This window comes from Pseudomonas sp. NPDC087029 (assembly GCF_044745345.1).
GTDB lineage: Bacteria > Pseudomonadota > Gammaproteobacteria > Pseudomonadales > Pseudomonadaceae > Aquipseudomonas > Aquipseudomonas faucium.
The window spans coordinates 387624-480743 of the sequence record NZ_JBIVAB010000004.1; the positions used below are offsets into that span (position 1 = coordinate 387624).

Sequence of the window (93120 nt, forward strand, 5' to 3'; positions counted from 1 at the left end):
TATCGCCCGGGCGAGGCGGATGCCTGTGCGGCGGGCACGGTGGTGCAGGTGTTCATCGAGCGCGCCAGCGGCACGCCGGTGCCCTTGCCTGAGCCGCTGCAGCGCATCCTGGCCGGCCTGCAGCTCGAAGCCCAGGCATGAAAAAGCCCCGCCGGTGAGGGCGGGGCTTTTTTCTACCAGGGAGGTGCCCCCGGTATCAGTGGCGCCAGTGCTTGTGCTTGCGGTGGCCGTAGTGGCGGCCACGGTCATAGTGACGACGGTCGTCGTAACTGCGACGGTAGCGGCGATCATCGTGGCGCTCGTCTTCATCGGCTTTGTTGCCCATGTAGTTACCCAGCGCGCCACCGGCACCACCGCCTGCGGCTGCGCCGATGTAGCTACCGGTGGTGCCGCCTACCGAGCGGCCGACCACGTTGCCGCCAGCGGCGCCCAGCGCGCCACCGATGGCCGCCTCGCCGCGCTGGCGCTTGTCGGCACCCAGGGCACCGCCTGCGGCGCCACCCAGGCCGGCGCCGATGGCACCGCCGGTGCTACCACCGATGGAGTTGCCCACCACGGAGCCGAGTACCCCACCTAGTGCGCCGCCAATGCCGGCCTCGGTATTGCCACCGGCCATGGCAACGCCGCTGAGCAAGCTGAAAGACAACAACAGAATCGAGGAGTACTTCTTCATCAACAGAGCCTCATAGGGATGACGAGGCGAAATTTGAGGCTCCGAGGTGCCCGTGGCAACGCAAATCCGACGAGTAGCACGAGTTGTACACAATTTTCTAAGTTATTGTTTTTGCGATGAAACTTTCTCGAATATTGCAGGTCTGAAATAATTGTGACGAAGCCCTGACCCCTTGTGGAGCAGGGCTTTTTGCGTTTTTGCCGGCCGATTTACAGGATGCGCCCATCGTCCCGCGCACGCTCCAGTTTGATCGCGACGAACTTGGAAGTCGGCGTGTGGCTACCCTCGCCAATGCTCTCCAGCGGAATCAACGGGTTCACTTCCGGGTAGTACGCTGCCGCCTGCCCGGCCGGGATATCGAACGCCAGCAATGTGAAGGCATGCACCCGGCGCACGTGCTCATCGCCCCACAACGACACGATGTCGACCTTCTGCCCCGGCTGGAAGCCCAGGCGGACGATGTCGGCTTCGTTGGCGAACAGCACGTCGCGCTGGCCACGCACGCCGCGGTAGCGGTCATCCAGGCCGTAGATGGTGGTGTTGTACTGATCGTGCGAGCGCATCGATTGCATGATCAGGTCCGGCAGCTGGCCGCTGGCGCGCACACGCGCATCGAGCAGGCTGTCCGGCAGCAGGTTGGCCTTGAAGTTGGCGCGGCCCGAGGCGGTCTTCCATTCGCGGCTGGCGGCGCTGTTGCCCAGGTAGAAACCGCCGGGCTGGCGCAGGCGCTGGTTGAAGCCGCTGAAGCCGGCGATGGTGTCGCCGATCAGGTCGCGGATGCGGTCGTAGTCGGCCACCAGCCAATGCCAGTCCACCGGGTGCTTGCCCAGGGTCGCGGCGGCGATGCCGGCGACCACCGCAGGCTCCGAGCGCATCTGCGATGACAGGGGTTTGAGCTGGCCGTTGGAGGCGTGGACCATGCTGAAGGAGTCTTCCACGGTGACGGCCTGTGGCCCGTCGGCCTGCAAGTCGATGTCGGTGCGCCCCAGGCACGGCAGGATCAGGGCCTGCTGGCCGTGGATCAGGTGGCTGCGGTTGAGCTTGGTGCTGATCTGCACGGTGAGCGCGCAGTTGCGCAGCGCCTGGGCGGTGCGCTCGGTGTCCGGGGTGGCTTGGGCGAAGTTGCCGCCCAGGCCGATGAAGACCTTGGCGCGGCCCTCGAGCATGGCATGGATGGCCTCGACGGTGTTGTGGCCGTTGTGCCGGGGCACCGGGAAGCCGAAGCGTTTTTCGATGGCATCGAGCAGCGCCTGCGGCGGGCGTTCGTTGATGCCCATGGTGCGGTCGCCTTGCACGTTGCTGTGGCCACGCACCGGGCACAGGCCGGCACCGGGCGCGCCGATGTTGCCGCGCAGCATCTGCAGGTTGACGATTTCCTGGATGGTCGCCACCGAGTGGCGGTGCTGGGTGATGCCCATCGCCCAGCACATGATCACGCGTTTGCCACGGCAGTACATGCGGGCGGCCAGTTCGATATCGGCCAGTGTCAGGCCCGATTGCTCCTCGATTTGCTGCCAGCCGGTGGCATCCACCACCGCCAGGTATTCATCGACCCCCAGGCCATGCTCGGCGATGAAGGCATGGTCGAACACGGCCGGCTCACCCTTGGCCTGCGCCTCGCGCTCCCACTGCAAAACGAACTTGGCCATGCCGCGCAGCAGCGCCATGTCGCCGCCCAGCGCCGGGCGGAAGAACGCCGTGTTGGTCGGCCGGTCGCTGTTGGTGAGCATTTCCAGCGGGTTCTGCGGGTGCTGGAAGCGCTCCAGGCCACGCTCCTTGAGCGGGTTGATGCACACCACCTGGGCGCCGCGTTTCACTGCATCACGCAGCGGGTCGAGCATGCGCGGGTGGTTGGTGCCGGGGTTCTGGCCCCAGACGAAGATCGCGTCGGCATGCTCGAAGTCGTCGAAGGTGACGGTGCCCTTGCCCACCCCGACGCTTTGCCCCAGGGCCACGCCGCTGGCTTCGTGGCACATGTTCGAGCAGTCGGGGAAGTTGTTGGTGCCATAGGCACGCACGAATAGCTGGTAGAGATACGCCGCTTCGTTGCTGGCGCGCCCGGAGGTGTAGAACTCGGCCTGGTCAGGGCTGGCCAGCTTGTTCAGCTCGCGGGCGATCAGGGCGAAGGCGGCGTCCCAGGCGATGGGCCGGTAACGGTCGCTGAGCGGGTCGTAGACCATCGGCTCGGTCAGGCGGCCCTGGTATTCGAGCCAGTAGTCGCTCTGCTGGCGCAAGGCGCTGACGCTGTAGCGGGCGAAGAAGGCGGCGTCGACGCGGCGCTTGGTGGCTTCCCAGTTGACCGCCTTGGCGCCGTTCTCGCAGAACTTGACCATGCCGCTCTCGGGCGAGTCGCCCCAGGCGCAGCCCGGGCAGTCGAAGCCGCCGTTCTGGTTGGTCTTGAGCAGCGCGCGGATGTTCTTCAGCGCGTTGTCGCTGCCGACCCAGGCCTTGGCCACGCTGCGCAGCGCGCCCCAACCACCGGCGGGGCCGTGGTAGGGCTGGTAGCGAGGGGAGGAGGCTGGGGCGTTGTCCGGAAGGTTCTGGTACGAGGTCACGGCTGTTACGACTCCGCCGCTGGGCTATAGACCCGCGGTGCACTGTGTTTGGGCAGGTGAATGAGGTTGAGGTTGTGCTTGCGCGCCCATTGCAGGGCAAGGCCGGTGGGCGCCGACAGGCTGACCAGGGTCTGGATGCCGGCGCGCAGCACCTTCTGGATCAGCTCCAGGCTGCAGCGGCTGGTGACGATGGCCAGGCCGCCGGTGGTGCTGATGCCTTGGCGCAGCAGGGCGCCGATCAGCTTGTCGAGAGCGTTGTGCCGGCCGATGTCTTCGCGGCCCAGCAGCAGCTCGCCCTGGTCATTCATGAACAGCGCCGCATGCACGGCGCCGCAATGCTGGCCCAGTGGCTGGAAGGCATCGATACGCTGGCGCAGGCCGGCCAGCCACTGCGCCGGCGGCAGCGGGGCGCCCGGCAGCGCGGCCAGTTCCGGCAGCGCCTGCTCCAGGGCCTCGACCCCGCACAGGCCGCAGCCACTGGTGCCGGCCAGCTGGCGGCGCTGGTTCTTCAGGTTCCAGAACGCGCGGCTGGAAATTTCCAGGTCGGCATACATCGCCGAGCCGCTGCCGGAGAGTTTCAGGTCGTAGATTTCTGCCGTGCCTTCGACAATGCCGCTGCCGACGCTGAAGCCGACGGCAAAGTCTTCAAGGTCGGTGGGGCTGACCAGCATCACTGCCTGGTTGAGGCCGTTGTAGGCGATGGCCAGGGCCACTTCCTCGGCCAGCGGCGTGCTCGCCAGCTCGCCATCGTCGAGCTGGGCATAGTCGTAGGTATTGCTGGCGGCGGGCAGGGCCAGAGGCGTGGAGGCCGCGCAGACCGGAGGTTTGCTGTTCATCGGGGCTGACTACCGGCGGCTATCTGATAGCACCAGCCTAGGCCGGCGGGCTGCGCGCGTCTAATCGCTAGGGTCTATGCCTTGATAGAGCGCGTCGATGAGCGGCAAGCGGCGGGGTGGGCAAAGCTGGCCTAGACTCCTTGCTCCGAAGGTATACGTCAACAAGGAGCGCGTCATGAGCCTGTTCAGTTTCGTGAAGGAAGCCGGCGAGAAGTTGATCGACCTGCTGACCCCCGGCAACGCCAACGCCGAGGAGCAGTTGAAGAAGCACGTGGAAAGTGTCGGCCTGGGCAACCCCAACATCACGGCCACCGTGGAGGGTGACAAGATCATCCTCAAGGGCGAGGTGGCCAGCCAGGAGGAGAAGGAAAAGATCATCCTGGCGGCGGGCAACATCAATGGTGTGGCCAGCGTCGATGACCAGATCACCGTGACCGGGCCGGTGGTCAAGGCTGCGCGGTTCGTGACCGTGAAGAAGGGCGACACGCTGTCAGCCATTTCCGTGGTCGTGTACGGCAATGCCAACCAGTACAACAAGATCTTCGAGGCGAACAAGCCGATGCTGTCGCACCCGGACAAGATCTACCCGGGGCAGGTGCTGCGTATTCCTGACTGATAGATCTTCATCGGCTTCATCGCCGGCAAGCCGGCTCCCACAGGTTCGCCACCGCGTTCCCTGTGGGAGCCGGCAATAGGGCCATTCACAGCCCCACCAGCAACTCCCGATAATCCTCCACCGCCGCGAACTCCTGGGTATCGCGCGGCGCCGCCTGGCTGTCCGGCTGGCGCACCGCCAAAAGGTGCGCCACACCAAAGCGCCGCGCACTGCGCAAGATGGCCAGCGTGTCATCGATGAACAGGCTGCGCTGCGGCTCGAAGCCGATATCCGCCTGCAGTGCATCCCAGAACTGCGGGCTCTCCTTGGGGTAGCCATAGTCATGCGAGCTGATCAGCCGCTCGAAATACGGCGCCAGCTCCACCCGCTCCAGCTTCAGCGACAGCGAATCGCGGTGGGCGTTGGTGATCATCACCACGCGCTTGCCGGCCTGGCGGATGGCTGCCAGGAAGGTATCGGCATCCGGCCGCAGGGCGATCAGGTCGGCGATCTCGCGCTTGAGCTCGCGGATCGGCAGCTTCAGTTCGCGGCTCCAGAAGTCCAGGCAGTACCAGTTCAGGGTGCCGGCGTTGCGCTCGAACAGCGGCTGCAGCTCCATTTGCGCCATGGCCCGGCTCACCCCGTGCAGCTCGGCGTAGCGCTGGGGCAGGTGGTCGAGCCAGAAGCGGTTGTCGTAGTGCAGGTCGAGCAGGGTGCCGTCCATGTCCAGCAGGACGGTATCGATGGCGGACCAGGGAAGAACAGGCATGGGAAACTCTCGTTCAGTCGGCAAGCCACGGTATAGTAACCCGTTCACGCCAAGGAGCCGCCCCATGCGCCAGAAACCCACCGTCCTCAGCCGCGAAATCGTCGCCAGCAGCCGCCTGTTCCGCGTCGAGGCCGTGCAGCTGCGCTTCAGCAATGGCAACGAGCGCACCTACGAGCGCCTGGTCGGCCGTGGCAATGGCTATGGCGCCGTGATGATCGTGGCCATGCTCGACGCCGAACACGCGGTGCTGGTCGAGGAATACTGCGGCGGCACCGATGAATACGAGCTGTCGTTGCCCAAGGGCCTGATCGAGCCGGGTGAGGACGTGCTGGCCGCGGCCGACCGCGAGCTCAAGGAAGAGGCCGGGTTTGGCGCACGCCAGCTGGAGCACCTGACCGAGCTGTCGCTGTCGCCGGGCTACATGAGCCAGAAGATCCAGGTGGTGCTGGCCAGCGACCTGTACGAAGAGCGCCTGGAAGGCGACGAGCCCGAGCCGATGCGCGTCGACAAGGTCAACCTGCGTGAGCTCTCGGCCCTGGCCATGCACCCGCAGTTCACCGAAGGGCGGGCGTTGGCGGCGCTGTACCTGGCCCGTGACCTGCTGATCCAGCGGGGGCTGCTCGAGGTATGAACGACCAGCAACTGATGCTCGAAGTGGTCAAGCTGGCCGGCTTGGCCGGCGACGCGATCCTGCCGTTCTGGCGCGCCGATGTCGCGGTGACCAGCAAGGCCGACGACTCGCCGGTGACCGCCGCCGACCTGGCCGCGCACCAGGTGATCGCCGACGGCCTGCAGGCGCTGGCGCCGCAGATTCCGGTGTTGTCCGAGGAAGACTGCAATATCCCCCTGGCTACCCGCCAGGGCTGGCAGCGCTGGTGGCTGGTCGACCCGCTCGACGGCACCAAGGAGTTCATTGCCGGCAGCGAAGAGTTCACCGTCAACATTGCCCTGATCGAAAACGGCGAGGTGGTGTTTGGCGTGGTGTCGATGCCGACCAGCGGGCGCTGCTATTTCGGAGGGCGCAGCCTGGGCGCCTGGCGCGCAGACGCCGGCGCGGATGCCCTGCCGATCCAGGTGCGCAACGCGCCGCCAGCCGACGGCCGCTTCACCGTGGTGGCCAGCCGTCGCCACTCCAGCCCGCAGCAGGAGGCGTTGCTGGCAGGGTTGGGTGCTGCGGTGGGGGCGCTTGAGCTGGCCAATATCGGCAGCTCGCTGAAGTTCTGCCTGCTGGCCGAAGGCAGCGCCGACTGCTACCCGCGCCTGGCGCCGACGTCGCAGTGGGATACCGCAGCGGCGCAAGGCGTGCTGGAAGGTGCCGGGGGTGAGGTGATTGGCCTGGATGGGCAGCCGTTCCGCTACCCGCCGCGCGAGTCGCTGCTCAACCCGTTTTTCCTGGCCTTGCCCGCTGCAGCAGGCTGGCGCCAAGCGCTCATCAAGTTGGCAGGGTCCCTGTAGGAGCGGCCTTGTGTCGCGAAAGGGCTGCGCAGCAGCCCCAGGGATATAGCGGCGAAACTGAAATTGCTGGGGCTGCTGCGCAGCCCTTTCGCGACACAAGGCCGCTCCTACAGCAATCAGCGATGTAGCACATACTGCCCGCTGAACCTCACCGCAGGCTCGTCGCTGCCAAGGTTGCTCACCGTGGTTTCCAGCGTCAGCCGCGCACGCCCTCGGCGCTGGTACATCGTCACGAAGCGTTCCCAGGTCTTCTCATCCGGCGCCGCACAGCGCGCCACCGCCGCGCCCGTGACCGGCAGCGGATAACTGATCTGCCCCTCCTGGATGACGATATGCCCATCATCGATACCCAGCTCGCGCAGGCGCAGGTGCAGCCAGCCCCAGCCCACCAGCACTGCGGCGCAGTACAGGCTACCGCCGAACATGGTGCTCTTGTGGTTGACGTTGGCGGCCAGCGGCAGCTGCAGGCGCAGGGTCTGGGCTTGCCAGTCGAGCACGTCCAGGCCCATTTCACGGGTCAGCGGGATGTCGCCGTGCAGCACGTGCTGCAGGTACTGGCTATCGGAACTCATGGGCGGTTTTCCTCGTGGTCGTCGGGCCCGCTGCTGCCACCTTCGAAGTGCAGGCCGTGTTTGCGCAGCTTGTCGTGCAGGGTCTTGCGCGGGATGCCGAGGGCCTCGGCAAGGCTGCGCATGGAGCTGTGGGGCTGGGCCAGTTCGGCGGCAATCAGCGAGCGCTCGAAACGCTCCACCTGCTCACTCAAGTTGCCCAGCAGGATCGGCGCCGCCGCCGGCGTTGCAGCGGCCACCTGGCCGTCCAGGGCCAGCTCCAGGCCCAGGGCGAAACGCTCGGCGGCGTTTTGCAGTTCGCGCACGTTGCCCGGCCAGCCATGGCGCAGCAGCATGGCGCGTTGCGCCGGTTGCAGGCTGTGCGGCGGCAAGCCGTGGCGCTGGCTGGCCGCGTCGGCGAAATGCTGGAACAGCACCAGGATGTCGTCCCCGCGCTCGCGCAGCGGCGGGATGCGCAGCGGCGCCACGTTCAGGCGGTAATACAGGTCGGCGCGAAAACGCCCCTGGTCGGCAGACTGGCGCAGGTCTTCCTTGGTGGCGGCAATGATGCGGATATCCAGCGGGATCAGCTGGTTGCCGCCCAGGCGCTCGACCACCCGTTCCTGCAACAGGCGCAGCAGCTTCACCTGCACGTCCAGGCTCATGCTCTCGATTTCGTCGAGGAACAGCGTGCCGCCGTTGGCGAATTCGAACTTGCCGATGCGGCGCTTCTGCGCGCCGGTGAAGGCTCCCGGCTCGTGGCCGAACAGCTCGCTTTCCACCACCGACTCGGCCAGCGCCCCGGCGTTGATGGCCACGAATGGCCCATCGCGACGGCTGGACAGGTCGTGCAGGGCGCGCGCCACCACCTCCTTGCCAGCACCGGTTTCACCGAGAATCAGCACGTCGGCGCGGGTGCCGGCCAGGGCGCCGATCTGCTCGCGCAGGCGCAGCATGGACGGCGAATGGCCGACCAGGCGCGTGGCCAGCTGCTGGCGGTCGCTCAGGGCCAGGCGCAGGCTGCGGTTGTCCAGCACCAGGCGGCGCAGGGCCAGGGCGCGGCGCACGCTGTCGAGCAGGGCATCGCTGGCGAAGGGTTTTTCCAAAAAATCATAGGCCCCGGCGCGCATCGCCTGCACCGCCAGCGGCACATCGCCGTGGCCGGTGATCAGCAGCACCGGCAATTCGCTGTCGCGGCCATGCAGCTGTTCCAGCAACTGCAGGCCATCGATGCCCGGCATGCGGATATCGCTGACCACCACGCCAGGCCAGTCCGGCTCCAGGCGCTCGGCCAGGCCCTGGGCATCGGCCAGGGCGACCACCTTGAGCCCGGCCAGGTCGAGGGTCTGGCTCAGGGCCTGGCGCAGGTGCGGGTCGTCGTCCACCAGCAGCACCTGGGCCTGGTTGTCGATCTGTGTCTCGGTCGTCATGCCGAGGGGTCCTCCGAGGGTTGCAGGTTGGCGCCGGGCGCGGCCGTGCGCAGTTGCAGGGTCAGCAGTGCGCCACCTTCCGGGTGGTTGGCCAGCAGCAGTTCACCGCCCAGGGCACGCATCAGGCTTTCACAGATGGCCAGGCCCAGGCCCAGGCCCTGGGTGCGGGTCTTGGTGGTGAAGAACGGCTCCTTGGCATGCTCCAGGGCCTGGCGGCTGAAGCCCGGGCCGTTGTCGCGGATGTACAGGTAGACGTAGCCATCGCGGGTTTCGGCACTGAGCCACAGGCGCCGCGGGTTGGCCTTTTCGGTCAAGGCGTCGAGGGCGTTGGCGAGCAGGTTGCCGAGCACCTGGCGCAGGCGTGTTTCGCCGGCCTGGACCCACAAGGTAGCGTCCGGCAGGTCGCGCACCAGCTCCACGGCCATGGCCCGGCGGCGCTTGGCCAGCAAGGCCAGGGCATCGTCCAGCGCCGGCTGCAGGGCCACGCTTTCCGGGGCGTGGCGGTCGCGGCGGGCGAAGGCGCGCAAGTGGGCGATGATCGAGGCCATGCGCCCGGTCAGCTCGCCGATCAGCTTGAGGTTGCCGCGGGCATCCTCGGTGCGCTGGTGGTCGAGGAGAATCTCGGCGTTTTCCGCGTAGCTGCGGATGGCCGCCAGCGGCTGGTTGAGCTCGTGGCTGATGCTCGCCGACATGGTGCCGAGCACCGACAGCTTGCCGGCCTGCACCAGTTCGTCCTGGGCCCGCACCAGCTCCTGCTGGGCGTTTTCGCGCTCGAGCACGGCATTTTTCAGCCGGGTGTTGAGGCCTTCGAGGTCGGCGGTGCGCTGCACCACGCGGTTTTCCAGCTCCTGCCGGCCCCGGGCCTCGAAGTCGATGCGGTCGATGTAGTGGCGCCGCCGCTGCATCACCAGGCCGGCCAGCAGCATCAGCACCAGCAGCGCACCACCGCCAATGGCCATCACCGTCTGCACCGAGCGGTCGACCAAGGCGCGGGGCGCCAGCAGGCTCACTTGCCAGCCGGTTTCCTTGATGTCACGGGTTTGCGTGAGCCAGGCGTCCGGGTTCAGCACCAAGGGCTGCGGCGCCTGGGTCGGGTAGGGCTGGATGGCGATGATCGCCTGGCGCTCGGCCTCGGTCAGCGCGCGGGTGGCACGGAAGCGCCAGTCGGGCCGCGAGGTGAGGATGACCACGCCATTGTGGTCGGTCAGCAGCAACTGCTCGGGGGTGCGCCCCCACAGGGTTTCGGTGTGGTCGAGGTCGACCTTGACCACCAGCACGCCGACGATGCGCTCGCGGTCGTGCACGGCGGCGGCGAAGAAGTAGCCGCGCTTGGCCGAGGTGGTGCCCTGGCCGAAGAAGCGCCCCAGGTGCCCGTCCATGGCTTCGATGAAGTAGGGGCGGAAGGAGAAGTTGCGGCCCACGAAGCTGTCGCGCTTGTCCCAGTTGGAGGCGGCCAGGGTGTTGCCGCTGACGTCCATCAGGTACATCACCTCGGCGCCGGTCTGCTGGACGATGTCCTTGAGCAGGCGGTTGGCGTTGGTGACCGCTTCGAGCTTGAACGGGTCGGCCAGCACCGTGCGCAGCGCCGGCAGTTCGCCGAGGATCTGCGGCAGGGTTTCGTAACGGTGCAGGGTGCCGAGCAGGTTGGCCACGTACAGGTCGAGGGTCTGGCGGTTCTGCGAGGCCAGTTCGTCCTGGTAATAGCGTTCGGCAAGGTGGTGCAGCGGCCACAGCAGCGGTGCCAGGCACAGCGCCAGCAGGGCCAGGCTGCGCCAGCGGGGGCGGCGGGGGGGCGTCGGTTTTGCAATCATTGCGTAAATGCGCCAGAAGAGTCTGGCGCAATTATGCGCTACTTGAGGCAGTCGATCAGCGCCTGCTGCCAGTGCGGCAGGTGGATGTCCCATTCATGGGCCAGGCGGCTGCAGTCCAGGCGCGAATTGAGCGGGCGGCGGGCGGGGGTGGGGTAGTCGCTGGAGGGGATCGGCAACAGCTCGGCGCAGGGCAGGCCGCGGGCCTGGAGCTGTTCGGCGATGGCCTGGGCGAAGCCGAACCAGGAGGTTTCGCCCTGGGCGGTCAGGTGGTAGGTACCCCAGGCGCCAGCCTGGCCGGCCTGCCAGCGCTCGATCAGGGCGCGGGTGCTGGTGGCGATGGTCGCGGCCCAGGTGGGCGCGCCAACCTGGTCAGCGACTACCCGCAGTTGCGGTTTTTCCTGCAGCAGGCGTTGCATGGTCAGCAGGAAGTTGCGCCCGTGCAGCGAATACACCCAGCTGGTGCGCAGGATCAGGTGCTCGCCATCGACGGCGGCGATGGCCTGCTCGCCGGCCAGCTTGCTGCGGCCATAGACGCTCAGCGGGTTGGGCTTGTCGGCTTCGTTGTAGGGCAGGGCCTTGCAGCCGTCGAACACGTAGTCGGTGGAGTAGTGGATCAGCGGCGCGCCCAGGCGCAGTGCTTCTTCGGCCAGTACCCGCGGGGCGTCGGCGTTGACCGCATAGGCCGCATCCGCGTCGCTTTCGGCCTGGTCCACGGCGGTGTAGGCCGCGGCGTTGACGATCAGGTCGGGGGCCAGCCGGCGCAGCGGTTCGCGCAAAGCCTCGGGGCGGGCCAGGTTCAGCTGCTCGCGGCCCAGCAGGTGAAGCTCGCCAAGGCCTGCCAGCTGGGTGCCGAGCGCTTGGGCAAGCTGGCCGTTGTGGCCACAGACGAGAATTTTCATGGGAACAGGTCCGCGTTGGCCAACCAGGCGCCAGCCTGGTCCTTGGCCGACAGCAGCGGTGGTGCCTGCAGGCCCCAGTCGATGGCCAGGTCCGGGTCATCCCAGCGGATGCTGCGCTCGGCAGATGGGTTGTAGTAGTCGGTGGTCTTGTACAGGAAGTCGGCCGACTCGCTCAGCACCAGGAAGCCATGGGCGAACCCTGGCGGGATCCAGAACTGGCGGTGGTCGTCGGCATTCAGGCGGGTGGCGACCCAGCGGCCGAAGGTCGGCGAGCTGCGGCGGATGTCCACGGCCACGTCGAGCACGGCGCCCTGGGTGACCCGCACCAGTTTCCCCTGGGGGTTGTCGATCTGGTAGTGCAGGCCGCGCAGCACACCGCGCTGGGAGCGGGAATGGTTGTCCTGGACGAACTGCGCCTGGATCCCCGTCGCCTCGGCAAAGTCGCGGGCGTTGAAGCTTTCGAGGAAAAACCCTCGGCTGTCGCCGAAGACCTTCGGTTCGATGATCAGTACATCGGGTATTGCGGTGGCGATTATGTTCATGGCGATTGGTCGACCAGTAAGTTCAGAGTTAGACCGTACCGGTCATCTGCAGTTTTGCCGCCCCTGGCCCTTTGCAGCCTAGATGGCAGAAGGATCCGAGCGTTGACGCATGATCATCATTTCATCTTTGCCACTTGTTTATCGGCCTTGGCAGTGGCGAGATAAGCGAAAAGTAAAAGAGGTTTCATCTTCCATGCCCCTCAGCACCCTGATCCAGCGTTCCAGCCTGCCCAGCCCATCGCTCAGCGAAGCCCAGGCCCATGCCTTGCTGCAGGCGCATTACGACCTTGCCGGTAGCCTGTGTGCGCTGGGCAGCCAGCAGGACCTGAACTTCCGGCTGGACACGGGCCAGGGGCGCTACGTACTCAAGGTCTGCCATGGCAGCTATGCCCAGGTGGAGCTGGAGGCGCAGCATGCGGCCTTGGCCTACCTGCGCGAGCAGGGCGTGCCGGTGCCGGGCGTGCGCCCGGCGCGCGATGGGCAGGCCTTGCTGGCGCTGGACATCGACGGGCAACCGCTGCGGGCACGCGTGCTCGATTATATCGAAGGGCAGCCGCTGACTCGACTCAAGCACATGCCGGCGCGCCTGATCGCCGAGCTGGGCGCGCTGTGCGCCCGGGTCGACAAGGCCCTGGCCGGCTTCGACCACCCGGGCCTGGCGCGGACCTTGCAATGGGACCCGCAGCACGCCCAGGCGCTGATCGAACACCTCCTGCCGGTGCTGCAAGACCCGGCCCAGCGTGCACGCATCGAGCAGGCCACCCGCCAGGCCAGCGCGCAACTGGCGCCGCTGGTGGGGCAACTGCCAAGCCAGGCGGTGCACCTGGACATCACCGACGACAATGCCGTGTGGGCCCGCGATGGCGAACGCCAGTGGCAACTGCAGGGCGTCATCGACTTCGGCGACCTGCTGCGCACCTGGCGCATCGCCGACCTGTCGGTGACCTGCGCGGCATTGCTGCACCACGCCGAAGGCGACCCGCTGCGCATCCTGCCGGCGGTGCGTGCCTACCAGGCCATCAACCCGCTGAGCGAGGCCGAGCTGCGCGCCCTGTGGCCGCTGGTGCTGAACCGCGCCGCGGTGCTGGTGCTGAGCAGCGAGCAGCAACTGGCCGTGGACCCGGGCAACCAGTACACCCGCGACAATATCGCCCACGAGTGGGAGATCTTCGATACCGCCACTGCCGTGCCCTTCGCCTTGATGCAGGCCGCCATCCTGCAGGCCGCCGGCGTCGAGCCCGGCCGCCCCGACCTGGCCGATTGCGCCCCCTTGCTGCCGGCGCTGGCCGGGCAGGCGGTCAAGCGCCTGGACCTGGGTGTGCTCAGCCCCCATTGCCAGGCCGGCAACTGGGAGCAGCCCGGTTTCGACCAGCACCTGCTGACGGCGCAACCCGCCCCGGCCTGCAGCCTGCATGGGCAGTATCGCCTGTCGCAAACCCACATCGACCGCGCCGACGAGCCGGCCACCTGCGCCCTGGGCGTCGAGTTGCATGTGCCCGATGGCGCTGCGGTGCAGGCGCCGCAGGCAGGCACCTGGCAGCACCTTGGCGACGGGCGTGGCTGCCTGCGCACCGCGCACTGGGCCTTGTGGCTGAGCGGCCTGGAAGGCACCCCGGCCGATGGCCAGGCCGTGGCCAAGGGGCAGGCGTTGGGCAGCAGCTGTGGTTTTCTCAGCGTGCAACTGTGCCTGGACGCCGCCCTGCAGCCGCCGTTCTTCGCCACGCCTTCGCGGGCCGCTGCCTGGCTGGCGCTGTGCCCGTCACCGGCCGCGCTGCTGGGCTTCGATTGCGACGCCGAGCCGCTGCCCGATGCACAGGCCCTGCTGGCCCGCCGCGACGCCAGCTTCGCCCGCTCGCAGAAGCACTACTACGCCCAGCCGCCACAGATCGAGCGCGGCTGGCGCAATTACCTGATCGACCTGCAGGGCCGCTCCTACCTGGACATGCTCAACAACGTCGCGGTACTCGGCCACGGCCACCCGCGCATGGCGGCCGAATCGGCGCGGCAATGGTCGCTGCTCAACACCAACTCGCGCTTCCATTACGCCGCCATCGCCGAGTTTTCCGAGCGCCTGCTGGCGCTGGCGCCCGAAGGCTTCGACCGGGTGTTTCTGGTCAACAGCGGCACCGAAGCCAACGACCTGGCGATTCGCCTGGCCTGGGCCTACAGCGGTGGGCGCGACCTGCTCAGCGTGCTGGAGGCCTACCATGGCTGGTCGGTGGCGACCGACGCCATCTCCACCTCCATCGCCGACAACCCCCAGGCCCTGGAAACCCGCCCGGACTGGGTGCACCCGGTCGAGGCGCCGAACACCTTCCGCGGCCGTTACCGGGGCGCCGACAGCGCGGCCGACTACCTGCGCGATGTCGATGCCAAGCTTGCCGACCTCGACGCCCGTGGCCGCCAGCTGGCCGGCATGATCTGCGAGCCGGTGTATGGCAACGCCGGGGGCATCTCGCTGCCGGCGGGCTACCTGCAACAGGCCTATGCCAAGGTGCGCGAGCGCGGCGGCGTGTGCATCGCCGACGAGGTGCAGGTGGGTTACGGGCGCCTCGGCGAGTACTTCTGGGGTTTCGAGGAGCAGGGCGTGGTGCCCGACATCATCACCATGGCCAAGGGCATGGGCAACGGCCAGCCCCTGGGCGCGGTGATCACCCGCCGCGAAATCGCCGAGGCGCTGGAGGCCGAGGGCTACTTCTTCTCCTCGGCGGGCGGCAGCCCGGTGAGCTGCCGTATCGGCATGGCGGTGCTGGAGGTGATGGACGAGGAGGGGCTGTGGCAGAACACCCGCGACACCGGGCGCTATTTCAAGGCGCGCTTGCAGGCCTTGGTCGATAAACATCCGCTTGCCGGGGCGGCACATGGCTCGGGCTTCTACCTGGGCCTGGAGCTGGTGCGCGACCGCCAGACCCTGGAGCCGGCCACCGAGGAAACCACCCAGCTGTGCAACCGCCTGCGTGACCTGGGCATCTTCATGCAGCCGACCGGGGATTACCTGAACATCCTCAAGATCAAGCCGCCGATGTGTACCACGCGGGCCAGCGTGGACTACTTTGTCGACAGCATCGATCGCATCCTGTCGGAAGGCCTGTAATCACAGTGAAACCGCGTATGTCGATTGTTATCGACATACGCGGTTTTTTTATTCCTTAACGGTTGGTTGGTTGGCTTTTATTGTCGATATATATCGGGTATAAAACCGCCATGCCTTCCCCTATTCCCCAGAGGTTACCGATGAAGACCCTCAACTCCACGCCTCGCGCCGATGGCTTCCACATGCCCGCCGAATGGGCGCCGCAAAGCCAGGTCTGGATGGTCTGGCCCGAGCGTTCGGACAACTGGCGCCTGGGCGGCAAGCCTGCCCAGGCCGCCCACGTGACCCTGGCCAAGGCCATTGCCCGCTTCGAGCCGGTCACCGTCGCGGTGTCTGCCGGCCAGTACGAAAACGCCCGCCGCCAGCTCGACCTGCCGAACATCCGCGTGGTGGAAATCAGCAACGATGACGCCTGGGTGCGCGACACCGGCCCGACCTTCGTGATCAACGATGCCGGCGAAGTGCGCGGCGTGGACTGGGGCTTCAACGCCTGGGGCGGCTTCGACGGCGGCCTGTACGCGCCGTGGAACCGCGACGAAGAGCTGGCGGCCAAGGTACTGGAAATGGAGCGCTGCCAGCGCTACCACACCGAAGGTTTCGTGCTCGAAGGCGGCTCGATCCACGTCGACGGCGAAGGCACCCTGATCACCACCGAAGAGTGCCTGCTCAACCGCAACCGCAACCCGCACCTGAACCGCGAGCAGATCGAAGAGATCCTGCGCGAGCACCTGGCGGTGGAAACCATCGTCTGGCTGCCGGATGGCCTGTACAACGACGAAACCGATGGCCACGTCGACAACTTCTGCTGTTACGTCAGCCCAGGCGAAGTGTTACTGGCCTGGACCGATGATTCCAACGACCCCAACTACGCCCGCTGCCACGCCGCGTTCGAGGTGCTGAAAAACAGCCGTGATGCCAAAGGCCGCGAGTTCGTGGTGCACAAGATGCCAATTCCAGGCCCGCTGTTCGCCACCGAAGAAGAGTGCGCCGGTGTCGACCACGTGGTCGGCAGCCAGGAGCGCGACCCGTCGGTGCGCCTGGCCGGTTCCTACGTGAACTTCCTGATCGTCAACGGCGGCATCATCGCGCCAAGCTTCAACGACCCGGCAGATGCCCAGGCCAGAGCGATCCTGGCGAAGATCTTCCCCGACCACGAAGTGGTGATGATCCCTGGCCGCGAGCTGCTGCTCGGTGGCGGCAACATCCACTGCCTGACCCAGCAGCAACCGGCGCCGTTCAAGCGCTGAGGCTGCAATGCAGAAAAGGCCCGTCGGATGACGGGCCTTTTTTTTGCGCGGGCGATATGCGGCGCTGTGAATGGCATATGTTTTGTATTGATTTCAGGGAGTTACTGAAGCACGTCGGATCGCCGTCTTGTAACAATCACTACGTAAATTAGCCGCTCACGGGCCAAGGGAGTACGTGTAGACATGAATGCAGCAAGTGAGACGGCTTTGCGCCCATCGTCAGTGAATCGCCAATCGCTCAGAATGCTGGCGCAGTGGTTGAAACACCATGGAAGCAATCGGGTCAGGACGACCGACCCACGACGTCTGCTTGACGGCCGCTATCCGCAAGGGCTGATCAGCGATGCGGAGCTTGAAGCACTGCTGGGTGTGTGGCACTGAAACAGGGCAGGAGCCCGACCCCATGAAAAACGCCACCGTGAATGCGGTGGCGTTTTCGTTTGTGGGGTGTCAGTGGCGGCCCCATCGCCGGCAAGCCGGCGCCCACAAGGGGCAGCGCAGGCTGTGTAGGAGCCGGCTTGCCGGCGATGGGGCCGGCGCAGGCAACCATCAGAAGCTGTAGGTACCGGTCACCACCAGGCTACGCGGGTCCCCTGGCTGAATCTGCGCGGCACTGGTCGCCGAGCTGTAGTAGGTCCTGTCGGCAATGTTGCTCAGCGCCGCCCGCACATCCCACTCCCGGGTCCGGAAGCCCGCCAGCGCATCCCAGCGCCCGTAGCCCGGCAGCACCGTGGTGTTCTGGTTGTCGGCATAACGCTCGCCCACCAGGGTCAGGCCGGTTTCCGCGTACCAGCCAAGCTCGGGCTTCCAGGTCACGAACAGGCTGGCGTTGCGCTTGGCCACATCGTTGATGCGGTTGCCTTCCAGGCCGTTGTTGTCCTTGACGATGGTGGCGTCCTGCAAGCCGATACCGCCGCGCACGTACCAGTTGCCAACGACGTTGCCGGTGGCGGTCAGCTCGATGCCGCGCGAGCGCTGCAGGCCGCTCATCACGGTGATTTCCGGGTTGATCGGGTCACGCGTGCGGCGGTTGTAGAGCTCCAGCTCGTAGATCGCCAGCGTGGTGGTCAGGCGCTCGTCCAGCCAGTCGCTCTTGACCCCGATTTCCTTCTGCCGGGTCAGCTCGGGGCTGGTGTCGTTGGTGTTGCCCGGGGCGCCTGGGGTGATGCCGATCAGGCCGCCGCCGACCGGCGAGAAGGTCTTGCTCCACGAGGCATAGAACGAATGGTCGCGCCACGGCGTATAGACCACGCCCAGGCGGGGGCTGGTGGTGGTGCTGTCCTGTTTTTCGGAAAGGTCGCGCACCTTGTTGGTGGTTTCCACTTCGAACTGGTCGAAACGCACCCCGGCGAGGATCTGCCACTGATCGTTCAGGCGGATCTGGTCTTGCAGGTACAGGCCACGGCTGTCGACCACCGTGTGGTTGTCGCTCGACACCACCATCTTGCCGTTGTGCTGCAGGTCACGGTTGGGGTTGTTCAGGTCCAGCGGCGGCACCGGCGTGCCACCGGCCGAAACTGCCGCGGCGTTGTACAGCGTCGGGTCGCGGCGCTGGTGGCCCAGCTCCAGGCCCACGAGCAGCTTGTGCTCCACGCCCCAGGTGGCGAAATCGCCTTCGGCCTCGAGGTTGTTGAACAGGTTGCGGGTGGTCAGGTCCTGCTGCCAGCGCTGGCGAGTGACGGTGTTGTTGCTGGCGTTGTAGGCGGTTGCGTAGGTGTTGTCGAAATCGCTGTCGAGCTGGAACAGGCCCAGGGTATGGCGCAGCTGCCAGGTGTCGTTGAGCTGGTAGTTCAGGCGCGAGCGCAGCGACTGCGCGCGGTCGTCGATGTAGTCGCGCTGGGTGTCGCCGTAGGTGGTGCTGCGGCTGACGTCGGCAGGGCGGCCGTTGACCCCGGGGATGCCGCGGTCGGGGGTGCGGTTGTAGCGGCTGTATTCGTACTGCACCAGCCAGTTCAGGTCCTGGGAGATCTGCCAGCTCATCGACGGGGCGAACAGCTGGCGGCTGCCATCGATGCCATCGCGGAAGCTGTTGTTGTCCTGGTTGCCCAGGTTCAGGCGCAGGCTCACGGTGTCGCTGGGGTCGGCGCTGAGGTCGGCGTACAGGCTGCGCAGGTCTTCGCTGCCGCCCTGGGCTTCGATGGACGAGCGCCGGCCTTGCTCTGGGGCCTTGCTCACCCGGTTGACGATGCCGCCCTGGCTGCCACGGCCATACAGCACGGCTGCCGGGCCCTTGAGCACTTCGACCCGCTCGATGTTGTGCAGGTCGCGGATGTACTGGCTGTCGTCGCGAATGCCGTCCAGGTAGAAGTCGTTGCTGGCCTCGAAGCCGCGAATGCGCACGCTGTCGAAGCGCGTGTCGGCGCCGCTGCTGACGTTGGGGATGCCTTCGAGCGCCTTGCCCAGGGTGTTGCTGCCGTAATCCAGCACGTTGGCGGCTTTTACCGTGTCGATGGCCTGCGGCACGTAGCGCACCGGCGTGGACGTGCGGGTGGCGGTGCTCACTTCCTTGACCCGCGGGTTGTCTTCTTCGCGCTCGCTGTCGGCGGTTACCGACAGTTCCGGCAGGGTGGTGGTGGCGGCGCTGGCCAGGCTGGCGCTGAACAGCAGCGAAAGGCCGAGTGTCAGGGGTGAAAGGCGGCAAGGGGCAAGCATGGAGGCATCCAGACCTGGGGCAGGTGAAAAGGGATGCGAATGGTAATGCTTGCTATTTGCTACTGCTCGGGAATTCGTAAAGGCTTGTCTTTACGTTTGTATCACTTTGTTACTAGTCAATTGGCAGGGTGCCATCAGGTAAATCGTGATTGAGATCAAAATGAGATTTCTGACAAAAGATAAATTGCCTGCTGATGGCGCGAACGTGCGCGCAAATGCAGCGTTCCTCTAGGTGATTTTGGTTATAACGACCTGCATTTCACGACTTTTTGACATTTGTAATCGCACACGGCTAGGATTCCGCCAACGCCTGCTGGCCATGACCTGGCCATGCTGCTGTTCAAGGCCCGCCACATAAGCTTCGGCGGGCTTTTCAGTTTGGATCCGCATAGCGTCGAACCTACGAAGGGGCGTTGGTTCCTGGCGTCATATTGCAGAGCGTTTTTGATTAGGAATAAGGAAAACAACATGTTGAAAACCAGGATCAGCCTGGTCGCCCTGGCGATGATCGCCGCGACCCAGGCCCAGGCCAACGAGCAGGCCGACAGCAAGGGCTTCATCGAGGACAGCCACGCAAACGTTCTCCTGCGTAACGCCTACATCAACCGTGACAAGAAGCACGGCACTGATGACCAGATCGAATGGGGCCAGGCGGCCATCGCCAACTTCTCCTCCGGCTTCACCCAGGGCACCGTCGGTGTCGGCGTCGACGCATTCGGCTTGTACGCCGTGCGCCTGGACGGCGGCAAGGGCCACAACGGTGGCGCCGGTGTCGACTTCTTCAAGCCGCACAACACCACCAACGCCGACGGCAACGCCAGCGGCCCGCATGACCTGGCCCGCGCCGGTGCAGCGGTGAAGTTCCGCATCTCCAACACCGTGCTCAAGTACGGTGACCAGATGCCGACCCTGCCCGTGCTGCAGTACGACGATGCGCGCCTGCTGCCAGAAAGCTTCACGGGCACCCTGATCACCTCCAAGGAAATCCAGGGCCTGGAGCTGAACGCCGGTCGCTTCACCCAGGAAGCGCGCAAGAGCGCCGAGCGTCGTGACGGTGGCGGCCTGAAGTCGATCAACGTGCTCGGCGGCAGCTACAAGTTCACCGACAACTTCACCGCTTCGCTGTACACCGCAGACAACGAAGACGTGATGAAGAAGCACTACCTGGGCCTGAACTATGTCTTCCCGATCGCCAATGACCAGTCGCTGACCCTGGACTTCAACGGCTACAAGTCGGACATCGACAACAAGTACGTGCAGGCCGCCGGCCTGAACGGCGACTCCAACACCATCTGGAGCCTGGCCGCGACCTACGCCTACGGCGCGCACTCGTTCACCATCGCGCACCAGCGCAGCACTGGCAGCACCGGCTACAACTACGGCTGGTACCAGAACGAAGGCGGCGTGGGTGACGGTGGTTCGACCATCTACCTGGCCAACTCCTACTGGTCCGACTTCAACGCCGAAGACGAGCGCTCCTGGCAGCTGGGCTACGGCCTGGACTTCGGTGCCTACGGCATCCCGGGCCTGACCTACAAGCTGGCCTACGTGGTGGGTGACAACATCAACACCCGCAACGTCGCCAACCCAGAAGGCTTCGGCGAAGGTAAAGAGCGCGAGATCTTCAACCAGATCCGCTACGTGGTACAGGACGGCCCGGCCAAGGACCTGTCGATCAAGCTGCGCAGCTCGTTCCTGCGCACCAACAACGCTGTACAGCAGAACGGCTACAACGACGACGGCAACGAAGTCCGCGTATTCGTCGAGTACCCGATCAGCATCTTCTGATACTGATCAGGCGTACCCAACAGCCCTGGCTTATGCCGGGGCTGTTTCTTTTCTGCGCACCGGTGCCGCGGGCGCCGCTGCCGCCTCCCCGGTCTCTGGCGCAAAGCTGTCGCTGCGGGCCATCCGCCACATCCGCGCATAGAACTCGCTTTCGATCGAGCCGCTGAGCAGTTCGCCCGGCTTGAGGAATTGGTGCAGGTCGGAAAACAGGCTGATCTCGCTGGTGCTGATGCGCCGCGCCAGGTGCTTGGGCTTGAGCTCCGACGGGTGCTCAAGGCCCGCCGCCGCGAGCATTTCGGCCAAGGCGTGCAAGGTATTGCGGTGGAAGCTGGCCACCCGCTGGGCCTTGTCCGGCACCACCAGCGCGCGCTGGCGCAGTGGGTCCTGGGTGGCAACGCCAGTCGGGCACTTGTTGGTGTGGCAGCTCTGCGACTGGATGCAGCCGATGGCGAACATGAAGCCGCGCGCCGAGTTGACCCAGTCGGCGCCGATCGCCAGCACGCTGGCGATATCGAAGGCGCTGACGATCTTGCCCGCTGCGCCGAGGCGGATGCTCGAGCGCAGGTTCAGGCCCACCAGGGTGTTGTGCACGAACATCAACCCTTCGCGCATGGGCACGCCCATGTTGTCGCTGAACTCGCGTGGCGCCGCGCCCGTGCCGCCTTCCTTGCCATCGACGACGATGAAGTCGGGGGTGATGCCGGTCACCAGCATGGCCTTGGCGATGCCCATGAATTCCCACGGGTGGCCCAGGCAGAACTTGAAGCCCACCGGCTTGCCCCCAGACAGCTCGCGCAGGCTGGCGACGAAGTGCAACAGCTCCATGGGGGTGTGGAAGGCGCTGTGCGCGGCGGGCGAGATGCAGTCCTGGCCTTCGCGCACGCCGCGGGTGGCGGCGATTTCCGCACTCACCTTGTGGCCTGGCAGGATGCCGCCATGGCCCGGCTTGGCGCCCTGGCTGAGCTTGATCTCGATCATCTTCACCTGCGGGTCGCTGGCCTGGGCGGCGAAGCGTTGCGGGTCGAACTGCCCATCTTCCGTGCGGCAGCCGAAATAGCCGCTGCCGATTTCCCAGATCAGGTCGCCGCCGTGTTCGCGGTGGTAGGGGCTGATGCTGCCTTCGCCGGTGTCATGGGCAAAGCGGCCCAGGCGCGCGCCCTGGTTGAGCGCGGCGATGGCGTTGGCGCTGAGGGCGCCGAAACTCATCGCCGAGATGTTGAAGATCGACGCCGAGTAAGGCCGGCGGCACTGCGGCCCGCCGATGGAAATGCGAAACGAGGCCGGGTCCGGCGTTGCCACCGGCAGCATCGAATGGCTGATGAATTCGAAGCCCGGCTTGTAGGCATCGTTGAGCGTGCCGAACGCCTTCTCGGCGCTTTCGTTCTTGGCCCGGGCGTAGACCAGCGAGCGCTGCGAGCGCGAGAACGGCAGCTTGTCGTCGTCGCCTTCGATCAGGTATTGGCGGATTTCCGGGCGAATGGTTTCGATCAGATAACGGATGTTGCCCAGGATCGGGTAGTTGCGGCGCACGGCGTGGTGGCTCTGGCGCAGGTCGTTGAGGCCGACCAGGCTGAGCAGGGCGGTGACCACCGTCAGCGGCCACAGCCAGGCGTGTTCGGCGAGCAGGGGGAGGCTGGCGAAGGTGAACAGCAGGCACAGGGCCAGGCAGGCGTAGCGGCTGGGTAGGGAGTGTTTCATGGGTCCATCGCAGGCAGGATGACCGGGCCAAGCATAGGCAAACTGGGCGGTGGGAAAACCAGGCGAAACGGTAAAACACTGTTACCTGATAGTGGGTTGCTTTGTGGCTGCGGGCCTCATCGCCGGCAAAGCCCCCTTAGCCAGGCAGCCGAACGCTGGCCCGCAAGCCACCCCCGTCGCGGTTGGCCAACACCAATTCACCGCCATGGCTGGCCGCGATGCGCTGGGCGATGCTCAGCCCCAGCCCATAGCCACCAGAGCCCTGGTTGCGCGAGCCCTCGCCACGCACGAACGGGTCGGTGATGGTGGCCAGCAACCCCGGCGCAATACCCGGCCCACGATCATCGACGTGGATGAGCACCCCCGTGGCGCTGCGCTCCAGCGTGACCGACACCTCCCTGGCATAACGCAAGGCATTGACCAGCAGGTTCTGCAGGCAGCGCTGCATCAGCAGCGCATCCACTCGCACGCTGCCGGCCTTGCCCTGCACGGGCAGTGCTTCCTCGCCAGTGGCCAGGTCGGCGCACTGCCGCGACACCAGCCGGTCGAGGTCCACTTGCTGCAGGTTCTGCTGCTCGCCTGCGCGCACATAATCCAGCACCTGGCCGATCATGCCGTCCATCTGCGTGATGTTCTGGCGCAAGCGCTCGCGGTGTTCGTCGTCGGCCAGGCGCTCCAGGCGCAGGCGCATGCGGGTCAGCGGCGTGCGCAGGTCGTGGGAAACGGCGGCGAGGAAGTAAGCCTTGTCGTTGACCATGCTGATCAGGCGCTGCTGCATGGCGTTGAAGGCTTGGGCTGCCTGGCGAACCTCCTGCGGGCCGTCCAGTGCCAGCGGTGCCTGCGCAAGGTTGCTGCCCAGGCCACGGGCCGCGTCGGCCAGGCGCTGCAGCGGGCGCAGGCACAGGCGCACCGCCACCAGGCACACCAGCAGCACGGCGAGCATGCGCACGGCATACACCCGCAGCAGGTAATCGCTGATCAGCAACCAGGCCGACTCGCCACTCCAGCCCTGCAACTCCTGGCCATCGACCAGCAGCCAGTGGCCGTCGGCCAGCGGCACGGCGAACTGCAGGTGCGCCTGGGCCGTGCGCAAGCCGAACAGGCTGTGCCAGACGATCGGCTGGCCCTGCTCGTCGGTGAGGTGGGCCTTGAGCAGCCGCACCGCCTGCGCATGCCCCAATTCGTAGCTGAGCGACTGCTGCAGCAACTGCGCGATGCGCCGATGGCCGCGGCGCTGGTTGTCTTCGGGCCCCGGCGGGTGGTCGGCGCAGCGCACATGGTAGTGCCTGGGCACCTGCACGCCGGCGGCCTGGCAATCAGCCTGGGCAATCAGCGGCGCGCTGCGGGCGGCCATCAAGCGCACAGGGGCTTCGAGCACCTGGGCGAAGCGCACATCGAACCAGATGCTGCTCGACATCAGCTGGATCACCAGCGTGCCGCTGACCATGATCAGCAACAACTGGCCGAACAGCGTGCGCGGCCACAGGCGCCGCAGCCAGCGCATGCTCAGCCGGCCTCGGCGCGGTGGATGCTCAGCAGGTAGCCTTCGTTGCGGATGGTGAGGATCTGCGCCGCGTTGGCAGGCGCCCGGCGCAGTTGCTGGCGCAGGCGGCTGATGCACATGTCCACCGAACGGTCGTCGGGCAGGTGCTCGCGGCCGAACGCGCTGCGCGTGAGCTGATCGCGCGATACCACGCGGTTGTTGGCCTCCAGCAGTTCACGCAGCACCCGGTAATCGGACCGGGGCAGCGTCAGCGCCTGGCCGTCGGGGCGGGTGAGCAGGCGTTTGACGTGTTCCAGGCTGAAGCCGGCAAAGTGCTGCGCCTCGGCCGCTGGCGCCTCGCTCGGGGCATCCAGGCGTTGCGGGCGGCGCAGCACGGCCTTGATGCGGGCAATCAGCTCGCGCGGCTCGAAGGGCTTGGCCAGGTAGTCATCGGCGCCCACTTCCAGGCCGATGATGCGGTCCAGGGTGCTGCCCTTGGCCGACAACATGATCACCGCCAGGCCCGGGGTGGCCTGCAGCTGCCGGCACAGGCTCAGGCCGTCTTCGCCTGGCAGCATCAAGTCCAGCACCACCAGGTCGACCTTGTGCCGGGCCATCTGCTGGCGCATGCCATCACCGTCGGCCGCCGCCACGACCGTGTAGCCGGCATTGGTCAGGTAATCGCAGAGAAGTTCGCGGATCTCGTCGTCATCATCGACGACCAGCAGGGTCGTGCTCATTGGGGGAAAACACCTGTTCGGGGAGGGCCTTCAGCGCTCGTTACGTTCAATTACATGCCCGTACAAGCCGAGCATGGAGCGCAGAGGGCGCATCCCTAGAATCGTAACAAAAAATCATCTGCAAATACGAAGCCTTCCCAAATGAAACCTCAAAGCATGAAGCTTCACCCGCTCGCCTGCGTCGTCGCGCTGGCCGTCAGCGGCAGTGCCCTGGCCGCCGAAACCCAACCCATGGAGCTGCAAGCCACGCAGATTCAAGACAGTGCCTTGCTGCCCGGCGACGCTGCCGGCCAGCTCGGCTACACGGTGGAAAACACCCGCAGCTCCACAGGCCTGGCCCTGACGCCCCGGCAGACGCCGCAGTCGGTCACCAGCATCACCCGCCAGCAGATGGACGACCGCGATATCCACACCATCGCCCAGGCGCTGGACACCACGCCGGGGGTGACCGCCAACCAGTCCGAGGTAGGTGGACGCACCGATTTCCGTGCCCGCGGCTACTCGATCAGCAACTGGAAGGTCGATGGCTTGCAGTTCCAGGGTGGCTCCGACTTCAGCGGTGGCGGCAATGCGCTGAACATGGACCTGTACGAACGCATCGACATCGTGCGCGGCGCCAACGGCCTGCTCGGTGGCACCGGCGACCCCTCGGCCACCGTCAACCTGCAGCGCAAGGCCCCGACCACCACCTTCGGCGGCAGCGCCTACGCCACCTATGGCAGCTGGGACAAGCGCCGCCTGGGCGCCGACCTCAACCTGCCGCTGTCGGCCGATGGCCGCCTGCGTTCGCGCCTGGTGATGACCCAGCAAGACGCCAACTCCTTCCGCGACAACCAGTCCGAGCGCGCCCGCGCGGCCCTGGCCAACTTCGAATTCGACCTGGACGACGCCACCACCCTGGGTGCCGGCTACCAGTACGAATACAACAAGGTGGTCGGCGGCGGCTGGGGTGCCAACATCCCGATCTGGTACCGCGACGGCAGCACCACCGACCTGCCGCGCAGCACCAACCTGGCGCCGAGCTGGAGCTTTGGCGAGTACACCACCCGCACCGCCTTCGGCTCGCTGCAGCACCGCTTCGACAACGACTGGTCGCTGGACCTGAAAGCCGCCCAGAGCACCAGCGAGGTGCTCAACCACCGCGGCCTGGCCAAGGTCAACTCGGCCGGGCGCGGCCGCTACGGCGGCTACTGGGACCAGGATGGCAGCGGCGCGGTGCTCAATGGCCTGCACAGTTCCAGCGACACCACCCAGCAGTCCGCGCAGGTCGACCTGTCCGGGCCATTCCAGCTGTTCGGCCGCACCCACCAGGCGATGGTCGGCTACAACGACAGCCGCACCGTGGCCTGGTCGCCGGAGTACAGCTGCACCATGGTCAGCGACGCCCGCGTCAGCGCCCCCGCGCTGGGCTGCCAGTTCCGCGCCAACAACGGCCTGCCGCTCACCGACTGGCACAACGGCGTGGACAGCGACTTCGACATGCTCGCCTCGCGCACCGGCCGCCACAGCAAGACCACCACCCGCCTGCAGGGCATGTACGCGGCCACCCGCCTGAGCATTACCGACCCACTGTCGGTGATCATCGGCCTGCGCTCCACGGACTACTCCGCCACCACCCGCAGTGTCGGCGGCGTGCGCAGCAACCAGCAGAACCACGGCATCGTCACGCCTTACCTGGGCACGGTGTACGATCTGGACGACACCTATTCGCTGTATGCCAGCTACACCGACATCTTCAACCCGCAAACGGCCGAGACAGAGAGCGGCACCAAGGTCGAGCCGATTCGTGGCCAGAGCTACGAAACCGGCATCAAGGGCGCGTGGCTGGAGGGGCGGCTGAATGCCTCGGCGGCGTATTTCCGCACCAAGCAGGAGAACAAAGCCGTGCTCGACGATGGCCTGACCACCCCCACCGGAGGTGATGCCTACAAGGCAGGCACCGGCCAGGAAACTGACGGGATCGACCTGGAAATCGCCGGCGCCCTGACGCCGAACTGGAATGTGTATGGCGGGTATACGTACCTGCATTTCCGCCGTGTCGACAGCGACGGGCGTAGCGATCCTTCGCACCTGTTCAAGGCGTCGACGACTTATCGGCTGTCTGGGGCGCTTGATCGGTTGACCGTGGGGGCGGGGGTGAGGGCGCAGACCAACATCCGCGCCATTTCAAGCCCGGCGGGGCAGCCGGTGAATGGGGTGAGTGCGGGGGCTACCGATGTGAACTGGTCGGGGTATGCGATCTGGAATGCGATGGCGAAGTATCAGGTGACCGATGAGACGGCGGTTAGCCTGAATGTGGATAACCTGTTCGACAAGCATTACTACACGCAGTACGGGTTCTATGCGGGGGCGATTTATGGGGATCCGCGGAGTGTGTCGGTTGGGGTGAGTACGGCGTTTTGATTTGTAGGTTCATGCCTTTGGTTGTGTAGGGGGTTGGAGATCGAGCGCCGCCCGCGCGGCGCATCGCGGATGAAATCCGCTCCTACATTTGTTGCAACGTGCCACGGTCTGTCAGGCCATGGTTGTCCGCCTTGGCGCCCGCCGAAAAACCCGGTAGGTATCCGTGCCAACCAAAAAATCGCGTCGAGCCAACAAGGCTGGCAACCATGGCCTATCAGGCATAGGTACGTTGCAACAAATGTAGGAGCGGATTTCATCCGCGATGCGCCGCGCGGGCGGCGCTCGATCTCAACGTCCCCGCATCACTAATGCCGTACACCCGGCCGCCTCACGCCCCCTCACCTGGGCGCCTTCCCCGCTGGTCCACATCATCCTTCTGCAAATGCCCACCCAGACTGTCCCAATCCTCCCCAAACAACTCGACCGGGTGCATGGTCCGGTCTGCGCCATTGCCACAGGCCAGCGCTTTGGCCGGGCAATACAAGTCGCACCCCCAGCAGATGCGCTCTGGGTGGGTGGGGTTGTGGGGAAACTTCTTGGCCATGGCATGCCTCCGGGAGGAGATCGTGTGATCTGAACCTACGCTTGCCACTCCAGCCAGGGCTGACTGAGATCAAGCTTTGTTGAGGTATAGCCAAATTGGCGACATGATCGAGAAGGTCTGTTGAAGGATTGGATTGAAATGGCATCGATGAAACGTCCTCGCCTGCAGGCTGTTCAGCCCCGCCCAGGCGCCAAACTGGAGCTGACATTTACCAATGGCCAGCGATTTACCTTGGACATGAGCGACGCGCTGCAAACATCTCCAGGGCTAGCGCCGCTGGCCAAGGCCAAAGCGTTCGAAGGCGCCATCCTGGGGGATGGCGGCTGGTCGGTTGAATGGCCGCAGCTGGATATTCAGATCGGTGCCGACACCTTGTTGCTGGATGCGCTGGCCCAGACAGCACCGGATGAGAACACACGGATTTTCATTCGCTGGCGCTTGCGGCATCGGATGACACTCGACCAGGCGGCCGAAGCGCTCGGGGTGAGTGCGCGGAGCATCAGTCGGTACAGCAGTGGTCGCGAAGCTGTGCCACGCACGTTGGCATTAGCGTGTCTGGGCTGGGAGGCGTTGGAGCAGAAAGCTGCCTAAGCGGCATGGGAAAACCCGAAACAAAAAAGGCCCACCTTTCGGTGAGCCTTTTTTGATACTGCGTATGGTGCCGGCACCAGGAATCGAACCCGGGACCTACTGATTACAAGTCAGTTGCTCTACCATCTGAGCTATACCGGCAATGGGGCGTCATTATAGCGATCGGTTGGCGCCTGTAAACCACTTCCTTTCGATTGTGCGCAAATGAGCTAAGTCACCGGCCTGAAAGGGGAATTTTCCTACCAGCCGCGGTGGATGGTGTTGACGTTCGGTTCGGTCTTGCCGGGGTTGAAGAACAGCTTGTCGTTGTCGCAGCCGCGCTTGCGGCAGGGGCTTTCGACGCGCAAGGGCAGGCCGTTGTCGCCGCCCAGCTGCATGCCGGGGGTGTTCCAGTCCAGGTGGCTGGTGTGGGGCGCTGGGGTGCTGGTGGCGCAGGCGCCCAGGGCCAGGGTGCAGGCCAGCAGGGTCAGGGGTTTGGCTTGGGTCACGATGCGAAAGTCCGGTAGTCCATTGTCGGTTCTGGCGCGACGCCAGAAGGTCGCGAGGCTGGCGGGCAGCGTGCGACTCGGCTTTTTACTGATTTGGGGCGGGGATGATACACCGGTGGCAGGGTTTGCGGGAAAGGGCCTGTCGCCGTAAGGGAATTCTGAACCTGGGGCCAAATGCTTCAGGAAATCAGCATTTGGGAATTATCCTACGCACGCTTGCGAAGTTTCACTGTTGGCGGGGAAGTGGCCCAGGGATACCGTTCCCCGGTCGCCAATACCTGGCGACCGGGTGTGAGAACCCGCTAAGGAGTTACTGAGCTTGCTGTTATGGCAGTCGTACACGGGCAGACTTCGGTCTGGCCGAGCTTTGTAGCTCCCTCGGTTTTCTCACCCCGTGTATGACTGCCGCCTTGATCCGTGAGAAAGGTCTCTGTGGCAGTCCAACCGGAGCTGCTGCCATGAATAAGATTGTCCCCGACCCACCCCGCCAAAAAATCCTCCACACCCCATTCTTCTCGATCCACAGCGACATCACCCCGCCCGACGCCCTCGTATACGCCGCCGAGCTCCTGTGTGGCGTGATCGACACCCTCGACGAATACTGCCACCTGCACGCCGGCGAACCCGGCCTGAACATCCTCGGCAACGCCGCCCACGCCACCGATTCGGCGCGGGTACTCGCCGAGCACGCACTGGCGCGGATAAACGCCGAAAAGGAAGGGGAGTGAGGCCATGACCGACAAACCCACACCCCTTCTCACGGCGGGCGCTGAAACCTTCCTCGAAGTCGGCAACCCACCCATCGACCTGCTGCGGGTGCAGCCGGGCATCCCGGTGGACGATGCCTACGAACAGGTCTCGATCCTGCTCGGCTACATCAAGCACCTGGTTCGCGAAGGCGATATGGAAGATGACCACAAGCTGCTGGGCGCCGCCGACTACCTCAGCGCCTTGGCCAAGGCTTTGATGAACGACATCGAGATGGCCAAGAACCGCCTGCATTGACGCCCCGCGCCTACGCACAAGAAAAGCTTATGCACAAGAGGCATGCGCTGCTTGCGCGAAAGGCATGCCGAACCACGCCACCGCTGGTCTTTGCGCAAACGCCTGTTTTTACTGGGCTTGAAGCACACGAGGGAATAACCGGGCGGCTTGAAATAGCGCTCGGCTTGATCCAGTCATCAAAAGCTTGTTCACAGACTTATCCACAGGTTGTGCTGCGGCTAACGGTCGCGTTCGGCCAGCAGCAGCAGGTTGCGTGGCGTCAAAGGATAGTCGCAGAAAGTGCCAACGCGAACGCTGTAGCCCTGTTCTTCGAGGAACAGGGCGCGATCGAGCACCAGCCACAGTTCCAGCGGCCGGCGGAACAGGTTGCGCAGGCGTTCGAGGTTGCGCACTTCGGCCAGGCGCTGCCAGCCGGCGGCTTCCAGGGCTGCCCAGTCTGCAGTGAGGGTCAGCTCCAGCCCGCGCAGCTCGGCCAGGTCGCGGCAGTACTGGGCGAAGGCTTTGTCCAGCCAGGCAACCGGCAACGATGGCGTGGGCAGGTATTCATCGCGCTGGCGTTGCTCGCGCTGCAGCAGGTCGAAGCCCAGGCGCCGGGCCATCGAGCGGTCGCGCTGGTGGCGTACGCGGGCGCCGGCGGTGACGGTTTCGCTCAGCGGCAGGCCAAGGTCGTGCAGCGACAGCTGCAGCGGCGAGCGCTGCGCGGCTGTGGATAACGCCTGGTAGTGCTCGCCCGGCACGCGGTTGTAGCAGCACGGGGCCACGGCCAGGTGGCGGCAGCCTTGCTGGCTGGCGCTGCGCAGCAGGTGCACGTGCAGCTCGCCGCAGGCGTGCAGGGCCACCACGCTCTTGTCGCTGCCCAGGTACCGGGCGCTGCCTGCGGCCATCACGTCCTGGTGTACGTGGGTGGCGGGCAGCTGATGGTGATCGCTCAGGGCCTGGCCGGCGCGGACCAGCTCGGCGTCGTATTCCAGGCAGGTCAGTTGCTGGCCGGGCTGCAGCAGGCGGCGTCCGAGGTGGCCTTTGCCCGAGCACCAGTCCAGCCAGTGCTGGGTCTGCTGGTGAAAGCCCAGGCGGCGGCTGAAGGCTTCGATCTGCTGCCATTTGCGGCCGGGGACGTTGGCGTCGAGGCGGTGGCCGGCGGGGGGCAGGCCGGTGTCGGGGAGCTCGCCGACTGCCGACAGCTGCTGGGCTTGCTGGGCCAGTTGCGGGAAGGGCGCGGGCAGACCTTGCGGGTCGATGTTGGCCTCGGCGTCGGCCAGGGGGCATTGGCGCAGGTGGGCGGCGAGCTCGGGGTATGCGGCTTCCCAGTCGAGGCGCAGGGCGGTGAAGGGGCGGGGTTTCCACAGCTGTTGGTGGCTGGCCAGGAACTGGTCGAGGGCCTGGAAGCGGTCGCTTAGGTGATGGCTGTGGAGGATGGGGTGCATGGGGTTGGCCATCAGGTGAGTTAGAGGGCCCTATCGCCGGCAAGCCGGCTCCCACAACAAGGGCGGTGGAGTACCTGTGGGAGCCGGCTTGCCGGCGATGCGGTCAATGCGGGCTCAACGGCCCTGGCAGGCGTCCACGCGCAGCCAGCGCTCGAGCAGCTTGAAGCCTTGCACCAGCACGAACGAGATCACCAGGTAGAACACGCCGGCAGCGAAGAAGATTTCCACCGGCAGGTAGGTGCGGGCAATGATGGTGCGGGCCATGCCGGTCAGTTCCAGCAGGGTCACGGTGCTGGCCAGGGCGCTGGCCTTGAGCATCAGGATCACTTCGTTGCTGTAGGCCGGCAGGCCGATGCGCGCCGCGCGCGGCAGCATGATGTAGAACAGCGTCTTGCCACGCGACAAGCCCAGCGCCCGCGCCGCCTCGATCTCGCCCTTGGGGATGGCCTGCAGCGCACCGCGCAAAATCTCGGCGATGTAGGCGGCGGTGTGCAGGGTCATGGTGACCACGGTGCACCAGAACGGGTCGCGCAGGTAAGGCCACAGGCTGCTCGAACGCACCAGGTCGAACTGCGCCAGGCCGTAATAGACCAGGAACAGCTGCACCAGCAGCGGCGTGCCGCGGAAGAAGAAGATGTAGCCGTAGGGCAGGGCGCGCACGTACCAGTGCCGCGACGAGCGGGCGATGCCCAGCGGGATGGCCAGGATCAACCCGGCAACCACCGCGATGGCCACCAGCTCCAGGGTCAGGGTGGCGCCCTGGGCCAGGCGTGGCAGCCACTTGATGATCACTTCCCAGTTCATTGTTCAGCCCTCGCAAAGCCGCGAGCGGCGCGTTTTTCCAGGAAGTGCATGCCGGTCATGGCGATGATGGTCAGGCTCAGGTAGATGCAGGCAGCGACCATGTAGAAGGTGAACGGCTCCTTGGTCACGGTCACGCCGATTTGCGCGTGGCGCATGATTTCTTCCAGGCCGATCACCGACACCAGCGCGGTGTCCTTCATCAGGATCATGAACAGGTTGCCAAGGCCGGGCAGGGCGATGCGCCACATCTGCGGCAGGATGATCCGCGACAGGATGCGCGCCTTCGACAGGCCCAGCGCCAGGCCGGCCTCGCGATGGCCCTTGGGGATGGCCAGGATGGCGCCACGGAACACTTCGGTGGCGTAGGCGCCGAAGCACAGGCCCAGGGCGATGACGCCGGCGGCGAAGGCGCTGAGTTCAAGGCCTGGGTTGTTGAAGGCGGCGCCGAGGCTGTTCATCAGCCCGACGGTGCCGAAATAGATCAGCAGCACCCACAGCAGTTCGGGCACGCCGCGAACCAGGGTCGAGTAGAAGCCGCCAAGCCATTGCAGTGGCTTGACCGCGGAAGTCTTGGCCAGGGCGCCGAGCAGGCCCAGGACCAGGCCCAGCAGCAAGGCGCAAAGCGCCAGTTTTACGGTCATCAGGGTGCCAGCCGCCAGGGCCGGACCGAATCCGTGCAGGTCGATATTCATGGGCAGGGTCGTTCTAGGGACCGGCACGCCCAAAGGCGTACCGGTCGGGGCGAATCAATAGATGCTGAACGGGAAGTACTTGTCGTTGATCTTCTTGTAGGTGCCGTCGGCGACAATTTCCTTCAGTGCGGCGTTGAGCTTGTTGCGCAGCTCATCGTCGCCTTTGCGCACGGCGATGCCGACTTTGTCGCTGTCGTTGACCGGCTCACCTTTGAACTCATAGTTCTTGCCGGCTTCGGACTTCAGCCAATCGTAGTTGGCGTACTTGTCGGCCAGGATGGCGTCGAGGCGGCCGGAGGTCAGGTCCAGGTAGGCGTTTTCCTGGCCGTCATACAGGTTGACCTTGAACTTGCCGTCCATGCCGCCGTGATCGTCCAGCCAGGTTGCAGCCTGGGTGGCGCGCTGGGTGCCGATGGTCTTGCCTTCGAGCGATTTGTCGTCGGTCTTGAAATCGACGTTTTTCGGCGCGATGAACTGCTGCTTGTTCGAGTAGTACGGGTCGGTGAAGTCAACGGCCTGCTTGCGCTCGTCGGTGATCGACAGCGAGGAGATCAGGAAGTCGAACTTCTTGGCGTTCAGGGCCGGGATGATGCCGTCCCAGTCGGAGGTGACGACTTCGCACTCGACCTTCATCTTGGCGCACAGGGCGTCGCCGATGTCCTTGTCGAAGCCGACGACCTGGCCGCTGGCATCCTTGTTGTTGAACGGTGGGTAGGCGGCTTCGATACCCATGCGCAGTTTTTCTGCGGCCATGGCGTTGGCCGACATCACCAGCGTGGCAGCGGCTGCCAGGAGGAATTTCTTGTAGGTCTGCATTCGTGTTGCTCCGTTAGCGGTGGCTGGACATGAATTGCTTGCAACGCGCCGAGGTCGGGTTCTCGAAGACCTGCTGCGGCGATCCTTGCTCTTCAACCAGGCCCTGGTGCAGGAAGACCACTTCACTGGACACCTGGCGGGCAAAGTTCATCTCGTGCGTCACCAGCAGCATGGTACGGCCTTCTTCGGCCAGTGCGCGGATAACGTTTAGCACTTCCTGGACCATTTCCGGATCGAGCGCCGAAGTTGGCTCGTCGAACAGGATGACTTTAGGCCGCATGGCCAGGGTGCGGGCGATGGCGGCACGCTGCTGCTGGCCACCGGAAAGCTGGGCGGGGTAGCTGTGGCGCTTGTCGAAGATGCCGACCTTGTTCAGCAGCGCCTCGGCGGCTTCGATGGCCTCGGCCTTGCTCTGGCCGAGCACGCGGCGTGGCGCCTCGATGATGTTGTCGAGGATCGACATGTGCGGCCACAGGTTGAAGTTCTGGAAGACGAAGCCGATTTCGCTGCGCAGGCGGTTGATCTGGCGGTTGTCGGCGGCAATCAGGTCGCCGTTCTTGGCGGCCTTGAGCTTGAGCGCTTCGCCGGCCACGAGGATTTCGCCCTGGTGCGGGTTTTCCAGCAGGTTGATGCAGCGCAGCAGGGTGGACTTGCCGGAGCCGGACGATCCCAGGATGGAGATCACGTCACCGTCACGCGCGGTCAGCGAAATGCCCTTGAGAATTTCCTGCTCGCCGTAACGTTTGTGCAGATTGCGGATTTCCAGCGCGGGCGTGGCCTGGGCCATGTGCGGTCCTCATGTGTTCGGGTGCGTTCCCAGCTGTTGGCGGCCTTCCTGGCGTGCGCCAAGCTAGCATAGCGGCATCAGGGCGGCCAACAGGGTCGCAGGGGGCTCGGGGCAGTGCCGGGGCAGTTTGTCGCATCGCTGCAGTGCAACGTCGCGCAGATGTCCGCGCAGGTGTCGCCCAGCTCCAGAGCCTTGATGAAAAAAGGCGCGATGGTGCCAGCTTTGGGCGGGACTGGGAAGCAGTTTTGCCCCTATCGCGGCTAAAGCCGCCCTCAAGGTTGCCCTTGCCCTCCGTAGGAGCGGCTGCAGCCGCGACAGGGCCCGCACAGAAAAAGGTTGTACCCCAGGTTGCACTTTTTTGCCTTGCAATAGTGCAAAGGTGTTACCGAGGGGCACCTCTGGTGCATTTGTAAGTGGGTATTTCCGTAATCCAGCCTTTCCCTGTGGATTTGGCGGCCATTCTGCCAGTTGTTGGCCGAAAGCCCTGCAAGCCGCGTCCTTTACGGGCCGCCGGTTTCATCTGACGAATGCATTCAGCACATGGCCCACTTATTGCCGTCTGGAAACCGCCGATTGCAGCGACGCCTAAATCAACCCCGGGCGCGCTTCGTACTCAGTCGGGTGGTCCACTCCTTACAAAGGTAGTTTTATGAGCGGTAACAATTCCAATGACCTCGCTCAGGGGCTCAAACAACGGCATGTCACCATGCTGTCCATTGCTGGCGTCATCGGCGCCGGCCTGTTCGTCGGCTCCGGCCACGCCATCGCTGCCGCCGGCCCCGCCGTGCTGCTGGCCTATGCCGCTGCCGGTACCCTGGTGGTGCTGGTGATGCGCATGCTTGGCGAGATGGCCATCGCTTCGCCGGATACCGGTTCGTTCTCCACCTACGCCGACCGCGCCATTGGCCGCTGGGCCGGTTTCACCATTGGCTGGTTGTACTGGTGGTTCTGGGTGCTGGTCATCCCGCTGGAAGCCAACGCGGCTGCAGCGATCCTGCATGCCTGGTTCCCGGCAGTCGACCTGTGGGCCTTCTCCCTCCTGATTACCTTGGCGCTGACCGCGACCAACCTGTGCAGCGTGAAGAACTACGGTGAGTTCGAGTTCTGGTTCGCCCTGCTCAAGGTGCTGGCGATCATCGGCTTCATCGTGGTCGGTTGCGCTGCCATGTTCGGCTTCGTGCCTAACAGCCAGGTCAGCGGTGCCAGCCACCTGTTCGACACCCAGGGCTTCATGCCCAACGGCCTGGGCGCGGTGCTGGCGGCCATGCTCACCACCATGTTCTCGTTCATGGGCACCGAGATCGTCACCATCGCGGCGGCCGAATCGAAAGACCCGGGCAAGCAGATCAGTCGCGCCACCAACTCGGTGATCTGGCGTATCTGCCTGTTCTACCTGGTGTCGATCTTCCTGGTGGTGGCCCTGGTGCCGTGGAACGACCCGGCGCTGGCCGAAACCGGCTCCTACCAGACCGTGCTGAGCCGCATCGGCGTGCCGAACGCTAAGCTGATCGTCGACATCGTCGTGCTGATCGCGGTAACCAGCTGTCTGAACTCGGCGCTGTACACCTCTTCGCGCATGCTGTTCTCGCTGAGCAAGCGTGGCGATGCCCCGGCGGTTGCCCAGCGCACCACCAAGGCGGCGACCCCGCATGTGGCGGTGCTGCTGTCGACTGCGGCGGCGTTCCTGTGCGTGTTCGCCAACTATGTGGCGCCGGCCCAGGTGTTCGAGTTCCTGCTGGCCAGCTCCGGCGCCATCGCGCTGCTGGTGTACCTGGTGATCGCGATTTCCCAGCTGCGCATGCGCAGCCAGCGTGAAGCGCGGGGCGAGAAGATCGCCTTCAAGATGTGGCTGTTCCCGGGGCTGACCTGGGCGACCATTGCCTTCATCGTTGCCATTTTGGTGGTGATGGCGCTGCGTGAGGACCACCGCGCCGAGATCATCGCGACGGCGCTGCTGAGCATTGGCGTGGTGGCGGCGGGCTTGCTGGTGCACCGCAAGCGCGAGGCTGCAGGGCGGGTGGCGCTGGATAACTGACCTGCGTTGGCTGCAATGAAAAAGGCCGCGCCCGGTGTAGGGCGCGGCCTTTTTTGTTTGCCTGCTCCGGCCCTATCGCCGGCAAGCCGGCGATAGGGCCAGTGAGGCCTCAGCCGAACTGCTTCTGCTGTTGCTGCTGCTTGGCCACCACCTCGGAAGCGGTGATGTAGGCTTGCTGGAACTCGTCGCTCTCAAGCCAAGCCATGGTGGTGTCTTCGTCGGCGCCGTCGAGCCAGGTGCGGTAGGCATTGAACACCAGCACGATGTAGTCGGTGGCGTGCTCTTCCTTGTGGCCCTTGAGCACCAGTGCCAGCAGCGGGTCGACCAGGAACACCGAGATCATCGCCACCAGGCTGGTTTGCTGCGCTTCTTTCATCTTGTTGAACAGCTCTTTGTAGCTGTCCGACTCCATGGCCTTGTGGAACACCTGCTCGATGCTGGCGCTGTCACCGGCGCTGGCCTTCACCGCCTGGCCGCTGCGCACCATGCGGTTTTGCTTGGCCTTGCTGGCGGCGCGCTTGGCGCGTTTTTGTTGCTTGGTATTGGAGGCCATGGGGCGATTCCTTGGGTGTGTCCTGAAAGTGCGCGTATTGAAGCGCAGCAGTCCCGGCTATTCAACTGCCCAGCGCAGAACCCTCGTCCTCCTCGAAGCCGCGCGCCACCCGGCCAACCAGCAGCTCATCGGGCGCGTGCGCCACGCTGTGGTCCTTGCCCGGATAGTCCAGCGAATGCAGGAAGTGGCGGATGCAGTTGATCCGCGCGCGCTTCTTGTCATCCGACTTGATCACCGTCCACGGCGCATCGGCGGTGTCGGTGTGGAAGAACATCGCCTCCTTGGCGGCGGTGTAGTCCTGCCATTTGTCCAGCGACTTGATGTCGATGGGCGACAGCTTCCAGTGCTTGAGCGGGTCATCCCGGCGCGAGATGAAGCGGCGCAGCTGCTCTTCGCGGTTCACCGAGAACCAGTACTTGAACAGCAGGATGCCGCTGTTGCACAGCATGCGCTCAAGGTCCGGCGCCTGGCGCATGAACTCCAGGTACTGCAACGGCGTGCAGAAGCCCATCACCTTCTCGACCCCGGCGCGGTTGTACCAGGAGCGGTCGAAGAAGACCATTTCACCGGCCGTGGGCAGATGCTGGATGTAGCGTTGGAAATACCACTGGCCCAGCTCGTGCTCAGAAGGCTTCTCCAGCGCGACGATTCGCGCGCCACGCGGGTTCAGGTGCTCCATGAAGCGCTTGATGGTGCCGCCCTTGCCCGCCGCGTCGCGCCCTTCGAACAGGATCACCACCCGCTGGCCGGTTTCCTTGACCCAGCTTTGTACCTTCAGCAGCTCGATCTGCAGCGCGTGCTTGGCCTTCTCGTAGTCCTGGCGGCGCAGGCGGGTGCGGTACGGGTAGCTGGCCGGCAGGCGCGCCGAGGTGCTGTCTTCGTTGCTGCCTTTGGGCGCGGTGGCCACTTCGAGCGCGGCGGGTTGCTGGCTGATCTCGGTGATGCTGGGCTCGGGCTTGCGTTGGCGTGGGCGGCGAGGGCGCGGGGTGGGGGAGGCGCTGGTCGAGGGTTTATCGGGGGCGGGGAGCAGGAGGGGGGATTCTTCGCTCATGGGGGTCCTTGCGGGGTCGATTCTAGAGTCCGACTCCAATTGTGAGTTCGAGCGAATAGTGGCTTGTTGATGTCGGTCAACCCACGCTGCCGCCAGGCCTGCCCGCTGGCGGATTCTGTGGCTCACCGGCCGAGAAACACTTTACATGCACAGCCTGTCGTACAGCTTGTGAAGCGTGGCAGGGCGGAAGCTATAATCGCGGCATGCTGAATCCAGACGAAATCCGCCCCCTCTTGAAGCAGTGGGTCACAAAGGTGATGAGCCACGAGCCCGGTGATGTGTTCATCGAGGAGCTCTGCTTCATTGATAAAGCCAGGCGTGCGGACTTGGTGCATGCCAATGGCAGGCTGACGGCTTTTGAAATCAAGTCCCACGCAGACACATTGCTGAGATGGGCCGGGCAGCAAGATGCCTATCTGGCCTGTTTTGATGAAGTATGGCTTTGCTGTCATTCTCGACACCTGGTCAAAGCACTGGAGGTGTCCGCCGCTAATGTGGGCATTCTCGTGATTGATGATTTCTCTGGTATGGCGATGGTTCGCAAAGCGAAGGCGAACAGAAAGCAAGAGAAGTTTCACCTGACCGGGTTTCTATGGCGGGATGAGCTTGACCGCCTTGCGCGTGCACATGGCGTGCAGGTTAAAAGCAGGGATCTTATAAAGACAGTGCGCCAGGCTGTGAGTGACGCACTGTCATTGGAACAGATCAGAGAGTTCGTGCTGAGTATATTGAAGCGGCGCTATTCCTAGATCAGGTCGTCCAGTTCATCTGGGTCTATCGGTTCAAGTGCATTGTGCTGACGATCCAGGATGGACTTCAGCATCGCGCAAATGTGTTGATTGATTCTATATCCATTCCAAGTGCCGTTATTGCCATAGCCTGTTGAAGTGGCAACGATCCTTGCATACTCCTTGGTCGCCCAGCAAAAATCATCCTGATGATACCCGGGGAGCGCTCTTATTTCTCTGGCAATATCAATGTAGTTATTGAACTCCTTATCGCCACCTTTGCGTCGTTGCCACCACTCGGTTGGGGTGTAATAGCAGCCAAACGGTAGCACGGGCATGCCTGCCACATATTCGATTGCCGCCGTGGGGTTCGTTGCGGCGTAGTCACCGTAAACCACCTGGGTGCCGGAGATACTCCTGTTGACCGTTGATTGCCATGCGATGTCGGTGCAGGTAGCTGACCTCGACGAGTTAGAGGCGGGCTTGTGCGTAGGGAAGGAGGTGCTCAGCAGAATGATGCTGGCGGGCGCATAGGCTGCGATGTCCCTGATGAAATGATCGAACTCTGATCCCGTTGCAGTGCTGGACGGGGGAGACGCAATGTAGTCGACAATGACATGGGCTTCTCCAGGGTGAGTCAATGAGTCCAGTAATGAAAACAGGCGATTGCGAGAGATGCTCGTTGGCTTTTCTGGGCAGAATACGCGAATCGCGATTTCGTCAAAGTCGCGTTCCAGTGCAAGGCCAAGCTGAATCACATCTCGTTGAGGATCATCGTCCGTCCAGGAGATAACGGGGATAGCGAGAGAGGCTGTGGTATGGACGTAATCGAAAAATGCCTTTTTTCGTTCGAACGCATTCTTGGGGTTATGTAAATCATTGTCGGCAATGAAGGCCTCAAGCCTATCCAATCTGCCCCTGGATATGTCGATGAAAAATCGGTGTTCAGTCCAATCCTTTAGGAAGGACTGAAGATGCTTGTCGTCCTTGCCGCGCATATCCAGCAGTGGGGTAAAGTGATCTCTTCTTTCTGGCTCCAGATTGACCAGAGCCTTCACATCATTTAGTCCGACGCGTAAACAGGCGGAATACTGCATATTGCTCTCCATGCAAACTGTGGTCTTGAATTTCGGTCCACAGTAAACGTAGCGTACTTGCTAAGCTCTGCAAGGATTCTAATTTGCGTATTTATGTTTCAATTTATATATAAGATTTAGTTGTGAGGAGATTTTGTAGGAGAAATCGTTTTTTGGATTGCGATGTTTGTCGAAGTGTTGAACGGTGCAAGGCCGATCAAGAGATGGCTTTGTACCTGGAGACTTGCCTTGAAGAAAAAGACCTGCATCGCTCGCTGCTGCCCTGGTCGGTCTTGCGAGAGCACTGGGATGCCTATGCTGAGGTGTGATGATCGTGCGGTCGTAGCGGCTGGGTAGGTGGGTTGCTGTGGCAGCCGATGCCGGGCAGGGACCTGCCAACCCTGCAGCAAAAAACGCAGGCAACAAAAAACCCGCACTAGGCGGGTTTCTTGTTGTCGCTTCGGGTAACTTTGCAACCACCAGAAGCTTGAAGGTGGTGCCCAGAGACGGAGTCGAACCGCCGACACGAGGATTTTCAATCCTCTGCTCTACCGACTGAGCTATCTGGGCGACGAGGTGAATTAAATAGATTTCCAGACCGCTCGTCAACGACTTTTTGAAAAAATTTTAAATTAATTCCGTCGCTTACGATTTTTGGGGTCATTCGGCCGGTGGAACGTAGCCTTCGGCCTGGGCGTAATCTTCGCCGGCGAAAAACTTGTCCATCTCGCCCTGGAGGAACTTGCGGTCCTCGGCGTTCATCATGTTCAGGCGCTTTTCGTTGATCAGCATGGTCTGGTGCTTCTGCCAGTCGGCCCAGGCCTTCTGCGAGATGTGATCGAAGATGTCCTGGCCCTTGCTGCCTGGGTAAGGCGGGCGGTCCAGGCCTGGCAGTTCTTCTTTGTACTTGCGGCACATCACGGTGCGGGTCATCGGGCGTCTCCTGCAATCAGTTCGTCGGCCGCGCGTTTGAGCAGCTTCTTCACCGGGGCGGCGAGGCCCAGGCGCGGCGGGGTGGCGAGGTTATACCAGAGCCAGTCGGCCTCGGCCACGTGCTGGCCGACCGGGTCGACGCGCACCAGCCAGGGCTCGATGGCCAGCTGGAAGTGGCTGAAGGTGTGGGTCAGGCCGTCAAGTGCGCGGCTGTCGGCCAGGCGCAGGCCGTGCTGGTAGGCGAGGTCGTCGAGCTGGGCGATGTCGTCCAGCTCCGGCAGGCTCCACAGGCCGCCCCACAGGCCGCTGGAAGGCCGACGGTAAAGCAGGATCGCGCCTTCGTGGTTGGCCAGCAGCGGCATCAGCGTGCGCCGTTGTGGCAGCGCCTTGCGTGGCTTGGGTTCGGGGTAACGGGTTTCTTCACCGTGCAGGTGCGCTTCGCAGCCGCGCTGCACCGGGCAGATCAGGCAGCTGGGCTTGCTGCGGGTACACAGCGTGGCGCCCATGTCCATCATCGCCTGGGTGTAGTGGTTGGCGCGTTGCTGCGGGGTGAAGCGCTCGGCGGTGGCCCACAGCTGGTTGGCTACCTTGGGTTCGCCGGGGTAGCCGGCCTGGGCGGTGTAGCGGGCCAGCACGCGCTTGACGTTGCCGTCGAGGATCGGCGCGCGGATGCCCATGCTGATGCTGGCGATGGCACCGGCGGTGGAGCGGCCGATGCCGGGCAGCTCGGTGAGCTGCTCGACGCTGCGCGGAAACTCGCCGCCATACTGCTCGACCACCACCTTCGCTGCCTTCTGCAGGTTGCGCGCCCGGGTGTAGTAACCCAGCCCGGTCCACAGGTGCAGCACTTCGTCTTCCGGCGCTTCGGCCAGCGCCTGCACGGTCGGCAGGGCCTGCATGAAGCGGTCGAAGTAGTTGAGCACGGTGCTGACCTGGGTCTGCTGCAGCATGATTTCCGACACCCACACTCGGTAGGGGGTGATGCCCTGTTGCCAGGGCAGGTCGTGGCGGCCGTGCTGGTCGTACCAGGCCAGCACGGCGCTGGAGAACTGCTCTGGGCTCATCGCTTGAACAGCCCCTTGAGCGTTTCTTTCAGTTCTGGGCTCACTTTGTCTCCGAGTTTTTCATCGAGCTTTTCATCGATCTTGTCTTTGAGGCGGTTGCCGGCCAGTTTCGCCGCGACCTTGCCCAGGCCGTCCTGGTCCAGGCGGCAGGCCTTGGCGCCCAGCTCCAGCGGGCCACGGCAGCGCAGCGGCACTTCGACGCCGACATAGCGTTCGTTGACCTGGCAGGCCGGGTCCGGCATGGCGCGCTGGTCGCCTTCGACGATCACGCCAACGTTGTAGTCCATGCCCAGCACACGCAGGTCGAGGTCACCATGGCCGTTGACGGTAAGGCCCGGGATGCGCGCCTTGAGGTCCGGGTTGCTGGCGACGCCATTGCGCACCACCAGGCTGCCGCGCAGTTCCTGGAACGGGGTGTCCTTGCCGCGCGGTTCGCCACTGAGGGTCTTGCGGTTGAGGGTGGCGATGGCCTGGCACAGCTGTTGTTCCAGGTTGGCGTTGACCAGCACACCGTCGTTGATGGTGAAGTTTGCGCTGCCGTTGAGGGTGTCGACCAGTGCCTTCTGGCTGTTGCCGGTGGCGGTCAGGTCGCTGTTGAGGGTCAGCAGGCCTTTGACTGGCGGGGCCTGTTCTTTGCCTTCGCGCTTGATGAAGTGCTCGACCGGCACGCGGTTGATCTTGGTATTCAAGCCAACCTGCGGCACCGCAGGGCGCACGTCGACGCTGCCCTTGGCTTCGAAACTGCCGTTGTAGAGGCCGCCGCGCAGGCTTTGCAGGGTCAGCAGGCCGCCCTGGCTGGTGGCCTGAAGCTGGGCATCGCTGATCGGCAGCTTGTCCAGGGTCAGCGCGCCGAAGGCCAGGTCCGCTTGCAGGTCGAGCTCGCGCAGGCGGTCCACCGGCAGCAGCTTGTCATTGCTCCAGGCCACCTGGGTCGGGGCGTTGGGCAGCGGCGAGGTGCCGGGGTTGCCCACGGCGCTGGCTTCTTGCTGCTGCACTTCGCTCTGGCGCGCGGCCGTGGCGCCCTTGGCCTCTTCGCTCTTGGCCGGCAGGTAGCGGTCGGCGTCGAACTTGTCGCCCTTGAGCTGCAGGCGCAGCGCCTGCTTGGCGAAGTCGTCCACGGCCACGCGGCCGGTGAAGGTGCTGTCGTCCAGTTTTACCGCAAGGTCGGCCAGGGCCAGGCTGTTCGGCGTGCCCTGCAGGCGGGTCACCAGCTCCAGCTTGGCGAAGGCGGCCGGGTCGTTGGTGGCCGGCAGGGGGCGGCCGATGCTGTCGAGGAAGGTGCGCAGGTTGAACTGGGCGATCGACAGGCCACCGCTGAGCTGCGGGGCTTTGTCCAGGTCGCGCAGGTTCAGCTCGCCGAGGGCGCGCAGCTGGTTGGCCGAGACTTTCAGGCCGTTCCACGAAGCAACGTTGGCGGCCATGTCGACCAGCAACTGGCCCTGGGCGGCGAAGGTCACGGTCTTGCCGCCGGTGGGCTCGCCCGAGGTTTCGCCCGACAGGCGCATGTCTTCGAAGTTGTAGCGCTTGAGCTTGCGGTCGAAGCGCAGCTCGCCGGCAAGCTCGGTACGGGCCTTGATGTTCGGCTGGCTGGCGCTGAGGAAGGCACTGGCCTTGAGGGCGATGTTGGTGCCCTCGTGAACGGGGCCGGTGCTCAGCTGGATGCTTTCGGCGCTGTAGCTCTTGCCGTTCTGGGCATCGGTGTACTGCACCCGGGCGTTGTTCACGGTCAGGCTGTCGATGTCGAGCTTGACCGCACGCTCGCTGCCGCTGTCGGCAGGTGCGCCGGGTTGTTCGGCGGGGGCCGGTGCGTTGCTGCTGGTGCCACCCTGGGGTGGCAGCGGCTTGCCGATGTCCTGCCAGTTGCCATGGCCTTGCTCATCGCGCACCAGGGTCAGGTTCAGGCCTTCGACGCGCACGTCGCTCATCTGCACTTCGCGGCGCAGCAAGGGCAGCACGCGCACCGACAGGCCGAGCATCTGCAGGTCGGCAAACGGCTCGGTGGGCTTGTTCAGGGTGGCGATGCTGGCATCGTGCAGCTCCAGGCCCAGCCAGGGGAACAGGCTCCAGCCGATATCGCCATTGAGGGTCAGCTCGACATGGGCCTTGTCGCGCGCCAGCTGGCGGATCTCGTCTTTGTAGTCGTTGGGATCGAAGAGGTGGGTCAGGGCAAAGCCCAGTGCCACGATGATCAGCAGCAACCCGAGAAGCCCCAGTCCCAGGATTTTGCCGAACGCTTTCATGGGCGAGTCCTTGTAGTCCGTTTTTGAATTCAAGCGGTTGAGTATAGCGCCGCCGGGGTAGGGCCTGAGTATCCGACAAGAGATACAGGCCATTTCCTACTAATGGATCAGGTAGTGCGGCTTTCGACAGCCTGAGGGCGGGCAGTTCCGTCCGTTTATGGGAGAGACGCGACCCTGCATCAGATTGCCACTATGTCAGGTGTTGCTGATACCCTTGCGCCGCTTGCGTGGAGCGCCGCGACAGATTGTCGCGGGCGTTGCCGCCAACGGCCGCGTTTCACCTTGTGTGCAGCCAGAAGAGCCGGGCATTCAATCCGCGGGCATCGTCTACCTACAAAAGGATCGAATCCATGAACAGCAGTATCACGGCAGGGGCCGCCGCCAGCGCGCCGGGCTTCCTGTCGAAGGAGCGCATCATCGCCCGCCCGGGCTTCAACCGCTGGCTGGTGCCGCCGGCGGCCCTGGCCATTCACCTGTGCATCGGCATGGCCTACGGCTTCTCGGTGTTCTGGTTGCCGTTGTCCCAGGCCATCGGCATCACCGCCCCGGTCGCCTGCTCGGCCGACATGGGCTTCATCGCCCGCCTGTTCAGCGCCGAGTGCGACTGGCCGATCTCGATGCTGAGCTGGATCTACACCCTGTTCTTCGTCTTCCTCGGCTGCTCGGCCGCGGTGCTCGGCGGTTGGCTGGAACATGCCGGCCCGCGTAAGGCCGGCCTGGTGTCGGCACTGTGCTGGTGCGGCGGCATGCTGATTTCGGCGGTCGGGGTAAAAACCCACCAGCTCTGGTTGATGTGGCTGGGCTCCGGGGTCATTGGCGGTATCGGCCTGGGCCTGGGCTACATCTCGCCGGTCTCGACCCTGATCAAGTGGTTCCCGGACAAGCGCGGCATGGCCACCGGAATGGCGATCATGGGCTTCGGCGGCGGCGCGATGGTGGGTGCACCCTTGGCCACCGCGCTGATGGGCCACTTTGGCAACGAGCATGAGGTCGGCGTGTGGCAGAGCTTCGTCGCCATGGCCGCGATCTACTTCGTGTTCATGACCGCCGGCGCGCTGGCCTACCGCGTGCCGCCCACCGGCTGGAAGCCCGAGGGCTGGACCGCGCCGCTGAAGAAGGCCAACGCGATGGTCACCGACCGCCACGTGCATGTCAGCGTTGCGTGGAAAACCCCGCAATTTGCGTTGATCTGGCTGGTACTGTGCCTGAACGTGTCGGCCGGCATCGGCATCCTCGGCATGGCCTCGCCGCTGTTGCAGGAAGTGTTCGCCGGCAAGCTGCTAGGCAACGAGCTGACCTTCAGCGAGCTGAACCCCGCGCAGCTGGCGCAGATTGCCGCGATCGCCGCCGGTTTCACCGGCTTGCTGAGCCTGTTCAACATCGGCGGGCGCTTCTTCTGGGCCTCGTTCTCGGACTACATCGGCCGCAAGAACACCTATTTTGCCTTCTTCGCCCTGGGTGTCGGCCTCTACAGCCTGGTGCCGAACATGGGGCACCTGGGCAACGTGGCGCTGTTCGTGGCGGCGTTCTGCATCATCCTGTCGATGTATGGCGGCGGTTTCGCCACGGTGCCGGCGTACCTTGCCGACCTGTTCGGCACGCAGATGGTCGGTGCCATTCACGGCCGCCTGCTGACTGCCTGGGCGGCGGCGGGGGTGCTGGGGCCGGTGCTGATCACCTACCTGCGCGAGTACCAGCTGGCGGCGGGCGTCGAGCGGGCAGCGGCTTATGACATGACCCTGTACATCCTCGCCGGCCTGCTGGTGCTGGGCTTTATCTGCAACATGCTGGTGCGGCCGGTGGCGGATAAGCACTTCATGAGCGACGCCGAACTTGCCGCCGAGCGGGCGCTGAGCCATGACAAGGGCGCCGATGGCGGCCGGTCGCTGGAGTGGCACGCTGCGCCGGGGAGCCTGCCGCTGGTGCTGGTGGCCTGGGCGGTGGTGGTGATTCCGCTGGCCTGGGGGGTGTGGGTCACCCTGCAGAAGACGGCGGTGCTGTTCCATTGAGGGCATGACCGCTGGCTGATTGGCTGGCTGTGACGGCCTCATCGCCGGCAAGCCGGCTCCCACACGAGCTCTGTGATGTTGAGATCTGTGGGAGCCGGCTTGCCGGCGATCGGGCTACAAAGCAGCCTCCGGCATTGCCATATGTCATCCGCGTTTCAAGCTGGCGCGTTCTGGGCCTATAATGGAGCCCTTTTCGCCCAATGATTTTGCGGAGCTGGTGATGGTCGAACGTAAGGCTTCCGTCGAGCGCAATACCCTGGAAACCCAGGTCAAGTGCTCGATCAACCTCGATGGCAGTGGCAAGGCTCGATTCGATATCGGCGTGCCTTTCCTTGAACACATGCTCGACCAGATCGCCCGACATGGGCTGATCGATCTGGATATCGAGTGCAAGGGTGACCTGCATATCGACGATCACCATACCGTCGAAGATGTCGGTATCACCCTGGGCCAGGCATTTGCCCAGGCCATCGGCGACAAGAAAGGCATCTTCCGCTACGGCCACGCCTACGTGCCGCTGGATGAAGCGCTGTCGCGCGTGGTCATCGACTTCTCCGGCCGCCCTGGCTTGCAGATGCACGTGCCGTACACCCGGGCCACGGTCGGTGGCTTTGATGTCGACCTGTTCCAGGAGTTCTTCCAGGGCTTCGTCAACCACGCCCTGGTGAGCCTGCACATCGACAACCTGCGTGGCCACAACACCCACCACCAGATCGAAACCGTGTTCAAGGCTTTCGGCCGCGCCCTGCGCATGGCCATTACCCTGGACGAGCGCATGGCCGGGCAGATGCCATCCACCAAGGGATGCCTGTAAATGCAGACGGTAGCCGTAATCGACTATGGCATGGGCAACCTGCACTCGGTGGCCAAGGCGCTGGAGCACGTAGGTGCCGGCAAGGTCGTGGTCACCAGCGACGCGGCCGTCATCCGCGAAGCTGACCGTGTGGTGTTCCCAGGCGTCGGCGCGATCCGCGACTGCATGGCCGAGATCCGCCGCCTGGGCTTCGACAGCCTGGTGCGTGAAGTCAGCCAGGACCGCCCGTTCCTCGGCATCTGCGTGGGCATGCAAGCGCTGCTCGAGCACAGCGAAGAAAACCAGGGCGTCGACTGCATCGGCCTGTTCCCAGGCCAGGTGCGCTTCTTCGGCAAGGGCCTGGAAGAAGACGGCGAGCACCTCAAAGTGCCGCACATGGGCTGGAACGAGGTCAGCCAGACCATCGACCACCCGCTGTGGCACGACATCCCCGAGCGTGCGCGCTTCTACTTCGTGCACAGCTACTACATCGAAGCCGGCAAGCCGGGCCAGGTGGTCGGCCGCGGCCACTATGGCGTCGACTTCGCCGCCGCGCTGGCCGATGGTTCGCGTTTCGCCGTGCAGTTCCACCCCGAGAAGAGCCATACCCATGGCCTGCAGCTGCTGCAGAACTTCGTGGCCTGGGACGGGCGCTGGTAAATGAGCAGGTCGAAGGCCAAGGCCCCGGTCATCACCCTGGCCCCCGAACAGGAGCGCGAGGCGCTCGATACCCTCAAGCGTTTTCTCGAAGACCGTTTCGAGTTGCAGCTGGGGTCGTTCGAAGTGGCCGAGGTCCTCGACGTGTTCAGCAAAGAGATTGCACCCCATTACTACAACAGGGCGATTGCCGATGTTCAGCTGCACCTCAAGGAGCGGTTCGAGAGCATCGAAAGCGACCTGTGGGCACTCGAGAAGCCCTGAAACCCAACAAATAGACAGGTTCCCAAGATGCTGATTATCCCCGCTATCGATCTGAAGGACGGTGCTTGCGTGCGCCTGCGCCAGGGCCGCATGGAAGACTCCACGGTATTCTCCGACGACCCGGTGAGCATGGCCGCCAAGTGGGTCGAGGGTGGCTGCCGCCGCCTGCACCTGGTCGACCTCAACGGCGCCTTCGAAGGCCAGCCGGTCAACGGTGAAGTGGTTACCGCCATCGCCAAGCGCTACCCGACCCTGCCGATCCAGATCGGCGGCGGCATCCGTTCGCTGGAAACCATCGAGCACTACGTCAAGGCTGGCGTGAGCTACGTGATCATCGGCACCAAGGCGGTCAAGCAGCCGGAGTTCGTCGCCGAAGCGTGCAAGGCGTTCCCGGGCAAGGTCATCGTCGGCCTGGATGCCAAGGACGGTTTCGTTGCCACCGACGGCTGGGCCGAAGTGAGCACGGTGCAGGTGATCGACCTGGCCAAGCGTTTCGAGGCCGATGGCGTCTCGGCGATCGTCTACACCGACATCGCCAAGGACGGCATGATGCAAGGCTGCAACGTGCCCTTCACCAAGGCCCTGGCCGAAGCCACGCGCATTCCGGTGATCGCCTCGGGCGGCATCCACAACCTGGGTGACATCAAGGCCCTGCTGGACGCCAAGGCCCCCGGCATCATCGGCGCCATCACCGGCCGTGCCATCTACGAAGGCACCCTCGATGTCGCCGAGGCCCAGGCCTTCTGCGACAACTACCAAGGCTGAGGACTGAACCATGGCACTGGCCAAGCGCATCATCCCTTGCCTGGACGTGGACAACGGCCGGGTGGTCAAGGGCGTCAAGTTCGAGAACATCCGTGATGCCGGCGACCCGGTGGAAATCGCCCGCCGCTACAACGAGCAGGGTGCCGACGAAATCACCTTCCTCGACATCACCGCCAGCGTCGATGGCCGCGACACCACGCTGCATACCGTGGAGCGCATGGCCAGCCAGGTGTTCATCCCGCTGACCGTGGGCGGTGGCGTGCGCACCGTGCAGGACATCCGCAACCTGCTCAACGCCGGTGCCGACAAGGTTTCGATCAACACCGCCGCGGTGTTCAACCCCGAGTTCGTGGGCGAGGCGGCAGACCGTTTCGGTTCGCAGTGCATCGTGGTTGCCATCGATGCCAAGAAGGTTTCCGGGCCGGGCGAAGCGCCGCGCTGGGAGATCTTCACCCACGGTGGGCGCAAGCCGACCGGGCTGGATGCCGTGGAATGGGCGAAGAAGATGGAAGGCCTGGGTGCCGGCGAGATCCTGCTGACCAGCATGGACCAGGACGGCATGAAGAACGGCTTCGACCTCGGGGTTACCCGGGCGATCAGCGATGCGCTGGGGATCCCGGTGATTGCCTCGGGTGGTGTGGGTAACCTGCAGCACCTGGCGGACGGGATTCTGGAAGGGCATGCCAGTGCGGTGCTGGCGGCCAGTATCTTCCACTTTGGCGAGTACACGGTGCCTGAGGCCAAGGCCTACATGGCATCGCGCGGGATCGTGGTTCGCTGATGGATTGCTGGGAGGGCTTTGCCCTCCTTTCGCGACACAAGGCCGCTCCTACAGAGGTACGCATTTTCCTGTAGGAGCGGCCTTGTGTCGCGAAAGGGCCGCAAGGCGGCCCCAACAGCTTCACCCGTGGTTCTTGCCAAGCAAGGCGTGATAAAGCTCGGTATCCCCCAAAATCCCCACCACCTTGTCGTTGTCCTGCAACACCAGCTTGTTGCCGGTCTGATAACGAATCCGCAGCGCCTCGCGCATGCCGATGTCGGCATTCACCAGCGTCGGCCGACGCTCCAGCAAGTCCACATCCTGCCCCGGCGCCCAGTTCTGCAGGTCCAGCCCGTTCTGGCCCTGGCGCGCACGCTTGAGCGAACCGCCTTCGCCAAGGTCCAGCCACGAGTCGATCCCCGGGTCCAGGCACACCGAGCCATTGATCCGCTTGCAGTTGTCCAGGGTGCGCATGAGGCTGCGGCCGCACAGCACGTTGAGTGGGTTGGTATGGGCAACGAAGGTGCGCACATACTCGTCGGCCGGGTTGAGCACGATCTCTTCCGGCTTGCTGTACTGGATGATCCGCCCGTCTTTCATGATGGCGATGCGGCTACCCAGTTTCAGCGCTTCATCGAGGTCGTGGCTGACGAACACGATGGTCTTGCTCAGCTTGTTCTGCAGCGCCAGCAGCTCGTCCTGCAGGCCCTGGCGAATCAGCGGGTCGAGGGCCGAGAACGGCTCGTCCATCAGCAGGATGTCGGCGTCCATCGCCAGCGCCCGGGCCAGGCCCACGCGTTGCTGCATGCCGCCGGAGAGTTCGTCCGGCTTCTTGTTGCGCCACTGGGTCAGGCCCACCAACTCGAGCTTCTCATCCACCAGCTTGCGCCGTTCCTTTTCCGGCCGGCCCTGCATTTCCAGGCCGAAGCTGATGTTCTCGCGCACCGTCAGCCAAGGCATCAGGGCGAACTTCTGGAACACCATGGCGATGCGCTTGGTGCGCATCATCTTCAGCTCTGCCGGGGTGCAGTGGGCGATGTCGATGTGCTTGCCTTCGTGCTCGACGAACAGCTTGCCGCGGCTCACGGTGTTGAGGCCGTTGATGCAGCGCAGCAGGCTCGACTTGCCCGAACCGGACAGGCCCATCAGCACGCAGATCTCGCCCTTGTTGATGTCCAGGTTGGCCTTTTCGACCCCCACCACCAGGCCGGTCTGCTTGAGGATCTGCTCGCGGGTCTTGCCCTGGTCGAGCAGCGCCAGCGCTTCGCGCGGCTTGTTGGAGAAGATGACGTCGACGTCTTCGAAGCGAATGATGCTCATGCCTCACCCCTTACCGGCAGTTCCGGTTGCTTGCAGATACGGTCGAGCATGATCGCCAGCAGCACGATCGCCAGGCCCGCTTCGAAGCCCAGGGAGATATCGGCGGTGTTCAGTGCGTTGACCACAGGTTTGCCCAGGCCGTCGGCGCCGACCAGGGCGGCGATCACCACCATCGACAGCGACAGCATGATGCACTGGGTGACGCCGGCGGCGATGCTCGGCATCGCATGCGGCAGTTCGATGCGGGTGAGCAGTTGCCGGCGCGAGCAGCCGAAGGCCTTGCCGGCGTCCAGCAGTTCCTGGGGGACGTCGCAGATGCCCAGGTAGGTCAGGCGAATGGGCGCGGCGATGGCGAACACCACCGTGGAAATCAGCCCCGGCACCACACCCAGGCCGAACAGGGTCAGGGTAGGGATCAGGTACACGAAGGTCGGCACCGTCTGCATCAGGTCGAGCACTGGGCGCATGGCGGTGTAGAACATCGGCTTGTGCGCGGCGAGGATGCCCAGCGGCACGCCGATGGCCACGCACACCACCGTGGCGAAGGTGACCTGCGCCAGGGTTTCCATGGTTTCCTGCCAGTACCCCAGGTTGAGGATCAGCAGGAAGGACAAGGCGACGAAGACGGTCAGTGCCCATTTGCGCTGGATCAGGTGCGCAAGGGCGGCGAACAGGGCAATGAGCACGAACGGGTTGAACCAGGTCAGGGCGCTGGTGACCCCGTGGATCATGAATTCCAGGCCTTGGGCGATAGCGTCGAAGTAGCTGGCGCCGTTCTGGGTCAACCATTCGACGAATGAGGCGATGTACTGCCCCAGGGGTATTTTCTGATCGATAAGCATGATAGCGAGCTTCCACCTGCAAAGATTGAAATCAGTCCGGGACGGGCACGGCCGCGCCCCGGCGGTGTTGCTACAGCGCCTTGCGTTATTGCGTCAGTTTGGCCTTGGCCGCTTCCAGGCCGGGTTTGCCATCCACGGTGGTCACGCCGGCCAGCCAGGTGTCCAGCTTGCCGGGGTTGGCCTTGAGCCACTTCCTGGCGGCGTCGTCGGGCTTCATCTTGTCGTCCAGGACATAGCCCATCATGGTGCTTTCATCCTTGAGCTCGAACGACAGGTTCTTCAGCAGCTGGCCGACGTTGCTGCATTCGTTGACGTAGCCCTTGCGGGTGTTGGTGAGCACGGTGGCCTTGCCGAACTCGGGGCCGAAGAAATCATCGCCGCCGGTGAGGTACTGCATCTTGAAGCGGGTGTTCATCGGGTGCGGTTCCCAGCCCAGGAACACGATCGCCTCGCCGCGCTTCTGCGCCCGGTCGACCTGCGCCAGCATGCCGGCCTCGCTCGACTGCACGATCTTGAAGCCGGCGTCCTTCAGGCCGAAGGCGTTCTTGTCGATCATGCTCTGGATGGTGCGGTTGCCGTCGTTGCCCGGTTCGATGCCGTAGATCTTGCCGTCCAGTTCCTTCTTGAACTTGGGAATGTCGCTGAAATCCTTCAGCCCCTTGTCATACAGCGCCTGGGGCACGGCCAGGGTGTACTTGGCGTTTTCCAGGTTGGCGCGAACCGTTTCGACGGTGCCGGCGTCGCGGTACTGCTTGATGTCGTTCTCCATGGTCGGCATCCAGTTGCCGAGAAACACGTCCAGGTCCTTGCCGGTGGCCAGCGACTTGTAGGTCACCGGTACCGAGATCATGGTGGTGTGGGTCTTGTAACCCAGTGCTTCGAGCACAACGCTGGTGGTTGCGGTGGTCACGGTGATGTCGGTCCAGCCGACGTCCGAGAAGCGTACCGTCTGGCACTGCTCGGGTTCGGCGGCGTGGGCCAGCAGCGGTGCCGATAGCAACGCAACCAGCAACAGCGAGGGTGAACCTTTCATGGATGGACTCCTGTGATTTTATCTTCGGGTTCGCGCGGGTCGCCGGGCTTTCTCAGGGTCCGGTCGACCTGGCCTGCAGAGGGCAGGTTGCGAGGCCGTGCAATACGAGTCGCTTTCGATAATCCTCCAGCGCCGGGCTTACGCCTACTGGTGGGGTCGTAACCAGTACCGAACGGGTCGCATCCAGTACGGGCGATGTCGCATATGGGTTTTTCCATCCTCACGGCCGCATTTTTGCGTCACCAGGGCGCTGGAAAACGGCGCACGGCTGGGCAAAACAGCGCGGCGCTGGTGGACAAAAGTACGTCGGTTGCAGACGGCGAGGAGGGCGTCAAAACCCCGATGATGCGTGCATTCGTGGCGGCTCGCAGCTTCAGCCTAGCAGTTGCCCCGCCCTGCGCATGGCGCGCAGAGACAAGCCCAGCAAGAGGTGAAGCGACAATGGCCATCAGCGTGTTCGACCTGTTCAAGATCGGTGTCGGGCCTTCCAGCTCCCACACCGTCGGCCCCATGCGCGCAGGCGCCCTGTTCGTCCAGGGCCTGCGCGAACGCGGCGAGCTGGAGCGGGTGAAGCGGGTGGAGGTGCAGCTGTATGGCTCGCTCTCGGCCACCGGCATTGGCCACGGCACCGACAACGCCACCATCATGGGCCTGATGGGCGAATGGCCGGACGCGATCGACCCGGCGCAGATCACCCCGCGCATCGCCGACCTGCGTGAAACCGACACCCTGCTGCTGGACAGCCGCCTGCCCATCGAATTCGTCTGGGCCCGCGACATGCGCCTGCTGGACGAGAACCTGCCGTACCACCCCAACGCCATGACCCTGATCGCCGAAGGCGAGCAGGGCGAGCTGCACCGCGACACCTACTACTCGGTGGGCGGCGGTTTCGTGGTTGATGCCGCGCAGGCCGCCAGCGGCGTGCTGGATGCCGACCAGACGGTGCTGCCCTACGACTTCAACAGCGCCGCCGAGCTGCTGCGCCTGTGCAAGCAAAACGACCTCAGCGTGTCGCAATTGATGATGGCCAACGAGAAGGTCTGGCGCAGCGAGCAAGAGATCCGCGCCGGCCTGCACACGCTCTGGCAAGCCATGCAGGAGTGCGTCAACAACGGCCTCAAGCACGAAGGCACGTTGCCTGGCGGTTTGAACGTGCGCCGCCGCGCCGCCAAGCTGCACCGCAGCCTGCAGGAGATCGGCAAACCCAACGTGATCGGCTCGACCATGAGCGCCATGGAGTGGGTGAACCTGTTCGCCCTGGCGGTCAACGAAGAGAACGCCGCCGGCGGGCGCATGGTGACCGCGCCCACCAACGGCGCGGCCGGCATCATCCCGGCGGTGCTGCACTACTACATGCGCTTCAGCGATGCGGTGGACGAGTCGTGCGTGGTCGATTTCTTCCTGGGTGCTGCTGCCGTGGGCATTTTGTGCAAGAAGAATGCGTCGATTTCCGGTGCCGAGGTGGGCTGCCAGGGCGAGGTCGGTTCGGCCTGCGCCATGGCGGCGGCGGGCCTGGCCGAGGTGCTGGGGGCGACGCCGCCGCAGCTGGAGAATGCGGCCGAGATTGCCCTGGAGCATAACCTGGGGCTGACCTGCGACCCGGTGGGTGGGCTGGTGCAGGTGCCGTGCATCGAGCGCAATGCGATTGCGGCGGTGAAGGCCATCAATGCGGTGCAGATGGCCTTGCGCGGCGATGGCGAGCACTTCATTTCGCTCGACCAGGTGATCCGCACCATGCGCGACACCGGGGCCGACATGCATGACAAATACAAAGAGACTTCGCGTGGTGGCCTGGCGGTCAGCGTCATCGAATGCTGACACCCTGGGCTGTCCCCATCGCCGGCAAGCCGGCTCCTGCAGGTACCCACTGCATTCACAACGGGCACCACTGATTCAGTGGTGCCCTGTTCCAGGGCATGGCCGGCCGTCGGATGTCGCGATTGGTATGGGCGTTGTCGGTGACACTCAAGAGTGTCGTTTCTGGAAAACCCACACTGCGCGTGTCACTAAACTGCTCAACCGTTACACGCATCGCACTAACTCGCCGGTTTTAGGCGATTGACAACCTTGATGCAAGACCTTGAATTGCCCAACATTGGCGTCGTTTTCAGGTTTTTTCGAATGGCCGTTCAACTTCAGGCACGGCGTTTGCGTTGAGATTGGCAGACCACCCCCGGAAAATGACCGAGGGGTCAATAACAAGAAATCAGTGCCCGCCTGAGGCACGCCCAGCATTGTGTGAGGAGAAATCGCGATGACGTCGTACACCTCCGGGAATCCAACCCAGAACCGCACAGCACCCCAGTCCATCGGGTTTCTTCTACTGGACAACTTCACCCTCATTTCCCTGGCTTCGGCCGTCGAGCCGCTGCGCATGGCCAACCAGCTGTCCGGCCGCGAGCTGTACCGCTGGCACACCCTGACCGTCGATGGTGGCCAGGTATGGGCCAGCGATGGCCTGCAGATCACCCCGGATGCGGCCATCGGCAATGCACCGCCGGTGGACACCGTGATCGTCTGCGGGGGTGTCGGCATCCAGCGTTCGGTCACCCGTGAGCACGTCACCTGGCTGCAGGCCCAGGCCCGCCAGTCGCGCCGGCTGGGCGCGGTGTGCACCGGCAGCTGGGCGCTGGCCTGTGCCGGCCTGCTCGATGGCTTCGATTGCAGCGTGCACTGGGAATGCCTGGCGGCAATGCAGGAGGCCTTCCCGCGGGTGAACATGAGCACCCGCCTGTTCACCCTCGACCGCAACCGCTTCACCAGCTCCGGCGGCACCGCGCCACTGGACATGATGCTGCACCTGATCAGCCGCGATCACGGCCGCGAGCTGTCGGCGGCGATCTCCGAAATGTTCGTCTACGAGCGCATCCGCAACGAGCAGGACCACCAGCGCGTGCCGCTCAAGCACATGCTCGGCACCAACCAGCCGAAGCTGCAGGAAATCGTCGCGCTGATGGAAGCCAACCTCGAAGAGCCGATCGACCTGGATGAACTGGCAGTGTACGTGTCGGTGTCGCGCCGCCAGCTCGAGCGGCTGTTCCAGAAGTACCTGCACTGCTCGCCGTCGCGCTACTACCTGAAGCTGCGCCTGATCCGCGCGCGGCAGCTGCTCAAGCAGACGCCGATGTCGATCATCGAGGTGGCGTCGGTGTGCGGCTTCGTCTCCACCCCGCACTTCTCCAAGTGCTACCGCGAGTACTTCGGCATTCCGCCGCGCGATGAGCGGGTGGGTTCCAATACCGCGCAGCAGGTGGCGATGATGCCGATTCCGCAGGCCATGGCGCTGTCGCCGCACAGCGGGCCGATGGCGGCGCTGAGCCAGGCGCGCAACGAGTCGACCTTTGCCAGTGTGAGGCTCTGAAACCGCGCTGGCCCCATCGCCGGCAAGCCGGCTCCCACAGGTAACCCACAGCCCTTGAGCTCAGTGGGGTATCTGTGGGAGCCGGCTTGCCGGCGATAGGGCCAGTACAGGAAAAGCCGATCAGGCGCGCTTGTTGAACTGCGCCAACGCCGGCAACAGCTGTTTGTCGATGGCCTGGCGCACCGCCGGCAAGATCGTCGCGCTGCCGGTATACATCTGCTCGACCATGCCCTTGAGCGCCCGCGCGTTGGGCTCGGTCAGCCCCCGCACCACCGCTTCGCAGGCCTGCTCGGCACTGGCCCCGGCCGGAATGTCGAAACCGCGCGCGCGCAGGTGGCCTGCCAGGTCGTCCTGATCAATCAAATCCGCATGCATCATGGCTATTGTCCCTTTTATCGCGAAGAGAGTGCTGCTTGATTCACATCGATTCTGTGACGCGCACGGCAGCCCCGCAACAACAGAATGCCGGCATGGCTGCTTTGGCTAAGAACAGGTCGTTTACGGCTAAATCCCGCGCCCGGCGAGCCTGCACACTGAAGCCATTCACGGTACCAGGGGGTTTGGTCACCCTCGCTCACGCACAGTGGATGTTGCTCGCTCTTGGCCCCGCTGGCTCACGGCTTTGCGGGGCTATTTTTTTGCCCCGCAAACACGCGTTGTCAGGCCTTCGCGGGAAGGCCGATCACCCGGCCGGTGAACGCAGGCGCAGGCAGATCCTGCTGTTCAGCCAGCAGCCCTTGCAGCAATTCGACGCTGCGCTCAGCGAACGGTGAAGACTTCGGCCCGGCCAGGTCGACATGCAGCAGCATCTGCTCGCTGGCCGCCAGGGCCTCGTCGAACCCCGCCCGATGCAGGCTGTGGTAGACATGCAGGCGCTTGCGGTCGAAGCCGACGATCTGCGTCTGCACCCACACCTCGGTGGCCAGCTTCACTTCGTGCAGGTAGTTGATGTGAGCTTCCAGGGTGAACAGCGAATTGCCACTCTGCCCACGGCTGTCGGCATCCAGGCCGATGCGCTCCATCAGCGCATCGGTGGCATAGCTGAAGATCAGCAGGTAGAAGGCATCGCGCAGGTGCCCGTTGTAGTCGACCCAGTCCTCCTGGACGGGGGTGCGGTAAGTGGTCAGTGCGGGCATCGTGCGCTCCTCAGTCGCCAAAGGCCATGCCGTGCTTGGCCTTGCTGGTCTTCACCGCTTCCAGCACCGCCAGCAGGGTGTCATCACGATAGCGCTCCAGCGCGGCGATGCTGCGTTCGCCCTGTTGCGCCGAGGTGCCGTCCACCACGTCGTCGATCAGCTTGTCGGTCAGCTCGGGGGCGGGCAGGTAGGTCCAGGGCAGTTTCAGCGCCGGGCCGAACTGCGACATGAAGTGGCGCATGCCCGCATCTCCGCCAGCCAGGGTGTAGGTGAGGAAGGTGCCCATGAACGACCAGCGCAAACCGGCGCCGAAGCGGATGGCATCGTCGATTTCGCCCGTGCTGGCGACGCCGTCGTTGACCAGGTGCAGCGCCTCGCGCCACAGCGCTTCGAGCAGGCGGTCGGCGATGAAGCCCGGCACTTCCTTGCGCACGTGCAGCGGGCGCATGCCGAGGGCGGTGTAGATGGTTTTTGCCGCTTCGATGGCTTCGGGCGCGGTGCGGCTGCCGCCGACGATCTCCACCAGCGGCAGCAGGTACACCGGGTTGAACGGGTGGCCGACCACGCAGCGCTCGGGGTGCGTGGCCGATTCGTAGAACTCGCTGGGCAGCAGGCCCGAGGTGCTCGAACCGATGATGGCGTCAGGCTTGGCCGCGGCGCTGATCTTGGCGTGCAGCTCGAGCTTGAGGTCCAGCCGTTCTGGCGCGCTTTCCTGGACGAAGTCGGCGTTGCGCACGCACTCCTCGATGGTGGCCACAAAGGTCAGGCGCTCGGGTGATGCACCTGCCGCCAGGCCCTGCTTTTCAAGCGCAGGCCAGGCGTTGGCGATGCGCTTGCGCAGCGCCTGCTCGGCACCCGGTGCCGGGTCCCAGGCGATCACGTCCAGGCCGTGGGCGAGGGCGCGGGCGACCCAGCCGCTGCCGATCACGCCGCTACCCAGGGCGGCGAAGGTCTTGATCTCGGTGATGAAGGGCATATCGGTCTCCAGTAGGGATCAGCGGCGCTTGAGGTTCATTTTTTCCCGGCCTTCTGCCGGGCTGAGTACGCGGCCACCCATGCGGGTGATGATCTCGGCGGCGCGCTCCACCAGTTGGCCGTTGCTGGCCAGCACGCCGCGGTCCAGGTACAGGTTGTCTTCCAGGCCCACCCGCACGTTGCCGCCGAGCAGCACGGCTTGCGCTGCCATCGGCATCTGCATGCGGCCGATGCCGAAGCCGGCCCAGGTGACGTTGGCCGGCAGGTTGTCGACCATCGCCTTCATGGTGGTGGTGTCGGCCGGCGCGCCCCAGGGGATGCCCAGGCACAGTTGGAACAGCGGGTCTTGGAGCAGGCCTTCTTTGATCATCTGCTTGGCGAACCACAGGTGGCCGGTGTCGAAAATTTCCAGCTCGGCCTTCACCCCCAGTTCGGTGATGCGCTTGGCGCCGGCGCGCAGTTGCGCCGGGGTGGAGACGTAGATGGCGTTGCCGTCGCCGAAGTTGAGGGTGCCGCAGTCGAGCGTGCAGATTTCCGGCAGCAGCGCCTCGACGTGGGCCAGGCGCTCCAGCGGGCCGATCAGGTCGGTGCCGGGGCCGAATTCCATGGGCGATTCGCCTGGGCCGATTTCCAGGTCGCCGCCCATGCCGGCGGTGAGGTTGACGATGACGTCCACGTCGGCTTCGCGGATGCGTTCCATGACTTCGCGGTAGAGGTTCACGTCGCGGCTGAAGCGGCCGGTTTGCGGGTCGCGGACGTGGCAGTGGACCACGGTGGCGCCGGCTTTGGCGGCTTCGACGGCGGACTCGGCGATCTGCTTGGGGGTGACCGGGACCAGGTGGCTCTTGGCGACCGTGTCGCCAGCGCCGGTGAGGGCGCAGGTGATGATGACGTCGTGGTTCATCGTGTGTTCCTTGTGGGGTCGGTTGAGGCTTTTCGCGGATGAATCCGCTCCTACAGGGGGCGGCGCTGCCCCCTGGCCAAAAGGTTTTGTAGGAGCGGATTTATCCGCGAGGCGATCTGTCAGTTGGCGCTGAGCTTGAGGTTGTCTGCGGCCGGCTTGCCATCGAAGGTGGTCACACCCTCAAGCCAGCGGGCCTTGTCGTCGGGGTGGTCCTTGAGCCACTGGCGGGCCGATTCCAGCGCGTCCTTGTGGTCGAGCAGCGGCTGCATCATGCGGCTCTCGTCCTCGGCGCTGAAACTCAGGTTGGCCAGCAGGCGGTGGGCGTTGGGGCAGCGGTCGGCGTAGTCCGGGGCGGTTACCGTCCACACCGTGGCGCGGCCTTCGTCCGGGCCCAGGGCATCCTGGCTGTCGCCCAGGTAGGCCATGTCGATGTTCACGTTCATCGGGTGCGGCGCCCAGCCGAAGAACACCACCGCTTCCTTGCGCCGCACGGCGCGGTCGACGGCGGCGAGCATGCCGGCCTCGCTGGACTCGACCAGCTGGAACTTGCCCAGGCCGAACTGGTTCTTGGTGATCATGGCCTTGATCTGGGTGTTGGCGCCCGAACCTGGCTCGATGCCGTAGATCTTGCCGCCCAACTCCTTGTCGAACTTGTGGATGTCGGCAAAGGTCTTCAGGCCCTTGTCATACAGGTACTTGGGCACTGCCAGGGTCGCCCGCGCATCTTCCAGGCTCGGCTTTTCCAGCACCTTGACCTGCTGCGCGTCGATGAATGGGGTGATGGTCTGGGTCATGATCGGGTTCCAGTAACCCAGGAACATGTCCAGGCGCTTGTCGCGGATACCGGCAAAGATGATCTGCTGCGAGGCGCTGGTCTGCTTGGTCTGGTAACCCAGGCCGTCGAGCAGTACCTGGGCCATGGCGCTGGTGGCGATGACGTCGGTCCAGTTGACCACGCCCAGGCGCACGTTCTTGCAGGCCGCGGGCTCGGCGGCGAAAAGCGGGGTGGCGACGATGCTGCTCAGGGCAAGGGACAACAGGCTGCGGCGGATCAAGCTGTGCATGGTGGCTCTCCATCGGCAGTGCATATTGTTATGGTGGGCGGCCTCTGCGGGCCGTGTGAATAAGCTACGCGGGCGGCGGGGTGGAAAATCGCACCCTGGCGACCAACACTTGCACGCAAGCGACCACCTTCACTGTGGAGCATTCGATGCCGGACACCATCCACTTCCTATTGCTGCCGGGCTTTTCCGCCATGGGCTTCATCAGCGCCCTGGAGCCGCTGCGGGTGGCCAACCGTTTTCGCGGCCCGTTGTACCGCTGGCGCGTGCTCAGCCTGGACGGCGGCGCGGTGCAGGCGAGCAATGGCATGTCGGTGAATGCCGATGGCGCGCTGGCGCAGGAGGCGCCGGGCAAGATGTTGCTGGTGGTGGCCGGCTTCGACCCGCTGGCGCACTACGGCCTGGCGCTGCAGCAGGGCCTGCGCCGCTTCGACCACGACGGCGTGATCCTCGGCGGCATCGACACCGGCGCCATGCTGCTGGCCGAGGCCGGCCTGCTCGATGGCTACCGGGCGACCTTGCACTGGGAGGCGCTGGACGCCTTCAAGGAGCGCTACCCAAGGTTGCAGGCGACCCAGGAGCTGTTCGAGATCGACCGCCGGCGCATCACCTGCGCCGGCGGCACGGCGTCGATCGACCTGATGCTCGACCTGATCGCCCAGGCCCATGGCAGCGAGTTGGCGGTGCAGGTGTCGGAGCAGTTCGTGCTCGGGCGCATCCGCCCGCGCCAGGACCACCAGCGCATGCAGATCGCCAGCCGTTATGGCCTGAGCAACAAGAAGCTGGTGAAGGTGATTGGCGAGATGGAGCGCAACCTGGAGCAGCCGCTCAATACCCAGGTGCTGGCCGATGCGGTGCAAGTGACCCGGCGCCAGCTGGAGCGGCTGTTTCGCCTGCACCTGGAGGACACGCCCAGCGGCTTCTACCTGCGCCTGAGGCTGGACAAGGCGCGGCAGCTGTTGCGTCAGACCGACATGAATGTGCTGGAGGTGGCGGTGGCGTGCGGGTTCGAGTCGGCTTCGTACTTCACCCGCTGCTACCGGGCGCGGTTTGCCCGGTGCCCCCGGGAGGATCGGCTGGCGCGGGCGGTTTGAGGGGTGTCAGTGGCGGCCTCATCGCCGGCAAGCCGGCTCCCACAAAAGGCTGTGGTGTCACTTGTGGGAGCCGGCTTGCCGGCGATGGGGGCCGTGCAGGCTACTGCTGCCCGATGGTCTGCAGGTACTCCGAGCGGTCATCGCTGCGCTGCGCCACGCAGGTGTTCCACGCCGCCTCGAAGGCCTTGCTCCCGGGTTTCTCGGCGTAGGTCTCGACCTTGCAGTCGGCATCACGCAATTGCGTCCAGAGCTTCTCGGCGGCGTCCATGCGCCCGACCAGCGCCGTGGCCTGGGCCGCTTCGTCGGCATACTGGTCGCGAATACGCTGGATCAGGTCGTCATACGCCAACTTCAACTCACGCTCGGCGGTCTGCTTGTTGAACGCCGCGCAGGCATAGGTCTGCTGGTCGGTTTCAACGTTGTCGCACGGCGTGCTCTCTTCCTCGCCGGCCTGGGCCACGCCGACCACCGCCAGCAGTACCAGCCATGCCAATGATTTCATCCGTTTTCTCCTAAACAGGCTGATGAATCGCAGGGATTCTCGCTCACCCCACGACAAGACGATAGCTCCCTGACGAAATGTTCATGAAACGCCCCAACAGGTCGTTATCGAGACTGTCTCTCATCCCCAGGCGCCGGGCCAGACGGGCCGATGTCGCGCATTGACGCTTTCGGCAAACCCCCTGTCGTTTTTGCATCGGGGCGCCTTGGGGCACAGGCATATGCTGGCCCCAAAGCGCCGGCACATCGTTCGGTGCGACCCAACTCAATAAAAGGGGACAGCCTGATGAGCCCAGCCGAACTGCACGCCGACAGCATCGTCATCGACGGTTTGATCATTGCCAAATGGAACCGCGAGCTGTTCGAAGACATGCGCAAAGGCGGCCTGACCGCAGCCAACTGCACCGTGTCGGTCTGGGAAGGGTTCAAGGCCACCGTCGACAACATCGCCGCCAGCCAGAAGCTGATCCGCGAGAACGGCGACCTGGTGATGCCGGTGCGCACCACCGCCGACATCCGCAAGGCCAAGGAGCTGGGCAAGACCGGCATCCTCTTCGGCTTCCAGAACGCCCATGCCTTCGAAGACCAGATCGCCTACGTCGACGTGTTCAAGCAGCTGGGCGTGGGCATCGTGCAGATGTGCTACAACACCCAGAACCTGGTCGGCACCGGCTGCTACGAGCGTGACGGCGGGCTGTCGGGCTTCGGCCGCGAGATCGTGGCAGAAATGAACCGGGTGGGCATCATGTGCGACCTGTCCCACGTCGGCTCCAAGACCTCCGAAGAAGTCATCCTCGAATCGAAAAAACCGGTGTGCTACTCGCACTGCCTGCCGTCGGGCCTCAAGGAGCACCCGCGCAACAAGTCCGATGCGGAGCTCAAGTTCATCGCCGACCACGGCGGCTTCGTCGGCGTGACCATGTTCGCGCCGTTCCTGGCCAAGGGCATCGACTCGACCATCGACGACTACGCCGAAGCCATCGAGTACACCATGAACATCGTCGGTGAAGACGCCATCGGCATCGGCACCGACTTCACCCAGGGCCACGGCCAGGACTTCTTCGAATACCTGACCCACGACAAGGGCTACGCCCGTCGCCTGACCAACTTCGGCAAGATCATCAACCCGCTCGGCATTCGCACCGTCGGCGAGTTCCCCAACCTCACCGAAACCCTGCTCAAGCGCGGCCACTCCGAGCGCGTGGTGCGCAAGATCATGGGCGAGAACTGGGTCAACGTCCTCAAGGACGTCTGGGGCGAGTAAGCCGCTCTCCACGCCTGATAGCCCCTGCCAGCAACGCCGGGGCACCCACATGAAAAATTTTATGGAGTTGAGTTTCCATGGCCAAGATCGCCCCGCAATTGCCAATCGAAGTCGACAGCGAGACCGGTGTCTGGACCAGCGACGCCCTGCCGATGCTGTACGTGCCGCGGCATTTCTTCGTCAACAACCACATCGGCATCGAAGAAGTGCTGGGCGCCGACGCCTACGCCGAGATCCTCTACAAGGCCGGCTACAAGTCGGCCTGGCACTGGTGTGAAAAAGAAGCCGAGTGCCATGGCCTGGAAGGCGTGGCGGTGTTCGAGCACTACATGAAGCGCCTGAGCCAGCGTGGCTGGGGCCTGTTCCAGATCCAGGACATCGACCTGGACAAAGGCACCTGCAGCGTCAAGCTCAAGCACTCGGCGTTCGTGTACGTGTACGGCAAGTGCGGGCGCAAGGTCGACTACATGTTCACCGGCTGGTTCGCCGGCGCGATGGACCAGATTCTCGCTGCCCGCGGCAGCAAGATCCGCACCGTGGCCGAGCAGGTCTACGGCGGGTCGGAAGAAGGCCACGAAGATGGCCTGTTCGTTACGAAGCCGTTGTAAGCCGGAGATAGCGTCATGGCATTCGAAGCAATGTTCCAGCCGATCCAGATCGGCAAACTGACCATCCGCAACCGCGTGCTCAGCACCGCGCACGCCGAGGTCTACGCCACTGACGGCGGCATGACGACCGACCGCTACGTGAAGTACTACGAAGAGAAGGCCAAGGGCGGCATCGGCCTGGCCATCTGCGGCGGCTCGTCGGTGGTGGCCATCGACAGCCCGCAAGAATGGTGGGCCTCGGTCAACCTGTCGACCGACCGCATCATCCCGCACTTCCAGAACCTGGCCGACGCCATGCACAAGCATGGCGCCAAGATCATGATCCAGATTACCCACATGGGCCGCCGCTCGCGCTGGGACGGCTTCAACTGGCCGACTTTGATGTCGCCCTCGGGCATCCGTGAACCGGTGCACCGCGCCACCTGCAAGACCATCGAGGTGGAAGAGATCTGGCGGGTGATCGGCAACTACGCGCAGGCTGCGCGGCGTGCCAAGGAAGGTGGCCTGGACGGCGTCGAGCTGTCGGCGGTGCACCAGCACATGATCGACCAGTTCTGGAGCCCGCGGGTCAACAAGCGTACCGACGAATGGGGCGGCACCTTCGAAGGGCGCATGAAGTTCGGCCTGGAAGTGCTCAAGGCCGTGCGCGCCGAAGTCGGCGACGACTTCTGCGTGGGCATGCGCATCTGCGGTGACGAGTTCCACCCCGATGGCCTCAGCCACGAGGACATGAAGCAGATCGCCGCCTACTACGACGGCACCGGCATGCTCGATTTCATCGGCGTGGTCGGCTCGGGTTGCGACACCCACAACACCCTGGCCAACGTCATCCCCAACATGAGCTACCCGCCGGAGCCGTTCCTGCACCTGGCGGCCGGCATCAAGGAAGTGGTCAAGGTCCCGGTGCTGCACGCGCAGAACATCAAGGACCCGAACCAGGCCACGCGCATCCTCGAAGGCGGCTACGTGGACATGGTCGGCATGACCCGCGCGCACATGGCCGACCCGCACCTGATCGCCAAGATCAAGATGGGCCAGATCGACCAGATCAAGCAGTGCGTCGGTGCCAACTACTGCATCGACCGCCAGTACCAGGGCCTGGATGTGCTGTGCATCCAGAACGCCGCGACCTCCCGTGAATACATGGGCGTGCCGCACATCATCGAGAAGACCACCGGCGTCAAGCGCAAGGTGGTGGTGGTCGGCGCCGGCCCGGCCGGCATGGAAGCGGCCCGCGTGGCCGCCGAACGTGGCCACGACGTGACCCTGTTCGAGAAGAAGGAGCAGATCGGCGGGCAGATCACCATCGCCGCCAAGGCGCCTCAACGTGACCAGATCGCCGGCATCACCCGCTGGTACCAGCTGGAGCTGGCGCGCCTGAAAGTCGACCTGCGCCTGGGCACTGCCGCTGACGTGGCGACCATCCAGGACCTGCGCCCGGACGTGATCGTGCTGGCCGTGGGCGGGCATTCGTTCCTTGAGCAGAACGAGCACTGGGGCGCCGCCGAAGGGCTGGTGGTCAGCAGCTGGGACGTGCTCGACGGCAAGGTGGCGCCGGGCAAGAACGTGCTGGTGTACGACACCATCTGCGAATTCACCGGCATGTCGGTGGCCGACTTCATCGCCGACAAGGGCAGCCAGGTCGAGATCGTCACCGACGACATCAAGCCGGGCGTGGCCATGGGCGGCACCACCTTCCCAACCTACTACCGCAGCATGTACCCCAAAGAAGTGATCATGACCGGCGACATGATGCTGGAGAAGGTCTACCGCGAAGGCGACAAGCTGGTGGCGGTGCTGGAGAACGAATACACCGGCGCCAAGGAAGAGCGTGTGGTCGACCAGGTGGTGGTGGAAAACGGCGTGCGCCCTGACGAAGCGTTGTACTACGCGCTGAAGGAAGGGTCGCGCAACAAGGGCCAGATCGATGTGGAGGCGCTGTTCGCCATCAAGCCGCAGCCGATCCTCAGCCAGCCGGGCGAGGGCTACCTGCTGTATCGCATCGGCGACTGCGTGGCCCAGCGCAACGTGCACGCGGCGATCTACGACGCCTTGCGCCTGTGCAAGGATTTCTGATCGCACCGCCGTTGTAGAGGCGGGACTGGCCCCCCTGTAGGAGCGGCCTTGTGTCGCGAAAGGGCTGCGAAGCGGCCCCAAGGTCTTCGCAGCAGCCCCAAGATCTTCGCAGCAGCACAGATCTTGGGGCCGCTTCGCGACCCTTTCGCGACACAAGGCCGCTCCTACAGGGGTCCGCGCCGCCCTTGAGAGCGGCGCAAGAATTGAGCTGTTGTTGTGGGAGCCTCCCATGTTGAACACCCTGCTACCCATCCTGCTGTTCGCGGCCCTTGCCCTGGCGCTGCTCGGCGCCTTGCGCCGGGTGCGCATGTGGCGCCGCGGCCGGCCGGCCAAGGTCGACCTGCTCGGCGGCCTGCTGGCCATGCCGCGGCGCTACCTGGTGGACCTGCACCACGTGGTCGAGCGCGACAAGTACATGTCCAAGACCCACGTGGCCACCGCCGGCGGCTTCGTGCTGTCGGCCGTGCTGGCGATCCTGGTGCATGGCTTCGGCCTGCACAGCAAGATCCTCGGCTACGCCTTGCTGGTGGCCACGGTGATCATGTTCGGCGGCGCCATCTTCGTCTTCAAGCGCCGCCTGAACCCGCCCTCGCGCCTGTCCAAGGGCCCGTGGATGCGCCTGCCGAAAAGCCTGCTGGTGTTCGCCGCCAGCTTCTTCATCGCCACCTTGCCGGTGGCCGGCATCCTGCCGGCCAACAGCGGAGGCTGGGTGATGGTCGGCGTGCTCGGCCTGGGCGTGCTGTGGGGCGTGTCGGAGCTGTTCTTCGGCATGACCTGGGGCGGCCCGATGAAACACGCCTTCGCCGGCGCCCTGCACCTGGCCTGGCACCGCCGCGCCGAACGCTTCGGCGGCGGCCGCTCCACCGGCCTCAAGCCGCTGGACCTGGAAGACCGCAACGCACCCCTGGGCGTGGAAAAACCGACCGACTTCACCTGGAACCAGCTGCTGGGCTTCGACGCCTGCGTGCAGTGCGGCAAATGCGAGGCCATGTGCCCGGCGTTCGCCGCCGGCCAGCCGCTGAACCCGAAAAAACTCATCCAGGACATGGTCATCGGCCTGGCCGGTGGCACCGACGCGCAGTTCGCCGGCAGCCCGTACCCCGGCAAGCCGATCGGCGAGCATGGCGGCAACCCGCACCAGCCGATCGTCAACGGCCTGGTCGATGCCGAGACGCTGTGGTCGTGCACCACCTGCCGGGCCTGCGTCGAGGAATGCCCGATGATGATCGAGCACGTCGATGCCATCGTCGACATGCGCCGCCACCTCACCCTGGAAAAGGGCGCGACCCCGAACAAGGGCGCCGAGGTGCTGGACAACCTGATCGCCACCGACAACCCGGGCGGTTTCGCGCCCGGTGGTCGCATGAACTGGGCGGCCGACCTCAACCTGAAGCTGCTGTCGGAGGTGAAAACAACCGACATTCTGTTCTGGGTCGGCGACGGCGCCTTCGACATGCGCAACCAGCGCACCCTGCGCGCGTTCGTCAAGGTGCTCAAGGCCTCCGGCGTGGACTTCGCCGTGCTCGGCCTGGAAGAGCGCGACAGTGGCGATGTGGCGCGGCGCCTGGGCGATGAAGCGACCTTCCAGCAACTGGCCAAGCGCAACATCCAGACGCTGGCCCAGTACAAGTTCCAGCGCATCGTCACCTGCGACCCGCACAGCTTCCATGTGCTCAAGAACGAATACGGCGCACTGGGCGGCGACTACCAGGTGCAGCACCACAGCACCTACATCGCCGAGCTGATCGCGGCGAACAAGCTCAACCTCGGCCAGCACAAGGGCGGCAGCGTCACTTACCACGACCCGTGCTACCTGGGCCGCTACAACGGCGAGTACGAAGCGCCGCGCGAAGTGCTCAAGGCACTGGGCATCGAGGTGCGCGAGATGCAGCGTTCGGGCTTCCGTTCGCGCTGCTGTGGCGGTGGCGGCGGTGCGCCGATCACCGACATCCCCGGCAAGCAGCGGATCCCCGACATGCGCATGGACGACATCCGCGAAACCCAGGCGGAGCTGGTGGCCGTGGGCTGCCCGCAGTGCACCGCGATGCTCGAAGGCGTGGTCGAACCGCGCCCACAGATCAAGGACCTCGCCGAGCTGGTGGCCGATGTGCTGATCGAAGAGGACACCGCCGCGACCCCAAAGTCGCCAGCGGTCAAACGTGAACCTGCGGAGGTGCACTGATGAGCGACATCATCCGCCGCGACCCACGCGCCGAGTGGATCGCCCGTAACCGCCTGCACCCGCTGCATGCAGCGCTGCAGACGCAACAAACCCGCTGGATGGGCCCCAACGGCCTGCTGCGCAAGAACCCGCATGCCATCGCCGCCGGCTTCATCGGCCCCAATGGCATCAAGCGCATCGACCGCAGCGGCGCCCAGCAGGGCACCGGCGTCGGTGGGCGGCGCAGTGCCGCTGCCGAAGTGCAATTGCCGCTGCACCAGGTGCCGGCGCCGGCATTCTTCATCGCCGTGGTGCCGGACATGGTCGGTGGCCGCCTGAGCAGCCACGACCGCGACCTGCTCGGCCTGGCCCACAGCCTGGCCGGCAGCGACGGCGCGGTGCTGGCGGTGGTGTTCGGCGAGCACAAGGAAAGCAACTTTTCCACAGCTGGTGTCGACCGCCTGCTGGTCATCGAGGGCGAGGCCTTCGCAGGTTATGCACCGGAGCAATTAGTGCAAGGCCTGCGGGCTGTGGATAACCAGTTCACCCCGCGCCACTGGCTGCTGCCCGACAGCCGCAGCGGTGGCGGCGAACTCGGCCGGCGCCTGGGCGCGGCGCTGGGCGAGCGCCCGGCGACGCGGGTGTGGCAGGTCAAGGACGGCCAGTGCATCGGCCGCGCCGGTGCCGGCCAGCAGGACCTGCAACGGGCCGTGCCGCGCCTGATCCTGGGGGCGGCCGAGTGCGCCGAACCGGTCAGCGAAACCCGCCACGAGGCGTTGCCGGTGGAGTTGTCCACAAGCGTGGCGCGCAGCCTGTCGCGTATCGAAGACCTCGGCTCGGTGGCCGTGGACCCGGCGACCATCGCCATGGCCGAGGCCGAGTTCATCGTCTCCGGCGGCAACGGCGTCAAGGACTGGGCCCTCTACCACAAGGCCACCGCAGCGCTCGGCGCCACCGAAGGCGCCTCGCGGGTGGCGGTGGACGATGGCTTCATGCCGCGCAACCGCCAGGTGGGCGCCACCGGTACCTGGGTCACGGCACGGGTCTACGTGGCGGTGGGTATCTCCGGTGCGATCCAGCACCTGCAGGGCATCGGCGCCTGCGACAAGGTGGTGGCGATCAACATGGACCCGGGCTGCGACATGATCAAACGGGCCGACCTGTCGGTGATTGGCGACAGTTCGGCGATTCTCCAGGCACTGATCGAGGCTGTGGAAAACTTCCGCAGCGGCGGCCAGCGCGACGCGGCATAAGGGCACGAGCATGAGTACGAAAGTCATCAGCCTGGTTTCCATCGGTGCCCACCCCAGCTCCGGCCGCGCCCGCCGCGCCGAGCAGGACGCACGCGCCGTGGAGCTGGGCTTGCAGCTGGCTGGGGATAACTTGCAGGTGGTGCATGCCGGCGACCCGCGTGAAGAGGCGCTGCGGGCTTACCTGGGCATGGGCCTGGATCATCTCGACGTGTTGGAGCAGCCGGCTGGCGCTGATGTGCTGGGCGTGCTCGGCGATTACCTGCGCGATGCCGGCGCCCAGTTGGTGCTGACCGGCAGCCAGGCCGAAACCGGCGAAGGTTCGGGCATGCTGCCGTTCCTGCTGGCGGAGAAACTGGGCTGGCCGTTGGTGGTGGGGCTGGCCGAAGTGGAGTCGATCGACAACGGCACTGCCCAGGTGCTGCAAGCCTTGCCACGGGGGCAGCGGCGCCGGCTGAAGGTGCGCCTGCCGCTGCTGGCGACTGTGGATAACGCTGCGCCCAAGCCGCGTCAGAGCGCCTTTGGCCCGGCGCGCCGGGGCGTGCTGGCGGCGCGCAACGTGGCCATCGTCGAAGACGAACTGCTGGGCGAGGCCGAGCTGCAGCCGGCGCGGCCGCGGCCCAAGCGGCTCAAGGTGATCAAGGCCAAGAGCGGTGCCGACCGGATGAAGGCGGCCACGGCCAAGGCCAGTGGTGGGGGCGGCAAGGTGCTGAAGGATGTTTCTCCACAGGAGGGCGCCGAGGCGATTCTCAAGCTGCTGGTGGAAGAGGGCGTGCTGCGCTGACACGCGCCTGTGTAGGAGCGGCCTTGTGTCGCGATGGGCTGCGCAGCAGCCCCGGCAATCTCGAGTCGGTTCGGCAACCTGGGGCCGCGTTGCGGCCCATCGCGACACAAGGCCGCTCCTACAGCAGCCCTCGCTTTACATTGAACGCCCAGCAACTCAAGCCTTCGACAATCGGATCGAACGTCACCCGCTCTCCCTCCAGCAGCTGTGCATTACCCGCCATCAGGATCGCAATACGCGTCACGAAGTAGTCCCCGCTACCGTCATCTGCCTTGATCACTCCCACTCCGTTTCCTCCATGGAACCACTTCACAGTGCCGACCAGGCGCCTGTGCATAAGTGACCTCGCATCAATGGCAGTTAGCTTGCCTGTAATCAATCACGAAGCCGAAGCAAGCGAAACTGGCAAAAATGTCAGGTGCCTGCGCAAGTTGCCCACGGAATCTGTTTGCCAAGGTGTGGATAAAGTGTTGGCGTATGGCTGTAGGCTCTATTCCACGTGGCCTGCAAGGCGTTGATCAAAAACTGATCATGGCGAAGTATCCACACGGGATACATCACGCTGATGCACTTAGCGATTTTACCCACAATCGCTGTTAGCCGGTCTGTGGATAATATGTTCGATATCGCCTGCAGGCCACGCAGATCAATCCTTTCGCAGGTTTGGTCAAAAAACGCTCAAAACCTACGATAGATGCTAGATTCTTTGAAAACCGCTACTTATCCACAATGCGGTTGCCAGGGCTTGAGCAGTTGCTCACAAACTCTGTTGGTGTATCTGTGGATAAGGTGTATGGAGTCCGCTGCAGCCCAATAGGCATGGTGCCTTGCCTGATTTGAACAAATAATGATCAGCGAACTGCCTGGTATTTGTGTCAGTAGGCAAACCTTCAAGTCATCGCTACGGTACTGCAAACAGTTCAAACCTGTGGATAACGTATGGCGACCTACTTGTTGACGACAGACCTGCAACGCTCGGTGTTACCAGGCCTGCAGGCTTATTCACCTTACGGCTTCATGCAAGCCAACTCGGCACTGATGCTTGGTTTTTGTGGCCAGCACCGCCATTCGTCCACCGGAAACTATCCGTTGGGCAATGGCCGTCGCTTCTATAATCCGGCCCTGATGCGATTCATGACGTACGACTCGCTCAGCCCGTTTTCCAAGGGAGGTATCAATGGGTATGCCTACTGTGGCGATGATCCGGTAAATCGGCATGACCCAAATGGTGCATTCTGGGGCGTCATACTCAGGGGCATTGGCGTGCTCTCCAGCGCTGCCACCTTCGGCGGCGCGTTCGTTCGAACAATGAAGAATATAGTCGGGCGCAGGGCGGCTTCGCGGGGCGTTAGCGGGGGGGCAAACCCTCATAAGGAGCTAACGACTCTGGCCAGGGTTTCGAACCAGCAGTTCAGCATGACTGGCGCGTTTGGTGTGGCCGGGCAGGTGGTCGCTGGCGCCAACGGGGTGACCCCAGGTATTCAGAATGCTGTGGATGTATTGGCTTTAGGAAACATGGTCACGAATCTGAGCGGCGGTTTGACAGGCAATTGGGCCGCAGGAACAGAAGTAGTCAACTACTTGCGAACTTATCCACGCGACATTCCTGGGGTATTGGGGGAGACGTTCATGGATTTGACGATGTTGGACGAGATGCTCTCTACCCTAGGCCGTGGGTTTACACACGTAGGCAGTGGACTTGCGGAAGCTGCGAGCAGGATCAGGTCGTTACGATCGACGCCCCATGTTGTCGCGGTGTAGGGAATTGCCCGAGCATTCGGTTCGCCTTGCGCGCTCCAGATGTTAAGTCCGGAGCGCTGCCAGGTCACCGGCGATGGTCTACTGCGCCTGCACTTCTTTCAAGTAAGGCGCAGGCTCCGCCCCCAGGTTGGCCAGCACACGCTCGCTGTACCAGTCGATGAAGTTCACCACGCCAAACTCGTAAGTCTTCGAGTAAGGCCCGGGCTGATAGGCGCTGGAGTTGATCCCGCGCTGGTTCTCTTCGGCCAGGCGGCGGTCCTGGTCGTTGGTGGCGTCCCACACCTTGCGCATGCGCTCCGGGTCGTAGTCGACGCCTTCGACCGCATCCTTGTGCACCAGCCACTTGGTGGTGACCATGGTTTCCTGGGCGCTGATCGGCCACACGGTGAAGACGATCATGTGGTCGCCCATGCAGTGGTTCCACGAGTGCGGCAGGTGCAGGATGCGCATCGAGCCCAGGTCCGGGTTCTTGATGCGGCCCATCAGCTTCTGGCAGGCCTGCTTGCCGTCCATGGTCATCGACACGGTGCCCTTGAGCAGCGGCATGCGCACGATGCGGTTACGCAGGCCATGGCTCTTGTGCAGGTACGGGATCTTCTCGGCTTCCCAGGCGGCGGCGGAGGCGGCCACGTGGTCCTTGAAGTCCTGGCTGGCGCGCGGGTCGTTGGTGTCGTCCCATTCCAGAAGGGTTTGCAGCAACTCGGGGTGCGAACCGTTGCAGTGGTAGCACTCGCGGTTGTTTTCCAGCACCAGCTTCCAGTTGGCCTTTTCCATCAAGGTGGTTTGCACCGCCACCTTGGCGTTGTCCATCTCGTAGGGCTCCATGTAGTGGTCCAGGGTGGCCAGGAACTCATCGATGGCAGGCGGGTTCTGCGCCAGGCTGATGAAGATGTAGCCGCCGGCGACCTTCACGTTCACCGGTTTCAGGCCGTACTGGTTCATGTCGAAATCGGCGCCCATTTCGGTGCCGGCGAACAGCAGGCGGCCGTCCAGTTCGTAGGTCCACTGGTGGTACGGGCATACCAGCTTGGCCACCTTGCCTTTCTCGCTGACGCACAGGCGCGAGCCGCGGTGGCGGCAGACGTTGTGGAAGGCATGCACCTTACCTTCGGCGCCGCGCACCACGATGATCGGGTTCTTGCCGATCTGCAGGGTGATGTAGTTGCCCTTTGCCGGGATCTCGCAGGTCATGCCGGCGATCAGCCATTCCTTGTGGAAGATCTCCTGCATGTCGATCTGGAACAGACGCTCGTCGGTGTAGAAAGGCTGGGGCAGCGAGTAGGTGCGCTCGCGGGTCTGCAGCATCTGGGCGGTGGCCTTGCGTGCAGGTTCCAGTGGATCGCCCAGGCTCAGGGTTGCGGTGACGTCCATCGTGTATTCCTCGGGGCCGTGTGCGGCCGGCAAAAGGTGGCTAATCGTTGTTGTGGTGCCGCAAGGCTGTGTGTCGCGAACAGCCGTTTCTTTTGCCGTGGAGTGTGCGTCCGAAGGCGGCGCGAACCGTATCCATGGGCGACATGGCCGATTTGAATTACGACGCCCCAGCCCTTGTAGCACGGGGCTGGTCGCGATAAGCACGCCGATGTCGCAGGCAGGAATGTACGTCGCCTTCAGCTTGCGCATTATCCCAGCCATAAAAAGGCCAATTGTCGGCCGCTGGAGAAGAACATGTCCGATACCTTCCTCAATCCGGTCAGCACCCAGACCTGGGCCAACGGCCGCCACATCGTGCGCTGCGTCAAGGTCATCCAGGAGACCTGGGACGTGCGCACCTTCTGCTTCATGGCCGACCAGCCGATCATGTTCTTCTTCAAGCCCGGGCAGTTCGTGACCCTGGAGCTGGAGATCGAAGGCAAGCCGGTGATGCGCTCGTACACCATCTCCAGTTCGCCGTCGGTGCCCTACAGCTTCTCGATCACCGTCAAGCGCGTGCCCGGCGGGCTGGTCTCCAACCACCTGCACGACACCATGCACGAAGGCGCCGAGCTGCCGGTGCACGGCCCGGTCGGGCTGTTCAACGCCATCGACTTCCCGGCGGGCAAGGTGCTGTACCTTTCCGGTGGCGTCGGCATCACCCCGGTGATGTCGATGGCGCGCTGGTTCTACGACACCAATGCCAATGTCGACATGGTCTTCGTGCACAGCGCCCGTTCACCCAAGGACATCATCTACCACCGCGAACTGGAGCAGATGGCGTCGCGCATCCCCAACTTCAGCCTGCACATCATTTGCGAGAAGCACGGCCTGGGCGAGCCCTGGGCGGGCTACCGCGGTTACCTGAACCAGCGGCTGATGGAGCTGATTGCGCCCGACTACATGGAGCGCACGGTGTTCTGCTGCGGCCCGACGCCGTACATGACCGCGGTCAAGCGCATGCTCGAAGCGGTCGGGTTCGACATGAAGAACTACCACGAGGAATCGTTCGGCGCGACGCCGGCCGAAGCCAAGGCCGACGCCGTGGAGCACGCCGAGCAGGCGGCCGACGCACCGGAAGTGGCGGCCGCGGACCTCAACCTGGTGGAGTTCATCGGCAGCGAGAAGAGCATCCGCGTCGCCCCGGGCGAGACCGTGCATGCGGCGGCGGCGAAGGTTGGGCTGATGATCCCCAAAGCCTGCGGCATGGGCATCTGCGGGACCTGCAAGGTGCTCAAGCTGGGCGGCGAGGTGGAGATGGAGCACAACGGCGGGATAACCGAAGAGGATGAAGCCGAGGGGTACATCCTGTCGTGCTGCAGCGTGCCGAAAGGGGATGTGCGGATCGATTACTGATCCGAGATTTGGGGCTGCTTTGCAGCCCAATCGCTGGCAAGCCAGCGCCTACAGTGGCAGCAGTGCTGCACCGATTCCTGTGGGAGCCGGCTTGCCGGCGAATGGGCCGCAACGCGGCCCCAGCGGTATCAGGTCCTGAAGCGGGCGACCAGCCCATTCAAGTCCACTGCCAAGCGCGAAAGCTCGGCACTGGCGGCGCTGGTCTGATGCGCCCCGGTCGCACTCTGTACCGACAGGTCATTGATGTTCACCAGGTTGCGATCCACCTCGCGCGCCACCTGCGCCTGTTCTTCCGCCGCACTGGCAATCACCAGGTTGCGCTCATTGATCTGCGCCACCGCCCCGGCAATGCTGTCCAGCGCCAAGCCAGCGCCACGGGCGATGTTCAAGGTCGACTCGGCGCGTTCGGTGCTGGTGCGCATCGACTCCACCGCCTGCTCGGTGCCGCCCTGGATGCTGCCGATCATCCGCTCGATCTCGCTGGTCGACTGCTGGGTGCGATGGGCCAGCGCGCGTACTTCATCCGCGACCACGGCAAAGCCGCGGCCGGCTTCACCGGCGCGTGCGGCCTCGATGGCCGCGTTCAGGGCCAGCAGGTTGGTCTGGTCGGCCAGGCCACGGATCACGTCGAGCACCTTGCCGATATCGCGTGACTGCTCGGCCAGGTGGGTGATGAGCTGCGCTGTGGCCTGCACGTCGCCGCTCATGCGCTCGATGGCGCCGACGGTTTCCATGACCAGGTCACGTCCATCGCCGGCCGAGCGGCTGGCTTCGCCGGACGCCTCGGACGTGCTCACGGCGTTGCGCGCCACTTCTTCCACGGCGCTGGTCATCTCGGTGACTGCGGTGGCGGCCTGTTCGATTTCGTTGTTCTGCTGCTGCAGGCCACGGGCACTCACGTCGGTGACGCAGTTCAGCTCTTCGGCGGCAGAGGCCAGCTGGGTGGCCGAGCCGGCAATCAGTTGCAGGGTGTCGCGCAGCTTGTCCTGCATGCGGGCCATGGCGCGCAGCAGGCGGGCGGCTTCGTCGGTGCCTTCGGCGCGGATGATGTGGGTCAGGTCGCCGTCGGCGACTTGTTCCGCGGCCTTGAGGGCTTCGTCGATCGGTTTGACGATGCTGCGGGTGAGCAGGAAGGCGCAGAGGAAGGTCAGCACGGTGGCGGCGACCAGCAGCCCGATCACCAGGGCGAAGGCCGCGGCGTACTGGCTGGCGGCGGTGTCGTTGGTGTCGCGGGTCTGGTCGGTGTTGATCTTCACCAGGGTGTCCATGACCTTGTTGATCTGCTCGGAGTTGGCCAAAAGGTCGCGGTTGAGCAGGTCTCGCAGCTCATCGGTACGGTTGGCCTGGCTCAGGCTGCGCATGCGCGCCTCCAGCTGGCGGTACTGGCTGAGCAGCTGGGTGTACTGGTCGAAGGCCGCCTGCTCGTCGGCGGCGCCGATCATCGGCAGGTAGGCCTGGCGGGCGCGGTCGATCTGGGCGTTGCGCTGGTCCAGCAGGTTGAGGGTGTCGCGCTGCACCTCGGGCTCGCGGTTGAGCAGCAGGCGGTAGGAGAGGGTGCGCATGCGCAGGTTCAGCGCGGTCAGCTCGTCCAGGGTCTTGATGCTGGGGATGCTGATGTCCTCGATGGCAATGCCGGCCTGGCGGATGTTGCCCATCTGCATGAGCGAGAAGATGCCGAGGCCGAGCATCAGCACGCCGATCAGCGAAAAGCCGAGCAAGGCGCGCGGGGCGATGTTCATGTTGCGTAGAGACATGGGGGAAGAGTCCAGGCAAGGAAAGAGGGCGCAATCCATGCGACAAAATAAGACGTACCTGGGCTATCGGTCGTGACCGGTGAGTCTTGAGTGCGCGCGGCGAAAATTGTGAGGCAGCTATCTATTTACCTGACCGGCGGTTGACCCAAGTCGGAACAAGGCGCCGGTTACCCTGTCAATCTCGCGGTAAGAAACCTTGAGAATCCGTTATTTAATGGCGATGGCTCACACTTTTCTTTATCGTGTGCGCCCTTTGCAACAACCCGAGATATCCCCATGCTGGAAGCTTCCCTGAATCAACTCGAGCAACTGGTCAGCGACCTGATGCAGAAAAACGCTCAACTCACCGAGCAGAACACCTCCCTCGGCCAGGAACTGGCCCAGGCCAAGGAAGAAAACGAGACCCTGCAGCTGTCGCTGATGGAGCAGGAAGAAAAGCACGGCGCGACCGCTGCCCGTATCCAGGCGCTGGTTGACCGCGCCAGCGCAGGTGTCGTCGGCGCATGAGACTGCAAGCGCAGCCGATCAATGTCGTGTCGATCCTCGGCAGCGACTATTCGATCAAGGCGCCTGAAGGCCAGGAAGAAACCCTGGCGCAGGCAGTGCGGATGCTCAACACCGCCCTGGCCGAGACCAAGCGTCAGTACCCGAGCCTGATCGGCGACAAGCTGCTGGTACTGGCCGCCCTCAACTTGTGTTCCAAGCAGGTCGAACTGCAGCAGGAACACCAGCAGACCCTCGAGCGGACCCAGGCGCAGATCGACGCCACGGTGGACGCTATCGTTCGGACCATCGCCGAACAATAACCAGCACACGACATCGGCCTTGTAGGAGCGGATTCATCCGCGATTGCGTCAGTGGACTCACTACCGCATCGCGGATAAATCCGCTCCTACAAGGTGCACTTGTTTGCTGCAGATCACTGGAATAACTGGATACTCAAGTGTATACACTTTCCGTAAAACAATAATTAACGGGGAGTGGGGCATGCGGATCTGGCGTAAAAGCATCCAGTGGCAGTTGATCGCGAGCATGGGCGCTGCCCTGCTGGCGAGCATCTTGGTGGTGGTGGTGATTTTCACGGTGGCGCTCAACCGCCTGACCGAACGTTATCTGCTCGACACGGCGCTACCGGCCAGCGTCGAAGCCATCCGCAACGACATCGAACGCATGCTCGGCCAGCCTTTGGTGGCCGCCGCCGACATTGGTGGCAACACCCTGCTGCGCGACTGGCTGGCAGCCGGCGAAGACGCCGCCGAGCGCTCCCGCTTCATCGAGTACCTTGAAGCCGCCAGGCAACGCAACCACGCCTTTACGACCATGTTCGCCGCGACCGAAACGGGCCATTACTACAACGAGAAAGGCCTCGACCGCACCCTCAGCCGCGAAAACCCCCACGACAGCTGGTTCTACCGCTACATCGACAGCGGTGCCGAGCGCGTGCTCAACATCGACATCGATGGCTCCACAGGCGAGCTTGCGCTGTTCATCAATTACCGCGTGGAAAAGGACGGCAAGCTGGTGGGCGTGGCGGGCATGGGCCTGCGCATGAGCGAGCTGTCGAAGCTGATCCACGACTTCAGCTTCGGCGAGCGTGGCAAGGTCTTTTTGGTGCGCAACGACGGGCTGATCCAGGTGCACCCCGACCCTGCCTTGAGTGGCAAGCGGCAACTGGCCGAGCAGCTCGACGCACCCGCCGCCCAGGCGCTGCTCACCGGCGACCAGACCTTGCGCAGCAACCGCTTCGAGCGCGACGGCGAGGCCTATCTTGCCCTGGGCCTGCCCCTGCGCGATTTGAACTGGACCCTGGTCGCCGAGGTGCCGGAGGCGGAAATCTACGCGCAGATGCACCAGGCGCTGTGGCTGACCACCTTGATCGGCGGCGCCGTGGCGCTGCTCTCGCTGCTGCTGGTGGTATGGCTGGCGCGCGGCTTGGTGAAGCCGATCCGCCGGGTCACGGCGGCGCTGGTGCAGATCGGCAGCGGCGCGGGTGACCTCAGCCATCGCCTGGATGATTCTCGCCAGGATGAACTGGGCGACCTGGCCCGCGGCTTCAACCGCTTTCTCGACAGCCAGCGCGGCCTGATCGGCGAAGTGCTGAGCACCACCGAGCGCCTGCACGTTGCCGTCGAGCAGGTGACCCAGGTAGTGGACAACACGGCCGAGCGCTCGGGCCGGCAGCAGGAAATGACCGAGATGGTCGCCACTGCCGTGCACGAGATGGGCCTGACCGTGCAGGAAATTGCACGTAATGCCGGCGATGCCGCGCAAGCCTCGCAAGCGGCGCGTGACGAAGCGCTGCAGGCGCGCGATGTGGTGCAGCGCTCGATCCAGGGCATCGAAGGCATGTCGGGCGACATCGGCAAGGCGGCGGATGCGGTCGGCCAGCTGGCCGGTGAAGTGGCCTCGATCGATGAGGTGCTGGCGGTGATCCGCAGTATTTCCGAGCAGACCAACCTGCTGGCGCTCAATGCCGCGATCGAGGCCGCAAGGGCAGGGGAAATGGGCCGAGGCTTTGCCGTGGTTGCCGATGAGGTGCGCACCCTGGCCCGGCGCACGCAGCTGTCTACCGATGAGGTGCAGCAGATGATCCAGCGGCTCAAGCAGGGCGCGGGGTCGGCGGTGACATCGATGCAGGCGGGGCAGCAGGCCACGGGCAGTGGCGTGGAGTTCAGCCAGCGCACCGGCTCATCGTTGGGCGCGATCACCGATCAGGTGGAGCACATCAGCGACATGAACCACCAGGTGGCCACGGCGACCGAAGAGCAGTCGGCGGTGACCGAGGAAATCAACCGCACGGTGCAGGGGATATCCGATCTGGCGCGGGAAACGGCGGCGGAAGTACAGGGGTGCCGCGAGGAGTGTAAGGCGCTGCGTGGGTTGGCGGATGATCTTGCGCGACAGATGGGGGGCTTCAGGCTTTAGATCGGTGGTGGCCCTATCGCCGGCAAGCCGGCTCCCACAGGGCAAACCACTGCCTTCGCGTGCAGCGCGGTACCTGTGGGAGCCGGCTTGCCGGCGATTGCGATCTGTCAGGCGCCGATGATGGCGCGGATATCCGCCGCCAGCTCGCGCACCCTGGCTTCCTCGGTATCCCACGAGCACATGAACCGCGCCCCGCCGCTGCCGATGAAGGTATAGAAGCGCCAGCCCTTGCCACGCAGTGCCTCGATCGCCGGCTCCGGCATCTGCAGGAACACCCCGTTGGCCTCCACCGGGAACATCAACTGCACCCCCGGCAGATCGCTCACCAACGACGCCAGCAACTGCGCGCAGCGGTTGGCGTGGGCGCCATGGCGCAGCCAGGCGTCATCCTCCAGCAACCCCACCCACGGCGCGGACAGGAAGCGCATCTTCGACGCCAGCTGCCCGGCCTGCTTGCAGCGGTAGTCGAAGTCATCGGCCAGGTCGCGATTGAAGAACAGGATCGCCTCGCCCACCGCCATGCCGTTCTTGGTGCCGCCAAAGCACAGCACATCGACGCCGGCCTTCCAGGTCAGCTCGGCCGGGCTGCAGCCCAGGAACGAGCAGGCATTGCTGAAGCGCGCGCCGTCCATGTGCAGGTTCAGGCCCAGCTCCTTGCAGGTGGCGCTGATCGCCTTGAGCTCGTCGGGGCGGTACACGGTGCCCACTTCGGTGGCCTGGGTGAGGGTGACCACACGCGGCTTGGGGTAGTGGATGTCCTGGCGCTTGAGCGCCACTTCGCGGATCGATTCGGGCGTCAGCTTGCCGTTGACGCTGGGCGCGGTCAGCAGCTTGGAGCCGTTGGAGAAGAACTCCGGCGCGCCGCATTCGTCGGTCTCGACGTGGGCGGTCTCCGAGCAGATCACGCTGTGGTAGCTCTGGCACAGCGAGGCCAGGGCTAGCGAGTTGGCGGCGGTGCCGTTGAAGGCGAAGAACACCTCGCAGTCGGTTTCGAACAGTTTGCGAAAGTACTCCGAGGCGCGCTCGGTCCACTGGTCGTCGCCGTAGGCGCGTTCGTGGCCGGTGTTGGCCTTTGCCATTGCGGCCCAGGCTTCGGGGCAGATGCCGGAATAGTTGTCGCTGGCGAATTGTTGGCTCTTGTCTGTCATGGCACGGTCCTGTGAACGACGCAGAAGCGCACTCTAAACCATTGCTGAAACGGTTGCCTATACAACCCACTTCATGGGCCCTATCGCCGGCAAGCCGGCTCCCACAGGGCAAACCACTGCCTTCGAGTGCAGCGCTGTACCTGTGGGAGCCGGCTTGCCGGCGATGGGGCCAGGGTGAACAACCCCAAAGCCAATGTCGTAAACGCGCCATTGCAAGGCGTGCGCAGGCATCTGACCCACCCCGGCCAGTCATACCATCGCCACAAAGGGCCACAGTGCCTTACAGACAAGAACAGATCGCTGCCGGGAGAAACATGATGTTCAGCAAGCAAGACCAGATCCAGGGTTATGACGACGCACTGCTGGCGGCGATGAATGCCGAAGAACAGCGCCAGGAAGATCACATCGAGCTGATCGCCTCGGAGAACTACACCAGCAAGCGCGTAATGCAGGCCCAGGGCAGCGGCCTGACCAACAAGTACGCCGAAGGCTACCCGGGCAAGCGCTACTACGGCGGTTGCGAGCACGTCGACAAGGTCGAGGCGCTGGCCATCGAGCGCGCCAAGCAGCTGTTCGGCGCCGACTACGCCAACGTCCAGCCGCACTCCGGCTCCTCGGCCAACGGCGCGGTGTACCTGGCCCTGCTGCAGGCCGGCGACACCATCCTGGGCATGAGCCTGGCCCACGGCGGCCACCTGACCCACGGCGCCAAGGTGTCGTCCTCGGGCAAGCTGTACAACGCCGTGCAGTACGGCATCGACACCAACACCGGCCTGATCGACTACGACGAAGTCGAGCGCCTGGCCGTCGAGCACAAGCCGAAGATGATCGTCGCCGGCTTCTCGGCCTACTCCAAGACCCTCGATTTCCCACGCTTTCGCGCCATCGCCGACAAGGTAGGCGCCTTGCTCTTCGTCGACATGGCCCACGTCGCTGGCCTGGTCGCCGCCGGCCTGTACCCCAACCCGATTCCGTTCGCCGACGTGGTCACCACCACCACCCACAAGACCCTGCGCGGCCCACGCGGCGGCCTGATCCTGGCCAAGGCCAACGAAGAGATCGAGAAGAAACTCAACGCTGCGGTATTCCCTGGCGCCCAGGGCGGCCCGCTGATGCACGTGATCGCCGCCAAGGCCGTGTGCTTCAAGGAAGCGCTGGAGCCCGGCTTCAAGGCCTACCAGAAACAAGTGATCGAAAACGCCCAGGCCATGGCCCAGGTGTTCATCGACCGCGGCTACGACGTGGTCTCCGGCGGCACCGACAACCACCTATTCCTGGTCAGCCTGATTCGCCAAGGCCTGACCGGCAAAGATGCCGACGCCGCCCTGGGCCGCGCGCACATCACCGTCAACAAGAACGCCGTACCCAACGACCCGCAGTCGCCGTTCGTTACCTCGGGCCTGCGCATCGGCACCCCGGCCGTCACCACCCGCGGCTTCAAGGTTGCCCAGTGCACCGCCCTGGCCGGCTGGATCTGCGACGTGCTCGACAACCTCGGCGATGCCGACGTCGAAGCCGATGTGGCGAAGAACGTCGCTGCGCTGTGCGCCGACTTCCCTGTTTACCGCTGAGTGGAGCAGACGACCATGCAACGCTATTCGGGCTTCGGCCTCCTCAAGCACTCCCTCAGCCACCACGAAAACTGGCAGCGCATGTGGCGCACGCCGACCCCCAAGAAGGTCTACGACGTGGTCATCGTCGGCGGTGGCGGCCATGGCCTGGCCACGGCCTACTACCTGGCCAAGGAGCACGGCATCACCAACGTCGCGGTGATCGAGAAGGGTTACCTGGGCGGCGGCAACACCGCCCGCAACACCACCATCGTGCGTTCCAACTACCTGTGGGACGAGTCGGCGCACCTGTACGAGCACGCCATGAAGCTGTGGGAGGGCCTGTCCCAGGACCTCAACTACAACGTGATGTTCTCCCAGCGCGGCGTCTACAACCTGTGCCACACCCTGCAGGACATGCGTGACTCCGAGCGCCGCGTCAGCGCCAACCGCCTCAATGGCGTGGACGGCGAGCTGCTCAACACCGCCCAGGTCGCGGCTGAAATCCCGTACCTGGACTGCTCCAAGAACACCCGCTACCCGATCCTCGGCGCCACCGTGCAGCGCCGTGGCGGCGTGGCCCGCCACGATGCCGTGGCCTGGGGCTTCGCCCGCGCCGCCGACGCCCTGGGCGTGGACCTGATCCAGCAAACCGAAGTGATCGGTTTTCGCAAGGAAAACGGCGCGGTCATTGGCGTTGAAACCAACAAGGGCTTCATCGGCGCCAAGCGCGTCGGCGTGGTCACCGCGGGTAACTCCGGGCACATGGCGCGCCTGGCGGGCTTTCGCCTGCCACTCGAATCGCACCCGCTGCAGGCACTGGTGTCCGAGCCGATCAAGCCGATCATCGACAGCGTGATCATGTCCAACGCCGTGCACGGCTACATCAGCCAGTCCGACAAGGGCGACCTGGTGATCGGCGCCGGCATCGACGGCTGGGTCGGCTACGGCCAGCGCGGTTCGTACCCGGTGATCGAGCACACCCTGCAGGCCATCGTCGAGATGTTCCCGAACCTCTCGCGGGTGCGCATGAACCGCCAGTGGGGCGGCATCGTCGACACCTCGCCGGACGCCTGCCCGATCATCTCCAAGACCCCGGTGAAGAACATGTTCTTCAACTGCGGCTGGGGCACCGGCGGCTTCAAGGCGACCCCGGGCTCGGGCAACGTCTTCGCCGCGAGCCTGGCCAAGGGCGAGATGCACCCGCTGGCCGCGCCGTTCTCCATGGACCGTTTCTACAACGGCGCACTGATCGACGAACACGGCGCTGCCGCCGTCGCCCACTAACCGGAGCCACCGTCATGTTGCATATTTTCTGTCCCCACTGCGGCGAGCTGCGCTCCGAAGAAGAGTTTCACGCCTCTGGCCAGGCGCACATCGCCCGCCCGCTGGACCCCAACGCCTGCTCCGACGAAGAGTGGGGCACCTACATGTTCTTCCGCGACAACCCGCGCGGCATCCACCATGAACTGTGGGACCACGTTGCCGGCTGCCGTCAGTACTTCAACGTCACCCGCGACACCGTGACCTACGAAATTCTGGAAACCTACAAGATTGGCGAGAAGCCGCAAGTGACCGCCGCCGGCAAGCAGAGCGCCGCACCGTCGACCGTCAAGGGCCAAGGGGAAAAAGTATGAGCCAGACCTATCGCCTCGCCAGCGGCGGGCGCATCGACCGCAGCAAGGTCCTGAACTTCAGCTTCAACGGCAAGACCTACCAGGGCTATGCCGGTGACAGCCTGGCCGCCGCGTTGCTGGCCAACGGCGTCGACATCGTCGGGCGCAGCTTCAAGTACTCGCGCCCGCGCGGCATCATCGCCGCCGGTACCGAAGAGCCGAACGCCATCTTGCAGATCGGCTCCAGCGAAGCCACCCAGATCCCCAACGTGCGCGCCACCCAGCAGGCGCTGTACGCAGGCCTGGTCGCCACCAGCACCAACGGCTGGCCGAACGTCAACAACGACGTGATGGGCATCCTGGGCAAGGTCGGCGGCAGCATGATGCCGCCGGGCTTCTACTACAAAACCTTCATGTACCCCAAGTCGTTCTGGATGACTTACGAGAAGTACATCCGCAAAGCCGCAGGCCTGGGCCGTGCGCCGCTGCAGAACGACCCGGACAGCTACGACTACATGAACCAGCACTGCGACGTGCTGATCGTCGGCGCCGGCCCTGCGGGCCTGGCCGCCGCCCTGGCCGCCGCACGCAGCGGTGCCCGGGTGATCCTGGCCGATGAGCAGGAAGAGTTCGGCGGCAGCCTGCTCGACTCCCGCGAAACCCTCGACGGCAAGCCTGCTGCCGACTGGGTCAACGCGGTGGTCAAGGAGCTGGAAAGCCTGCCGGAAGTGACCCTGCTGCCCCGCGCCACGGTCAACGGCTACCACGACCACAACTTCCTGACCATCCACGAGCGCCTCACCGATCACCTCGGCGACCGCGCCCCGATCGGCCAGGTACGCCAGCGCGTGCACCGCGTGCGTGCCGGCCGCGTGGTACTGGCCGCCGGCGCCCACGAGCGGCCGCTGGTGTATGGCAACAACGACCTGCCGGGCAACATGCTGGCCGGTGCCGTTTCCACCTACGTGCGCCGCTATGGCGTGGCCCCGGGCCGCAAGCTGGTGCTGTCGACCAACAACGACCACGCCTACCGCTGCGCGCTGGACTGGCACGACGCCGGCCTGCAAGTGGTGGCCATCGCCGATGCGCGCCACAACCCGCGCGGCTCGCTGGTTGAAGAAGCGCGTGCCAAAGGCATCCGCATCCTCACCTCCAGCGCGGTGGTCGAGGCCAAGGGCAGCAAGCACGTGACCGGCGCCCGCGTGGCCGCCATCGATGTGCAGGCGCACAAAGTCACCAGCCCAGGGGAAACCCTGGACTGCGACCTGATCGCCACCTCCGGCGGCTACAGCCCGGTGGTTCACCTGGCCTCGCACCTGGGCGGCCGCCCGGTGTGGCGTGAAGACATCCTCGGCTTCGTGCCGGGCGATGCACCGCAAAAGCGTGTGTGCGTGGGCGGCGTGAATGGCGTCTACGCCCTGGGTGAGGTGATTGCCGATGGTTTCGAAGGCGGCGTGCGCGCAGCCACCGAAGCCGGTTTCAAAGCCACCGCCGGCGCCCTGCCCAAAGCTGTGCAGCGCAAGGAAGAGGCCACCGTGGCGCTGTTCCAGGTGCCGCACGACAAAGGCACCGCCCGCGCGCCGAAGCAGTTCGTCGACCAGCAGAACGACGTCACCGCCGCCGCCATCGAGCTGGCGACCCGCGAGGGCTTCGAGTCGGTCGAGCACGTCAAGCGCTACACCGCGCTGGGCTTTGGCACCGACCAGGGCAAGCTGGGCAACATCAACGGCCTGGCCATCGCCGCCCGCTCGCTGGGGATCAGCATCCCGGAAATGGGCACCACCATGTTCCGCCCCAACTACACCCCGGTGACCTTCGGCGCTGTCGCCGGGCGCCACTGCGGCCACCTGTTCGAGCCGGTGCGCTTCACCGCCCTGCATGCCTGGCACGTGAAGAACGGCGCCGAGTTCGAAGACGTCGGCCAGTGGAAGCGCCCGTGGTACTTCCCCAAGGCCGGTGAAGACATCCATGGCGCCGTGGCCCGTGAATGCAAGGCCGTGCGCGACAGCGTGGGCCTGCTCGACGCCTCGACCCTGGGCAAGATCGACATCCAGGGCCCGGACGCGCGCGAATTCCTCAACCGCATCTACAGCAACGCCTGGACCAAGCTCGACGTGGGCAAGGCCCGCTACGGCCTGATGTGCAAGGAAGACGGCATGGTCTTCGACGACGGCGTGACCGCCTGCGTCGGCGACAACCACTTCTACATGACCACCACCACCGGCGGCGCCGCCCGCGTGCTGCAGTGGCTGGAGCTGTACCACCAGACCGAATGGCCAGAGATGAAGGTGTACTTCACCTCGGTCACCGACCACTGGGCCACCCTGACCCTGTCCGGCCCCAACAGCCGCAAGCTGCTTGGCGAGCTGACCGACGACATCGACCTGGACAAGGACGCCTTCCCGTTCATGACCTGGAAGGAAGGCACCGTCGCCGGCGTACCGGCCCGGGTGTTCCGCATCTCGTTCACCGGCGAGCTGTCGTACGAAGTGAACGTGCAGGCCAACTACGCCATGGGCGTGCTGGAGAAGGTGATCGAGGCGGGCAAGCAGTACAACCTGACCCCGTATGGCACCGAGACCATGCACGTGCTGCGCGCCGAGAAGGGCTTCATCATCGTCGGCCAGGACACCGACGGCTCGATGACCCCGGACGACCTCAACATGAGCTGGTGCGTGGGCCGCAACAAGCCGTTCTCGTGGATCGGCCTGCGCGGCATGAACCGCGAAGACTGCGTGCGCGACAACCGCAAGCAGCTGGTGGGCCTCAAGCCTGTGAACCCCACCCAGTGGCTGCCCGAAGGTGCCCAGCTGGTGTTCGACCCGAAACAGCCGATCCCGATGGACATGGTCGGCCACGTCACCTCCAGCTACGCGGCCAACTCCCTGGGCTATTCGTTCGCCATGGGTGTGGTCAAGGGCGGCCTCAAGCGCATGGGCGAGCGCGTGTTCTCGCCCCAGGCCGACGGCAGCGTGATCGAGGCCGAGATCGTTTCTTCGGTGTTCTTCGACCCGAAGGGTGAGCGGCAGAACGTTTGACTCCGGGCCCTGTGGTGAGCCGGCCGGCCCATCGCCGGCAAGCCGGCTCCCACAGGAACGATGCAGATCTGAAGGCTGATGCTGTACCTGTGGGAGCTGGCTTGCCAGCGATGAGGCCGGCAAAGGCCCCACAAGACAGATGTCTGCATCGCTTCGACGAACCAGAATTCAAGGCAGGTAAGAAATGAGCGCTATCAACGTCTTCCAGCAAAACCCCGGCAGCGATGCCAAGGCCCAGTCGCCACTGCACCACGCCGACCTGGCCAGCCTGGTCGGCAAAGGCCGCAAGAACGCAGGCGTGACCCTGCGCGAGAAGAAGTTCCTCGGCCACCTGACCCTGCGCGGCGACGGCCATGACCCGCAATTCGCCGCCGGCGTGCACAAGGCCCTGGGCCTGGAGCTGCCAGTGGCCCTGACCGTGGTCGCCAACGCCGAGATGTCGCTGCAGTGGATGGGCCCCGACGAGTGGCTGCTGATCGTGCCCGGTGGCCAGGAGTACGCCGTCGAGCAGAAACTGCGCGCCGCCCTCGAAGGCCAGCACATCCAGGTGGTCAACGTCAGCGGCGGGCAAAGCCTGCTGGAGCTGCGCGGCCCGAACGTGCGCGAGGTGCTGATGAAATCCACCAGCTATGATGTGCACCCGAACAACTTCCCGGTGGGCAAGGCGGTTGGCACCGTGTTCGCCAAGTCGCAACTGGTGATCCGCCGCACCGCCGAAGACACCTGGGAGCTGGTGATTCGCCGCAGCTTCGCCGACTACTGGTGGCTGTGGCTGCAGGACGCATCGGCCGAGTACGGCCTGAGCATCGAAGCCTAAGGAGAACATGGCATGAGTCGGGCACCGGATACCTGGATTCTCACCGCCGACTGCCCGAGCATGCTCGGCACCGTCGACGTGGTGACGCGTTACCTCTTCGAGCAGCGCTGCTACGTCACCGAGCACCACTCCTTCGATGACCGGCAGTCGGGGCGCTTCTTCATTCGCGTCGAATTCCGCCAGCCGGACGATTTTGACGAGGCGGGCTTTCGCGCCGGCCTCGCCGAGCGCAGCGAAGCGTTCGGCATGGCCTTCGAGCTGACCGCCCCGAACCACCGCCCCAAGGTGGTGATCATGGTGTCCAAGGCCGACCACTGCCTGAACGATTTGCTGTACCGCCAACGCATCGGCCAGCTGGGCATGGACGTGGTCGCGGTGGTGTCCAACCACCCCGACCTCGAACCCCTGGCGCACTGGCACAAGATCCCCTATTACCACTTCGCCCTCGACCCCAAGGACAAGCCGGCGCAAGAGCGCAAGGTGCTGCAGGTGATCGAGGACAGCGGCGCCGAGCTGGTGATCCTTGCCCGCTACATGCAGGTGCTGTCGCCCGAGCTGTGCCGCAGGCTCGATGGCTGGGCAATCAACATCCACCACTCGCTGTTGCCCGGGTTCAAAGGCGCCAAGCCTTATCACCAGGCGTACAACAAGGGCGTGAAGATGGTCGGGGCGACCGCGCACTACATCAACAACGACCTGGACGAAGGGCCGATCATCGCCCAGGGCGTGGAGGTGGTGGACCACAGCCATTACCCCGAGGATTTGATTGCCAAGGGGCGGGATATCGAATGCCTGACCCTGGCGCGGGCGGTGGGGTATCACATCGAGCGGCGGGTGTTTCTCAATGCCAACCGGACGGTCGTTCTGTAGAGGCTGTTCGGGCCTTATCGCCGGCAAGTCGGCTCCCACAGGTCTGTGGGAGCCGGCTTGCCGGCGATTGGCCCCACCCCTTTGGGGCTGCCGTAAAAAGGTATCTCCCTGTCGCTTCCAGTCACTGCGACATCGCCCATCAGGCCCACAATTCCCTGCATCCCAGTACCCGATGCCGCCCACGGATGGCGGCGCGTTCAACCACCGCTGCATAAATACAAATCAAGCGAGGTAAGAGCATGTCTGGCAATCGTGGAGTGGTGTATCTCGGCGCTGGCAAGGTCGAAGTACAGAAGATCGACTACCCGAAAATGCAGGACCCGCGCGGCAAGAAGATCGAACACGGCGTCATCCTCAAGGTGGTCTCCACCAACATCTGCGGCTCCGACCAGCACATGGTCCGCGGCCGCACCACGGCCCAGGTCGGCCTGGTCCTGGGCCACGAAATCACCGGTGAAATCGTCGAGATGGGGCGTGATGTCGAGCGCCTGAAGATCGGTGACCTGGTGTCGGTACCGTTCAACGTCGCCTGCGGCCGCTGCCGCTCGTGCAAAGAGATGCACACCGGTGTGTGCCTGACCGTAAACCCTGCCCGCGCCGGGGGTGCCTATGGCTATGTCGACATGGGCGACTGGACCGGCGGCCAGGCCGAATACGTGCTGGTGCCCTACGCCGACTTCAACCTGCTGAAACTGCCGGACCGCGACAAGGCCATGGAGAAGATCCGCGACCTGACCTGCCTGTCCGACATTCTGCCGACCGGCTACCACGGCGCCGTCACCGCTGGTGTTGGCCCAGGCAGCACCGTTTACGTCGCCGGTGCCGGCCCCGTCGGTTTGGCGGCTGCGGCTTCGGCGCGCCTGCTGGGCGCGGCCTGCGTCATCGTCGGCGACCTCAACCCGGCGCGCCTGGCGCACGCCAAGGCCCAGGGCTTCGAAGTGGTTGACCTGTCCAAGGACACCCCGCTGCACGAGCAGATCGTCGACATCCTCGGCGAGCCCGAAGTCGATTGCGCGGTCGACGCGGTGGGCTTCGAGGCCCGCGGCCATGGCCATGAAGGCGCCAAGCACGAGGCCCCGGCCACCGTGCTGAACTCGCTGATGCAAGTCACCCGTGTTGCCGGCAGCATCGGTATCCCGGGCCTGTACGTGACCGAAGACCCGGGCGCGGTCGATGCCGCTGCCAAGATCGGCGCGCTGAGCATCCGCTTCGGCCTGGGTTGGGCGAAGTCGCACAGCTTCCACACTGGCCAGACCCCGACCATGAAGTACAACCGCCAGCTGATGCAGGCGATCATGTGGGATCGCATCAATATCGCTGAAGTCGTTGGCGTGCAGGTCATCAGCCTGGATCAGGCGCCGGAAGGGTATGGCGAGTTCGATGCGGGTGTGCCGAAGAAGTTTGTGATCGATCCGCACAAGACCTTCAGTGCGGCGTGATGTGAATTAGAAAAACCCCTCAGATGAGGGGTTTTTTTTGCACTTCAATAATCGAACCGTCGGCTGTAGTAAGCGCTACTTCTCAAGTCCAGTGCATGTTGCACGAAGTCGGGGAGGGTGGGACTGGCAGCGCGACTGCCCGTCGGTGTGGAGTCTGTTGAAGCGTCTGTTGACATCGAGGAGTCGGAAGAATAGCGGCGCGCTCGAGGCACAGTGCCTTGAAGTGGCTGACGAGGTAGCTGAATGGGAGCGGGCTCCCGTAGCGCTTGCTGTGGTGCCTGAATGCTTGAGTGGGGGGCTGTCACTGGCCTTGGGCTTGGCGCGACGGGCATTCGCTGCCGAGATGGCCGAGGTAGGGATGAAACGATGACCATCATTGCGTTGGTACCGGTGAAAGGCAATGGGCGCTGGCGGAGTCCAAGAAATTTGGTAATGGCTTTTGCCAGCATGGGCAGGCGAATATGGCCTGACGGGTCGACGTGGTTGACAGGATCACCTAGGCAATAACAGTAAGTGTTCAGCCCTGCCACTGAAAAAGGGCCCCAGCTATCAGGCGCGCAAAAGCGCATGAGTGTCGAGTTGAAACCCCGGTAACCATTGCCTAACAATGACCCTGTAATAGCGTGGTCATAACGCTCGCCATTGAACCCAAGCAGCGTCAGGGGAGAAGGCAAGGTGGGGTCATGGCCATAACTTGAATAGGCATGAGACTCCTCTTCCTCTTCGCTAGCCACCTGCAGCACAGACCCTTTGTCGTCCGTTGCCAGCAGCCCGGCGCTGGAGGCTTCGCCGGCCTGCACCTCGGCCAGCGGCATCGCGGCATTGCGGAAGATAGCGCGGTGCTGGTCGCCGTGTTTGACGGTGATCAGCTTGTCGCCTTGGTAGAAAAACTGGGTGTTGCTCAATGATTTGCTCATGGCTTCGGATCCTTGAGTGCTGCACGTCGAGTATCGGGTGGGTTATCTACAGGCGCTAGCCGCGAATCTTTTTCAATTCATCGTTTGAGGCGTTGATTTTCTTTCTAAATATGTCAATTTTATCTCTAAGCTGTGCGACTTTGGTTTTCTCTTGCCGGGGAACGAATTGATGGATGATTTGTTTTTCAAGAATGCCAGCATTAAGTTTTGACACTTCTTTTATTAGTGCGGATCGCGTGGGTTCTAAGACGCTAAGTTCTCGCATGATTAATTCTGCACGGGCGTGTTCATCGGTTGGGCGGTAAGGAACGCTCTGCGTCTTGCTGTCAAGCTGGCGTTGCTGTGGTAAGGCGCTTTTAGCGCCCAGTGGTGCAGAGCTAGTGTATTGGGCAGCTTGCATAGCGGCGTTCTGAGAGTACGCAGGCTTTTGCACGGGTGCGTTGGAAGCGGGCGCTCTGAACTTAACCGGTGAAGTGCCGGATGGGTCTATTTGGTTTATAGGGTCGCCGTTGCAATACCCGTAGGCGTTCAACCCGCCTGCTGCAAAAGGGCTTAGATAATCGGGGGAAAAGAATCGCATCAGTGTTGGGTGGTAGGCGCGCTGGCCTTTACCTAATAAATAGGCGCCCAGGCGCAAGTAGCAGTGTTCGCCAGTGAAACTGAGCGATGTCAGGGCCGAGGGAAGGTTCGGGGCATGGCCATAGGCGGAATAATGGTGTTGCTCTGCTTCGTTTGCCACCTGGACCTCGAGCACAGAGCCTTTTTCATCAATGGCCAGTAGCCCTCTTTCCGATGTGTCCCCGGCCTGCCATTCGGCTAAGGGAAAGTCGGCACTGCGCAAGATGGTGCGCTGCTGGCTGCCCTGTCTTAGGCTGACGAGCTTGTCGCGTTGGTAGAAGAACAGTGTGTCGTTCAATGACCTGCTCATGGCTTCGGCCCCCTGCAGCGATGATGGAAACGTTGTCGCAGGGGTCATTTTGAACAGCCGCCAGATTAATGAAACTGGCAAAAATAACAGGTGCCGCCGGGGCATTCGCTCGCGCCCTTGCCCCGGCATTGGGCCTATCCGTGCATCATTCCAAGCTCGGCATCATCGAGCAGCGCCTTGGCCATTGCGCTCAGGTAGTGGGAGGTCCAGAGCAGTTGCTGGTCGCCTTCCATCAGGCCGGTGAGGGTCATGTCGCGCACATAGCCCATCAGCTCCGAGGCTTGTTCGCGGGCACTTTGGCAGGGGATGCCAGGGGCGATGCAGAACAGTGGTTGGGTTTGGCCTTGGGCCTGGAAGAAGAAGGTCTTGCCTACGGTGGTTTTGGTGTTGTCAGTGGTCATTGTTCGATCTCCCTGAAAGTGCTTTATCGCCTGGCCTCATCGCCGGCAAGCCGGCTCCCACAAGGCCCTGCACATGGCCTGAGGCCTGAGGCTTTCCCTGTGGGAGCCGGCTTGCCGGCGATGAGACCAGACCAGGCAACACATGGCCTCAACCCTAGTGCAGCGTCCGCGGCTCCGCCGGCATCTGCACCTGGATCAGCGCCGACTCGAGCAGCTCCCGCAGCGCTTCGAGTTCATGCATCGTGGCCATCATCAGAATCGAAACCGGCGACTTGGGTTGCAACAGAATTGCCCAAATTTCAACCCTGCCTCAGCTTCAGTCCCCCAGGAGGCTGTAAACACTGTCACTACGAACCAGGCGCGCGCGGGCCTCCGTTTCTCTGTCCAAGCGTAAAAGCTTCTGAATACCTCGGACACCGCCCAGTTCTTGAGCAATGTTGCTTGTTCCTAGACCGTAGAACTGCAGAGAGTTTATCTCTCGCAGATAGGGGTTTAGCTCCAAGCCCAGGCTTTGACCAAAAGCCTTGGGTACCCTGGGTAATACACCTGCTCTGGCGGCACCCATCGAGGCATCATTTTCCTTCACGCGTGACAGGTATTTTTTAATGATCGGTTTGGTGTAGCTACTGTTTGACCTTGAGGTATTTGCAAACGCGGTTGCCTCATTGAGGGTGAAGTTGCGGATGATGGATTCAAAAACATCAGGCTCGCCGATCCTTGCGAAGGGGTCGGGGCTTTCAGAGGCCCGGTTGAAGGAGGTTGTTCCGGATACATTGGGCAGTGATTGGCTACGCTTGAGCCCCGCTGGTTTAACGTTTTGAAAACTCATCGTAGGTTGTGACGCACTTCTTGCACGATTGAGTGCCGGCCATCCAACCATGTGGCCGCTAGGGTCTGTCCTGTTGACCGGATCACCCGCACAGTAACTGTAGGCATTCAAGCCACCACGCCCAAAAGGGCTCCAACTGTCGGGTGCCTCAAAGCGCATCAAGCCAGGGCTGTAAGCGCGGTAGCCATTACCCAAGAGGTAGGCGCAAACTTCGGGCTGCAAACGCTGCCCGGTGAAGCTCAAAAGCGTCTGTTGTGAAGGCAGCGCGGGGTTGTGGCCATACACTGAATAGAGATGGGCTTGAGATTCATTATTGGACTGCACGTTCAGGACGGAACCCTTGTCATCGCCCGCCAGCAACCCGGAGGTCGATGCCTCACCGGTCTGCCATTGTGCCAGGGGGATATCGGCATTGCGGAAGATAGCGCGCTGCTGGCTGCCCTGTCTTAGGCTGACGAGCTTGTCGCGTTGGTAGAAGAACAGTGTGTCGTTCAATGACCTGTTCATGGCTTCGGCCCCCTGCAGCGATGATGGAAACGTTGTCCCAGGGGTCATTTTGAACAGCCGCCAGATTAATGAAACTGGCAAAAATAACAGGTGCCGGGGCATTCGCTCGCGCCCTTGCCCCGGCATTGGGCCTATCCGTGCATCATTCCAAGCTCGGCATCATCGAGCAGCGCCTTGGCCATTGCGC

The 93120-nt window shown here is 64.2% G+C and carries 84 protein-coding genes, 2 tRNA genes and 2 pseudogenes (1 of these 88 cut by a window edge); 42 read left to right on the forward strand and 46 right to left on the reverse strand.

Annotated elements, in window-relative coordinates; translation table 11 throughout:
* On the forward strand, window positions 1–141 hold the end of the coding sequence (locus ACIPG5_RS10110; protein WP_286912971.1) for a thioesterase family protein. Its footprint begins 300 nt before the window's first position; 141 of the gene's 441 nt are visible here — the last part of the coding sequence; the start codon falls outside the window, past its left edge; the stop codon is at window positions 139–141.
* A gap of 55 nt (window positions 142–196) precedes the next feature.
* Here the strand turns inward: ACIPG5_RS10110 and ACIPG5_RS10115 are convergent, their stop codons facing one another.
* From ACIPG5_RS10115 to fdhD, 3 genes are all read right to left on the reverse strand, one after another.
* Window positions 197–673 carry a glycine zipper domain-containing protein gene (locus ACIPG5_RS10115; protein WP_176511961.1) on the reverse strand — a complete coding sequence of 159 codons (477 nt, stop codon included), beginning with the start codon at window positions 671–673 and terminating at the stop codon, window positions 197–199.
* Window positions 674–882: 209 nt separating this feature from the next.
* Window positions 883–3228, reverse strand: coding sequence for an FdhF/YdeP family oxidoreductase (locus ACIPG5_RS10120; protein ID WP_401374668.1), 2346 nt, complete (start codon window positions 3226–3228; stop codon window positions 883–885).
* Between the two features lie 5 nt (window positions 3229–3233).
* Window positions 3234–4064 carry a formate dehydrogenase accessory sulfurtransferase FdhD gene (gene fdhD / locus ACIPG5_RS10125; RefSeq protein ID WP_236237918.1) on the reverse strand — a complete coding sequence of 277 codons (831 nt, stop codon included), beginning with the start codon at window positions 4062–4064 and terminating at the stop codon, window positions 3234–3236.
* A 175-nt stretch (window positions 4065–4239) separates the two neighbouring features.
* Between fdhD and lysM the strand changes: the two genes are divergently transcribed.
* Window positions 4240–4680, forward strand: a complete 441-nt coding sequence (gene lysM, locus ACIPG5_RS10130) for a peptidoglycan-binding protein LysM (protein WP_176511958.1) — start codon at window positions 4240–4242, stop codon at window positions 4678–4680.
* Window positions 4681–4765: 85 nt separating this feature from the next.
* Here lysM and yrfG read toward each other — a convergent pair whose 3' ends face one another.
* Window positions 4766–5428: a GMP/IMP nucleotidase gene (yrfG, locus tag ACIPG5_RS10135; RefSeq protein WP_096049132.1), complete on the reverse strand. Its 663-nt coding sequence runs from the start codon at window positions 5426–5428 to the stop codon at window positions 4766–4768.
* A gap of 64 nt (window positions 5429–5492) precedes the next feature.
* Here yrfG and nudE point away from each other — a divergent pair, with 64 nt between their 5' ends.
* The gene (gene nudE, locus ACIPG5_RS10140) at window positions 5493–6059 is read left to right on the forward strand and encodes an ADP compounds hydrolase NudE (RefSeq protein WP_176511956.1); all 567 of its coding nucleotides are present in this window, start codon (window positions 5493–5495) and stop codon (window positions 6057–6059) included.
* Window positions 6056–6883 (forward strand): 3'(2'),5'-bisphosphate nucleotidase CysQ, encoded by an 828-nt coding sequence (cysQ, locus tag ACIPG5_RS10145; RefSeq protein WP_401374673.1) that lies wholly within the window; start codon window positions 6056–6058, stop codon window positions 6881–6883. The genes nudE and cysQ overlap by 4 nt, the downstream gene beginning before the upstream one ends.
* A 116-nt stretch (window positions 6884–6999) precedes the next feature.
* On the opposite strand, the gene ACIPG5_RS10150 is transcribed toward cysQ, so the two are convergent.
* From ACIPG5_RS10150 to rfbC, 5 genes are read right to left on the reverse strand one after another with little or no spacing between them, the layout of a single operon-like run.
* Window positions 7000–7455 carry a YiiD C-terminal domain-containing protein gene (locus ACIPG5_RS10150; RefSeq protein WP_401374675.1) on the reverse strand — a complete coding sequence of 152 codons (456 nt, stop codon included), beginning with the start codon at window positions 7453–7455 and terminating at the stop codon, window positions 7000–7002.
* A complete protein-coding gene (locus ACIPG5_RS10155; protein WP_401374678.1) occupies window positions 7452–8861 on the reverse strand; it encodes a sigma-54-dependent transcriptional regulator in 1410 nt (469 codons plus the stop codon). Before ACIPG5_RS10155 ends, ACIPG5_RS10150 begins: the two co-directional genes overlap by 4 nt.
* Window positions 8858–10672, reverse strand: coding sequence for an ATP-binding protein (locus ACIPG5_RS10160; RefSeq protein ID WP_401374680.1), 1815 nt, complete (start codon window positions 10670–10672; stop codon window positions 8858–8860). The genes ACIPG5_RS10155 and ACIPG5_RS10160 overlap by 4 nt, the downstream gene beginning before the upstream one ends.
* A 38-nt stretch (window positions 10673–10710) precedes the next feature.
* Window positions 10711–11571, reverse strand: a complete 861-nt coding sequence (gene rfbD / locus ACIPG5_RS10165) for a dTDP-4-dehydrorhamnose reductase (RefSeq protein WP_176511951.1) — start codon at window positions 11569–11571, stop codon at window positions 10711–10713.
* A complete protein-coding gene (gene rfbC / locus ACIPG5_RS10170; protein WP_176511950.1) occupies window positions 11568–12113 on the reverse strand; it encodes a dTDP-4-dehydrorhamnose 3,5-epimerase in 546 nt (181 codons plus the stop codon). Before rfbC ends, rfbD begins: the two co-directional genes overlap by 4 nt.
* 193 nt (window positions 12114–12306) lie before the next feature.
* Between rfbC and ACIPG5_RS10175 the strand changes: the two genes are divergently transcribed.
* From ACIPG5_RS10175 to ACIPG5_RS10185, 3 genes are all read left to right on the forward strand, one after another.
* Window positions 12307–15207: an aminotransferase gene (locus ACIPG5_RS10175; RefSeq protein WP_401374684.1), complete on the forward strand. Its 2901-nt coding sequence runs from the start codon at window positions 12307–12309 to the stop codon at window positions 15205–15207.
* Window positions 15208–15347: 140 nt separating this feature from the next.
* The gene (gene aguA / locus ACIPG5_RS10180) at window positions 15348–16454 is read left to right on the forward strand and encodes an agmatine deiminase (protein WP_236238168.1); all 1107 of its coding nucleotides are present in this window, start codon (window positions 15348–15350) and stop codon (window positions 16452–16454) included.
* A gap of 183 nt (window positions 16455–16637) precedes the next feature.
* Entirely contained in the window at window positions 16638–16835 is a 198-nt protein-coding gene (locus ACIPG5_RS10185) for a hypothetical protein (protein ID WP_236193409.1), read from the forward strand.
* Window positions 16836–17003: 168 nt separating this feature from the next.
* Here ACIPG5_RS10185 and ACIPG5_RS10190 read toward each other — a convergent pair whose 3' ends face one another.
* Window positions 17004–19106 (reverse strand): TonB-dependent receptor, encoded by a 2103-nt coding sequence (locus ACIPG5_RS10190; protein WP_401374688.1) that lies wholly within the window; start codon window positions 19104–19106, stop codon window positions 17004–17006.
* 468 nt (window positions 19107–19574) lie between these two features.
* Between ACIPG5_RS10190 and ACIPG5_RS10195 the strand changes: the two genes are divergently transcribed.
* Window positions 19575–20894 (forward strand): OprD family porin, encoded by a 1320-nt coding sequence (locus tag ACIPG5_RS10195; RefSeq protein ID WP_401374691.1) that lies wholly within the window; start codon window positions 19575–19577, stop codon window positions 20892–20894.
* Between the two features lie 30 nt (window positions 20895–20924).
* Here the strand turns inward: ACIPG5_RS10195 and ACIPG5_RS10200 are convergent, their stop codons facing one another.
* The 3 genes from ACIPG5_RS10200 to ACIPG5_RS10210 form a co-directional block, all read right to left on the reverse strand.
* Window positions 20925–22592 carry an FMN-binding glutamate synthase family protein gene (locus ACIPG5_RS10200; RefSeq protein WP_176511085.1) on the reverse strand — a complete coding sequence of 556 codons (1668 nt, stop codon included), beginning with the start codon at window positions 22590–22592 and terminating at the stop codon, window positions 20925–20927.
* A gap of 136 nt (window positions 22593–22728) precedes the next feature.
* On the reverse strand, window positions 22729–24096 hold the full coding sequence (locus tag ACIPG5_RS10205; RefSeq protein ID WP_401374693.1) for an ATP-binding protein: 1368 nt from the start codon (window positions 24094–24096) through the stop codon (window positions 22729–22731).
* Window positions 24097–24098: 2 nt separating this feature from the next.
* On the reverse strand, window positions 24099–24815 hold the full coding sequence (locus tag ACIPG5_RS10210; protein ID WP_401374696.1) for a response regulator: 717 nt from the start codon (window positions 24813–24815) through the stop codon (window positions 24099–24101).
* 156 nt (window positions 24816–24971) lie between these two features.
* On the opposite strand from ACIPG5_RS10210, the gene ACIPG5_RS10215 reads away from it, so the two are divergent.
* The gene (locus ACIPG5_RS10215) at window positions 24972–27218 is read left to right on the forward strand and encodes a TonB-dependent siderophore receptor (RefSeq protein WP_401374699.1); all 2247 of its coding nucleotides are present in this window, start codon (window positions 24972–24974) and stop codon (window positions 27216–27218) included.
* 328 nt (window positions 27219–27546) lie between these two features.
* Here the strand turns inward: ACIPG5_RS10215 and ACIPG5_RS10220 are convergent, their stop codons facing one another.
* Window positions 27547–27762 (reverse strand): DUF3079 domain-containing protein, encoded by a 216-nt coding sequence (locus tag ACIPG5_RS10220; protein WP_314616871.1) that lies wholly within the window; start codon window positions 27760–27762, stop codon window positions 27547–27549.
* A gap of 138 nt (window positions 27763–27900) precedes the next feature.
* Here ACIPG5_RS10220 and ACIPG5_RS10225 point away from each other — a divergent pair, with 138 nt between their 5' ends.
* Window positions 27901–28353 (forward strand): DUF2442 domain-containing protein, encoded by a 453-nt coding sequence (locus tag ACIPG5_RS10225; protein WP_401374702.1) that lies wholly within the window; start codon window positions 27901–27903, stop codon window positions 28351–28353.
* A gap of 65 nt (window positions 28354–28418) precedes the next feature.
* Here the strand turns inward: ACIPG5_RS10225 and ACIPG5_RS10230 are convergent.
* Window positions 28419–28494, reverse strand: a tRNA-Thr gene (locus tag ACIPG5_RS10230).
* A 98-nt stretch (window positions 28495–28592) separates the two neighbouring features.
* Window positions 28593–28841: a hypothetical protein gene (locus tag ACIPG5_RS10235; RefSeq protein WP_286912956.1), complete on the reverse strand. Its 249-nt coding sequence runs from the start codon at window positions 28839–28841 to the stop codon at window positions 28593–28595.
* A gap of 458 nt (window positions 28842–29299) precedes the next feature.
* Here ACIPG5_RS10235 and ACIPG5_RS10240 point away from each other — a divergent pair, with 458 nt between their 5' ends.
* Both ACIPG5_RS10240 and ACIPG5_RS10245 read left to right on the forward strand, forming a co-directional pair.
* The gene (locus ACIPG5_RS10240; protein WP_176517776.1) at window positions 29300–29569 is read left to right on the forward strand and encodes a hypothetical protein; all 270 of its coding nucleotides are present in this window, start codon (window positions 29300–29302) and stop codon (window positions 29567–29569) included.
* Window positions 29570–29573: 4 nt separating this feature from the next.
* Window positions 29574–29846, forward strand: coding sequence for a DUF3077 domain-containing protein (locus tag ACIPG5_RS10245; RefSeq protein WP_401374706.1), 273 nt, complete (start codon window positions 29574–29576; stop codon window positions 29844–29846).
* Between the two features lie 218 nt (window positions 29847–30064).
* Here the strand turns inward: ACIPG5_RS10245 and ACIPG5_RS10250 are convergent, their stop codons facing one another.
* From ACIPG5_RS10250 to ACIPG5_RS10270, 5 genes are all read right to left on the reverse strand, one after another.
* Window positions 30065–31270, reverse strand: coding sequence for a methyltransferase (locus ACIPG5_RS10250; RefSeq protein WP_401374709.1), 1206 nt, complete (start codon window positions 31268–31270; stop codon window positions 30065–30067).
* Between the two features lie 114 nt (window positions 31271–31384).
* Complete coding sequence (locus tag ACIPG5_RS10255) at window positions 31385–32074, reverse strand: ABC transporter permease (RefSeq protein ID WP_401374712.1); 690 nt, start codon at window positions 32072–32074, stop codon at window positions 31385–31387.
* Window positions 32071–32766, reverse strand: a complete 696-nt coding sequence (locus ACIPG5_RS10260; protein ID WP_176518103.1) for an ABC transporter permease — start codon at window positions 32764–32766, stop codon at window positions 32071–32073. Before ACIPG5_RS10260 ends, ACIPG5_RS10255 begins: the two co-directional genes overlap by 4 nt.
* A 54-nt stretch (window positions 32767–32820) precedes the next feature.
* The gene (locus ACIPG5_RS10265) at window positions 32821–33582 is read right to left on the reverse strand and encodes an ABC transporter substrate-binding protein (protein ID WP_008091477.1); all 762 of its coding nucleotides are present in this window, start codon (window positions 33580–33582) and stop codon (window positions 32821–32823) included.
* Window positions 33583–33595: 13 nt separating this feature from the next.
* Complete coding sequence (locus ACIPG5_RS10270; RefSeq protein WP_176518104.1) at window positions 33596–34369, reverse strand: ABC transporter ATP-binding protein; 774 nt, start codon at window positions 34367–34369, stop codon at window positions 33596–33598.
* Between the two features lie 649 nt (window positions 34370–35018).
* Here ACIPG5_RS10270 and gabP point away from each other — a divergent pair.
* A complete protein-coding gene (gene gabP / locus ACIPG5_RS10275) occupies window positions 35019–36404 on the forward strand; it encodes a GABA permease (protein ID WP_236238455.1) in 1386 nt (461 codons plus the stop codon).
* 109 nt (window positions 36405–36513) lie between these two features.
* Here gabP and ACIPG5_RS10280 read toward each other — a convergent pair whose 3' ends face one another.
* Window positions 36514–36957, reverse strand: coding sequence for a hypothetical protein (locus tag ACIPG5_RS10280; protein WP_176518106.1), 444 nt, complete (start codon window positions 36955–36957; stop codon window positions 36514–36516).
* A 61-nt stretch (window positions 36958–37018) separates the two neighbouring features.
* Entirely contained in the window at window positions 37019–38008 is a 990-nt protein-coding gene (ppk2, locus tag ACIPG5_RS10285; protein WP_314616880.1) for a polyphosphate kinase 2, read from the reverse strand.
* 203 nt (window positions 38009–38211) lie between these two features.
* Here ppk2 and ACIPG5_RS10290 point away from each other — a divergent pair, with 203 nt between their 5' ends.
* Entirely contained in the window at window positions 38212–38757 is a 546-nt protein-coding gene (locus tag ACIPG5_RS10290; protein ID WP_401374718.1) for a sce7726 family protein, read from the forward strand.
* Here ACIPG5_RS10290 and ACIPG5_RS10295 read toward each other — a convergent pair.
* From ACIPG5_RS10295 to ACIPG5_RS10315, 5 genes are all read right to left on the reverse strand, one after another.
* Window positions 38754–39833, reverse strand: a complete 1080-nt coding sequence (locus tag ACIPG5_RS10295; RefSeq protein WP_401374721.1) for a hypothetical protein — start codon at window positions 39831–39833, stop codon at window positions 38754–38756. The genes ACIPG5_RS10290 and ACIPG5_RS10295 overlap by 4 nt on opposite strands.
* A gap of 473 nt (window positions 39834–40306) precedes the next feature.
* A tRNA-Phe gene (locus tag ACIPG5_RS10300) sits at window positions 40307–40382 on the reverse strand.
* Between the two features lie 90 nt (window positions 40383–40472).
* Window positions 40473–40745 (reverse strand): oxidative damage protection protein, encoded by a 273-nt coding sequence (locus ACIPG5_RS10305; protein ID WP_176517966.1) that lies wholly within the window; start codon window positions 40743–40745, stop codon window positions 40473–40475.
* Window positions 40742–41809 (reverse strand): A/G-specific adenine glycosylase, encoded by a 1068-nt coding sequence (mutY, locus tag ACIPG5_RS10310; protein ID WP_313395410.1) that lies wholly within the window; start codon window positions 41807–41809, stop codon window positions 40742–40744. The genes ACIPG5_RS10305 and mutY overlap by 4 nt, the downstream gene beginning before the upstream one ends.
* Window positions 41806–44049 carry an AsmA family protein gene (locus tag ACIPG5_RS10315; RefSeq protein ID WP_401374725.1) on the reverse strand — a complete coding sequence of 748 codons (2244 nt, stop codon included), beginning with the start codon at window positions 44047–44049 and terminating at the stop codon, window positions 41806–41808. Before ACIPG5_RS10315 ends, mutY begins: the two co-directional genes overlap by 4 nt.
* A 350-nt stretch (window positions 44050–44399) precedes the next feature.
* Between ACIPG5_RS10315 and ACIPG5_RS10320 the strand changes: the two genes are divergently transcribed.
* The 6 genes from ACIPG5_RS10320 (at window position 44400) to hisF (ending at window position 49318) form a co-directional block, all read left to right on the forward strand.
* The gene (locus ACIPG5_RS10320) at window positions 44400–46058 is read left to right on the forward strand and encodes an OFA family MFS transporter (RefSeq protein WP_176517969.1); all 1659 of its coding nucleotides are present in this window, start codon (window positions 44400–44402) and stop codon (window positions 46056–46058) included.
* 220 nt (window positions 46059–46278) lie between these two features.
* Complete coding sequence (hisB, locus tag ACIPG5_RS10325; RefSeq protein ID WP_027594270.1) at window positions 46279–46872, forward strand: imidazoleglycerol-phosphate dehydratase HisB; 594 nt, start codon at window positions 46279–46281, stop codon at window positions 46870–46872.
* Entirely contained in the window at window positions 46873–47511 is a 639-nt protein-coding gene (gene hisH, locus ACIPG5_RS10330) for an imidazole glycerol phosphate synthase subunit HisH (RefSeq protein ID WP_176517970.1), read from the forward strand.
* Window positions 47512–47772, forward strand: coding sequence for a DUF2164 domain-containing protein (locus ACIPG5_RS10335; protein WP_176517971.1), 261 nt, complete (start codon window positions 47512–47514; stop codon window positions 47770–47772).
* A 27-nt stretch (window positions 47773–47799) separates the two neighbouring features.
* The gene (gene hisA / locus ACIPG5_RS10340) at window positions 47800–48537 is read left to right on the forward strand and encodes a 1-(5-phosphoribosyl)-5-[(5-phosphoribosylamino)methylideneamino]imidazole-4-carboxamide isomerase (RefSeq protein ID WP_016484508.1); all 738 of its coding nucleotides are present in this window, start codon (window positions 47800–47802) and stop codon (window positions 48535–48537) included.
* A 10-nt stretch (window positions 48538–48547) separates the two neighbouring features.
* A complete protein-coding gene (gene hisF / locus ACIPG5_RS10345; RefSeq protein ID WP_011536177.1) occupies window positions 48548–49318 on the forward strand; it encodes an imidazole glycerol phosphate synthase subunit HisF in 771 nt (256 codons plus the stop codon).
* A gap of 120 nt (window positions 49319–49438) precedes the next feature.
* Here the strand turns inward: hisF and choV are convergent, their stop codons facing one another.
* The 3 genes from choV to ACIPG5_RS10360 form a co-directional block, all read right to left on the reverse strand.
* The gene (gene choV / locus ACIPG5_RS10350) at window positions 49439–50617 is read right to left on the reverse strand and encodes a choline ABC transporter ATP-binding protein (RefSeq protein ID WP_176517972.1); all 1179 of its coding nucleotides are present in this window, start codon (window positions 50615–50617) and stop codon (window positions 49439–49441) included.
* Window positions 50614–51462: a choline ABC transporter permease subunit gene (gene choW / locus ACIPG5_RS10355; RefSeq protein WP_176517976.1), complete on the reverse strand. Its 849-nt coding sequence runs from the start codon at window positions 51460–51462 to the stop codon at window positions 50614–50616. Before choW ends, choV begins: the two co-directional genes overlap by 4 nt.
* Before the next feature lie 82 nt (window positions 51463–51544).
* Window positions 51545–52492, reverse strand: a complete 948-nt coding sequence (locus ACIPG5_RS10360; RefSeq protein WP_176517973.1) for a choline ABC transporter substrate-binding protein — start codon at window positions 52490–52492, stop codon at window positions 51545–51547.
* Between the two features lie 441 nt (window positions 52493–52933).
* On the opposite strand from ACIPG5_RS10360, the gene ACIPG5_RS10365 reads away from it, so the two are divergent.
* Window positions 52934–54310 carry an L-serine ammonia-lyase gene (locus ACIPG5_RS10365; protein ID WP_176517974.1) on the forward strand — a complete coding sequence of 459 codons (1377 nt, stop codon included), beginning with the start codon at window positions 52934–52936 and terminating at the stop codon, window positions 54308–54310.
* A 436-nt stretch (window positions 54311–54746) separates the two neighbouring features.
* Window positions 54747–55853, forward strand: coding sequence for a GlxA family transcriptional regulator (locus ACIPG5_RS10370; RefSeq protein ID WP_176517975.1), 1107 nt, complete (start codon window positions 54747–54749; stop codon window positions 55851–55853).
* Between the two features lie 120 nt (window positions 55854–55973).
* Here the strand turns inward: ACIPG5_RS10370 and ACIPG5_RS10375 are convergent, their stop codons facing one another.
* The 5 genes from ACIPG5_RS10375 to choX form a co-directional block, all read right to left on the reverse strand.
* On the reverse strand, window positions 55974–56231 hold the full coding sequence (locus tag ACIPG5_RS10375; RefSeq protein WP_003255717.1) for a hypothetical protein: 258 nt from the start codon (window positions 56229–56231) through the stop codon (window positions 55974–55976).
* A gap of 281 nt (window positions 56232–56512) precedes the next feature.
* Window positions 56513–56989, reverse strand: a complete 477-nt coding sequence (locus ACIPG5_RS10380) for a thioesterase family protein (protein WP_401374733.1) — start codon at window positions 56987–56989, stop codon at window positions 56513–56515.
* Between the two features lie 10 nt (window positions 56990–56999).
* Window positions 57000–57965, reverse strand: coding sequence for an L-carnitine dehydrogenase (locus ACIPG5_RS10385; protein ID WP_401374736.1), 966 nt, complete (start codon window positions 57963–57965; stop codon window positions 57000–57002).
* Window positions 57966–57983: 18 nt separating this feature from the next.
* On the reverse strand, window positions 57984–58868 hold the full coding sequence (locus tag ACIPG5_RS10390; RefSeq protein WP_401374739.1) for a 3-keto-5-aminohexanoate cleavage protein: 885 nt from the start codon (window positions 58866–58868) through the stop codon (window positions 57984–57986).
* A gap of 119 nt (window positions 58869–58987) precedes the next feature.
* Window positions 58988–59932 (reverse strand): choline ABC transporter substrate-binding protein, encoded by a 945-nt coding sequence (choX, locus tag ACIPG5_RS10395; protein WP_176516199.1) that lies wholly within the window; start codon window positions 59930–59932, stop codon window positions 58988–58990.
* 146 nt (window positions 59933–60078) lie between these two features.
* On the opposite strand from choX, the gene ACIPG5_RS10400 reads away from it, so the two are divergent.
* Window positions 60079–61023 (forward strand): GlxA family transcriptional regulator, encoded by a 945-nt coding sequence (locus ACIPG5_RS10400; protein WP_401374743.1) that lies wholly within the window; start codon window positions 60079–60081, stop codon window positions 61021–61023.
* Between the two features lie 100 nt (window positions 61024–61123).
* Here the strand turns inward: ACIPG5_RS10400 and ACIPG5_RS10405 are convergent, their stop codons facing one another.
* On the reverse strand, window positions 61124–61525 hold the full coding sequence (locus tag ACIPG5_RS10405; RefSeq protein ID WP_286913392.1) for a lysozyme inhibitor LprI family protein: 402 nt from the start codon (window positions 61523–61525) through the stop codon (window positions 61124–61126).
* 285 nt (window positions 61526–61810) lie between these two features.
* On the opposite strand from ACIPG5_RS10405, the gene ACIPG5_RS10410 reads away from it, so the two are divergent.
* From ACIPG5_RS10410 to ACIPG5_RS10435, 6 genes are all read left to right on the forward strand, one after another.
* Entirely contained in the window at window positions 61811–62788 is a 978-nt protein-coding gene (locus ACIPG5_RS10410; protein WP_176516206.1) for a dipeptidase, read from the forward strand.
* A 77-nt stretch (window positions 62789–62865) separates the two neighbouring features.
* Window positions 62866–63396, forward strand: a complete 531-nt coding sequence (locus tag ACIPG5_RS10415; protein ID WP_176516208.1) for a DUF5943 domain-containing protein — start codon at window positions 62866–62868, stop codon at window positions 63394–63396.
* A 15-nt stretch (window positions 63397–63411) separates the two neighbouring features.
* Window positions 63412–65472, forward strand: a complete 2061-nt coding sequence (dgcA, locus tag ACIPG5_RS10420; protein WP_176516210.1) for a dimethylglycine demethylation protein DgcA — start codon at window positions 63412–63414, stop codon at window positions 65470–65472.
* A gap of 229 nt (window positions 65473–65701) precedes the next feature.
* On the forward strand, window positions 65702–67654 hold the full coding sequence (gene dgcB / locus ACIPG5_RS10425) for a dimethylglycine demethylation protein DgcB (protein WP_401374748.1): 1953 nt from the start codon (window positions 65702–65704) through the stop codon (window positions 67652–67654).
* Window positions 67654–68886, forward strand: coding sequence for an electron transfer flavoprotein subunit alpha/FixB family protein (locus ACIPG5_RS10430; RefSeq protein WP_314620036.1), 1233 nt, complete (start codon window positions 67654–67656; stop codon window positions 68884–68886). The genes dgcB and ACIPG5_RS10430 overlap by 1 nt, the downstream gene beginning before the upstream one ends.
* Before the next feature lie 10 nt (window positions 68887–68896).
* Complete coding sequence (locus ACIPG5_RS10435; RefSeq protein ID WP_176516215.1) at window positions 68897–69667, forward strand: electron transfer flavoprotein subunit beta; 771 nt, start codon at window positions 68897–68899, stop codon at window positions 69665–69667.
* 118 nt (window positions 69668–69785) lie between these two features.
* Here the strand turns inward: ACIPG5_RS10435 and ACIPG5_RS10440 are convergent, their stop codons facing one another.
* A complete protein-coding gene (locus tag ACIPG5_RS10440) occupies window positions 69786–70004 on the reverse strand; it encodes a cold-shock protein (protein ID WP_401374753.1) in 219 nt (72 codons plus the stop codon).
* Between the two features lie 602 nt (window positions 70005–70606).
* Here ACIPG5_RS10440 and ACIPG5_RS10445 point away from each other — a divergent pair.
* Window positions 70607–71428: an RHS repeat-associated core domain-containing protein gene (locus ACIPG5_RS10445; protein ID WP_401374756.1), complete on the forward strand. Its 822-nt coding sequence runs from the start codon at window positions 70607–70609 to the stop codon at window positions 71426–71428.
* 78 nt (window positions 71429–71506) lie between these two features.
* Here the strand turns inward: ACIPG5_RS10445 and gbcA are convergent, their stop codons facing one another.
* Entirely contained in the window at window positions 71507–72799 is a 1293-nt protein-coding gene (gene gbcA, locus ACIPG5_RS10450) for a glycine-betaine demethylase subunit GbcA (protein ID WP_176516218.1), read from the reverse strand.
* Window positions 72800–73093: 294 nt separating this feature from the next.
* On the opposite strand from gbcA, the gene gbcB reads away from it, so the two are divergent.
* Window positions 73094–74194, forward strand: a complete 1101-nt coding sequence (gene gbcB, locus ACIPG5_RS10455; RefSeq protein ID WP_176516219.1) for a glycine-betaine demethylase subunit GbcB — start codon at window positions 73094–73096, stop codon at window positions 74192–74194.
* 128 nt (window positions 74195–74322) lie between these two features.
* On the opposite strand, the gene ACIPG5_RS10460 is transcribed toward gbcB, so the two are convergent.
* Together ACIPG5_RS10460 and ACIPG5_RS10465 are read right to left on the reverse strand one after the other, a co-directional pair.
* The gene (locus ACIPG5_RS10460; protein WP_371871977.1) at window positions 74323–75195 is read right to left on the reverse strand and encodes a methyl-accepting chemotaxis protein; all 873 of its coding nucleotides are present in this window, start codon (window positions 75193–75195) and stop codon (window positions 74323–74325) included.
* Window positions 75178–75987 (reverse strand): annotated as a pseudogene (locus ACIPG5_RS10465) (MCP four helix bundle domain-containing protein); the annotation flags it as partial. The gene ACIPG5_RS10460 and the pseudogene ACIPG5_RS10465, both read right to left, overlap by 18 nt.
* A gap of 237 nt (window positions 75988–76224) precedes the next feature.
* Between ACIPG5_RS10465 and ACIPG5_RS10470 the strand changes: the two are divergent.
* The 4 genes and pseudogenes from ACIPG5_RS10470 (at window position 76225) to ACIPG5_RS10485 (ending at window position 78873) form a co-directional block, all read left to right on the forward strand.
* Window positions 76225–76455, forward strand: a complete 231-nt coding sequence (locus tag ACIPG5_RS10470) for a hypothetical protein (RefSeq protein ID WP_176516221.1) — start codon at window positions 76225–76227, stop codon at window positions 76453–76455.
* A complete protein-coding gene (locus tag ACIPG5_RS10475) occupies window positions 76452–76754 on the forward strand; it encodes a cell division protein ZapA (RefSeq protein WP_176516222.1) in 303 nt (100 codons plus the stop codon). The genes ACIPG5_RS10470 and ACIPG5_RS10475 overlap by 4 nt, the downstream gene beginning before the upstream one ends.
* A 226-nt stretch (window positions 76755–76980) precedes the next feature.
* Window positions 76981–78009, forward strand: a pseudogene (locus ACIPG5_RS10480) (cache domain-containing protein); the annotation flags it as partial.
* Window positions 78010–78144: 135 nt separating this feature from the next.
* Window positions 78145–78873 carry a methyl-accepting chemotaxis protein gene (locus tag ACIPG5_RS10485; protein WP_371871979.1) on the forward strand — a complete coding sequence of 243 codons (729 nt, stop codon included), beginning with the start codon at window positions 78145–78147 and terminating at the stop codon, window positions 78871–78873.
* 107 nt (window positions 78874–78980) lie between these two features.
* On the opposite strand, the gene ACIPG5_RS10490 is transcribed toward ACIPG5_RS10485, so the two are convergent.
* A complete protein-coding gene (locus ACIPG5_RS10490) occupies window positions 78981–80021 on the reverse strand; it encodes a low specificity L-threonine aldolase (protein WP_236237017.1) in 1041 nt (346 codons plus the stop codon).
* A 317-nt stretch (window positions 80022–80338) separates the two neighbouring features.
* Here ACIPG5_RS10490 and ACIPG5_RS10495 point away from each other — a divergent pair, with 317 nt between their 5' ends.
* The 7 genes from ACIPG5_RS10495 (at window position 80339) to fdhA (ending at window position 89351) form a co-directional block, all read left to right on the forward strand.
* The gene (locus tag ACIPG5_RS10495) at window positions 80339–81592 is read left to right on the forward strand and encodes a serine hydroxymethyltransferase (protein ID WP_176516228.1); all 1254 of its coding nucleotides are present in this window, start codon (window positions 80339–80341) and stop codon (window positions 81590–81592) included.
* 15 nt (window positions 81593–81607) lie between these two features.
* Window positions 81608–82858, forward strand: coding sequence for a sarcosine oxidase subunit beta family protein (locus ACIPG5_RS10500; protein ID WP_176516230.1), 1251 nt, complete (start codon window positions 81608–81610; stop codon window positions 82856–82858).
* A 14-nt stretch (window positions 82859–82872) separates the two neighbouring features.
* On the forward strand, window positions 82873–83208 hold the full coding sequence (locus ACIPG5_RS10505; protein WP_176516231.1) for a sarcosine oxidase subunit delta: 336 nt from the start codon (window positions 82873–82875) through the stop codon (window positions 83206–83208).
* Window positions 83205–86225, forward strand: coding sequence for a sarcosine oxidase subunit alpha (locus ACIPG5_RS10510; RefSeq protein WP_176516232.1), 3021 nt, complete (start codon window positions 83205–83207; stop codon window positions 86223–86225). The genes ACIPG5_RS10505 and ACIPG5_RS10510 overlap by 4 nt, the downstream gene beginning before the upstream one ends.
* 184 nt (window positions 86226–86409) lie before the next feature.
* Window positions 86410–87042 carry a sarcosine oxidase subunit gamma gene (locus ACIPG5_RS10515; protein WP_176516233.1) on the forward strand — a complete coding sequence of 211 codons (633 nt, stop codon included), beginning with the start codon at window positions 86410–86412 and terminating at the stop codon, window positions 87040–87042.
* A 12-nt stretch (window positions 87043–87054) separates the two neighbouring features.
* Window positions 87055–87912, forward strand: a complete 858-nt coding sequence (gene purU, locus ACIPG5_RS10520; protein ID WP_286913370.1) for a formyltetrahydrofolate deformylase — start codon at window positions 87055–87057, stop codon at window positions 87910–87912.
* Between the two features lie 239 nt (window positions 87913–88151).
* Complete coding sequence (gene fdhA / locus ACIPG5_RS10525; protein ID WP_401374764.1) at window positions 88152–89351, forward strand: formaldehyde dehydrogenase, glutathione-independent; 1200 nt, start codon at window positions 88152–88154, stop codon at window positions 89349–89351.
* Window positions 89352–89395: 44 nt separating this feature from the next.
* Here the strand turns inward: fdhA and ACIPG5_RS10530 are convergent, their stop codons facing one another.
* The 4 genes from ACIPG5_RS10530 to ACIPG5_RS10545 form a co-directional block, all read right to left on the reverse strand.
* Window positions 89396–90268 (reverse strand): RHS repeat-associated core domain-containing protein, encoded by an 873-nt coding sequence (locus ACIPG5_RS10530; RefSeq protein ID WP_401374766.1) that lies wholly within the window; start codon window positions 90266–90268, stop codon window positions 89396–89398.
* A 55-nt stretch (window positions 90269–90323) separates the two neighbouring features.
* The gene (locus ACIPG5_RS10535) at window positions 90324–91184 is read right to left on the reverse strand and encodes an RHS repeat-associated core domain-containing protein (RefSeq protein WP_401374768.1); all 861 of its coding nucleotides are present in this window, start codon (window positions 91182–91184) and stop codon (window positions 90324–90326) included.
* A 146-nt stretch (window positions 91185–91330) separates the two neighbouring features.
* A complete protein-coding gene (locus tag ACIPG5_RS10540; RefSeq protein WP_401374770.1) occupies window positions 91331–91597 on the reverse strand; it encodes a DUF3077 domain-containing protein in 267 nt (88 codons plus the stop codon).
* A 316-nt stretch (window positions 91598–91913) separates the two neighbouring features.
* Window positions 91914–92921: an RHS repeat-associated core domain-containing protein gene (locus tag ACIPG5_RS10545; RefSeq protein WP_401374773.1), complete on the reverse strand. Its 1008-nt coding sequence runs from the start codon at window positions 92919–92921 to the stop codon at window positions 91914–91916.
* Between the last annotated feature and the right edge of the window lie 199 nt (window positions 92922–93120).

Coding starts and splice junctions, on each gene's coding strand:
- ACIPG5_RS10115 (WP_176511961.1), bottom strand. CDS start 673: ATGAAGAAGTACTCCTCGATTCTGTTGTTGTCTTTCAGCTTGCTCAGC.
- fdhD (WP_236237918.1), bottom strand. CDS start 4,064: ATGAACAGCAAACCTCCGGTCTGCGCGGCCTCCACGCCTCTGGCCCTG.
- lysM (WP_176511958.1), top strand. CDS start 4,240: ATGAGCCTGTTCAGTTTCGTGAAGGAAGCCGGCGAGAAGTTGATCGAC.
- yrfG (WP_096049132.1), bottom strand. CDS start 5,428: ATGCCTGTTCTTCCCTGGTCCGCCATCGATACCGTCCTGCTGGACATG.
- nudE (WP_176511956.1), top strand. CDS start 5,493: ATGCGCCAGAAACCCACCGTCCTCAGCCGCGAAATCGTCGCCAGCAGC.
- cysQ (WP_401374673.1), top strand. CDS start 6,056: ATGAACGACCAGCAACTGATGCTCGAAGTGGTCAAGCTGGCCGGCTTG.
- ACIPG5_RS10150 (WP_401374675.1), bottom strand. CDS start 7,455: ATGAGTTCCGATAGCCAGTACCTGCAGCACGTGCTGCACGGCGACATC.
- ACIPG5_RS10155 (WP_401374678.1), bottom strand. CDS start 8,861: ATGACGACCGAGACACAGATCGACAACCAGGCCCAGGTGCTGCTGGTG.
- ACIPG5_RS10160 (WP_401374680.1), bottom strand. CDS start 10,672: ATGATTGCAAAACCGACGCCCCCCCGCCGCCCCCGCTGGCGCAGCCTG.
- rfbD (WP_176511951.1), bottom strand. CDS start 11,571: ATGAAAATTCTCGTCTGTGGCCACAACGGCCAGCTTGCCCAAGCGCTC.
- rfbC (WP_176511950.1), bottom strand. CDS start 12,113: ATGAACATAATCGCCACCGCAATACCCGATGTACTGATCATCGAACCG.
- ACIPG5_RS10175 (WP_401374684.1), top strand. CDS start 12,307: ATGCCCCTCAGCACCCTGATCCAGCGTTCCAGCCTGCCCAGCCCATCG.
- aguA (WP_236238168.1), top strand. CDS start 15,348: ATGAAGACCCTCAACTCCACGCCTCGCGCCGATGGCTTCCACATGCCC.
- ACIPG5_RS10185 (WP_236193409.1), top strand. CDS start 16,638: ATGAATGCAGCAAGTGAGACGGCTTTGCGCCCATCGTCAGTGAATCGC.
- ACIPG5_RS10190 (WP_401374688.1), bottom strand. CDS start 19,106: ATGCTTGCCCCTTGCCGCCTTTCACCCCTGACACTCGGCCTTTCGCTG.
- ACIPG5_RS10195 (WP_401374691.1), top strand. CDS start 19,575: ATGTTGAAAACCAGGATCAGCCTGGTCGCCCTGGCGATGATCGCCGCG.
- ACIPG5_RS10200 (WP_176511085.1), bottom strand. CDS start 22,592: ATGAAACACTCCCTACCCAGCCGCTACGCCTGCCTGGCCCTGTGCCTG.
- ACIPG5_RS10205 (WP_401374693.1), bottom strand. CDS start 24,096: ATGCGCTGGCTGCGGCGCCTGTGGCCGCGCACGCTGTTCGGCCAGTTG.
- ACIPG5_RS10210 (WP_401374696.1), bottom strand. CDS start 24,815: ATGAGCACGACCCTGCTGGTCGTCGATGATGACGACGAGATCCGCGAA.
- ACIPG5_RS10215 (WP_401374699.1), top strand. CDS start 24,972: ATGAAGCTTCACCCGCTCGCCTGCGTCGTCGCGCTGGCCGTCAGCGGC.
- ACIPG5_RS10220 (WP_314616871.1), bottom strand. CDS start 27,762: ATGGCCAAGAAGTTTCCCCACAACCCCACCCACCCAGAGCGCATCTGC.
- ACIPG5_RS10225 (WP_401374702.1), top strand. CDS start 27,901: ATGGCATCGATGAAACGTCCTCGCCTGCAGGCTGTTCAGCCCCGCCCA.
- ACIPG5_RS10240 (WP_176517776.1), top strand. CDS start 29,300: ATGAATAAGATTGTCCCCGACCCACCCCGCCAAAAAATCCTCCACACC.
- ACIPG5_RS10245 (WP_401374706.1), top strand. CDS start 29,574: ATGACCGACAAACCCACACCCCTTCTCACGGCGGGCGCTGAAACCTTC.
- ACIPG5_RS10250 (WP_401374709.1), bottom strand. CDS start 31,270: ATGCACCCCATCCTCCACAGCCATCACCTAAGCGACCGCTTCCAGGCC.
- ACIPG5_RS10255 (WP_401374712.1), bottom strand. CDS start 32,074: ATGAACTGGGAAGTGATCATCAAGTGGCTGCCACGCCTGGCCCAGGGC.
- ACIPG5_RS10260 (WP_176518103.1), bottom strand. CDS start 32,766: ATGAATATCGACCTGCACGGATTCGGTCCGGCCCTGGCGGCTGGCACC.
- ACIPG5_RS10265 (WP_008091477.1), bottom strand. CDS start 33,582: ATGCAGACCTACAAGAAATTCCTCCTGGCAGCCGCTGCCACGCTGGTG.
- ACIPG5_RS10270 (WP_176518104.1), bottom strand. CDS start 34,369: ATGGCCCAGGCCACGCCCGCGCTGGAAATCCGCAATCTGCACAAACGT.
- gabP (WP_236238455.1), top strand. CDS start 35,019: ATGAGCGGTAACAATTCCAATGACCTCGCTCAGGGGCTCAAACAACGG.
- ACIPG5_RS10280 (WP_176518106.1), bottom strand. CDS start 36,957: ATGGCCTCCAATACCAAGCAACAAAAACGCGCCAAGCGCGCCGCCAGC.
- ppk2 (WP_314616880.1), bottom strand. CDS start 38,008: ATGAGCGAAGAATCCCCCCTCCTGCTCCCCGCCCCCGATAAACCCTCG.
- ACIPG5_RS10290 (WP_401374718.1), top strand. CDS start 38,212: ATGCTGAATCCAGACGAAATCCGCCCCCTCTTGAAGCAGTGGGTCACA.
- ACIPG5_RS10295 (WP_401374721.1), bottom strand. CDS start 39,833: ATGCAGTATTCCGCCTGTTTACGCGTCGGACTAAATGATGTGAAGGCT.
- ACIPG5_RS10305 (WP_176517966.1), bottom strand. CDS start 40,745: ATGACCCGCACCGTGATGTGCCGCAAGTACAAAGAAGAACTGCCAGGC.
- mutY (WP_313395410.1), bottom strand. CDS start 41,809: ATGAGCCCAGAGCAGTTCTCCAGCGCCGTGCTGGCCTGGTACGACCAG.
- ACIPG5_RS10315 (WP_401374725.1), bottom strand. CDS start 44,049: ATGAAAGCGTTCGGCAAAATCCTGGGACTGGGGCTTCTCGGGTTGCTG.
- ACIPG5_RS10320 (WP_176517969.1), top strand. CDS start 44,400: ATGAACAGCAGTATCACGGCAGGGGCCGCCGCCAGCGCGCCGGGCTTC.
- hisB (WP_027594270.1), top strand. CDS start 46,279: ATGGTCGAACGTAAGGCTTCCGTCGAGCGCAATACCCTGGAAACCCAG.
- hisH (WP_176517970.1), top strand. CDS start 46,873: ATGCAGACGGTAGCCGTAATCGACTATGGCATGGGCAACCTGCACTCG.
- ACIPG5_RS10335 (WP_176517971.1), top strand. CDS start 47,512: ATGAGCAGGTCGAAGGCCAAGGCCCCGGTCATCACCCTGGCCCCCGAA.
- hisA (WP_016484508.1), top strand. CDS start 47,800: ATGCTGATTATCCCCGCTATCGATCTGAAGGACGGTGCTTGCGTGCGC.
- hisF (WP_011536177.1), top strand. CDS start 48,548: ATGGCACTGGCCAAGCGCATCATCCCTTGCCTGGACGTGGACAACGGC.
- choV (WP_176517972.1), bottom strand. CDS start 50,617: ATGAGCATCATTCGCTTCGAAGACGTCGACGTCATCTTCTCCAACAAG.
- ACIPG5_RS10360 (WP_176517973.1), bottom strand. CDS start 52,492: ATGAAAGGTTCACCCTCGCTGTTGCTGGTTGCGTTGCTATCGGCACCG.
- ACIPG5_RS10365 (WP_176517974.1), top strand. CDS start 52,934: ATGGCCATCAGCGTGTTCGACCTGTTCAAGATCGGTGTCGGGCCTTCC.
- ACIPG5_RS10370 (WP_176517975.1), top strand. CDS start 54,747: ATGACGTCGTACACCTCCGGGAATCCAACCCAGAACCGCACAGCACCC.
- ACIPG5_RS10375 (WP_003255717.1), bottom strand. CDS start 56,231: ATGATGCATGCGGATTTGATTGATCAGGACGACCTGGCAGGCCACCTG.
- ACIPG5_RS10380 (WP_401374733.1), bottom strand. CDS start 56,989: ATGCCCGCACTGACCACTTACCGCACCCCCGTCCAGGAGGACTGGGTC.
- ACIPG5_RS10385 (WP_401374736.1), bottom strand. CDS start 57,965: ATGCCCTTCATCACCGAGATCAAGACCTTCGCCGCCCTGGGTAGCGGC.
- ACIPG5_RS10390 (WP_401374739.1), bottom strand. CDS start 58,868: ATGAACCACGACGTCATCATCACCTGCGCCCTCACCGGCGCTGGCGAC.
- choX (WP_176516199.1), bottom strand. CDS start 59,932: ATGCACAGCTTGATCCGCCGCAGCCTGTTGTCCCTTGCCCTGAGCAGC.
- ACIPG5_RS10400 (WP_401374743.1), top strand. CDS start 60,079: ATGCCGGACACCATCCACTTCCTATTGCTGCCGGGCTTTTCCGCCATG.
- ACIPG5_RS10405 (WP_286913392.1), bottom strand. CDS start 61,525: ATGAAATCATTGGCATGGCTGGTACTGCTGGCGGTGGTCGGCGTGGCC.
- ACIPG5_RS10410 (WP_176516206.1), top strand. CDS start 61,811: ATGAGCCCAGCCGAACTGCACGCCGACAGCATCGTCATCGACGGTTTG.
- ACIPG5_RS10415 (WP_176516208.1), top strand. CDS start 62,866: ATGGCCAAGATCGCCCCGCAATTGCCAATCGAAGTCGACAGCGAGACC.
- dgcA (WP_176516210.1), top strand. CDS start 63,412: ATGGCATTCGAAGCAATGTTCCAGCCGATCCAGATCGGCAAACTGACC.
- dgcB (WP_401374748.1), top strand. CDS start 65,702: ATGTTGAACACCCTGCTACCCATCCTGCTGTTCGCGGCCCTTGCCCTG.
- ACIPG5_RS10430 (WP_314620036.1), top strand. CDS start 67,654: ATGAGCGACATCATCCGCCGCGACCCACGCGCCGAGTGGATCGCCCGT.
- ACIPG5_RS10435 (WP_176516215.1), top strand. CDS start 68,897: ATGAGTACGAAAGTCATCAGCCTGGTTTCCATCGGTGCCCACCCCAGC.
- ACIPG5_RS10440 (WP_401374753.1), bottom strand. CDS start 70,004: ATGCACAGGCGCCTGGTCGGCACTGTGAAGTGGTTCCATGGAGGAAAC.
- ACIPG5_RS10445 (WP_401374756.1), top strand. CDS start 70,607: ATGGCGACCTACTTGTTGACGACAGACCTGCAACGCTCGGTGTTACCA.
- gbcA (WP_176516218.1), bottom strand. CDS start 72,799: ATGGACGTCACCGCAACCCTGAGCCTGGGCGATCCACTGGAACCTGCA.
- gbcB (WP_176516219.1), top strand. CDS start 73,094: ATGTCCGATACCTTCCTCAATCCGGTCAGCACCCAGACCTGGGCCAAC.
- ACIPG5_RS10460 (WP_371871977.1), bottom strand. CDS start 75,195: ATGGCCCGCATGCAGGACAAGCTGCGCGACACCCTGCAACTGATTGCC.
- ACIPG5_RS10470 (WP_176516221.1), top strand. CDS start 76,225: ATGCTGGAAGCTTCCCTGAATCAACTCGAGCAACTGGTCAGCGACCTG.
- ACIPG5_RS10475 (WP_176516222.1), top strand. CDS start 76,452: ATGAGACTGCAAGCGCAGCCGATCAATGTCGTGTCGATCCTCGGCAGC.
- ACIPG5_RS10485 (WP_371871979.1), top strand. CDS start 78,145: ATGGTCGCCACTGCCGTGCACGAGATGGGCCTGACCGTGCAGGAAATT.
- ACIPG5_RS10490 (WP_236237017.1), bottom strand. CDS start 80,021: ATGACAGACAAGAGCCAACAATTCGCCAGCGACAACTATTCCGGCATC.
- ACIPG5_RS10495 (WP_176516228.1), top strand. CDS start 80,339: ATGTTCAGCAAGCAAGACCAGATCCAGGGTTATGACGACGCACTGCTG.
- ACIPG5_RS10500 (WP_176516230.1), top strand. CDS start 81,608: ATGCAACGCTATTCGGGCTTCGGCCTCCTCAAGCACTCCCTCAGCCAC.
- ACIPG5_RS10505 (WP_176516231.1), top strand. CDS start 82,873: ATGTTGCATATTTTCTGTCCCCACTGCGGCGAGCTGCGCTCCGAAGAA.
- ACIPG5_RS10510 (WP_176516232.1), top strand. CDS start 83,205: ATGAGCCAGACCTATCGCCTCGCCAGCGGCGGGCGCATCGACCGCAGC.
- ACIPG5_RS10515 (WP_176516233.1), top strand. CDS start 86,410: ATGAGCGCTATCAACGTCTTCCAGCAAAACCCCGGCAGCGATGCCAAG.
- purU (WP_286913370.1), top strand. CDS start 87,055: ATGAGTCGGGCACCGGATACCTGGATTCTCACCGCCGACTGCCCGAGC.
- fdhA (WP_401374764.1), top strand. CDS start 88,152: ATGTCTGGCAATCGTGGAGTGGTGTATCTCGGCGCTGGCAAGGTCGAA.
- ACIPG5_RS10530 (WP_401374766.1), bottom strand. CDS start 90,268: ATGAGCAAATCATTGAGCAACACCCAGTTTTTCTACCAAGGCGACAAG.
- ACIPG5_RS10540 (WP_401374770.1), bottom strand. CDS start 91,597: ATGACCACTGACAACACCAAAACCACCGTAGGCAAGACCTTCTTCTTC.